The organism is Agreia sp. PsM10 (genome assembly GCF_030433855.1).
Lineage (GTDB): Bacteria > Actinomycetota > Actinomycetes > Actinomycetales > Microbacteriaceae > Agreia.
In genome coordinates this window covers 1-109,605 of record NZ_JARUXC010000010.1, presented here as the reverse complement: position 1 = coordinate 109,605, position 109,605 = coordinate 1, and the positions used below count along the sequence as shown (strand labels likewise).

Below are 109,605 nucleotides of genomic sequence, written 5' to 3'. Positions count from 1 at the left end.
CTTGCTCGCGAGCAGGCCAACCAGAAGTCGACGCGTCCCGACCGTCGTGACGACCGCCGTGATGGCGACCGTCCCCGTCGTGGTGCTGCCGGCACGAATTCAGGCGCTGGCGCCTCCGCCCCCAAGGCAGAGGCTCCCGTTGCAGCAGGAGTTGAGGCATAACCATGTTGATTCCACGCAGAGTCAAGCACCGCAAGCAGCACCACCCCGGACGCAGTGGCCACGCCACCGGCGGAACGACGGTGAGCTTCGGTGAGTACGGCATCCAGGCCCTCACCCCTGCCTATGTGACGAACCGCCAGATCGAGTCCGCTCGTATCGCGATGACCCGTCACATCAAGCGAGGCGGAAAGGTGTGGATCAACATCTACCCCGACCGCCCGCTCACCAAGAAGCCCGCCGAAACCCGCATGGGTTCCGGTAAGGGTTCACCCGAGTGGTGGGTTGCGAACGTCAAGCCGGGTCGCGTGCTTTTCGAGCTCAGCGGCGTCAGCGACACGATCGCACGCGAAGCCCTCACCCGGGCCATCCACAAGCTGCCGCTCAAGGCACGCATCATCAAGCGCGAGGAGGGCGACGCATAATGGCGATCGGTTCCAAGGAGCTCGCCCCTGTCGAGCTCGACACATTCGAAGACGCCCGCCTGGTCGAAGAGCTGCGGAAGGCGAAGGAAGAACTGTTCAACCTTCGCTTCCAGTCGGCTACCGGCCAGCTCGAGAGCCACGGACGCCTGCGCGCCGTGAAGCGCGACATCTCGCGCATCTACACGATCATCCGTGAGCGTGAGCTGGGCATCCGTGCCACGCCCGCTCCGGTTGCCGTGGCTCCCAAGGCAGAAAAGAAAAGCAAGGCCAAGAAGGATGCGACCGCTTCGGCAGACGCCCCGGCCGCTGAGGCTGAGGAGGCCAAGTAATGGCAACGACTAAAGATGCGGCTGCAACGCCGGCCGACGAGACCACGGCAGCCCCCCGCGGCTACCGCAAGTCCCGTCGTGGATACGTCACGAGCGACAAGATGGAGAAGACCATCGTCGTCGAGGTCGAAGACCGCGTGAAGCACCCCCTGTACGGCAAGGTCATCCGCCGCACGTCCAAGGTCAAGGTCCACGACGAGGCGAACTCCGCCGGCATCGGCGACCTCGTCCTCATCAGCGAGACCCGTCCCCTCAGCGCCACCAAGCGCTGGCGCCTGGTCGAGATCCTCGAGAAGGCCAAGTAGGCCTCGCGCTTACTTCGCCTAAGGAAGAGTAGAAAATGCTGCAGCAGGAATCCAGAGTCAAGGTCGCCGACAACACCGGTGCCAAGGAGCTCCTCACGATCCGCGTTCTCGGTGGCTCAGGCCGCCGGTACGCCGGTCTCGGTGACGTCATCGTCGCCACCGTCAAAGACGCGATCCCCGGCGGAAACGTCAAGAAGGGCGATGTGGTCAAGGCCGTCATCGTTCGCGTGAAGAAGCAGACCCGTCGTCCCGACGGTTCGTACATCAAGTTCGACGAGAACGCCGCAGTGATCTTGAAGACCGACGGTGACCCCCGTGGTACCCGTATCTTCGGCCCGGTCGGCCGCGAGCTTCGCGACAAGAAGTTCATGAAGATCATCTCGCTGGCGCCGGAGGTTATCTAAGTCATGGCAAACATCAAGAAGGGTGACCTCGTTCAGGTCATCACGGGCGCGACCCAGGCCCGCGGCGGAGACCGCGGCAAGCAGGGTCGTGTCCTCGAGGTACTCGTCGAGAAGAACCGCGTCGTCGTCGAGGGCGTGAACTTCATCACGAAGCACGTTCGCGTCGGACAGACCCAGCGCGGCACGAAGACCGGCGGCATCGAGACCCACGAGGCCCCGATCCACGTGTCGAACGTCGCGATCGTCGATCCCGAGACCAAGAAGCCGACCCGCGTCGGTTTCCGCACCGAAGAAGTAACGAAGGACGGCGTCACCAAGACCGTTCGCATCCGTTACGCGAAGAAGTCAGGTAAGGACCTGTAATGACCGATACTGCAGTGGTGTCTGGCAAAATCCAGCCCCGTCTCAAGCAGAAGTACCGCTCCGAGATCTCGAAGCAGCTCCAGGAGGAGTTCGGCTTCACGAACGTGCACCAGGTGCCCGGACTCGTGAAGATCGTGGTCAACACCGGTGTCGGCGAGGCCGCCCGCGACGGCAAGATCATCGATGGGGCCGTCAAGGACCTCACCGCGATCACGGGCCAGAAGCCGCAGGTCACCCTCGCTCGCAAGTCGATCGCCCAGTTCAAGCTCCGTGAGGGCCAGCCCATCGGCGCACACGTCACGCTTCGTGGCGACCGCGCCTGGGAGTTCCTCGACCGCCTGCTGTCGCTCGCGCTTCCCCGCATCCGTGACTTCCGCGGTCTCAGCGACAAGCAGTTCGACGGCCGTGGCAACTACACGTTCGGTCTGACCGAGCAGTCGATGTTCCACGAGATCGACCAGGACAAGATCGACCGCGTGCGTGGCTTCGACATCACCGTCGTCACGACCGCCAAGACCGACGACGAGGGTCGCGCGTTGCTCAAGGCGCTCGGCTTCCCGTTCCGCAACGCGGAGAACACTCCCGCATAGTCTCGTCCCACGCGGTTTTCGACCGCGTGGGATAAGCTTTGTTGTTTGCCGTTTCGCCTGGGCCGTGTTTCACGGCCCGGGCGTAACGCATGCAATGAAAGGCCTCGCAGGTTTTGCGGGGTTCACCACCAAAGGTCGGCACCCTCGTAAAGGGTGTCGAAACCAGGCGAAAGGCAACACACAATGACAATGACAGATCCGGTCGCAGACATGCTGACCAGACTGCGCAACGCGAACTCGGCATACCACGACACCGTGTCCATGCCGCACTCGAAGCTCAAGTCTCACATCGCAGACATCCTCAAGGCCGAAGGTTACATCTCGGCGTGGGACGTCAAGGACGCAGAGGTCGGCAAGACCCTGACGCTCTCCCTCAAGTTCGGCCCGAATCGCGAGCGCTCCATTGCGGGCATCAAGCGCGTGTCGAAGCCGGGCCTCCGGGTCTACGCGAAGTCGACGGAGATCCCCACGGTTCTCGGTGGCCTCGGCGTTGCAATCCTCTCGACTTCCTCCGGTCTGCTCACAGACCGCCAGGCTTCCAAGAAGGGCGTGGGTGGGGAAGTCCTCGCCTACGTTTGGTGATCACTGATGTCACGTATTGGACGACTTCCCATTGAGATCCCTGCTGGGGTCGAAGTAAAGATCGACGGCCAGGCCGTCGCCGTCAAGGGACCGAAGGGCGAGCTCGCGCTCACCGTTGCAAGTCCCATCGAGGTCAAGATCGAGGATGGCCAGGTTCTGGTCACCCGTCCCGACGACGAGCGCGAGTCGCGTTCGCTGCACGGTCTTACCCGTACCCTGATCGCCAACCAGATCATCGGTGTCACCGAGGGCTACTCCAAGAGCCTCGAGGTCGTCGGAACCGGTTACCGCGTTGCAGCCAAGGGCGCCGGCGTCGAGTTCGCGCTCGGCTACTCGCACCCGATCACCGTCGAGCCGCCCGCGGGCATCAGCTTCTCGGTCGAAGGCGTCAACAAGCTCACGGTCACCGGAATCGACAAGCAGGCCGTCGGTGAGGTTGCCGCAAACATTCGTAAGTTGCGCAAGCCTGAGCCCTACAAGGGCAAGGGTGTGCGTTACGCCGGCGAGGTCGTTCGCCGCAAGGCCGGAAAGAGTGGTAAGTAACCATGGGTCTCGGAACTAGAGGAAAGAGCAAGTCTGCTGCGCGTTCGCGCCGGCACGACCGTCTCCGCAAGAAGGTCGAGGGCACTGCCCTCCGCCCCCGTCTCGTCGTGACTCGATCGGCTCGCCACGTCTTCGTGCAGGTCGTCGATGACGCACTGGGTCACACCCTCGCGTCGGCATCGACCCTCGAGGTCGACATGCGATCGTTCGACGGCGACAAGACCGCCAAGGCGCGCAAGGTCGGCGAACTCGTCGCCGAGCGCGCGAAGTCAGCCGGCATCGAAGCAGTCGTCTTCGACCGCGGCGGAAACCGCTACGCAGGACGCGTCGCGGCTATCGCCGAGGGCGCTCGTGAAGGTGGGCTGAACCTGTGAGCACCGAAAACACTACTAAGGAGAACGCTGTGGCTGTTGAAGCCCCGGTAGAGACCGCCGCATCGACGGAGGCAAACCAGACCGAGCCCCGCGAGGCTCGTCGCGGAGGCCGTGAGCGCAACCCCAACCGCGGAGACCGCGGAAGCCGTGACGCCGAGAAGAGCCAGTTCCTCGAGCGCGTCGTCACGATCAACCGCGTGTCCAAGGTCGTCAAGGGTGGTCGTCGCTTCAGCTTCACCGCCCTGGTCGTCGTCGGAGACGGCAACGGACTCGTCGGCGTCGGCTACGGCAAGGCCCGCGAGGTTCCCACCGCCATCTCGAAGGGCGTCGAAGAGGCCAAGAAGAACTTCTTCCGCGTCCCCCGCGTCGGCAACACCATTCCGCACCCGGTTCAGGGAGAGGCCGCCGCAGGCGTCGTTCTCCTGCGTCCCGCGGCCGCCGGTACCGGTGTTATCGCGGGTGGCCCCGTCCGCGCCGTGCTCGAGTGCGCCGGCATCCACGACGTCCTCTCGAAGTCGCTCGGTTCGTCGAACACGATCAACATCGTGCACGCGACCGTCGAGGCTCTGAAGATGCTCGAGGAGCCCCGCGCCGTCGCCGCACGTCGTGGTCTTTCCTACGAAGACGTGGCTCCGGCCCGTCTGCTCCGCACCGAGGCAGCGCTTCGCGAGGCCGCGGCGACTGCGAAGGCAGGTGCATGATGGCCGCGCGCCTCAAGGTAACCCAGATCAAGTCCAAAGTCAGTGAGAAGCAGTACCAGCGCGATACCCTTCGCAGCCTGGGACTCAAGCGTATCGGCGACGTCACCATCCGCGAGGACAACTCGCAGAACCGTGGCTACGTCAACACCGTCGCTCACCTGGTGAAGGTTGAGGAGATTGACTAATGGCTGAAGAAGCTAAGAAGGAGACGGCCGCCAAGGCTGCTCCGAAGAAGGCCGCTGCTCCCAAGGCAGAGACCGCAGCGAAGGCTCCGAAGGCCGCCAAGGCCGAGGCCGCCCCCAAGGCGGAGAAGGCTGCTGCACCCAAGAAGGCCGCTGCGCCCAAGGCCGACAAGGCCGAGGCTGCTGCTGCAGCTCCCAAGGCTGCCGCGAAGGCTGCGCCGAAGGCTGACAAGACCGAAGAGGCCGCTCCCCGTGAGCAGGTCCTGAAGGTCCACCACCTTCGCCCCGCACCCGGTGCCAAGAAGGCGCGCACGCGTGTCGGTCGTGGTGAGGGATCCAAGGGTAAGACAGCCGGTCGTGGAACCAAGGGCACGAAGGCCCGCTACCAGGTTCGCGTCGGATTCGAGGGTGGGCAGATGCCTCTGCACATGCGCACCCCGAAGCTGCGTGGTTTCAAGAACCCGTTCCGCGTCGAGTACCAGGTCGTGAACCTGGAGAAGCTCGCCGAGCTGTACCCCGCCGGTGGAGAGGTCACGATCAGTGACCTCGTCGCCAAGGGTGCCGTCCGCAACAACGAGAAGGTCAAAGTTCTCGGGCAGGGCGACATTACGGTTAAGCTGAACGTTGCAGTCGACAAGGTCTCCGGTTCAGCCGAACAGAAGATCGTTGCCGCCGGTGGCTCCGTAAAGTAACGCACCTTCCGGTGCGGCGGGTGTTCATTCACCCGCCCGCTACGGTTTCGACGAGAGCCCCCGATAGACTCCCTGAGTCTGCCGGGGGCTTTCGCGCCATCACTTTCGCCAATTAGCAGGAGGCATTTTTTGTTTAGAGCCGTCGCGCGGATCTTCCGCACCCCGGATCTCCGCCGGAAGATCGGGTTCACGCTCGGCATCGTCGCACTGTTCCGTCTGGGATCCTTCATCCCCGCGCCATTCGTGGACTTCGGAAACGTGCAGTTGTGCCTCGCTGCGAACCAAAACACGTCGGGCCTCTACGAGCTCGTCAACCTCTTCTCCGGTGGCGCTCTCCTGCAGTTGAGCATCTTCGCGCTGGGAATCATGCCGTACATCACGGCGTCGATCATCACCCAGCTGCTGCGCGTGGTCATCCCGCACTTCGAGACCCTCCACAAGGAGGGCCAGGCCGGGCAGTCCAAGCTCACGCAGTACACGCGGTACCTCACCATCGCCCTCGCCGTCCTCCAGTCGACGACGCTCATCACGGTCGCCCGCTCGGGAGCCCTCTTCGGCACCACGACGGTGGCGGAGTGCACGCAGCTCATCACCGACGACGCCTGGTACGCGATCATGCTCATGGTCATCACCATGACCGCCGGTACCGGCCTCATCATGTGGATGGGCGAGCTCATCACCGAGCGCGGCATCGGCAACGGCATGTCGCTGCTGATCTTCACGTCGATCGCGGCGCAGTTCCCCACCTCGCTGTGGAGCATCGCGCAGGCCAAGGGCTTCGAGACATTCCTTCTGGTCATAGCCGTGGGACTCGTGATCGTCGCGGCCGTCGTCTTCGTCGAACAGTCGCAGAGACGTATCCCCGTTCAATACGCCAAACGCATGGTCGGCAGGCGAACCTACGGCGGCAACAACACGTACATCCCGATCAAGGTCAACATGGCGGGCGTCGTGCCCGTGATCTTCGCGTCGTCGCTTCTGTACCTCCCCGCGCTCATCGCCCAGTTCAACCAGCCCGCAGCCGGACAGACGCCGGCCGCGTGGGTCACCTGGGTCACGAACTACCTCACCAAGGGCGATCACCCGCTCTACATGCTTCTCTACTTCCTGCTCATCGTCGGATTCACCTACTTCTACGTCGCGATCACCTTCAACCCCGAAGAGGTTGCCGACAACATGAAGAAGTACGGCGGGTTCATCCCCGGCATCCGTGCTGGTCGCCCGACGGCTGAATACCTCGACTACGTGCTGACCCGCGTCACCCTGCCGGGCTCGATCTATCTCGGTCTCATCGCCCTGATCCCATTGATAGCCCTCGCGCTGGTCGGGGCCACCTCGAACTTCCCGTTCGGTGGAGCCTCCATCCTGATCGTGGTCGGCGTGGGCCTCGAGACCGTCAAGCAGATCGACTCGCAGCTGCAGCAGCGGCATTACGAAGGCCTCCTGCGATGACGTCGGTCGACACGGTCACGGGAACCGTGCGGCTGCTCATCATCGGTCCTCCCGGGGCCGGCAAGGGCACGCAGGCGGCGAAGCTGGCCGAGATCTACGGTATTCCCGCGATCTCGACCGGTGACATCTTCCGGGCCAACATCAAAGAGGGCACCGAGCTGGGCAAGCAGGTGCAGGCGATCGTGGAGTCCGGCTCCTATGTGCCGGATTCCCTCACGAACGATCTCGTTCGCGATCGACTGACCCAGCCCGACGTGGCCGGCGGCTTCCTGCTCGACGGCTACCCGCGCACGACCGAGCAGGTCGACGAACTCGATCGCATCCTCGCTGAGGCCGGCGCGGGCCTCGATGCCGTCGTGCAGCTGGTGGCCGACGTCGACGAGGTCGTCGATCGGCTTCGCAAGCGCGCCCTGGTCGAAGGCCGCGCCGACGACACCGAAGAGGTGCTCCGTCACCGCCAGGAGGTCTACGCAGACCAGACGGCGCCGCTGATCGATGTCTACGCGAGCCGCGGACTCGTCGTGGCGGTCGACGCCCTGGGCGAGGTCGACGAGGTCACCGAGCGCATCGTCACCGCCCTCGCGTCTCGATGAGCTTTCGCAAGAACATCTACAAGACGCCCGACGAGTTGAGGCTCATGGTGCGTCCCGGGGTCGTCACGGCCGCATCGCTCGATGCGGTCCGTGCCGCCATCCGGCCCGGCATCACGACCCTCGAACTCGACGCCATCGCCGAGAGGGTGATCGTCGAGGGCGGGGGAGTGTCGAACTTCAAACTGGTTCCGGGCTACCGGCATACCATCTGCGCATCGATCAACGACGATGTGGTCCACGGCATCCCGGGCGACCGCATCCTGCAGCCGGGTGACATCGTGTCGATCGACAACGGCGCCGAGGTCGAGGGCTGGAACGGCGACTCGGCCTTCACCGTCGTCATCCCCGATGAGTCCCGTCCGGAACTCGTGGCCGAACGACAGCGACTCAGCGACGTCACCGAGGGTTCCTTGTGGGCCGGCATCGCCCGCCTCAGCACGGCTCGTCACCTGAACGAGGTGGGAGAGGCGATCGAGGAGTACATCGAGGCCCAGGGAACGTTCGGCATCGTCACCGACTACATCGGTCACGGCATCGGTCGCAGCATGCACGAGGCTCCGCCCGTCTTCAACTACAGGGTTCGGGCCAAGGGGCCCGATGTGAAGCCCGGCCTCGTGGTCGCCATCGAACCGATGGTCACGCTGGGCTCGATCGAGACCTTCGTGCGCGAAGACGACTGGACCGTCGCCACCGACGACGGCAGCGTAGCAGCGCACTGGGAGCACTCCGTCGCGGTCCACGCCGACGGCATCTGGGTCACAACGGCCCACGACGGCGGTGCGGCAGGCCTCGCCCCCTTCGGCGTAACCCCGACCCCCATCCGGTAGCAGCGTCCTCTGGATCCGTTCCCTGAGCTGGTCGAAGGGCTCGGGCGCTTCGACGGGCTCAGCGCGCGGGAGTGTTCGTTCCCTGAGCTTGTCGAAGGGGCTGGGGCGCTTCGACGGGCTCAGCGCGCGGGAGTGTTCGTTCCCTGAGCTTGTCGAAGGGGCTGGGGTGCTTCGACGGGCTCAGCGAGTGGACCTGTTCGTTCCCTGAGCTTGTCGAAGGGGCTGGGGTGCTTCGACGGGCTCAGCGAGTGGACCTGTGGAGAACTCCCGCGCCCGTTATCGCTTCTGCGCAACAATGCCCCATGCCATTCATCTACATCCTCGAGTGTGCCGACGGCGCCTACTACGTCGGCAGCACGTGGAACCTCGAGAAGCGGATCTGGGAACACAACAACGGAGCGGGCGCGAACTTCACGCGCAAGCGCCTTCCAGTGCGACTGGTCTACTCGGAACATTCCGACGACGTCAGCGTTGCGTTCGCCCGAGAGAAGCAGGTGCAGGGCTGGAGTAGGGCGAAGAAGGAGGCCCTGATCGACGGGCGATGGGGCGATTTGCCTGGTCTTGCCCGCGGTGGTGGGGCGGGGACGTGACACGGCCCCCTTCGACAAGCTCAGGGAGCGAGCCTCCCCTTCGACAGGCTCAGGGAGCGGGCGTCCCCTTCGACAAGCCGCAGGGAGCGGGCGTCTCCTTCGACGGGCTCAGGGAACGGGCTATTTGTCCATGATGTGGACGAGTTCTTCGATGAAGGTGGGGAAGTCCACCGCGCGCTTGATGATGCGCTGAACGTCCTCCCTGTCGGAGAAGACCTCGACGAACTGGTCGAAGACCTCCTGGAACGAGGTGCGCCCCGTGGCCGCGAACGCGATGAACGCGATGACGTTCACGCGGTTCTCACCCCAGGCCATGGCCGAGTCGTTGATGACGATGGCGATCGAGGTGCGGCTCGCGGTCATGGCCATCGCGTGGGGCACGGCGATGCTGTCGGTGAAGGCCGTCGACGACATGAGCTCCCGCTCCACGGCCCCGTCGACGTAGGAGCTCTCGATGACGCCCTGGTCGACCATGCGGCGACCGAGGGTCTCGATCATCTCCACCTCGCTCGACGCGTGCAGCTCGCGAAAGAACAGCGCCTCGTCGAAATACAGAAGCAGGTCGTCTTTGATCTGCATGCGGCGCGCGTGCCGACGCACCCGGCTGATCGCCCGTCGCACGTTCTCGATGTCGCTCTCGGTGAGGAACGGCTGGATGACGACCTCGTTCTCGCGCGGCGCACGGGAGGCGATGGTCGTGAGCACGAGGTCGACGTCGAGCTCAGCCCAGTCGACGTCGGTGCGGGTGATCACGATCGCCACGTCGAGCTCGTCGCCGAGGGCGCGCTGGATTCGTTCCGTGAGCATCTCGTGCATGTCGTAGTAGTTCGGGCACACGACGGCGCAGCGCAGCCTGTCGCCCCGCCGCTGCTTGCGCTCGAGATACGAGCCCACGTGCAGGGCGATGAACGCGATCTCGTCGTCGTTGATGTGGATGCCGGCGCGTCGCTGGAGCTGGCTCGCGATGTAGACGGACAGCTCGTAGGTCATCGGATACGACGTCTTCATCGACCGGGTCAGCGGGTTGGCCGAGTAGGCGTTGTCGTGGGCCCGGGCGACCAGATTGCGCACGTGCAGCGACAGCCGCACCATGAACTCCTCGTCGGCGAGGTCGATGAGGTACTCCTGCTGCACGAGCGCGACGATCTCCCGCACGGTCGCCAGCACGTCGGCGTCGACGTAGTTCTCGACGACCTCGTTGGTGGATTCGTCATGCCCCGGGGTGACGACACGGGTGGTCAGCAGAACCGCGAGATAGTCGAGGTCGGTCGTGCTGAGCGACACGGAGAAGTGCTTCACGACGAGGCCGGACAGCGCCGAGGCGATCTCGGCGATCCGAGGGCCGCCGGCCACGAGGGGCGCGTCGCCGGCCTGGTCCCTGTCCTGCCGCTCGAGAGCGATCATGAGGTGCAGCAGCACGTTGTTGACGCCGTACTCGTTCACGAAGTAGCCGTGGGCGTCGAGCATCTCGATCAGCTCGGTCTTGAAGCCGCCGAGGTTCTCGGACTCGAACTCGCGCTGCACCCGTTCGAGCTCGAGGAAGCCCTGAGCGCTCTCCTCCCGGAACATTCGACTCAGCAGGCGGCGGTGGTTCGCCTCCGACCCGACGAGAGAGACGTGATTCACGCGCCTGACGAGCGACAGGTCCTCCGACTCGACGAGGAGCTTGACCTTGCGCAGGTCCTGGTCGAGGGTCGAATCGCTGACGAAGAGCCGGGCCGCGAGGCTGCGGGCGTCGAGGCCGTCGGGAGCGTTGCCGAGCAGACGGACGAGCTGGTAGATACGGTCGCGGGGCGTCTCGGGCTCGGAGCTGCGACCTTCCGCGCGGAACGCCGCCAGTGCGTCACGATCGACGCGGTACCCCAGCACCCCCGACTGGATCGTCTCGTGCGGGTGCGAGGCGGTCTTCGCGGCGGTGACGTAGCTGCGAACGCTGCGTGTCGTGACGCCCAGCCTGTCGGCGAGTTCGGCAGCGGTCACCCAGCCATCGGCCTGGGACAGATAGTCCAAGAGGCGTTCGTACTTCTCATTCATGCTGGTGGCTCCCGACCCGAGTCAACCATCCCGGGCGCCTCCAGACTAATTGCCGCGAGCCCGCTTCCTCCCCTGCGGAAAGTTTTCTGAGGCCCGATGGGGGGCGGAGCCGGGACTTCTCCGAGAGTATTGGTTGTGATCGCAAGGAGGCGGGAGATGCACAGAGTACTGGTTGTCTGCGGTGCCGGTGCGTCGAGCACCTTTCTGGCCCATCGTCTTCGTGCGGCCGCCCGCGGTCGCGGAATCGAGATCACCGTCGCGGCATCCAGCACCGATGATCTCGCTGCGCGGCTGGGCGAGGTCGACGTACTGCTGGTCGGCTCGCACCTCGCAGCGCAGTTCGACGAGTTCACCCGGCTCGCCGATGCAGCCGGTGCGAGAAGCGCCCTGCTGCCGGACACCGTGTTCGGCACGCGCGGCGAGGAAGCCGCGCTCGATCTCGTGCTGGGCAGCGACGCCGAACGGACCACCTCGGCATGACCGAGCGAACGACATACGAAAATCAAGGAGAAATCATGGCTGAACGCACCGTCACCATCGCCTCGACGCACGGACTGCATGCCCGTCCCGCATCGATCTTCACGCAGGCAGCCGCCAAGGCCGGCGTGCCCGTCCAGCTGACGAAGGGCGAGAAGACCGTGAACGCGGCGAGCATCCTCGGTGTCATCTCGCTCGGCATCGACCACAACGACGACGTTGTGCTGTCTGTCGAGGGCGACGATGCGAACGCGGTGCTCGACGAGCTCGCGGCCCTGCTCTCCACCGACCACGACGCAGCCTGAGCGGCGGCGGACATGACTTTCACCGGAGTAGGAATCGGTCGCGGAATGGCCATGGGCACGGTGCTGCAGATGCCGGCACCGCTTCCCGAACCGCAGGATGCGCCGTCGGCGCTGAGCGTCGACGCCGAGAAGGAGCGGGCCGCGGTCGCGCTGGCCGCCACGGCCGCCGGCATCCGGGCCCGGGGCGAGCGTGCGGGCGGATCCGCGAAGGACGTGCTCGAGGCCCAGGCCTTCATGGCCGAGGACCCCACGCTCTCCGACGACGTCAAGGCACGGCTCGAGACGGGCAAGACCGCCGAGCGCGCCGTATTCGAGGCCTTCGCCAGCTTCCGCGACCTGCTCGTCAGCATGGGCGGATACATGGGGGAGCGCGCGACCGACCTCGACGACGTGTCGCAGCGGGTCGTGGCGCAGCTCCAGGGCGTCGAGGCTCCCGGCGTGCCCGATCCCGACCACCAGTTCGTGCTCGTCGCCCGCGACCTCGCACCGGCCGACACCGCGCTCCTGAACCTCGACAAGGTGCTGGGCCTCATCACGAGCGACGGCGGTCCCACCTCGCACACGGCCATCCTCGCCCGTGAGAAGTCGATCGTCGCGGTCGTCGGTGTGGCCGGCGCACTCGACATTCCGAACGGCACCACCGTGATCGTGGATGCCTCGACGGGTGCCGTCACGGTCGACCCGGACGAGGACGCACGCTTCAAGGCGAAGATCGCGATCCAGGAGCGCGCCTCGCTGGCCAAGGCGCCCGCCGGCCCCGGCCGTCTCGCCGACGACACCGCGATCCCTCTGCTGGCCAACCTCGGTTCGTCGGGCGGCGCGGCCGAGGCCGTGGAGCTGGGAGCGGAAGGCGTGGGCCTGTTCCGCACCGAGTTCCTGTTCCTCGACTCCGCACAGGCGCCGACCGTCGCGGAGCAGCAGTCGCAGTACTCGGCGCTCTTCGCCGCGTTCCCCGGCAAGAAGGTCGTGGTTCGGGCGCTGGACGCCGGAGCCGACAAGCCGCTCAGCTTCCTGAACGACGCCCCCGAGGAGAACCCGGCGCTCGGGCTCCGGGGCCTGCGCGCCCTTCGCGCGAACGAGCAGATCCTGCGCGACCAGCTCACCGCCATCCGCAATGCCGAGGCCGAGAACACGGCCGACGTCTGGGTCATGGCGCCGATGGTCTCGACCCTCGAGGAGACGCGCTACTTCACGTCCATCGCCCGCGAGGTCGGCCTGAAGACGGCCGGCGTCATGATCGAGGTGCCGTCGTCTGCTCTGCTCGCCGATCGCATCCTCGTCGACGCCGACTTCGCGTCGATCGGAACCAACGACCTGACGCAGTACACGCTGGCCGCCGACCGCCTCCTCGGAAGCGTCGCGTCGTTCCAGGACCCGTGGCACCCCGCCGTGCTCCGCCTTGTCGGCGAAGTGGGCAAGGCCGGGGCCGCCCTGGGCAAGCCCGTCGGCATCTGCGGCGAGGCTGCTGCCGACCCGCTGCTCGCCGTCGTGCTCGTCGGGCTCGGGGCGACCAGCCTGTCGATGTCGCCGGCTGCGCTCGCCGACGTTCGTGCGGAGCTGCGTCTCTACACGATCGAGCAGGCCCAGCACTTCGCCGAACTCGCCCTCAAGGCGAACAGCGCGATGGAGGCCCGCGCAGCGGTGTCCGCCAGCGCGTCCTCCTGACGTACCACCCGCACCACACCCGATCACACACACCCCCTCAACACAGAAAACAAGGAGAATCCTCATGACGACGACGTCAGCAACGACCAAGCCGGGAGGTGCCCGAGTTCGCGTTCAGCAGCTCGGCACATTCCTCTCGGGAATGGTCATGCCCAACCTTCCCGCGTTCATCGCGTGGGGGCTCATCACCTCTCTCTTCATCTCTGCCGGATGGCTGCCGAACGGCATCCTTGGTGGGTTCGGCGATGCAGCCGCTATCGGATGGCCTGGCGCTGCGACGACCCTCGCCGAAGACGCAGACGGCAATACCTTCCAGCAGTACGCCGGTCTCGTCGGTCCGATGATCACCTACCTGCTGCCGTTGCTCATCGCGAACACCGGCGGACGCATGGTCTACGGACAGCGCGGTGGTGTTGTCGCGACGATCGCGACCATGGGTGTCATCGTGGGCAGCACGATCCCGATGTTCCTGGGTGCGATGATCGTCGGTCCGCTGGCAGCATGGATCATGAAGCAGATCGACAAGCTCTGGGATGGCAAGATCCGCCCCGGCTTCGAGATGCTCGTGAACAACTTCTCGGGTGGAATCGTCGGTGGCCTTCTCGCCATCGGTGCGTTCTTTGGTGTTGCGCCGCTGATCCAGGGTCTGACCAATGTTCTGAGCGCCGGAATCGAAGGCCTGTTGAACGCTGGACTGCTTCCACTCACGAGCATCATCATCGAGCCGGCGAAGGTCCTGTTCCTCAACAATGCGATCAATCACGGCGTCATCACCCCGGTCGCGACACCTGAGGCGCTGGCGAATGGCAAGTCGATCCTGTTTCTGCTGGAAGCAAATCCTGGACCCGGTGTCGGAATCCTCATCGCGTTCGCGGTGTTCGGTGTCGGCGCGGCCCGAGCCAGCGCACCCGGCGCGATCATCATTCAGTTCTTCGGTGGAATTCACGAGATCTATTTCCCTTACGTACTGATGAAGCCGCAGCTCATCCTCGCGGCTATCGGTGGCGGAGCGACGGGCGTTGCTACCAACGTGCTGTTCAACTCCGGGCTGGTCGGGCCTGCTGCGCCGGGAAGCATCATCGCCGTTCTGCTCGTCACGGCGAAGGACAGCTACATCGGCGTCATCCTCTCGGTCATCCTGGCGGCGACGGTGTCGTTCCTCATCTCGGCGATCATGCTCCGGGCCAGCCGCAAGAAGGACCTCGCAGCCGAGGCCGCCGGTGACGACGCTCTTGCAGCCGCTGTTGCACAGAACGCCGCGAATAAGGGCGGCGAGAGCCGAGTCGGAGCGCTTCTCGGGGGCGACGAGACGATTGACCACGGACAGTCAACGGTTCTGACCGAGACCCGCCTCGAGAACATCGTGTTCGCCTGCGATGCAGGCATGGGATCGAGCGCCATGGGAGCCTCCGTTCTGCGGAACAAGCTCAAGAAGGCCGGTATCACCGACGTCTCCGTCAGGAACCTCGCCATCGCGAACCTGACCGACGACATCGACCTGGTCATCACCCAGAAGGAGCTCACCGACCGGGCGAAGCAGAAGACGCCGAACGCACAGCACGTGTCGGTCGACAACTTCATGAACAGCCCCCGCTATGACGAGGTCGTGAACCAGGTCGCAGCCCAGCACCCCACGGACCAGGCGTAGCCTGATCCCTCACCCCAGGACGCCCCCGGCCGTCGGAGCACGACTCCGGCGGCCGGGCGGCCCAGGCCCCATTACAGACGAAGACCCCCGAAGCGAACGAAGGACGTCATGAGCGACAAAGTACTGGACCTCGAATCGATCAGTGTCGACGGCACCGCGACCACCAAGGAGGACGCGATCCGCGAAGCGGCATCCATTCTCGTTGCAGCCGGAGCCGTGACCGACGACTACGTCGACTACATGCTCGAGCGTGAGACCAGCGTCTCGACGTACATGGGCAACTTCCTGGCCATTCCCCACGGAACGAACGAGGGCAAGGACACGATCCTCGCCTCCGGCCTGTCGTTCGTGCGCTACGCGAACCCGATCGACTGGGAGGGCAACGAGGTGCGCTTCGTCGTCGGCATCGCCGGCAAGGACAACGGCCACCTCGACATCCTCTCGAAGATCGCCATCATCTTCTCCGACGACGACGAGGTGCAGAAGCTTCTGGATGCGCCTGACGCCCCCGCGCTGTTCGCGCTGCTCGGCGAGGTGAACGAATGAAGGCTGTGCACTTCGGTGCCGGCAACATCGGTCGCGGCTTCGTCGGACTGATCCTGCACAACGCCGGCTACGAGGTGGTGTTCGCCGACGTGAACGCCGAACTCATCGACTCGCTCGCCTCGACGCCCAGCTACCGCGTGCACGAGGTGGGAGCGTCGTCGAAGAGCTGGACGGTCGACAACTACCGCGCTCTCAACTCGGCCACGCACGAGGCCGACGTCGTGGCAGAGATCGCCTCGGCCGACATCGTCACGACCGCCGTGGGCCCGAACATCCTGCGTTTCGTCGCCCCGCTCATCGCCCGCGGCATCCAAGCGCGGGACGCGTCCCTCAAGCCCCTCGCCGTCATGGCCTGCGAGAACGCCATCAACGCGACCGACCTGCTGAAGCAGGAGATCGTGGCGGGACTCGACGACGCGGCCCTCGCATCCATCGACGCGCGAGCGGTCTTCGCGAACACGGCCGTCGACCGCATCGTTCCCGGCCAGGCGGCCGATGCCGGACTCGACGTGACCGTCGAGGACTTCTTCGAGTGGGCCATCGAATCCGGCCCCTTCGGCGACGATCTGCCCGAGATCGCCGAGGCCCACTTCGTCGACGATCTCGCGCCCTACATCGAGCGCAAGCTCTTCACCGTGAACACCGGCCACGCCACGACGGCCTACTTCGGTTTTCTCGAGGGCGCGGCCACCCTGTCAGACGCCATGCGCAGCCCCGAGGTCTTCGCGCGGGTCGCCGCGGTGCTCGACGAGACCAAGACGCTGCTCATCGCCAAGTACGACTTCGACCCCGAGGTGCAGGAGGCGTACGTTCAGAAGAACCTCACGCGCTTCGCGAACCCCTTCCTGCCCGACACCCCGGCCAGGGTCGGACGGCAGCCCGTGCGCAAGCTCGGCCGGCATGAGCGCTTCATCGGCCCGGCGGCGGAGCTCGCCGAGCGCGGTGTCGTGCCCGAGGCTCTTCTGGGCGCGATCGGCGCCGCATTGCGCTTCGATCTGCCGGAGGACGCGCAGAGCGTGGAGCTGAAGGAGCTGCTCGCCACGTCGACGGCGGCCGACGCGACGTCACGCCTGACCGGGCTCGACGAATCCCACCCCCTCTATGCGCACGTGGTGCGCGTGGTCGAGCGGGTGCAGAAGAGCTAGCCGAGTCAGTCGTCGCTCTCGAGGATCAGCTTGAGGTTGTCGAACATCTGCTCGATCGTGTTCTGGTTGATGCGATCGAGCAGAGTGGCGTTGACGACCTTCTGCAGCACGGTCGGCTCGACCTCGTAGAGGATCTCGGTGGTGATGCGCGTCGTGCCGTCGCCGAGGTCGTCGAACGTGTAGTCCCAGGTGGCGTTCACGTCGCCGGTGAGCCGCAGGGTGACCTTCTTGTCGACCTCGAAGGCGATTCCCTCCGCCTTTCCGCGCAGGTCGGCGCCCGCCATGTTGAAGCGCCAGTCGAAGGTCTGGTCGACCCCGGCCTTCTCGGGCGTGATGTTCGTGTTCTCGTTCAGGTTCGGAATGAACGCCGGACCGTTCTCGGCACTCGCGGTGTACTCGAACACCTCGGAGACGGGCTTGCGGATGACGATGAGTGCTTTGGCGCTGGCCATTGCGGTTCCTTCCTTCGTTGCCGGTCAGCTTCGACCGAGGGAGTAGTTCTGAACAGTCTTGCGCAGAACGTTGCGGAAGAGGGCGATCTTCTTGAGGCCGGTAGCGTTCGACGCGCTCACGCGAATCGTGATGAGCTGAACGCGCGGCAGCAGCCGACCGACCCGCAGCCGTGACCGCTCGCCCATGACGAAGGCGCGGTCGTCGACCGGCACGCGCTTCACCCGCACCATGGTGGATGCCTTGACCACGGCCGCCAGCACCTGCTCGGTCGCGAGGCCGATCGCCACCCAGGGTCGCCAGACGATCGCCACGACGAGCTGCGCGATGAGCAGCAGCAGCGCGGGCATGGTCCAGACACTGAGGAACGCCACGGCTACAATGACGAGGGCGCCGAGCGCGTAGGACTCCGCCCCGCGGAGGAGAACCGGTCGGCGCTTCGCCAGGGGGAGCAGCACGAGGTGCGCCAGGATCGCCAGAACGGCGCCGAACGCACATACGGAGACGATGACCATCGGCACAACACTATGAGGGGCGCGTGGATATATCTACGCGAGCGTTTTCCCCTCGCCCTCGTCGCCCTCATGTCGGCCGCGTTCGCCGCGGCATCCGTGGGACTGTTCGCGCCGACCTCTGACACGCCCGGTGCGCACACGTGGTCCTCGGCGATCCTGCTGTTCGTGATCTATCTGGCGCTGCTGCTGCGCTACCGGGTCACAGACGAGTGGAAGGACTTCGCGCACGACAGCGCTGTGTACCCCGATCGACCGGTGCAGCGCGGAGTGGTCTCGCCGCGAACACTGTTCGTGATCGGAACGGGCGCGTTCGTCGTCGAGATGCTCGGCGTGATGCTCGTCGGAGGCCCGCTCGGTTTCGTGCTCTACCTGCCCGTTCTCGCCTACTCCGCGCTGACCGTCTTCGAGTTCTTCTCCGGGCCTCGGCTCGAGCGGCACTTCACGCTGTCGTTCGTTCTGCACGAGGCGATCTACCTGCCGCTGTTCCTCTGGGTCGCGGTCGTGCTCGGTGCGGGCCCGGACTGGCGGACCGCCGTAGGAGTGCTGGCCTGCACGGCCCTGTTCGTGTCGGTCGAACTGGCCCGCAAGTTCAGCCCGCGTTTCGACACCCGAGGCCGGGTCGTGCTGGACACGTACTCGGCCGTGTGGGGGAGGGGCCGTACGCTGGGTGCGATGGTCGTGCTGGTGGTTCTGAGCGGAGTGCTCGCGACGACGGCGGGCGCAGGCCTTGCCTCTGGTGTGATCGCGGTCGTCGCGGCGGCCGTCGCGCTCGTGCGGCCGGCATCCGATCGCTGGGTCACGACGGTCGTCGCCATCCACCTTCCGCTGCAGGCGGCGGCGATGCTCTCGTGAGCGCGCGACGCAACGCATCCGACCCGGCCGACGAGGCCGACACCGTCGACGCATCCGTCGGGCGCAAGGCGCTCGGACTGTTTGAACTCGATCGCCTGTACCCCGGCCTCGTACCGTCGTTCGTCGTGCTCCCCGTCGACCGGCTCGTCGAGAACTGGCCCGAGCTCAAGGCCGGCGCCGAGACCCTCGTCGCCGAGTTCTGTGAGGGCGCCGTCGACGACGACGCGTATGCCGCCCGCGAGACGCGACTCGTCGCATCCATCGCCCTCGACGACGCCGTCGTCGCCGAGGCCTTGTCGTCGGCGGCCGGCTGGCGCGCGGTCAGCGTGCGCACCTCGGCGCTCGCGGAGGACGGCGCCGAGCACTCCTTCGCCGGGCAGTACGTCACGACCCTCGACGTGCCCGTTGAGCCTCAGCCGGTCCGAGACGCGATCCGCGCCTCCGTGGCCAGCCTGTTCTCCGCGCGGGTCGCGGCCTACGCCCGGGCGCGCGGCATCGCGGCGCTCGAGCTCGGCGGCTCGGTCGTCGTGCAGCAGATGTTCGTCGGCACGACCAGCGGTGTGCTGTTCAGCGAGAACGGCCGCGGGGAACTGACCCTCGCCTGGAGCAGATCGGCACGGAACACGACGGTCGAGGGCGAGAACGCGCTCGAGCTGCGGGTGTCGAAGGTCGCTCCCCAGCCGTCGGGCCTGCCCGCGCCCCAGCGGCTGCTCGACATCGCTCTCGAGAGCGAGGCGAGGCTCGGTCGACCCGTCGACATCGAATGGGCGGCGCGCGGAGGTCGCCTCGCCCTGCTGCAGCTGAGACCGCAGACCACGGTCGCGCTCGACTACGAGCTGGCGTGGGACTGCACGAACATCGCCGAGAACTATCCCGGCATCACGCTTCCGCTCACCTACTCCTTCATCCGCGGTCTCTACTCGCGCGTCTATCCCGCCTTCTTCCGCAAACTGGGCGTGGCTCAGAAGGTTCTGGATGCGAAGCAGCAGGTGTTCCGCAACACGCTCGGCTACCTGGGCGGTCACGTCTACTACCAGATCGACAACTGGTACGAGATGGTGCGCATGATCCCCGGTCCCAGCAGCAACCAGGCCTTCTTCTCGGCGATGCTGCAGCCGCAGCGCACGCCCGGCGAGGCGCCTCGGCGACGGCTCGGGCTGAGGGGCGCGGTGACGATGGCCCCGCTGGTGGGTCGGCTGGGCTGGCTTCTGCTGCGGTCGAACTCGATGTCGAAGGGCTTCAGCCGCACCTTCCAGAAGCGTCTGGCGCGTTTCGAGTCGATCGACTGGTCGACCCTGCAGGCCGACGCGATCCTGTCGACCCTCGAGACCATGCGCGGCGAGCTCCTCACGCTGTGGGCGACTCCCGTGTTCAACGACCTGCGGGTCATGATCTTCCACGGGCTGCTGAAGACCTACAGCTTCGGCCCCGAGCAGCACGCCGACTACCTCGGGTACCTGCACGGCCTCAGCGACCGGGCGTCGATCGCCCCGCTCACCGCTCTCGGCGCGCTCGGCAACAGGCTGCGCGACCGTCATGGCAGCGATGCGACAGCCGACAGCATCCTGTCGTCGTCCGACTGGACGGCGACGCGTCTCGACATCGACGCGTATCTCGCGCGGTTCGGCGGGCGGGCGCCCGACGAGCTGCAGCTCGAGAACCCGCGGCTGGCCGACGACCACGCCTCGCTCCTCGCGCTGGCGCTCGGCACCGACCCCGAGGGTCGGCCACCGGTGGATGCGACGGCCCGCTCGATCCGCGGACGCTTCGGCACCCGGTTCATCGGCCGCAACACCCGGCAGGCCATCGACTGGCGGGAGCGGTTCCGCTTCAACCGGGCCCAGGTCTACGGGCTCGCGCGCACGGCGTATCTCGCCTTGGGCCGACGCCTGGTCGAGGCGCAGCTGCTCGATGCGGCCGACGATGTGTTCTGGCTCACGGAGCAGGAACTCGACGAGGCGGTGTTCGGGCACGCGTGGAGCTCCGACCCTCGAGCCGTGGTGGCCCGCCGGCGGGCCGAGTTCGCAACGTTCGAGGCCCGTTCGCTCGCGCGCCGGGTGGTCGGATCGGGCCTCATCGCGCCCGCACGGCTGCGCGACGACGAACAGCGCACGGCGGCGGGGATGGCCGCGGGAATGGGCGTCTCCCCGGGCGTCCTCACCGCCGAGGCGATCGTGGTGCACGAGTTCGACCCGACCGTCGACGTGCGGGGCAAGATCCTCGTCACCAGCCACATCGACCCCGGCTGGACCCTGCTGTTCGTGCAGGCCGCGGGTGTCGTGACCGAGCGGGGCAATGCGCTGTCGCACGTGGCGATCATCGCCCGCGAGCTCGGCATGCCCGCCGTCGTCGCCGCGATGGGCGCCGTCGACGCCCTTCGAACAGGGCAGCTCATCACGATCAACGGAACAACGGGAGACATCGATGCCGCGCTCTAGCTACTGGCTGAAGGCCATCGGGCCCGCGGGGGCCGTCTCCCTCGCGAGCCTCCTTCTGGCGTGGGTCGCGATCGGCCTCGCCATCTCGGGGTCGCTTCGGGCGAGCGTGCTGTGCGCGCTCGGCGCGTTCCTTCTCGACATGCTCGACGGATTCGTGGCGCGAAGGCTCGGAGTCTCGAGTGAGTTCGGCCGGCAGCTCGACAGCTTCATCGACGTCGTCAACTACTCCCTCTACGCGGCCGTGCTCGTGGGCTTCCACATCATTCCCGGGCTCGTCGGCTGGGCCCTCGGATTCGTGATCGTCGCCACCGGCATCCTGCGTCTCATCCGGTTCAACATCGAGGGTTTCACCGACGACGAGCCCATCAAGTACTACCGCGGCATCGTCGTGTGCCACCTGTCGCTCGGCGCCATCGTCTTCCTGATCCTCACGCAGCTCCTCCCCGACGCGGCGTGGATCCCGTGGCTCGCCGTCGTCGTTCTCATCGTGCTGTCGGTTCTGCAGCTGTCCTTGATCCGCATCCGCAAGACCGGTCGGCAGGCGTGGTGGGCCGCCCTCGTCGTGCCGCTGGCCGTGGGCGCCATCCTGTGGTTGACGTAGCGGCGCGCTTCCCGGCCGACCGACATCGTGCTCTGGCCGAGGAGATCCGCTCGATCGCCCGCACCCATCCCGAGGTCTCGGAGCGCAGCGCACGCCGACTCGTTCGCGCCCTCGAGCACGGGCGCCTCGCGATCGCGACCGACGATTCCCGCGTCGTCGGCTGGCTCCTGTCCGAAGGGTCGGGATTCGCACCGCACGAGCTCGGGTACCTCTTCGTCGAGCCACGATTGCGCACGGGCGAGGTCTTCGACCGGATGCTCGCGCTGCTGCTCGAGATCGAGTCGCGCGCCGTCGCGGTCACCTTCCGCCCGGCGTTCGCCGCCTGGCTCGAACGGTCGTACGGATTCGAGCGCGCGAGCCTGGGCCGCGTCGTCATGCTGTCGCGAGGCACCTTTCTGTTTCGTCGCCTGACGCCCGCTCGAATCGTGGCTGTCGCGCGGCACACCACGGCGGCATCGCCCGTCTATCTCACCTGGCGGAGGCCGGCGCTGTGATCGTCGACCCGTCGCGCGCTCTGGTCTTCGGTGCCGCCACCATTGCCCTCGCGCTGTCATTCGTGGTGCTCGAGCGCCTGGTGCGCACCCGCGGCGTGCCCACCGAGATCACGCGGCGCGTCGCCCACGTTCTCGCCTGCCTCTTCGCGCTGATCGTGCACACCCTCGTACCCGTCTGGCTCTTCGTCGTGCTCTCGCTCGTGTTCGCGGCCCTCATGTGGCTCTCGCGTCACTTCCACGTCTTCACCGCCATCCACAAGGTGCGACGCCGTTCGTTCGGAGACGTCTATCTTCCGCTCGGAATCGGCGTCGCCGCCCTGCTGGGCCAGGCCGACACAGCGGTCTTCGTGGCCGCGGTGCTCATCCTCGGCCTCGCAGACGTGGCCGCCGGACTGGTGGGCGACTACCTGCGCTCGAGTCGCAAGACGTGGTGGGGTTCGGGGGCGTTCCTCGCGGTGAGCGTCGTCGTGCTCGCCCTGTGCGGGTTCCCGGTCTTCGCGATCGTGGCGGTCGCCCTGCTCGCCACGGTGACGGAGCGCTACTCGCCCCTCGGCACCGACAACGTCAGCATCCCGTTCGTCGTCGCCGGGCTCCTCGTCGTTCTCTGACCGCGGGCGTGCGACTCGGGAGTCAGCGCGACTTGAGCCGCAGGCGGTGCATCGCCAGGTCGGTCGCCGCGTGCACGGCCACGCCGACGAGCGCGGTGGCGGCGACCAGCAGGGGAGAGGAGCCGAGCGCGACGAGCAGCACCGAGACGGCCACGATGCCGTCGGCCAGGTCGGCGACGCGCTGCACGCCCCGCCAGCGCGACGACGTCTCGACGCTCGAGGCGATTCCGAGCCGGCGCTTGACGAAGCTGTTCACCAGCTCGCCGAGCACGTAGGCCACGCCGATGGCGAAGCCGATGGCCGCCGAGCGGGAGCCGCTGAGAACGGGGGCAACCCAGGAGGCGAGGTCGGGATGGCCCAGCACGCCGGCGACGACCGCGGCGCCTCCGACGTAGATCACGACGCCGAGCCAGGTCTTCGTCTGCCCGAACACCGGGCGCCCGTCGCGCCAGACGGAGCCGGCGTCGATCGGAACGGCGAGCCGTCGCATCCAGCCCTGCTTGAGCACGACGATCAGCACGACGCCCGGCAGGAGGACGGTGGCGAGCAGCGAGACGAGCTGCGAGGCGAAGTGAAGGGCGGACATCCCCTGAATCGTACCGGGATCGACTTGCCAGAAAGGCTCATATCACCTAAGCTCGATCTTTGGTGTTTGTACGCCCTTTTCGGCGTGCCGCGTTCGAGCCCACGGGCCCGTCGCACACACCCATCCAACGCACGACCAGCAATCAATAACTTTAGCGATAGTGAGTAATGGCCAAAAAAGACGGTGTCATCGAAATCGAAGGCGCAGTGGTCGAGGCTCTGCCCAACGCGATGTTTCGTGTTGAGCTGACCAACGGACACAAAGTACTCGCCCACATTTCGGGCAAGATGCGTCAGCACTACATCCGAATCCTCCCTGAGGATCGGGTGATCGTGGAGCTGAGCCCCTACGACCTGACCCGCGGTCGAATCGTCTACCGCTACAAGTAACGCTCACCCGAGCGATTCGAACGCTGGAAAGTAACGGCCCGGGGCATCCTCCGGGTACGAAGACAGCGAAAACAAGGAAAACATCATGAAGGTCAACCCCAGCGTCAAGCCGATGTGCGAGCACTGCCGTGTCATCCGCCGCAACGGCAACGTGATGGTCATCTGCAAGAGCAACCCGCGCCACAAGCAGCGCCAGGGCTAAGCAGCCGACCGGCCCGTCAGGGTCAGCGGCCCGCGAGGGCCACCAGCTCCACCCCACACAACACAACAGCAGAACCAGATCCGATCGGCTCGCCGATCGGGGACACCCGCGGTCGGAGGCCGCGGCACCGGTTCTGCTGCAGACCTCCACTCATCAACAGGAGCCACCACCATGGCACGTCTAGCAGGCGTAGACATTCCGCGCGACAAGCGCGTGGAAGTCGCACTCACCTACATCTACGGAGTCGGTCGCACCAGCGCCCTCAAGACTCTGGCCGACACCGACATCTCGGGCGACATCCGGGTCAAGGATCTCAGCGATGACCAGCTCATCGCTCTGCGCGACTACATCGAAGGCAACTTCAAGGTAGAAGGTGACCTTCGTCGCGAGGTCGCAGCAGACATCCGCCGCAAGGTCGAGATCGGAAGCTACCAGGGTGTCCGTCACCGTCGTGGCCTGCCCGTTCACGGACAGCGCACGAAGACCAACGCTCGTACCCGCAAGGGCCCGAAGCGCACCGTCGCCGGCAAGAAGAAGGCCCGATAGCGAGAGGCCCCGCGCCTCACGCATCGCCATAAACGTTTTAGGAGAAAACAATGGCAGCACCAAAATCGGCCGCTCGTAAGCCGCGTCGTAAAGAGAAGAAGAACATCGCCGTGGGCCAGGCCCACATCAAGTCGACGTTCAACAACACCATCGTCACCATCACCGACCCGCAGGGCGCTGTCCTGAGCTGGGCCTCGTCGGGAACCGTAGGATTCAAGGGATCGCGCAAGTCGACCCCGTTCGCCGCTCAGCTGAGCGCCGAGTCCGCCGCCCGCCAGGCGCAGGAGCACGGCGTCAAGAAGGTCGACGTCTTCGTCAAGGGACCGGGATCGGGTCGCGAGACCGCCATCCGCTCGCTCCAGGCCGCAGGCCTCGAGGTCGGATCGATCAACGACGTCACCCCGCAGGCGCACAACGGTTGCCGCCCGCCGAAGCGCCGTCGCGTCTAAGTAAGCCAACCGCCGATCGGAGAATGGGATTTTTCCCATTCTCCGATCGACGGGTTGTACGTGGTTTCATAACTCAATAACCGGCCGGGCCCGCCACCCGGTTGTCACTGCAGGTGTCATATAGCGGACATCTGGCCGAAAGGAATCAATAGTGCTTATTGCACAGCGCCCCACGCTCACCGAAGAAAACATCTCCGAATTCCGCTCGCGGTTCGTCATCGAGCCCCTGGAGCCCGGTTTCGGCTACACGCTCGGCAACTCGCTCCGTCGCACCCTGCTCTCGTCGATCCCCGGAGCCGCTGTCACCAGCATCCGTCTCGACGGAGTGCTGCACGAGTTCTCGACGATCCCCGGTGTGAAAGAAGACGTCACCGAGATCATCCTGAACATCAAGGGCCTCGTCGTCTCGAGCGAGCACGACGAGCCGATCACCGCCTACCTGCGCAAGCACGCGTCGGGCCAGGTCACGGCCGCCGACATCTCGGCTCCCGCCGGTGTCGAGATCCACAACCCCGACCTCGTGATCGCCACGCTCAACGAGAAGGCGAAGTTCGAGCTCGAGCTCATCATCGAGCGCGGTCGTGGATACGTCTCGGCCACTCAGAACCGCAGCGAGTTCTCCGAGGCCGGCCAGATTCCGGTCGACTCGATCTACTCGCCCGTTCTCAAGGTGACCTACCGCGTCGAGGCGACTCGTGCCGGTGAGCGCACCGACTTCGACCGCCTGGTCGTCGACGTCGAGACGAAGAACGCCATCACGCCGCGCGACGCCATCGCATCGGCCGGACGAACCCTGACCGAGCTGTTCGGTCTGGCCCGCGAACTCAACACCGCCGCAGAGGGCATCGAGATCGGCCCCGCGCCGGTCGACGCCGTCCTCTCCAGCGAGCTCGCGGTTCCGATCGAAGACCTCGACCTGTCGGTCCGTTCGTACAACTGCCTCAAGCGTGAGGGAATCAACACGGTGAGCGAGCTCGTCGCCCTGAGCGAGACGCAGCTGATGAACATCCGCAACTTCGGCCAGAAGTCGGTAGACGAGGTCAAGGACAAGCTCGTGGAGCTTGGCCTGTCGCTGAAGGACACGGTTCCCGGATTCGACGGAGCCCACTTCTACGGCGGCTACGACGACGAGAACATCTAGTCGCTCGACGCGCTCCCACGAACCCCACACACCTGAACTGATTCTGGAGAAACACCATGCCTAAGCCCACCAAGGGACCCCGTCTCGGTGGCGGACCGGCGCACGAGCGCCTGCTGCTCGCCAACCTGGCTGCCGCCCTCTTCACCCACAAGAGCATCAAGACCACCGAGACCAAGGCCAAGCGCCTGCGTCCGGTCGCCGAGCGTCTGATCACGTTCGCCAAGCGCGGAGACCTGCACGCTCGTCGTCGCGTTCTCGGCGTCATCGGCGACAAGAGCGTCGTTCACGAGCTCTTCACCGAGATCGCTCCGCTGGTCGCCGAGCGTGAGGGCGGCTACACCCGCATCACGAAGCTCGGCTTCCGCAAGGGCGACAACGCCTCGATGGTCCAGATCGAGCTCGTTCTCGAGCCCGTCGTGAAGACGCCGTCGAAGTCGAAGTCCAAGAAGGTCGCCGACGCTCCCGTCGCGGCTCCTGTCGAAGACGCCCCAGTCGAGGAGACCGAGACCGTCGAAGAGAGCGCCCCCGTCGAAGACGAGGTCGTGACCGACGCCGCTGCCGAGGTCGAGGCCGACGCAGCAGCAAAGGCCGACGACGCCAAGTAGTCAGCACCACCTGCGAACGCCCCGCCATCCGCTCGGATGACGGGGCGTTCTCTCGTTCTATGCTCTTTGACGATGACCGACCGGAGAAGTGACATGACGCTCGAGCCGAGTGCAGAAGACCTCGTACGTGTGCGTCTCGGCATCGCGTACGACGGCACGGGCTTCTCCGGCTGGGCGAAGCAGCCCGAGCTCCGCACCGTGCAGGGGGCGCTCGAACAGGCTCTCGACACCATCTACCACCGGCACGGCCCCGCGCCCACGCTGGTGGTCGCCGGGCGAACGGATGCCGGGGTGCACGCGACAGGGCAGGTCGCCCACCTGGATCTGACGCCGGCTCAGGCCGCGCGGGTCGCGCCGGAGGCTCTGGCCCGGCGTATCAACGGGGTGCTCGGCTCGACGTCGGATGTCGTGGTCACGTCGAGCGGGAGGGCCGACGAGAGCTTCGACGCGCGCTTCTCCGCCACGTGGCGCCGTTACGAGTACCGCCTGGCCGATGCGTCCACCGAGCGCAATCCGCTGGAACGCACCTTTACCGCCGCCTACACGGGCTCTCTCGATGTCGCCCTGATGCAGGAGGCCGCGCAGAGCCTGCTCGGATTGAGGGACTTCGCCTCGTTCTGCAAGCCGAGGGAGGGCGCGACGACCATCCGGTCGCTTCAGTCCTTCACGTGGCAGCGAGATGACGAGGGCGTGCTGGTGTCGAGGCTGCAGGCCGACGCGTTCTGCCACAGCATGGTGCGGGCGCTGGTCGGGGCCTGCGTCGCCGTGGGGGAGGGGCGCTTCGACACGAGCGGACTCGTGTCGCTGAGCGACGCGCTCGAGCGCACGAGTGCCTTCAAGGTCATGCCGGCGCGCGGCCTGATCCTGCGCGAAGTGGGCTACCCCGACGCATCCGGTCTCGCCGCCCGTGCCCTGCAGACCCGAGCCAGACGCACGTGACGCACGCCCCCGCAGTCGCGGTATGGCCGCAAATAGGCTAGTCTCGATTCTTGGTGTCCACGCAGCTTCGTGTGGCGCCCGAACTTGAGCCCTCCACGGGCCGCGTTCCCGGGCTTCTCGCCCGAGGCCGATCTCATATCGTCCGCAGGAACACGCCACCGGAGTGGGATTTCACGGACTCCTCATTTCGACAAAGAAAGCAGTAATACTGTGACGCGCACTTATTCCCCCAAGATCAGCGAGGTCACCCGCAACTGGGTCATCATCGACGCCGAAGACGTAGTCCTCGGCCGCCTCGCCAGCCACGCCGCGATCATCCTCCGCGGCAAGAACAAGGCCACCTTCACCCCCCACATGGACATGGGTGACTTCGTCATCATCATCAACGCGGAGAAGGTCGCCCTCACCGGCGCCAAGCTCGCGCAGAAGCGGGCCTACCGCCACTCGGGCTACCCGGGCGGACTGTCCTCGATGACGTACGCCGAGCTCCTCGAGAAGAACCCGACTCGTGCCATCGAGAAGGCTGTTCGCGGAATGCTCCCGAAGAACTCGATCGGTCGCGCCCAGCTGACGAAGCTCAAGGTGTACACCGGCTCCGAGCACCCTCACGCTGCACAGCAGCCGACGCCGTACACCCTCGACCAGGTCGCCCAGTAGCGACCGGCCCAGACACTTCTTCTAAGACAAGCTAAGGATTCGTAACCATCGTGGCGAAGATCGCAGACCAGATTGACGTTGCTCCCACCGAGGAGCAGCAGAGCTATTCCACCGAGACGCCCGCCGAGGCCGCCGCACAGGCAGCCCCGCGCCCCGCGCTCACTGTTTCAGGAGCGGCCGTCGGCCGTCGCAAGCAGGCCATCGCCCGCGTGCGCCTCGTTCCGGGCGCCGGCACCATCACGGTCAACAGCCGTGAGTTCGCCGACTTCTTCCCGAACAAGCTCCACCAGCAGCTCATCACCGACCCTTTCAAGGTGCTCGACCTGCTCGGCAGCTACGACGTCGTCGCCAAGATCTCCGGTGGCGGCCCCTCGGGTCAGGCTGGTGCGCTTCGCCTCGGCATCGCCCGCGCGCTGAACGAGATCGACGAAGAGAACAACCGCGCCACGCTGAAGAAGGCGGGCTTCCTCAGCCGCGACGCACGCGTCAAGGAGCGCAAGAAGGCCGGTCTCAAGAAGGCCCGCAAGGCTCCTCAGTTCTCCAAGCGCTAATCGCAGTCGTTCCCCGACTGCTTTAGAACTCAGCAACACACATGCCTCCCCGTCTGTTCGGCACGGATGGCGTTCGCGGACTCGCGAACGCCGACCTCACTGCCGACCTCGCGCTCTCCCTCGCCCAGGCCACCGCGGTGGTCCTTGGGCAGGGCCGCAGTGCGGCCGCTCGCGCGGCGACGGGGAGGCGTCCTGTTGCGGTGGTCGCACGCGATCCTCGGATCTCGGGCGAGTTCATCACCGCGGCAGTGGCCGCCGGGCTCGCAAGCTCCGGCGTCGACGTGCTCGACGCGGGAGTGATCCCCACCCCGGCCATCGCATTCCTCATCGCCGACATCGACGCCGACTTCGGCTTCATGATCTCGGCCTCGCACAACCCCGCTCCCGACAACGGGATCAAGATCTTCGCTCGCGGCGGCACCAAGCTGCCCGACGAGGTCGAAGACCGCATCGAAGCCGCCATGTCAGGGCCGAAGAAGGCTCCCACGGGCAAAGACGTCGGCCGCATCCGGCGCTTCGCCGATGCCGAGGACCGCTACGTCATCCACCTCCTCGCCAGCCTCCCGCACAGGCTCGACGGCCTGCATGTGGTGCTCGACTGCGCCAACGGCGCGGCCGCCGGGGTCTCGCCGCAGGTGTTCACGGATGCCGGGGCGCGCGTCACCGTGATCGGTGACGATCCAGACGGCCTCAACATCAACGACGGAGTGGGCTCGACCCACCTCGACAAACTCGCCGAAGCAGTGCTGCTTCACGGAGCCGATGTCGGAATCGCCCACGACGGCGACGCCGACCGCTGCCTCGCCGTCGACCGCGACGGCACCATCGTCGACGGCGACCAGATCATGGCGATCCTCGCGATCGGCATGAACGAGCGCGGCGCCCTGCGCGACAGCACCCTCGTCGCCACGGTCATGAGCAACCTCGGCCTTCTCGTCGCGATGAAGCAGAACGGCATCCGGGTTCTCCAGACGAGTGTCGGCGATCGCTACGTGCTCGAAGAGATGAACGCCCACAACTACTCGCTGGGAGGCGAGCAGTCGGGCCACGTGATCATGAGCGACTTCGGCACCACGGGCGACGGCATCCTCACCGGCCTCCACCTCGTCGCCGAGATGGCCTGGCGTGGCAAGACGCTGGCCGAGCTCGCGAGCGTCATGACGGTGTACCCGCAGATCATGGTCAACGTGAAGAACGTCGACCACCACGCCGTGCACACCGACGAGGTGCTCGCCGAGGCCGTGCGCACCGCAGAGGCCGAACTGGGCGACACCGGCCGCGTACTGTTGCGCAAATCCGGCACGGAGCCGCTCGTGCGCGTCATGGTCGAAGCGGCCGACCAGGCCACCGCCGACCGCATCGCGCACAGCCTGGCCGACGTCGTCCGCGAGCGTCTCGGTCTCTGACCTGCCGCTGAACGCGCGCTCGGCGTAGCCTTGGCGGCATGAACGTGCCTGCCGATCCCTCGTCGTCGTTGCCTCTGGCCGGTCGCACGGCTCTCGTCACCGGGGTGTCGCGTCGCCGCGGCATCGGACTCGGTGTGAGCCGTCGGCTCGCCGAGCTCGGGGCGAACGTCTTCGTGCAGCACTACTCGCCCCACGATGCGGACCAGCCGTGGGGAGCAGACGACATCGACTCCGTTCGCGTGGCGGTCCGTTCGGCCCTGACCCCGGGCGCGGACTTCGGCGACTGGGGCCTCGACCTCGCGGAGCCCACGGCGCCCCGCCGACTCATCGAGGCGGCGGTCGACGCATTCGGCCGTCTCGACATCCTGATCTGCAATCACGCGCGCAGCGGCGGAGACGGGTCCATCTTCGACATGACGCCGGAGAGTCTCGACGCCCACTGGTCGGTCAACGCGCGTTCGACACTGCTGCTGACGCGTCACTTCGCCGAGCAGTTCGCGCCGGAGTCGTTCGGTCCGATCGACGAGAGCGCCACGGGTCGGGTGATCTGGATGACCTCCGGGCAGCACGAGGGTCCGATGCCGGGGGAGGTGGCCTACGCCACGAGCAAGGCGGCTCTCGCGGGCATCACCCCGACGGTCGCCGCCGAGCTCCTGACCCGGGGGATTCTGCTGAACACGGTCAACCCCGGCCCGGTGAATACGGGGTACCTCGACGACGAGCCCACGGACAGATCGGCCGAGGTCAAAAAAGGGGTGCTGCGTGCGATGCCGTTCGGTCGTTTCGGGCTGCCCAGCGACCCCGCCCGCCTGATCGCGTGGCTCGTCTCGGACGAGGGCCGCTGGATGGTCGGCCAGGTTCTCACGAGCGACGGCGGCTTCTCGCTGAGATGAGACGCGTGGGTGGTCAGATCTTGCGCAGCAGCACCCTGTCGACCGCGTGGGTCGACGACTTGCGCAGCACCAGGGTCGCGCGCGACTTGGTGGGCTGGATGTTCTCGACAAGGTTGGGCTCGTTGATCGAGCGCCAGATCTCGGCGGCCGTCGAGCGGGCGTCGTCGTCGCTCAGCTGCGCGTAGCGGTGGAAGAACGAGTTCGGGTTCGCGAAGGCTCCGCGCTTGAGGGCCAGGAAGCGATCGACGTACCAGCTCGCGATATCGCTCGTGCGCGCATCCACGTAGATCGAGAAGTCGAACAGGTCGCTCACCGCGAGGCCCTGGCCCGGCAGGGGCGGCTGCAGCACGTTCAGACCCTCCACGATCAGGATGTCGGGCTGCCGCACGACGATCTGCGCCTCCGGCACGATGTCGTAGGCGAGGTGGGAGTAGAACGGGGCGCGCACCTCGGGCACACCGCTCTTGACCGCGCTGATGAACCGGAGCAGGGCGCGCCGGTCGTACGACTCGGGGAAGCCCTTGCGATGCATGATGCCGCGACGCGTCAGCTCGGCGTTGGGATACAGGAATCCGTCTGTGGCGACGAGTTCGACCCGGGGCGTGTCCGACCAGCGGGCCAGGAGCTCTCGAAGAAGGCGCGCGATCGTCGACTTGCCGACGGCGACGGAGCCGGCCACGCCGATGACGAACGGCGTCGCCGTCTGCCGGTCGCCGAGATAGTCGCTGGTGGATGCGTGCAGTCGCTTCGCCCCGGCCGCGTACAGGTTGAGCAGACGGCTGAGCGGCAGGTAGACCTCCGACACCTCGGTCATGTCGAGAGGTTCGCCGAGCCCGCGCAACTGAACGATCTCGGTCTCGGACAGAGGCTGGGGCGTCGAGGGGGCGAGAGCCGCCCAGTCGCCGCGGTCGATCTCGCGGAAGGGCGTCGGGTGGCCCGTGGAATGGGGTGCGTGCCCGGTGTCAGCCATAGACCACCCATTGTGCCCCACGCTCCGGGCAGGCCGTAAACTCGAGGGATGTGCGGAATCGTAGGTTATGTCGGTAACAACTCCAGTCTCGATGTTCTGATGGGCGGTCTGGGTCGCCTCGAGTACCGGGGATACGACTCCGCGGGCGTGGCGATCATCACCGACTCGGGTGACCTCGTGACCCGCAAGCGCGCGGGAAAGCTGGCCGTCCTGGCCGCCGACCTGGAGGCATCCGCTCTCACCGACGGGCGCACGGGCATCGGCCACACCCGCTGGGCGACGCACGGTGGCCCCACCGATGTCAACGCGCATCCGCACCTCAGTGCCGACGGCCGCATCGCCCTGATCCACAACGGCATCATCGAGAACTTCGCCGTTCTGCGCGACGAGCTGCTCGCCGACGGGTACACCTTCGAGAGCGAGACCGACACCGAGGTCGCCGCCAAGCTGCTGGGTCGGGAGTACCTCGAGGGCGAGGGCGGTCTCTCCGCCGCGCTCGGCCGTGTCGTCGCCCGCCTCGAGGGTGCGTTCACGCTGCTGGCCCTGCACCAGGACGAGCCGGGTGTCGTCGTCGGCGCTCGCCGCAACTCGCCCCTCGTCATCGGCCTCGGAGACGGCGAGAACTTCCTCGGCTCCGACGTCGCCGCCTTCATCGAGCACACGCGGCGCGCCATGGAGATCGGCCAGGACCAGATCGTCACGATCACCCCCGACTCCGTCTCGGTCACCGACTTCGCCGGCAACGGTGTGGAGGCCCACGAGTACGAGGTGTCGTGGGACGCCTCCGCCGTCGAGAAGGGCGGCTGGTCGAGCTTCATGGCGAAGGAGATCAGCGAGCAGCCCGAGGCCGTCTCGAACACCCTTCTGGGCCGCATCCACAACGACCACGTCGTGCTGGGCGAGCTCGAGGGCATCGATTCGTTGCTCACCTCGATCGACCGCATCGTGATCCTGGGCTGCGGCACCGCCGCCTACTCGGCGATGCTCGGCAAGTACGCCATCGAGAAGTGGGCCCGCATCCCCGTGGAGGTCGAGCTCTCGCACGAGTTCCGCTACCGCGACCCGGTCGTCAACGAGGGCACCCTCGTCATCTCGATCAGCCAGTCCGGCGAGACCATGGACACGTTGGTCGCCGTTCAGGAGGCCAAGGCCAAGGGCGCCCGCACCCTCTCGATCTGCAACACCCAGGGCGCCACCATCCCGCGCGAGTCCGACGCCGTCATCTACACGCACGCGGGCCCCGAGGTCGCCGTCGCGTCGACCAAGGCGTTCATCGCCCAGATCACCGCGCTCTACCTCTTCGGCCTGCACCTCGCGCGAGTGCGACAGGCCCTCGACGACGAGACGATCGCGAGCTCGATCGTCGAGCTCCAGGGCATTCCCGACAAGATCCGCTGGGTGCTCGAGCAGCACGGCGACATCACCGAGCTGGCCAACTGGATGAGCGACTCGCGCGCCGTTCTCTTCCTCGGGCGCCACGTCGGTTTCCCCGTCGCCCTCGAGGGCGCGCTGAAGCTGAAAGAGCTGGCCTACATCCACGCCGAGGGATTCGCGGCCGGCGAGCTCAAGCACGGCCCCATCGCGCTGATCGAGCCGGGGCAGCCCGTGTTCGTCGTGGTGCCGAGCCCGCGCCACCCCAACTCGCTGCACGCCAAGGTCGTGTCGAACATCCAGGAGATCAAGGCCCGAGGCGCCAAGGTGCTGGCGATCGCCGAAGAGGGCGACGTGGCCGTGCTGCCGTACGCGTCCGAGGTCTTCCGCATCCCGCTCGCCGGCCCGCTGTTCGAGCCGCTCCTGGCCGTCATTCCGCTGCAGATCTTCGCCATGGAACTGGCGACGGCCAAGGGGCTCGACGTCGACCAGCCGCGCAACCTGGCCAAGTCCGTCACCGTCGAGTAGGGGCCTGCGGTGATCGTGGGCATCGGCGTCGACCTGGTCGACGTGCCCCGGTTCGTGGGGTCGATCGACCGCACGCCGGGTCTCGTCGAGCGGCTGTTCGCCGAGGGCGAACGCCGGAGGTCGCCTCGGTCGCTCGCCGCCCGGTTCGCCGCCAAGGAGGCGCTCATCAAGGCGCTCGGAGACTCCTCGGGATTCCGCTGGCACGACATGGAGGTCGTGACCGACGAGGACGGAAAGCCGTCGTTCCTTCTCGGCGGACAGGTCGCAGAGACCGCGCGCGCTCGCGGTGTGGGGGTCATCCACCTCTCGCTCAGCCACGACGGCGACTCGGCGTTCGCCTTCGTCGTCGCGGAGCGCACGCCGTGACCGTCGCAGACGGCGCGGCTTCGGAGTCGGTGGCGATCATCGACCTGTCGGCCGTCGCCCGGAACGTCTCCCGGTTCGTCTCGCTCGCAGACGGAGCCCAGGTCATGGTCGTGGTCAAGGCCAACGGCTACGGCCACGGTGCGGTCGAGGTGGCCCGCGCGGCGATCGAGGGCGGCGCCGCCTGGCTCGGCGTCGCCGATCTCGCCGAGGCGTTCGAGCTTCGCGACGCGCGCATCGATGCGCCCGTGCTCGCGTGGCTGCACGAGTCGCACGAGAACTTCACGGCGGCGATCGATGCCGGCATCGACATCGGGGTGAGCGACCTCGCCCAGCTCGACTCGGTCGCCCGGGCACAGCAGGCTGTCGGCGATGGTCCGGCCTCCGTTCATCTCAAGCTCGACACCGGGCTGGGGCGGAACGGTGCCGACGAGCCGAACTGGGTCCACCTTTTCGCCGAGGCTCGTCGGCTCGAGCTCGCCGGACTGCTGCGCGTGCGCGGCATCTTCAGTCACCTCGCGAACGCAGACGACTCGGAGGATGCCCGGCAGCTCGAGCGACTCCATCGCGGCATCGAGGCCGCGCGGCGCGCGGGCCTTCAGCCCCAGCTGCGGCACCTGGCGTCGACGGCCGCGACTCTCCGCCTGCCGCCCATGCGGCTCGACCTGGTGCGCGTCGGCATCGGCGCCTACGGGCTCTCTCCCTTCGACGACGGAGGATCCGCCGAGCTCGGGTTGCAGCCGGCCATGACGCTGCGCAGCACCGTGGTCGCCGTCGCCCCGTCGTCCGACGCCGATTTTGCAGCTCACTCGGGCATCGTGCCCCTGGGCTACGGCGACGGGATACCTCCGCAGGCCGCAGGCCGCATCCATGTCACCGGCGATGCCGGCTCGCTGCTCGTGACCCGCATCGAGTCCGATCACCTCGTCGTCGAACCCGTGTCGCCGGGCGTCGACGTCGTGCGCGGAGACACCGTGACGCTCTTCGGCGACCCTGAAGGGGGATTCACCGCCGTCGATGACTGGGCCAGGGCCGCCGACACGATCAACTACGAGATCGTCACCCGTCTGGGCGGGCGCGTGGCCAGGGAGTACACCTCATGACCGGCACCGACTCGGGGCTCGGTCGCGAGGCGGCCGTCGATCTCGTCGCGTTCCGACTCAACGTGGCGCTCCTCGCGGCCCGCGCGGTCGGCGGCCCCCTCGTGATCGACATGACGGCGGATGCCTATGGCCACGGACTCGTGCCGCTCGCGCGTGCGGCGGCCGAGTCGGGCGCGGACATCCTCAGCGTGCGAGACCAGGCCGACGCCGACGCCATCGCCGAAGCGCACATCGGCATCGACGTGCGCTGCTGGCATACGAGGAGGTTCGCCGTTCCTCCCGCAGGATCCGGCATCGCCGCCTTCGGGTTCGGCATGGAGCTCACCGACGGGGCGCCCGAGGGGGTCGTGCCGGTCATGCGCGTGTCCGCTCCCGTGCTCTCGGTCAAGAGGGTGCCGGAGGGCCACGGAGTCTCCTACGGCTTCGTCTACCGCACGCCGCGGGAGACGACGCTGGCGCTCGTTCCCCTCGGCTACGCCGACGGCCTTCCCCGGGCGGCCACAGGCTCGGGCCGCATGGCCGTGGGAGGCACGCAGTATCCCATCGTCGGGCGCATCGCCATGGATCAGGTCGTGCTCGACGTCGGCGACGCGCAGGTCGCTCCCGGCGACCGCGCCGTCGCCTTCGGTGCCGGCGTCGACGGCGAGCCCACGGCGGCCGACTGGGCCGAGGCGACCCGGTCGACGGCCGGCGAGATCCTCGCCCGCATCGGTCGTCGCGTACCCCGTCGCTACATCGATCGAGAGGTGAACCGATGAGCGCCGTGAACAGGCAGACGACCATCGAGACGCCCGAGCAGATGGCGCAACTCGCGCACGAGGTGGCCTCGTGGCTCGCCGCCGGCGACGTGGTTCTGCTCACGGGCGAACTGGGCGCGGGCAAGACCACCTTCACCCGCGGTCTCGGCCAGGCGCTCGGGGTGAGGGGCGCGGTGACGAGCCCGACCTTCGTGCTGGCGCGCACGCATCCGCGCCTCGACCCGGGCGCGCCCGCCCTCGTGCACGTCGACGCCTATCGGCTCTCGACCGCGGTGGAGCTCGACGACCTCGACATCGACTTCGCCCGCTCGATCGTGGTCGTCGAGTGGGGCGCGGGCCTCATCGAGGAGCTGACCGACTCGTGGCTGTCGATCACGATCGACCGGCCGCGCGGCGCATCCGACGACCCGGATGCCGATGGCCGCGACGACGAGGAGCCGATCGAACCGCGTACGGTCACCATCGACGGCGTGGGCCCCCGCTGGCAGTGAGCGGCGGGGGGCCGGGGCTGCTCCCGGGCGGCTAATCTGGAACACGTGCTTCTGGCCATCGACACTTCCGCGGGTACCTCCGTCGCCATCGTCGACCCGTCGACCGGCCGCATCGTGGCCGAACGGTCGACGCCCGACACCATGAGGCACGCCGAGGTGATCGGCACCCTGCTCGCCGAGGTGCTCGAGGCCGCCGCGGTGAGGCCGTCCGCGCTCGACGGTGTCGTCGTGGGCATGGGCCCCGGGCCCTTCACCGGCCTTCGGGTCGGCATCGCGGCCGCGCGCACCTTCGCCCTCGGCGCGGGGCTCCCGCTGCTTCCGATGGTCAGCGCCGACGCCGTGGCGCTCCAGCAGGCGCTCGCCGGCGCCTCGGACACGGTGATCGTGGTGACCGACGCCCGCCGCAAAGAGGTCTTCTGGTCGCTGTACGAGCTGTCGGGCGCCGAGCCCGTACGCATCGACGGCCCCGGACTCGCCCGGCCCGACTCGCTTCCGCACACGCACGCCCGGCGAGTGGATGCGGCCGAGATCCCCGCCGCGCAGCTCGCCCTGGCCGCGGCCGCCCTCGTCGAGGCGGGCAGGCCCCTCGCATCCGACGACGCGCTCTACCTGCGCTCGCCCGACGTGACCATGCCATCCGGCATCAAGCGGGTGACCCGGTGACCTGGCAGCTGCGCCGGGCCGGTGTCGACGACCTCGACGCCATCATGCGCATCGAGTCGAGCGTGTTCACGACCGACGCGTGGACCCCCGACGCGATGAGGGCCGACCTCGCGAGCGAGCACTGCTACTACGTCGTCGCGCTGCCCGCCTCCGACCCTCCCTCGAGCACGACGATCGCGGGTTACGCCGGTCTTCTCGCTCCCCGCGGGGCGAAGGAGGGCGACATCCAGACCATCGCCGTCGCTCCCGAGGCCCGCCGGAACGGTCTCGGTCGTGTGCTGATGACGAGCCTGTTGAACGAGGCGCGTCGTCGCGGTGCCCGGGAGGTGTTCCTCGAGGTGCGCGCAGACAATCCTCATGCCGAGGCGCTCTACGAGTCGCTGGGCTTCGAGCGCCTCGGAGTGCGAGCCGGCTACTACCAGCCCGACAACGTCGACGCCATCGTCATGCGAGCTGCGGTTCCGCAGCCTCAGACTCGGTGGACGGGCGCAGACCAGGTCGAGGAGATCGAACCGTGAACACCGAGAACCCCCTCGTTCTGGGCATCGAGACGTCGTGCGACGAGACCGGTGTCGGAATCGTGCGGGGCACCACCCTGCTGAGCAACACGATCTCCTCGTCGATGGACGAGCACGCGCGCTACGGGGGAGTCGTCCCGGAGGTCGCCGCGCGGGCGCACCTCGAGGCCATGACGCCCGCCATCACGACCGCTCTGGCCGACGCCGGCGTGACCCTCGACGAGATCGACGCGATCGCCGTCACCAGCGGACCCGGCCTCGCGGGTGCGCTCATGGTCGGAGTCGGCGCGGCGAAGGCGCTGGCGCTGGCGCTGGAGAAGCCGATCTACGCCGTCAACCACCTCGTCGGCCATGTCGGCGCCGACGTTCTGCGAGCCCCGGTCGACGGGGCTGTCGACGCGCTCGCGGGCGACGAGGCGCCGATCCAGTACCCCACCATCGCCCTGCTCGTGTCGGGTGGGCACACGTCGCTGCTCCTCGTTCGCGACCTGGTGTCCGACGTCGAGCTTCTGGGCGAGACCATCGACGACGCCGCGGGGGAGGCCTTCGACAAGGTCGCCCGCCTGCTCGGGCTGCCCTACCCCGGCGGGCCGGAGATCGACCGGGCGGCCGTCGGCGGCGATCCCAAGGCCATCCGGTTCCCCCGCGGGCTGAGCCTGCCGAAAGACCACGAGGCCCACCGCTACGACTTCTCCTTCTCCGGCCTGAAGACGGCCGTCGCCCGCTGGGTCGAGAAGAAGCAGGACGCGGGCGAGGATGTTCCCCTCTCCGACGTGGCGGCGAGCTTCCGCGAGGCGGTCGTCGACGTGTTGATCACCAAGGCCCTCGCTGCCTGCGCCGAGTACGGGGTTCCGCGTCTCCTTCTGGGTGGCGGCGTCGTGGCCAACGCGCGGGTCCGCGAGGTCGCCGCAGCGCGTGCCGCGTCTGCGGGGGTCGCCCTGCGCATCCCGCCCCTGAGCCTGTGCACCGACAACGGAGCCATGATCGCGGCCCTCGGGGCGCAGCTGATCATGGCGGGGCACGCGCCCTCGGGGCTCGGATTCGGCGCCGACTCGACCCTGCCTGTCACCGAGATCCAGGTCGGATAGGCTCGGTTCCATGTCGAGCCAGCCTGCTTTCGCGCCGTACTCGCCCGATCCGGCCACGGCCCAGCCGTCGTCTCCTCCCGCGTCCGCGCCGGCCCGCAGGACGCTCAACATGCCGGCCCTCTTCGCGGCCATCACCGGCATCCTGCTCATCTCGCCCGTCGCCATCGTGCTCGGTCACATCGGCATCGTGCAGGTTCGCCGCCGCCGGCAGTCCGGCCTGGTGTTCGCCATCGTCGGCCTCATTCTCGGATATCTGGGGTTCGTCGCGACCGTCGCGGCGCTCGTGGCGCTCGTCGTGTTCGTGAACTCGGGCCCGACGCCGCCCACAACGTTCTGATCCCACGGGCGTGCCGGGCGTCGGCTAATCGGGGTGTCCCGTAGATGTGGGTGACTGGGCTTCAGTAGGGTGGACCCATGACTGATCCCAATACCCCGTCGACCGAGGGCACGCCGTCGGTCCCCCCGCTGCCTCCCACCGCTCCGTCCGCGCCCGCGGCACCCAGCTACGGCGCGCCGAGCGCGCCCTCCGCGCCGCCCGCCTACACGCCGCCCGCCGAGTCGACTCCGTCGTACGGAGCACCGAGCTACCAGCAGGCGCCTCCGGCCAACCCCTACGCGCAGGCTCCGAACGGCGCCGCTCCCTACGGCCAGCCCTACTCGCCGGTCGCCGCTGCTCCGAAGACCCTCAGCCTCATCGGCATGATCGCCGGTATCGTCGGCGTCGTCATCTCGCTGTTCAGCGGTGGCTTCGGTCTGATCTTCTCGATCGGTGCCGTCGTCCTCGGATTCCTCGGCAAGAAGCGTGAGCCGGCCGCGAAGGGCTTCTGGCTCACCGCGATCATCACGGGCTTCGCAGGCATCGGCATCTCGGTCATCTGGGGCATCGTCTGGGTGCTCATCTTCGTGTCGGCTGCGTCCTCCGGGTACAGCAGCTACTGAGTCATTCACCCGAAACGCCCTCCGTCGTCTGACGGAGGGCGTTTTTTTCGTCGAGGGTCAGACGCGCTCGGCGAGGATGGCCGTGTGCCGACCGGCCACACGGGTCAGCACCAGGGTCGCCTCGCCGTCGCCCGACAACGACAGCCGTCGCCGCAGAACGGCCGGGTCGATGTCGACGCCGCGCTTCTTGATCTCGAGCCGACCGATGCCTCGACGCCGCAGCTCCTTCTTCAGCTTCGATTCGTCGCTGGGAAGGGTGTCGACGACGCGGAACGCCGCCACGAACGGCGATGAGACCAGGTCGTCGGAGGTGAGGTAGGCGATCTGCTCGCTCAGCATGCGGGCGCCCAGCGACCGCGCGAGATCACCGATCAGGCGTGCCCGGATGACGGAACCGTCCGGTTCGTACAGGTAGGTGCCGAGTTCGCCCGTCTCGGCGTCGGGACTGTCGCCCTCTGCGACCAGCTCGGCGCTGGCCCCGCCGCGCAGCACGAGCGCACTGCGGGCGATGCCGGGTCGCGCGAGCGAGCCGAACCACAGGCTGTTCTCGACGAGCTGGCCGTCGACCGAGATCCACTGGGCCTCGGCCTCGTCGGGGATGAGCGACCGGTCGAACCCGGGGCCGAGCTTGATGCCCGTCGGCAGCCTGCGGGCCACGCCGAACGCGAAGTCGAGGGAGGGGGAGTAGTCGCGCGGGTCGGGCAGGCGCCTGGTATCCGCGTGCCCTGCCGTGCGTCGGGCCGGGTCGAGGTAGACGGACTCGACCGAGGCGAGGTCGTGGTCTGCGGCGTCGCCGAGGCTCACCGTCACGTTGGTGAACGGCGCGAGGTTGTACGAGGCGATCGCCGCGGTCACCTCGTCGAGCTCGACGGCCTGCACGTCGAGGTCGAGCGCGGCGAAGGCCAGCGCATCGGCACCGATGCCGCACCCCAGGTCTGCCACGCTCCGGATGCCGGCGCTCTGGTATCGGCCGGCATGGAGTGCGGCGACCCGCAGGCGCGTGGCCTGCTCGAGACCCGCCTCGGTGAACAGCATTCGCGATGCGAACTCCCCGAACTTGGCCGTAGCCTTCGCCCGCAGACGCGACTGGGTGAGTACCGCCGACACGAGGTCGGCCGGGTGTCCGTCGCGGCGGAGCGCGGCGACGGTCTTCACGATGTCGGTGGAATCGCTGTACGGCGGAAGGGAGTCGAGCAGGCGCAGGGCCGTCGACGTCATCACCAGGCCGAGCTCGTCCTTGTTCATTCGTTGAGCCTGTTCACCCCGTCAGCCTAGACGTCAGTCATGGGGCGCGGCGTGCCGTTGCCGGTTGGCACTCGGATTGACCGAGTGCCAGTGCACCCCCTAAACTCGTCTTAGCACTCTCGGTGTGAGTGTGCTAATCAGACGTGAAGAAAGAAGAGGTCAACCGTGTCGGTCTCCATCAAGCCGCTCGAGGATCGCATCGTCATCCGCCAGGTCGAGGCGGAGCAGACCACCGCTTCGGGCCTGGTCATCCCTGACACTGCCAAAGAGAAGCCCCAGGAAGGCGAGGTCGTGGCCGTGGGTCCCGGTCGCGTCGACGACAACGGCAACCGCGTTCCGATCGACGTCGCCGTGGGCGACAAGGTCATCTACTCCAAGTACGGCGGAACCGAGGTCAAGTACGGCGGAGAAGACCTGCTCGTGCTGTCGGCTCGCGACGTGCTCGCCGTGGTCGTTCGCTGACCTACGACATGTGTTAGCGAACCTCGCTAAACAGACAAAGACCCGGATGGCTCTGCCATCCGGGTCTTTTTCGTTGTCGGGCGAGGTTCGGCGCTCGGTGCCGGAGGTAGCATTCGTTGAGTGTCCCGCCCCGCCGTCCCTCCCGCCTCAGCCCCGCAGACCGACGAGCAGCCGTCGCGGTCGGGCATCCTCTACGCCGTAGGCGCCTACACGATGTGGGGTTTCCTCCCCGCCTACTTCCTGCTGCTGCTTCCCTCGGGCCCGTTCGAGATCGTGGCCGTGCGCATCTTCTTCTCGCTGGCCTTCTGCGCCCTCGTCATCACCGTGACGCGCGCCTGGCCGGCGTTCCTGGCCATCGTGCGCCAGCCGCGGCTGCTGTTCACGATGGGCCTCGCAGGCGTGCTGATCTATGTGAACTGGCAGACCTACGTGATCGGCGCCACGACCGGGCACGTGGTGGAGACCGCGCTCGGTTATTTCATCAACCCGATCGTCACCATCCTGCTCGGCGTCGTGATCCTGGGCGAGCGACTGCGCATCGCCCAGTGGGTGGCGCTCGGAATCAGCGTGATCGCCGTGGGAGTGCTGACCGTCGGCTTCGGCTCGGTTCCGTGGATCGCCCTGATCCTGGCGTTCTCCTTCGGGCTCTACGGCTTCGTGAAGAAGAGGGTCGGTCCCTCCGTCGATGCCGTGTCGGGCCTCACCCTCGAGACGCTCTGGCTCCTTCCCGTGGCGGCGGTGCAGGCCATCGTCGTGGCATCGACCGCACCGGGCCTCGCGTTCGGATCCTCGGGCGCCGCCCACGTCGCGCTCATGATCGGCGCGGGAGTCATCACCGCGGTTCCCCTGCTGCTCTTCGCATCGGCGGCGAAGCGGCTGCCGCTCATCTACATGGGGTTCATCCAGTACGTGGCCCCGATCCTGCAGTTCCTCTTCGGAGTGTTCATCATGGGCGAGCCCATGCCGCTCGAGAGATGGCTCGGCTTCGGTCTCGTCTGGCTCGCCCTGATCGTGCTCACCGTCGACATGATCAGAACGTCGAGAGCAGGCCGGATGCCCGTCTCTGAGCCGGTCTGACGGGGAGAAGGTAACGATTGGGTCGCGTTACACGCCCGTAACAGGAATGTATTGTCGGTGCGACTTTGGGCCGTTAGCTTTACAGCACGGCCAACTTCGTTATGCCGTGCACCACAAAACAATCACATTCAAGGAGCATCATGGGCGTATTCGCCAAGACCGGTTCCCGGTCGCTGAAGACCACCCTGGGTGGCGCGGCCATCCTGGGAATCAGCGCGCTCGTTCTCGTCGGCTGCTCGAGCGGCTCGACCGACAGCGGCAGCGACTCCGGTGACCTGTCCCTCAAGATCGGCACGATCCTTCCCCAGACCGGCACGCTCGCTGTGCTCGGCCCGCCCGAGATCGCCGGTGTCGACCTGGCCGCGAAAGACATCAATGACGCCAAAGCCGGCCTCACGATCGACGTGACCCAGAAGGACTCGGGCGACACCACCACCGACATCGCCTCGCAGTCGGCGACCTCGCTCCTCGCCGATGGCGTCTCCGCCATCGTCGGTGCCGCATCGTCGGGCGTTTCGAAGACGTTCATCGACCAGGTCACCCAGGCCGGCGTCATCCAGATCTCGCCCGCCAACACCTCGCCCGACTTCACGTCGTACGAAGACGACGGATACTACTGGCGCACCGCCCCGTCCGATGTCCTCCAGGGTCGCATCCTCGGAAACAAGATCATCAAGGACGGCAAGACCAACGTCTCGATCCTCTACATGAACGACGCCTACGGCACCGGTCTCGAGGAGAACGTCAAGGCAGCCCTCGAGGCGGGCGGCGCCACCGTCGGCGCGGAAGAGACCTTCGAGCCGGCATCCACCGACTTCAACTCGGCACTCACCAGCGTTCTCGCGACCGACCCCGACGCCCTGGTCGTCATCTCGTTCGACGAGATCAAGACCATCGCCGAGCAGCTCGCGGCGAAGGGCTTCGACTTCTCGAAGTTCTACGGCACCGACGGAAACTACGGCGTCATCACCGATAAAGACACCAACGTCGACATCGCGGGTGCGCAGTTCACCAACCCCGGCGTCGAGGCCAAGACCGAGTTCCAGGACAAGCTCCAGGCCCTCGTCAAGGAGCAGGGCAACGACGAGCTGACCGTGTTCAGCTACGCCGCCGAGTCCTACGACGCCACCACGCTGCTGGCTCTCGCCTCCCTCCAGGGTGGCGCGACCGACGGTGCGACCATCAAGGACAACCTGCAGTCGGTCTCTGAAGAGGGCACCAAGTGCGAGTCGTTCGCCGACTGCGCCAAGCTCATCGCCGATGGCGAAGACATCGACTACGAGGGTCTCTCGGGCCCCATCACGTTCGACGAGAACGGCGACCCGACCGAGGCCTACGTGTCGATCTACAAGTACGACACCGGCAACAAGACCTCCTTCGAGGAGCAGGTCTTCGGCAAGCTCGACTAATTCTCTGACCTGTTAGAGAAGAGGGGCTCGGTCTTCGGACCGGGCCCCTTCGTCGTGCCTGCGGCGGCGAGGGGCCGTCAGCTCCAGTGGCAGTAGTCGTGGGCGATGTAGTCGTAGATCTGACCGCGTACCGCGTCGGTCACGCCGATGTAGAAGGTTCCCTCGCCGCCAGAGTCGGTCGTCACCTCGAAGGGGAAGAATGTACCCCTCTTGTCCTCGGCGACCGTGTGCGTGTTGCAGTTGTTGGGCACGATGTCGAGGGTGACGACGGAGGCCGGGTCGGAGGCGGTGTAGGTGGCCCCGACCGGCCAGGAGTCGGCCGCGGGCGGCCTGATGAGGATCGTGCGGCCTATCGCATCGATCGTCACGGCGCCGGCGGCACCCGATGCCCCGCGAGGCGTGATCGCGATGTCGAGCTGCGCCGTCGGAACGCCGGCGACATCCACCACGCGCAGCGTGTCCGCCGGAACGATGTCGACGATCGAGAGCGTCGTCTCCTCGAGGCAGTCCTGGGCGTGCACGCGCGCGATCGCGCCGAATCTATCGCCCGGCGTCACCGTGGCCTCTCCGGCCCGCCCGTCGGACGTCTCGAACTCGATCCGCACCCGTGTGTCCTCGGGCGTTCCCGGGGCGCACACGGTCTCTCCGAGCACCACCCGCAGATCGCGGGTCACCCCGTCAGGAATCTCCGATGCCCGTTCGGTGGACGCCTCGGTCGCGAAGACGGAGCTCTCGAGGGTCGCCCGTGTGACCGTGATGGCGCCGTCGCCACCGTTGGCGACCTTGATCTCGAGCCGCCTCGGCCCGTAGTCGTCGCGATTCTGCTGGATGCCGACGGTCACGCTTTTGGGGAGGGCGTCGAGCCGGGCGGGTGCCTGGCACGCGGAAAGGCCCAGCACCCCGGCCGCCACGGCGCCCATGAGGGCGATTCGTGGGGCGCGGGTGCCGGGCCTCAGCATGGTGGAAAGGGTCAGCCGCCCACCGTGGGCGTCGAGGTGGTGACCTCGTTCGTCGTGGCGAGGGTTCCGAGGTAGAGCTCGATGACCTTGGGGTCGTTCATGAGGTCGCGGCCCGGGCCCTCGTACGCGTCCTTGCCCTGGTCGAGAACGTACCCGCGGTCGCAGATCTGCAGCGCGCGTCGGGCGTTCTGCTCCACGATCATGATCGAGACGCCGGCGCGGTTGATGCGCTGCACGTTCACGAACGTCTCATCCTGTCGCATGGGGGAGAGGCCTGCGCTCGGCTCGTCGAGGAGGAGCATGCTCGGATCCATCATCAGGGCTCGAGACATGGCCACCATCTGCCGTTCTCCGCCGGAGAGGGAGCCGGCGCGCTGCTTGAGCCGCTTCGACAGCTCGGGGAAGAGATCCTCGACGAAGGCCAGACGCGTCTTGAAGAGCTTGGGCTTCTGGTACATGCCCATCTCGAGGTTCTCCTCGATGGTGAGCGAGGGGAAGACGTTGTTGTTCTGCGGCACGAAGCCCACGCCCTTCGACACCAGCTTGTCGGCCTTGAGGCCGGTGATGTCTTCTCCATTGAGCTCGACGGTGCCGCTCCGGATGTTCACGAGGCCGAAGATGGCCTTCAGCAGCGTGGACTTGCCCGCGCCGTTCGGGCCGATGATGCCGACGAGTTCGCCGCGCTTGACGTAGACGTTCGACCCGTTCAGGATGTTGACGCCCGGAACGTAGCCGGCGAAGAGCTCACTGGTGACGAGAACGCGCTCGGTATCGGTGCTCACTTCTTCTCCTCTGTATCGACCGGTGTCGATGGGGCGTCGGCGGTCGGTGCCGACTCGTGGCCGGGAACGGCGATGCCGGCGGCCTCCGCGTCGTGCTCCACCTCGTTGCGGATCAGGTCGGACTGCATGTCCTCCGCCACCTCGAGCTGCCCCTCGATGGTTCCGAGGTCGGTTGCGTGGTGGGCGCCGAGGTAGGCGTCGATGACCGCGGGGTCGGACATGACGGTCGAGGGCGGGCCCTCGGCGACGACCTTGCCCTCGGCCATCACGACCACCCAGTCGGCGATCGTGTTGACCATGTGCATGTCGTGCTCGACGAAGAGCACGGTCATGCCCTCGTCTTTCAGGTTCACGATGTGGCCGAGCAGCGACTGCGTCAGTGCCGGGTTCACACCGGCCATCGGCTCGTCGAGCATCACGAGTTCGGGGCTCGACATCAGCGCGCGTGCCATCTCGAGCAGCTTCTTCTGTCCGCCGGACAGGCTCGAGGCGTAGTCGTCTTTCTTGGTGTCGAGCTTGAACTTGGCGAGCAGCTGCATGGCCCGTTCGGTGATCTCGTCCTCCTTCGCCTTCCACAGAGGCTTGAAGAGCGAGACGAAGATGTTCTCTCCACCCTGCTTCGTGGCTCCGAGGCGCATGTTCTCGAGCACGGTCATGCCGCTGAGCGCCTTCGTGAGCTGGAAGGTGCGGACCATGCCCATGCGCGAGACCTTGAACGCCGGCACGCCGGCCAGGCTCTTGCCCTTGAAGGTCCAGTTGCCGGTGTTCGGCTTGTCGAACCCGGTGAGCAGGTTGAAGAACGTGGTCTTGCCGGCGCCGTTCGGGCCGATGAGGGCCGTGATCGAGCCGCGAGGGATCTCGAGGTGGGCGACGTCGACCGCGGTGAGGCCGCCGAAACGACGGCTGACCGCGTGCGCGACGACGATCGGGTCCTTCTTCTTGACGCCCGGAACGATCACATCGTCTGTGATGTCGGATACGAGAGTTTTTTCAGGCAAAGTGCAGATCCTTCTTCTTGCCGAAGATTCCTTGCGGACGGAATATCACGAGGAGCATCAGGGCGACGCCGACGATGATGAATCGGATCGGACCGGTCTGCGTGGTCGTGAGCGGGAGGACTCCGGCCTCGATGCCGAGGCTGAGGAGTCCGTCGGTGAGCGACAGGGTGACCCAGAAGATGATGGAACCCACCACAGGTCCGAACACGGTCGCCGCGCCACCGAGCAGCATGATCGTGTAAAGGAAGAACGTGAGCTGCGTTCCGTAGTTGTCGGGTTGCAGCGACCGGGGGAGGATGAACACGACTCCGGCCAGACCTCCGAGCACGCCACCCAGGATGAGCGCCTGGATCTTGTACGAGAACACGTTCTTTCCGAGCGAGCGCACTGCATCTTCGTCTTCGCGGATGCCCATGATGACACGGCCCCAGGGGCTGCGCATGAGCAGGAAGACGAGGAGGCACGCGAGGGCGACAAGGCCCCAGCCGACGATGCGGATCCACCACTGGTCCTGGTTGTAGACCAGGGGAGTGCCCATCAGACCCCAGCGGCCCTCGGGGAGCGGGTTGACGGCGTTGAACGCGCGCGCCGCGCCGTTGATGCCTTCCGAGCCGCCGGTGACGTCGGAGAACTCGGGCGTCTTGACCGACAATCGGATGATCTCGGCCGCGGCGATGGTCACGATGCTCAGATAGTCCGCCCTGAGTCTCAGCGTGGGTATTCCGAGGATCAGCGCGAAGATGGTGGCCGCGACGATCGCCGCGAGGAACGACCCCCAGAGCGGCCAGCTGTAGATCACCGACGTGATCGCGAAGGCGTAGCCGCCGACGGCCATGAATCCCGCCTGCCCGAAGTTGAGCAGGCCCGTGAAGCCGAAGTGAATGACGAGGCCGATGGTGGCCAGTGCGTAGGCCGCCACGGTGGGGTCGAATATCTGCCCGATTGCGAGCCAGATGAAATTGCCGTTCATAAGGACCTTCCCTAGCCGACGCGCTCTTTGCGGCCCAGGATGCCCTGGGGCCTGACGAGCAGAATGATGATCATGAGCACGAGCGGGGCGACGAACTTGAGGTTCTCCGGAATCCACAGTGTCGACAGGTTCATGATGAGGCCGATGACCACGGCTCCGACGAGCGCGCCGTAGGCCGAGCCCAGGCCACCGAGGGTGATCGCCGCGAAGATGAGCAGCAGGATCGATGCGCCGGTGTCCCAGCGGAGCGACTGGTAGTACCCGACGTAGACGCCGGCGAGGGCGGCCAGGGCACCCGAGCCGACCCAGACGACGCGGATGACGCGCTCGACGTTGATGCCGGATGCGGATGCGAGGGCCCGGTTGTCGGACACGGCGCGCATGGCCTTGCCGATCTTGGTCTTCGTGAGCACGAGTGCCACGCCGAGAATGACGACGATGGCGATGATGGCTCCCGCGACGTCGGTGAACTTGAGGCTCACCGAGCCGATCACGAGGAACGGCTTGGTGCTGTTGGGCAGCGTGAGCCGGTCGGGTCCGAAGAGGAGGACGAACACGTAGCGCAGAGCGAGCGAGAGGCCGATGGTGACGATCATCATCGGGATCAGGCCCAGGCCGCGCTTGCGCAGGGGGCGCCAGATGCCGGCATCCTGCGCCCACCCGAACAGGCCGCCCAGCACCATCGCCGCGGGAATCGCGATGACGGCGGGGAGCCCGATGATTCCCGAGAACAGGTAGGCCATCAGGGCGCCGAAGGTGACCAGCTCGCCGTGGGCGAAGTTGTTCAGGCCTGTCGTTCCGTAGATGAGAGAGGCGCCGATCGCCGCGAGGGCGATGAGCAGACCGAAGATGAGGCCCGTGACCAGCTGGGGCCAGAACCGCAGCCAGAAGGTGTCGGCCGTGACCGGTGCCGTCGTGGTCGCCGTTCCGGCCTCGTCGTCTGCTCCGGGCGTCGGCGTGGACGTCGCCGTATCGGTGGGGGCCGCGACGGCTCCCTTCGCGTTGTCGGGCGACAGGAAGAAGATCGCGGGCACCTCTGTATTGCCGGCGAACACCTCGACCTCTGCGGGGTTGGTCGACGGACGCGGGTAGCCGGTCTCGGCCGGGAGCGCGTCTTCGTCGATCGTCACCGTGTAGGTGCCGGGCTCGCTGACGGGGATGATGGCCTTGCCGTCTTCGCCGGTGACCGCCGTCTCCGTGCCGCCATCGCCCTCGACCGTTATGGAAACGTTTGCGACGCCGACTTTGTCGGCATCGGAGCGTACCCAGGCGAGGATCGATTGCTCAGTGGTGGTGGACGTGGAAACGGTCGTCTCAGCAGCTGATGCGCCGAGGGCGGATCCTCCGAGGACGACGGATAGACAGAGAACGACCGACGCGATGAGCATCGCGATCAATCGAGCCGACTGCCCGGGTCTTATGCCAGCGAGCAAGGGTGCACCTCCTGTGGGAAGCACGGGCGAACCCGGACTCCGTTATCTATGGTCGAGCGACGTTGCTAGAACATAGCGCCCCATTGTTGCCTCCATGTTTCGACACGGAAAGAAACGCCTGCGACGCGCAGGTACTTTCTTACACCGGAATAACGTGCGCACCTAACCGTTACTCTTGGGGAGACGAATTTTCTACTAGGCGAGGTGTCATTTGGACCAGGCGGATCCCTTCGGTTTTATCGGACTGACGTACGACGATGTGATGCTCCTGCCGGGTCACACAGACGTGATTCCGAGCGAGGCCGACACCTCATCGAGGCTGACCCGCCGCATCGACGTAGCCACTCCTCTTCTCAGTGCGGCCATGGACACGGTGACCGAGTCCCGCATGGCCGTCGCCATGGCCCGCCAGGGCGGTATCGGCATCCTGCATCGCAATCTCTCGATCGCCGACCAGGCGAGCCAGGTCGACCTGGTCAAGCGCAGCGAATCGGGCATGGTCACCGACCCGGTCACCACGACGGCCGACGCGACCGTCGCCGAGGTCGATGCGCTCTGCGGCCACTTCCGCGTCTCCGGCCTCCCCGTCGTCGACCAGGCCGGGGTGCTGGTGGGCATCATCACCAATCGCGACATGCGCTTCGTCTCGCCGTTCGAGAAGGCCACCACGCTCGTTCGCGACGTGATGACCAAGGCCCCTCTCATCACCGGACGCCAGGGCATCGACCCCGACGACGCGATCGCGATCTTCGCCCAGCACAAGATCGAGAAGCTCCCCATCGTCGACGAGCAGGGCCGTCTCACGGGCCTCATCACGGTGAAGGACTTCGACAAGAGCGAGAAGTACCCCCTCGCCACCAAGGACTCGGCCGGGCGCCTGCGCGTCGGCGCCGCCATCGGATTCTTCGGCGACGCCTGGCAGCGGGCCACGAGCCTGCTCGAGGCCGGGGTCGATGTGATCGTCGTCGACACGGCCAACGGCGACAGCGCAGGCGTGCTCGACATCATCCGCCGGCTGAAGCGCGACAGCGCATTCGCGGGCGTCGACGTGATCGGCGGCAACGTCGCGACCCGCTCGGGCGCGCAGGCTCTGGTGGATGCCGGTGCCGACGCCATCAAGGTCGGTGTCGGTCCCGGATCGATCTGCACGACCCGCGTCGTCGCCGGTGTGGGCGTGCCCCAGGTGACGGCCGTCTACGAGGCGTCGCTCGCGGCCAAGCCGCACGGCATCCCGGTGATCGCCGACGGCGGCCTGCAGTACTCGGGAGACATCGCGAAGGCCCTCGTCGCCGGAGCCGACACCGTGATGCTCGGCTCGCTGCTCGCCGGATGCGACGAGAGCCCGGGCGACCTGGTCTTCGTCAACGGCAAGCAGTACAAGAACTACCGTGGCATGGGCTCCCTCGGAGCCCTGCAGACCCGCGGCGAGAAGACGTCGTACTCGAAGGACCGCTACTTCCAGTCCGACGTGCCGAGCGACGACAAGCTCATCGCCGAAGGCATCGAGGGCCAGGTGCCCTATCGCGGCCCGCTGGCGAGCGTCGCGTACCAGCTGGCCGGCGGTCTTCGCCAGTCGATGTTCTACACGGGAGCGCGCACCATTCCCGAGCTCAAGGAGAAGGGCCGCTTCGTGCGCATCACCGCCGCGGGCCTCAAGGAGTCGCACCCTCACGACGTGCAGATGGTCGTCGAGGCGCCGAACTACCGCCGGTAGGCAGCGCCTCCGGGCGGAACGAGTCACCGGTAGGGTTGTCGGGTGAGTATGGATATCGAAATCGGCCGCAACAAGCGAGGCCGTCGCGTCTACGCATTCGACGACATCGCGGTGGTGCCCTCGAGGCGCACACGTGACCCGCAGGACGTGTCGATCAACTGGACGATCGACGCCTATCACTTCGGCATGCCCGTGCTGGCGGCCCCCATGGACTCCGTGGTCTCGCCGGCCACGGCCATCCGCATGGGACAGCTCGGCGGACTCGGCGTCCTCGACCTCGAGGGCGTCTGGACACGCTACGAGAACCCGGAGCCGATCCTCGAGGAGATCCGCACGATCGATGCCGCCTCTGCGACGGCGCGCATGCGCGAGATCTACGCCGAGCCCATCAAGCCCGAACTCGTCACCGCACGCCTCGCCGAGATCCGCGCCGCGGGCGTCACCGTCGCCGCGGCCCTGTCGCCGCAGCGCACGCAGGAGCTGTACGAGACGGTCGTCGCCGCGGGCGTCGACCTGTTCGTGATCCGAGGCACGACCGTGTCGGCCGAGCACGTCTCGAAGAGCACCGAGCCCCTGAACCTCAAGAAGTTCATCTACGAGCTCGACGTCCCCGTCATCGTCGGAGGCGCCGCGACCTACACGGCCGCACTGCACCTCATGCGCACGGGCGCGGCCGGTGTTCTCGTCGGTTTCGGCGGGGGAGCCGCCTCGACCACCCGGGCGACCCTCGGCATCCACGCACCCATGGCCACGGCTGTCGCCGATGTCGCCGGCGCACGCCGCGACTACATGGACGAGTCGGGCGGGCGCTACGTGCACGTCATCGCCGACGGCGGCCTAGGCACATCCGGCGACATCGTGAAGGCCATCTCGGTCGGCGCAGACGCCGTGATGCTCGGCACCGCGCTTGCTCGGGCGACCGACGCGCCCGGCGGCGGATACCACTGGGGCAGCGAGGCTCACCACACCCAGCTTCCGCGCGGCAACCGCGTGCACGTCGGCCAGGTCGCGCCGCTCGAGGAGATCCTCAACGGCCCGTCGCCCGTCGCAGACGGAACGGCCAACCTCATGGGCGCCCTTCGACGCTCGATGGCGACCACGGGGTACTCCGACCTCAAGGAATTCCAGCGCATCGACGTCGTCGTCGCCCCGTACCTGACCCACTAGTCATCGCCTCCGGCTCGCTGTTTATCAACCCGTCCCGGGTACACTGAGGCCACCGATTCTCTATGACGAGGAGGCCTGAAAATGGTTGAAGCGAACAGTGTGTCCAGGTCTGCGAAGCTGGGCCCCGAAGAGCGTGAAGCCGCGATCGAGGCTCTGAAGACCAAAGAACTCGACATCCTGGTCGTGGGCGGAGGCATCGTCGGCGCAGGCGCAGCACTCGATGCGGCTACCCGAGGGCTCCGCGTCGGAATCGTCGAGGCCCGCGACTGGTCGAGCGGAACGAGTTCGCGCTCGTCGAAGCTGGTGCACGGCGGAGTCCGCTACCTCGAGCAGCTCAACTTCCGGCTCGTCCGCGAGGCCCTGATCGAGCGCGGCCTCCTGCTGCAGCGCATCGCGCCGCACCTCGTCAAGCCCGTGCGGTTCCTCATTCCGCTCAAGCGCCGATTCATCGACCGCTTCTACATCGGCGCCGGCATGGTGCTGTACGACCTCTTCTCCTACACCGGTGGCCGCCCGCCCGGCGTTCCCCACCACCGCCACCTGACCCGAGGCCAGGTGCAGCGCGCGATCCCGAGCATGGCCCACGATGCCCTCATCGGCGGCATCACGTACTACGACGCGCAGGTCGACGATGCGCGCTACGGCGCTTCCGTCGTGCGCACCGCGTCGTTCTACGGAGCCCACGCGGCGAGCCGGGTGCGCGTCGAGGGATTCATCAAGGTCGGGCAGCGGGTCGTCGGCGTTCACGCCCATGACCTGCAGACCGGTGAGAAGTTCGAGATCCGGGCGAAGCAGGTCGTGAACGCCACCGGCGTCTGGACCGACGACACCCAGGCAATGGTCGGTGAACGCGGTCAGTTCAAGGTGCGGGCGTCGAAGGGCATCCACCTCGTCGTGCCGCGCGACCGCTTCCAGTCCTCCATGGGCCTGCTTCTGCGCACCGAGAAGAGCGTGCTCTTCGTCATCCCGTGGGGCCGGCACTGGCTCGTGGGAACCACCGACACCGACTGGCACCTCGACAAGGCGCACCCCGCCGCGACCGCGGCCGACATCGACTACGTGCTCGAGCACGTGAACACGGTGCTGAACGTGCCGCTCACCCGCGACGACGTCGAGGGCGTCTACGCGGGCCTTCGTCCGCTGCTCGCCGGAGAGAGCGACCAGACGTCGAAGCTGTCGCGCGAACATCTCGTCGCGCACTCGGTTCCCGGTCTCGTCGTGATCGCGGGCGGCAAGTGGACCACCTACCGGGTCATGGCCAAAGACGCCATCGACGCGGCGGTCTCCGCCCTCGACGGCAAGATCGCCGACAGCGTCACCGAAGACATCGCCCTGCTCGGCGCCGAGGGCTATCAGGCTGCGTGGAACAAGCGCAGCAAGATCGCCCGAAAGTTCGGCGTGCACACCGTGCGCATCGAGCACCTGCTCAATCGATTCGGAACGCTGACCGACGAACTGCTCGACCTGATCTCGGCGAACCCCGAGCTCGCGGAACCCCTGCCCGGGGCCGACGACTACCTCGCGGCAGAGGTCGTGTACGCCGCCAGCCACGAAGGAGCCCTGCACCTCGAAGACGTGCTGGCCCGCCGCACGCGCATCTCGATCGAAGCGTGGGACAGGGGAGTCTCCGCCGCTCCTGTCGCGGCGCGGCTCATGGCCGGCGTGCTGGGCTGGGACGAGGCCCGGATCGAGCGCGAGGTCGCGAACTACCTGCGTCGAGTCGCGGCGGAGCGTGCGAGCCAGGAGCAGCCCGACGACGAATCGGCCGACCGCATCCGGCTCGAGGCGCCCGACATCGCCGCGCAGGCGTAGCCCCTTTCGGCAGGCTCGGGCGACGCCTCGGCAGGCTCGGGGAACGGACCCCCCGTTCCGTGCGCGGGTAGAATAGAGTCTTACGCCCGCACGATGCAGATACCCGAGGAGTTCAGTCATGGTCGATGTCCGACGGGTCAAGCTTCCCGGGGTGGGGGTGCTGCACACCTTCATCACCGCCGATGGAGGCAAGGTCGGGGTGATCGCCCATCGATCGGGTCACAGCGACCTCATCACGTTCTCCGATGAGGACAACACGTCCGATGCCGCGAAGGTCTCTCTGCGCCTGAGCGAAGACGAGGCCCGCACGCTGGCCGAGCTGCTCGGCGGCACGCAGATCACCGAGTCGCTCACGGCCCTCGACCAGATCCCCGGGCTCAGCATCGACTGGTTCACCGTCGACTACGAGGATCACATCGCCGGCCAGCCGCTGGGAAACACGGCCGAGCGCGACATCGTGGGACTCACCGTCGTGGCCGTCGTGCGGGGCGAGTCGGCGAACCCGGCTCCCGCACCCGACTTCAAGGTGTTCCCGGGAGACACGCTCGTCGTGGCCGGGTCTCCCGAGAAGGTCGCGAAGGCGTTCAACTTCTTCCGTACGGGCGAGATGCGCGCCAAGACCGGCGCCGTCGACGGTTCCGCCGGGCGTTAGGCGATGCACTTCGGGCCCGATCTCCTCATCCTGGGCGCCCTGTTCGTCATCGCATACGTCCTGGGCAGGCTCGGCAAGACCATCGGCCTGCCCGCGATCCCGATCTACATGGCGGTCGGTCTCCTGGCGAGCCCCAACTTCCACTTCTTCCCGCTCGAATTCGTGCACACCGAGTACATCGAGCTCATGGCCGTGTTCGGCCTCGTGCTGCTGCTGTTCAACCTGGGTCTCGAGTTCGATCAGGACGAATTCTTCTCGAACGCCGGAAAGCTGATCATCTCGGGCGGGTCGTACATCGCGCTGAACATGGGCGCCGGCTTCGCCTTCGGCTTCATGCTCGGCTGGGGAACGCGCGAGGCGCTCATCGTGGCCGGCATCACGGCCACCAGTTCGAGTGCCATCGTCACGAAGCTCCTCATCGAGCTCAAACGCCTGGCCAATCCCGAGACGCCCATGATCCTCGGCGTGACCGTCGTCGAAGACATCTTCATCGCCATCTACCTGGCCATCGTGTCGGTCGTGCTCTCGGGCGAGACCGAGATCTGGCCCGTCGTCGGCAAGCTCGCCATCGCGTTCCTCTTCCTCATCGTGATGTTCACGGTGGCCCGCTGGGGCGGGCGTTTCGTGTCGCGGCTGTTCCGCACGAAAGACGACGAGCTCTTCACGATCCTCTTCTTCGGCCTGGCCATCATGTTCGGCGGCATCGGCGAGATCCTCGGCGTGACGGATGCGATCGGCGCGTTCCTGATCGGCCTCGTGCTGGGCGCGACCCGGTACCGCAACCGCATCGAGCACATCGCCATCCCGCTGCGCGACGTGTTCGGAGCCTTCTTCTTCCTCAACTTCGGCCTCGGGCTCGACCCCACGAAGTTCGCGCCGGTGATCCTCCCGGTGCTCGGGGCGGTGCTGATGACGGTCGTCCTGAACGCCGGTGCGGGTCAGTTCGTGGCCTGGCTCAACAAGCTCGGTCCCCGGGCGGGAATCAACGCGAGCGTGATCCTGCAGAACAGGGGCGAGTTCGCCCTCATCCTCGCGACCCTGTCGCTGTCTGCGGGCCTCGACGAACGCATCCAGCCCTTCGCCGGACTCTACGTTCTGATCATGGCGATCATGGGCCCGATCCTCGCCGCGAACTCGGAGAGGATCGCGAACGTCATCCTGCGCCCGAAGGCGGCGGCGCGGGCGGGCGAGGCGCAGAAGCATCGCGATCCGATGCTCGACGAGGAGATCGCGCTCGTCGCCGCGGCGACGGCGGGTCAGGACGTGTCGCTTCCCCGCGCCGACGATGACTCGGAGCCGACGCTCGACACGACTCCGCGTGCCGAGACGGCGCCGCAGGAGCCGGAGGCGGGCGATGTCGATGCCCTGATCGAACAGGCCATGCGCCAGTCCGACGACTTCGGGGTTCGAGAGAGAGACAGCGAATATTGACCCTCTTCAGTGTGATGCGGCGGCCGAGATGGATCGCCGCCCTCGTGCTCGCCCTGGCGATCGCGGCGATCTTCGCGGGCCTCGGGCAGTGGCAGCTCGAGCGAGCCGTCTCCAGCGGACAGGTCGATGACCGACCCACCGAGACGGTGCAGCCGCTGACGTCGGTCGCGTCGCCGCAGCAGCCCGTGCTCGCCGTCGAGGCGGCGCAGCGCGTCACCACCTCGGGAACCTTCGAGCCCGCCGACTACGGCATCCTGGCAGACCGACTGAACGGCGGGCAGTCCGGCTACTGGGTCGTCGGGCACCTGGCCGTCGATGAGCCCGGAGCGCCCGCCCTGGCGGTCGCGATGGGCTGGGCGCCCGACCGCGACACCGCCGTCGCCGTGCGCGACGCCCTCGCGGCCCAGCCCCGCGCATCCGGCCCGAAGGCCGTCGACGGGCGCTACGTCGACCCCGACGCGCCCAACGTCGACGATGCGGAGAAGAGCGAGGGCGGGCGATACGACCTCACCACCATGAGTCCCGCCGCGTTCGTGAACATCTGGACTGCGCTGCCCGAATCGACCGACGTCTACGGCGGCTACGTGATCTCCAGCACGGCCCCACACGGCCTCGACGTGATCGACGCACCCGAGCCCGACCGCTCCGTCGAACTCAACTGGCTCAACATCTTCTACGCGGCCGAATGGGTGATCTTCGCGGGCTTCGCCGTCTTCCTCTGGTACCGGCTTGCACGCGACGCTTGGGAGCGCGAGAAGGAGGAGCTCGAGGAGAGCGAGGCCGACGAGCGCGCCCGGAGCCTGGCCGAGCACGGAATACACTAGACGCATGGCCCTCGAACCCAAACCCCGCGATTTTCCGCGCATTCGAAGCGCGGTCAAGCTCTACCGGGTCTCCTCGATCATCACCGGTGTGATGCTGCTGCTGCTCTGCCTCGAGGTGGTGCTCAAGTACGTTCCCGCTTTCGGTGTCGAGCTCGAACTCGGCGGACCGCAGGGCTTCCTGGCGCTCGTGCCCGAGGGCACCGTCACGGCGGTCAACCTGTCCACCGGCATCCTCATCGCCCACGGCTGGTTCTACGTGCTCTACCTGTTCGCCGACTTCCAGCTCTGGAGCCGCATGCGCTGGCCGTTCTGGAAGTTCGTGCTCATCGCCCTCGGCGGTATCGTGCCGCTGCTCTCCTTCTTCCTCGAGGTGCGCATCGCCCGCGAAGTGAAGTCCTATCTGGCCGGCCGTGAGGCCGAGCTGTCCGCATCCGCCCCCGTGGAGGTCACCCATTAGCACGCCCAGCCCCGACAGCCAGTCCCGGCCCGTCCTCGTCGTCGACTTCGGCGCCCAATACGCGCAGCTCATCGCCAGACGAGTGCGCGAGGCGAGCGTCTACTCCGAGATCGTCCCCTCGTCGATCACCGCCGAGGAGGTCGCTGCCAAGTCGCCCGTGGGCATCGTGCTCTCCGGTGGGCCGGCGAGCGTGTACGAGCCGGGGTCTCCCGAGCTCGACCCCGCGATCTTCGATCTCGGCGTTCCCGTTTTCGGAATCTGCTACGGATTTCAGGTCATGGCGCGCGCCCTGGGCGGCGAGGTCGCCAACACGGGGCTTCGCGAGTACGGATCGACCGACATGGCCGTCGCCGGCGAGGGCGGTTCGCTGCTCGTCGGCCAGCCCGATTCTCAGACCGTGTGGATGAGTCACGGCGACTCCGTCTCGAAGGCGCCCGAGGGCTTCGAGGTTCTGGCCAGCACGTCGTCGACGCCGGTCGCGGCGTTCGGATCGAAAGAGCGGCGCATGTACGGGGTGCAGTGGCACCCCGAGGTCAAGCACTCCGAGTTCGGGCAGCGCGTGATCGAGAACTTCCTGCACGACACGGCAGGCATTCCCGCCGACTGGACCAGCAGCAACGTCATCACCGATCAGGTCGCCCTGATCCGCGAGCAGGTCGGAGACGGCAAGGTCATCTGCGGACTGTCGGGGGGAGTCGACTCCGCCGTGGCCGCCGCCATCGTGCACGAGGCGGTCGGAGACCAGCTCACCTGCGTGTTCGTCGACCATGGCCTCCTGCGCCAGGGAGAGCGCGAGCAGGTCGAGGTCGACTACGTCGCATCCACCGGTGTGCGCCTCGTCACCATCGATGCCCGCGAGCAGTTCATGGATGCGCTGGCCGGGGTCACCGACCCCGAGCAGAAGCGCAAGATCATCGGCCGCGAGTTCATCCGCAGCTTCGAGGCCGCCGCAGAGGCCCTCGTGCTGGAGGCTGCCGCCACCGATGGCGAGCCCGTCAAGTTCCTGGTGCAGGGCACCCTCTACCCCGACGTCGTCGAGTCGGGCGGTGGAACGGGCACGGCCAACATCAAGAGTCACCACAACGTCGGCGGCCTCCCCGAAGACCTGCAGTTCGAACTCGTCGAGCCGCTGCGCGCCCTGTTCAAAGACGAGGTGCGCGCCATCGGCCGCGAGCTCGGGCTTCCCGAGGCCATCGTGGGTCGCCAGCCCTTCCCCGGCCCCGGCCTGGGCATCCGCATCGTCGGAGAGGTCACCTGGGAGCGGCTCGAACTTCTTCGCCAGGCCGACGCCATCGTGCGCGCCGAGCTCACCGCGGCGGGCCTCGACGATGAGATCTGGCAGTGCCCCGTCGTTCTGCTGGCCGATGTCCGCTCCGTCGGAGTGCAGGGCGACGGCCGCACCTACGGACACCCGATCGTGCTGCGTCCCGTCTCGAGCGAGGACGCGATGACGGCCGACTGGACCCGGTTGCCCTACGACCTGCTGGCCCGCATCTCGAACCGCATCACCAACGAGGTGGCCGGCGTGAACCGCGTCGTGCTCGACGTCACGAGCAAGCCGCCGGGAACTATCGAGTGGGAGTAGTTCCCCGCTGAGCCTCTCGCGGCGCGGTCCGTGGCGTCCGCCACGGACGGCGCAGCGTGAGGCGAGCGAAGAGCCACTCCAGGGGGCCCTGCGAGAATCGGGCGCTCCACGCGATCGCGAAGACGAGCGAGCCGAGGGCCAGGCAGGCGAACAAGGTCCACTCGAACGCGTCGTCGTACGGCTCCGGATGCGCCGCCGAGACCAGGGCGATCACGAGAACCTGGGCGGTGTAGATGGTCAACGGCATCGACCCGGCCGCGACGAGCGGCCGCACCAGCATGCGGCCCCATCGGCTCGTGATCGCGCCGACGGCGACCACGAGGAGGCCGATCATGGCGATGGCGAGCCCGCCGGAAGAGATCGCCTCCATGGTCGTGTCTGTGTGCGCCCTCACCGGCTCGCCGATGGCCGCAGAGACGCCGTAGCCGAGAGCCGCCGCCGCAATGCCGCCGACGATCATGATGCGCTGCACAGTCGGTCGTGTCACTCCGAACCGGGCGATCGCGAGGCCGGCCAGCACGTAGGCGAGCCAGACGGGCGCGGGGTAGTACGCGTCGAGCCACGAGAGCGGAACGGACAGAGGGTTGTCGGGGGCGACGGGCAGGGGCCCGGTCGCGGATGTCGCGGCAGTGAGTGCACCGACCACGCTCGGGCCCACGAGGGCGCAGATCAACGCGAGTAGCGCCAGCACCCAGCGGTTCGTGAAGAGCAGTGGAATGCAGACGAGGAACAGGAAGCCGTAGGAGTCGAGAATGATGGCGATGTTCGTGCCGAGCAGCCAGAGGGAGAGCCCGAGGGCGATGAGCAGCAGGGCCCTGATGGCGATCGACAGCCGGATGCGTGTGCGCGGTGAGCCGGGCGCACGGACCCTCGACGCGGGATGGTCACCTCCGGACATCAGTCCGAGCGAGACGCCCGCCAGGGTGGCGAAGAGGATGGAGCTGCGGCCGTCGTAGAACGCGTCGCCGTCGCCGGGCAGCGTGTGCGCTGCGAGCATGCCCAGAATGGCGAGCCCGCGAGCCGCATCCAGGCCCGGGATGCGCGCATCGCGCCGGGCGGGGACAACGACGGCGGGGCCGCCCCGAAGGACGGCCCCGCCGATGTCGTCGTTGAACACGCTAGTTGCGGAAGATCGCGATGAGGCGGAGCAGTTCGACGTAGAGCCACACGAGCGTGACGGTGAGGCCGAACGCGGCCGACCATCCGTACTTGCGCGGGGCGCCGGTCTTGACGCCGCGCTGCACGAAATCGAAGTCGAGCACCAGCGAGTATGCGGCCATGATGACGGCGAGCACGCCGATGATGATGCCGAAGATGCCGGAGCGCAGGCCGAACATGTTGTCGGCGGGGAAGACCCCGGCGATCATGAGCACGAAGTTGAGCAGCGAGAAGACCGCGTAGCCGACCATGGCGATCAGGAAGATCTTGGTGGCCCGCTTGGATGCGCGGATCTTGCCGTTGGCGAAGAGCGCCAGGGTGGTACCGAAGACGGCGAGCGTGGCGAGCACGGCCTGTACGACGATGCCCTCATAGCGCTGCTCGAAGAATGCCGAGATACCTCCGACGAAGAGTCCTTCTGCCGCGGCGTAGGCGATGATCAGCACCGGCGACGGCTCGCGCTTGAAGGAGTTGACGAGGCCGAGCACGAGGCCGACGAGGGCGCCGACAATGAACAGGCCGGGCACGATCCAGCCGACGACGGCGCCGGCCAGGAGCACGGCGAACAGCAACGCGGTCTTGACGATCGCGTCGTCGTAGGTCATGCGCGAGGTGTCGGCTGGGGTCGCCGAGGGACGCTCGTACAGGTCTTGCAGCTGTGTGCTCGACATCGTGGGCGCAGCGTCAGCGGCGCCCTTTCCGTTGAAGACAGGGTTGCGTGTGAACGCGGGGTTCGCCGACGGCATGAGTTCCTCTTGTACGTAGGTGGACGGAGTTCAAATCTACCGGATACGTATCCGTCGGGGCCCATCGGTTGGGCGATTTCGCAGGCTTTCGCGCAGGGCGGAGCCCAGGGAGGCTACCGTGGTGGCGTGACCCCAGCCCGCCGCCCCCTCGTGATCGGACATCGAGGCGCTCCCGGATATCGGCCCGAGCACACGCGGTCGTCGTACGAACTGGCCATCGCCCTGGGTGCCGACGCGGTGGAGCCCGACATCGTGGCATCCCGCGACGGAGTGCTCGTGCTGCGGCACGAGAACGAGATCAGCGGCACCACCGATGTCGCGTCGCGCTCGGAATTCGCCGCCCTGCGCACGACGAAGACGATCGACGGCGCGGCCCTGACCGGCTGGTTCACCGAGGACTTCACCTGGGCAGAGCTGTCGACGCTGCGCGCGCGGGAGCGACTGCCCTCGATCCGCACCTCCAGCTCGTCGTTCGACGGACAGTCTCCGATCATGCGTCTGTCGGAGCTGCTGGAGCTGCTCGACACGGCCGGTGAGGAGACGGGACGCTCGCTCGGCCTCGTGGCGGAGATCAAGCACGCCGCGTACTTCGAATCCATCGGGCTGCCTCTCGACGAACTGGTGGCCGATGAGCTGACGCGCAGCGGGTGGAACACGGGAGACGGGCGGCTCACGGTGGAGTCGTTCGAGAAGACGGTGCTCGACCTGCTGCGGGGTCGAGGCATCCGCTCGAAGAACGTCTTCCTCCTCGAGGCTGCGGGCTCGCCGCCCGATCTGGTCGCCCGGTTCGGTTCGGATGCCGACAGCTACGCGTCGTTCCTCACGCGTGACGGCATGCGGATGCTGCGCCGTGACGTGGAGGGGATCAGCGTCGACAAGAAGATGATCCAGCCCCGACCCGATGCCGACTCGACCCGGGTGTCCTCGGCGCTGGTCGACGCGGCGCACGAGGCGGGGCTCGAGATCTACTGCTGGACCCTGCGGCCCGAGAACCGGTTCCTCTCGGCTGAGTTCAGGAGGGGAGGCGGCCCTGCGGCCTTCGGTGACTGGGAGAGCGAGTTCGCGCTCATTCTGGCGACGGGGGTCGACGGGGTGTTCGCCGACCAGGCGGATCTCGCGGTCGCCGCGCGCGAGGCGGTGTTCCCCGCGCGGGGAACTGTCGGAGGTTCGGCTTAAACTGGAGCGGACATGACAAGCCTCTTCGACCTTCCCTCGAGCGATCCGGGCGCGCAGAGCCTGAAGCCCGTCATCCTCGACGGGCAGGGGTCGGGCGACGCCAGCAACGACCTTCTCGACGGGCTGAATCCCGAGCAGCGCGAGGCCGTCGAATACCGCGGGCCGGCGCTGCTCATCGTCGCCGGCGCCGGTTCGGGCAAGACCCGTGTGCTCACCCATCGCGTCGCCAGCCTGATCGAGAGCCGCGAGGCATGGCCGAGCCAGATCCTGGCCATCACGTTCACGAACAAGGCCGCGGCCGAGATGCGCGAACGAGTCGAGGCCCTGCTGGGCCAGGCGTCGCAGGGCATGTGGATCTCGACCTTCCACTCCGCGTGCGTGCGAATCCTGCGCCGCGAGGCAGAGAACTTCGGCTTCACCAAGAGCTTCACGATCTACGACTCGGCCGACAGCCGCGTTCTCATCAAACGCATCATCAAAGAGCTGCAGGCCGATACCTTCGGCTTCACGGTCGGCTCGGTGTCGGCCAAGATCTCGAAGCTCAAGAACGAACTGGCCGACGTCGAGAGCTACGCCCGCACGGCGAACTTCGCAGATCCCCAAGAGGCGCTCTTCGTCGAGATCTTCCGGCAGTACACCCGCAGCCTGCAGGCTGCCAACGCGTTCGACTTCGACGACCTGATCAGCCAGACGGTGTTCCTGTTCCGCGCCTTTCCCCAGGTGGCTGAGCAGTACCGGCGGCGGTTCCGTCACATCCTGGTCGACGAGTATCAAGACACGAACCACGCGCAGTACTCGCTCATCCACGAGCTCACCCTGTCGCCGGGCTCCGTCGACCCCGGCCAGCCGCCCGTGCCGGGTGCGTCACTCACGGTGGTCGGCGACTCCGACCAATCGATCTACGCGTTCCGCGGGGCCGACATCCGCAACATCGTCGAGTTCGAGCGCGACTACCCCGGCGCCAAGGTCGTGCTGCTCGAGCAGAACTACCGCTCGACCCAGAACATCCTGTCGGCGGCCAACGCGGTGATCTCGAACAACTTCGATCGCAAAGACAAGAAACTCTGGACCGCCATCGGCGACGGCGACAGGATCCTCGGCTACACGGGCTACTCCGGCCACGACGAGGCCCAGTTCATCGCCGACGAGATCGCCAAGCTCCACGACGCCGGAACCGCGTACAAAGACATCGCGGTCTTCTACCGCACCAACGCCCAGACTCGAGCGCTCGAAGAGATCTTCATCAGGTCGGCTCTGCCCTACCGCGTTCTCGGGGGCACGAAGTTCTACGAGCGCGCCGAGATCAAAGACGTCATGGCCTACCTGATCTCGGTCGCCAACCCGCAAGACGCGCTCGCACTGCGGCGCATCCTGAACAGCCCGAAGCGCGGCATCGGCCCCGCGACCGAGACCCAGCTCGCCAGCTTCGCCGAGGCGAACGAGATCACCTATCGAGAGGCGATGCGCCAGGCGGCCTCGCTCGGCCTGGGGCCCAAGGTCACGACGGCGATCCTGCAGTTGGCCGCCCTCCTCGACGAGGCGTCGGCGCTGATCGATCCCGATCGGGAGCAGGGCCCGGCGCCCGTGTTCGACGTGCTGGCACTCCTGCTCGAGAAGAGCGGGTATCTCACGGCGCTGCGCGCCAAACGCGATCCGCAAGACGAGGCCCGCGCCGAGAACGTCGAGGAGCTCCTGGCGGTGACCAAGGAGTTCGGCAAGAACAATCCCGACGGCGGGCTCGTCGACTTCCTCACCGAGGTCTCGCTGGTGGCCGCCGTCGACGACCTCGACGACTCCAGCGGCACGGTCTCGCTGATGACGCTGCACACGGCGAAGGGCCTCGAATTCGAGGCCGTCTTCCTCACCGGAATCGAGGAGGACCTGCTGCCGCACCGCATGTCGGCCAATGAACCCGGCGGCCCGGCCGAAGAGCGTCGCCTGTTCTATGTGGGCATCACGCGTGCGCGCAAGCGTCTCTACCTGTCGCTCGCCATGACCCGCGCGCAGTACGGCGAGACCGCGGTGGCCATGCCCAGCCGCTACCTGCAGGAGATCCCCGCCGAGCTCATCGAGTGGGTGCAGTCGCCCGGAATGGCCACATCGAGGGGCGGAACGCAGCCCCGTGCGCTCAACGCCAACCGGTCGTCGCGCCAGGGCTGGGGCTCGTCCGACTCGAGCGGTTCCAGCGATTTCCCGGCTCTGCCTCCGCGCCCGAAGGCGGAATGGGCCAACACGATCACGAACAAGGTGCGCGACAACGGCGACCTCGAACTCGTCGCCGGCGATCGCATCCGGCACAGCGACTTCGGCGAAGGCCGCGTGAACCAGGTCACGGGCGAGGGCACGAAGCGGGTGGCTCACGTGATGTTCGAGAAGGCGGGCGCCAAGAAGCTGCTCATCAAGATCGCCCCGATCGAGAAGATCTAGCCGGGCACACCCCGGAGAGCGCGATCGCGTGCGACGTGGCGCAACGCTCGCGGCAGTCGGGGATACACGAGGCGGGTGATCGTCATCAGGCCGGTGAAGATGCGGCGACGCGTCGGTGTCCACGGCAGGTCGAAGGCCTCGCGAACACGTGGCGGGAGAAGGCCTGCGGTGACCAGGCGTGCTGCGGGCATGGCCGCCTTCAGCCAGATGGGCCCCACGGCCGGGTGGAGCAGCGCCTGAGCGACCCCGCGGGTGGCGGCATCGGTGCTCAGCGTGTCGAGCTGGTGCGACCAGTACTCGCGGAACGCCGCGCGGTCGGCGGGCCAGAGCTCCCGCGGCACCTGGAGCGCGGTGCCGAGCACGGCGTAGTCCTGGTAGATCTGTTCGGCGGATCGGTCGTCGAGCGGACCGTGGATGCGTTCGTACATGTCGATCGCGGAGTCGTACAGCGTGGCGGCGACCCAGAGCTGGAGCTGCGGGTCGAAGGCCGAATAGGAGGGGTGGGCATCGGCCGGTGCCGAGCGCACGGGTGCATGCGCACGGGAGACGGATCGGACGACCGCCCGCACCTGCGTCGGGCTGCCGTAGACGATCGTGTAGACGTACTGCAGAGTGCGAGCCAGACGGTCGAGGGGTCGCGACGCGAAGTCGCTGTGCTCGGCGACCCCTCGACCGACGCCCGGGTTCGCCAGTTGGAGCAGGATGGCTCGGCCGCCGGCCGCGATGAGCACCGACTCCGCTGCGATGTCGCCGATGCGCAGCGGGGTCGGGCCCTCGAGGTCTTCGGTGCCGGCCATGGGGTTCCTCTCGCTCGTCGGGTGCGGCGCGGGATGTGCGAGGAGCCCCGCCGGCTCAGTTCGTCGACGGCATCGTGTGCTTCAGGGTGAGCCGACGTCGCCACAGTACCCCGACTCCGAGCAGCGTTCCGAGAACCAGAGCGGAGCCCGAGACCAGCAGGAGACCGGGTGTCGTGGTGCTGCCCGTGTCGGCGAGGGCCTGTACGGCGACCGGCGCGGGGGGAGTGCTCGGCTCTGCCGGGGCCGGAGGCGCCACGACGACGGTGATCTCGCTGGCGGTACCGAAGGGCGACTGCCAGGGCAGGATGCGCGCGCCGCCCTGTTCCGCAGGCGTTCGGGAGCCGTCGATGCGCTCGACCCAGACGTAGTATCCGGGGCCGGGGAGCGTGCACTCGGGTGTTCGATAGGTGCCCGGGCCGGTGTCGACGCGCACCTCGACCGTGCACACGACGGGCGCATCGGCCGGTGCCTGCTCCGCGGGCTGGATGGGGTCGGCGAAGGGACCGAGGAGCGAGCTCTCGACGACGACCGGCACGGGAAGCATGCCGTTGACGTCGACGGCGGGTATGGAGCCGGCGGCAGGGGGAGTCGACGGTCGGTAGAGGCCCCAGCCCGAGAGCATGTCATCGTCGGTCGCCGGAGTCAGCGCGGACACCACCAGTTCGTCGCTGATCGCATCGCCCGCGCCGGCGACGTTCGCGCTCGTCTTCGTGGCGACGACGGGCTGGAATCTCTTCGTCGACGGGACCGTCGCGGTGGTCGTGGCGGTGCCCGAGGCCGAGCCCTGCCCGGCGATGAGAACCTGCTGCACGTCGTCGCCGGCCATTCCTGCGGTGAAGGACGACCCGTAGGGGAGGTGCTCGTAGCTGACGGTGGCCACGACCTCGGAGCTCGGCGCCTGACCGGTCGTCGTGATGGACTGGGTGTCACCGTTCGACACCGAGCGCTCGGACGAGCCGTCGTCGAAGACGGCACCGGACAGCCTCATGGTTCCGGTGTGGCTGCCCGGGCTCAGCACGGTCGGCCCCGTCGACAGGAAGTCGACCGTGAGACTGCTCGAGACGGTCAGGCGACCCTCGTCGTCGGCCTCGGTCAGGGCGACCGAGGAGGACACGCCTCTGGAGGCTCCGAGCGGGCCGTCGGCCGTCGCGAGAAGCTGACGGCTTCGCGCGAGCACGTCCTGGGCCGCGGCGCCGGCCCGCTGGGCATAGTGCTCGGGCGTGTGACCGTTCAGCCCGGCGATGGTCCAGGTGGCGAGCTGCCCGGCGGCGGCTTCGGAGGCGTCGGCCGACGACGCAGAGGTGCGAGAGAGGTAGGCGAGGCGGGCGAGGTCGTCGGGCGCGAACCTGCCGAGCTGTGCCGCGTCGACGAAGGCGTAGTCGTGGCCGGTCGGGGCCTTCTTGCCTGCCTCGAGGCAGAACACGAGTGCACCGTCGTCGAGGCGGTAGGAGCCGATCCAGGCGACGCCGTCGTCGGCGAGATGGCCGACCCCGTGGCCGGTGGAGACGGCGGCGGTGGCCGGAGGTGCACCGGCCAGGAGGAGACCGAGGGTCGCGGTGACCGTGGTGAGTGCGGTGAGAAGGGCGGGTGTGCGCCGATGGTGTTGTGTCATGCCCATCACCTTCGCGGGCCGTCGAACGGGAGAGGACCGGGGGCGCCGACGTCGTGGACTTCCTCGCACGACCGAAGGCTGTGGAGGAGCGGTGGCTCGGCCGCCCGCATGTGCGTGTCTTCTCCGGGCGGTAAGGTTTCAGATGGCGAAAGTCTGCGGCGGAGCAGCCAAATCTGTCGGTCGCAGCTCGCAGGAGTACTCAGAAGCCGAGCACCAACCCCCGTGCCGGCTGAGACCTAAGCGGATTGGATGAGCGTGGATCTGTTCGAATACCAGGCACGAGACCTGTTTGAAAGCTACGGGGTTCCGGTTCTTCCGGGTATCGTCGCGGACACCCCCGATGAGGTGCGTGCCGCGGCCGAGAAGCTCGGTGGCGTGACCGTCGTCAAGGCGCAGGTCAAGGTCGGCGGCCGTGGAAAGGCCGGCGGCGTCAAGGTCGCGAAGGACCCGCAGGCGGCGTTCGAGGCGGCGGAGGCGATTCTCGGCCTCGACATCAAGGGCCACGTGGTGAAGCGCGTCATGGTCGCGGGCGGTGCCCGCATCGCCGAGGAGTTCTACTTCTCCGTGCTCCTCGACCGGGCGAATCGCTCGTACCTGTCGCTGACGAGCTACGAGGGCGGCATGGAGATCGAGCAGCTCGCCGTCGAGCGCCCGGAGGCGCTCGCGCGCATCGAGGTCGATCCCATCGCCGGCATCGACCTGGAGACGGCCAAATCGATCGCCGTGGCGGCGAAGTTCCCCGCGGAGCTCGTCGACAAGGTCGCCCCGGTCTTCGTGAAGCTCTGGGAGGTCTACAAGGGTGAGGACGCGACGCTCGTCGAGGTCAACCCGCTCGTTCTCACCGAGGAGGGCGACATCATCGCCCTCGACGGCAAGGTGACGCTCGACGAGAACGCCGGATTCCGGCACCCGAACCACGAGGCGCTCGAAGACAAGGATGCGGCCGACCCGCTCGAGGCCAAGGCCAAGGCGGCCGACCTCAACTACGTGAAGCTCGACGGGGAGGTCGGGGTCATCGGCAACGGCGCCGGCCTCGTGATGTCGACCCTCGACGTCGTCTCCTACGCGGGTGAGAAGTACAACGGGGTGAAGCCGGCCAACTTCCTCGACATCGGCGGCGGAGCGTCGGCAGCGGTCATGGCCGCGGGCCTCGACGTGATCCTCGGCGACGAGCAGGTCAAGAGCGTCTTCGTCAACGTCTTCGGCGGAATCACCGCGTGCGACGCCGTGGCCAACGGAATCCTCGGCGCCCTCGAGGTGCTCGGCGACTCCGCGACCAAGCCGCTCGTGGTTCGACTCGACGGCAACAAGGTCGAGGAGGGTCGTGCCATTCTGGCCGCCGCCAACCACCCGCTGGTCACCCTGGCGACCACCATGGACGAGGGCGCCGACAAGGCCGCCGAGCTCGCCTCCCTCTGACGATTTCCTCGCGACGAAGTAAGGACCACAACAAGAATGTCGATTTTCCTCAACAAGGACTCCAAGGTCATCGTGCAGGGCATCACCGGAGGTGAGGGCACCAAGCACACCGCCCTCATGCTGGCCGCCGGCACGAAGATCGTGGGCGGCGTGAACGCGCGCAAGGCGGGAACGACCGTCACCCACGGCAAGCTCGAACTGCCCGTCTTCGGCACGGTGGCCGAGGCCATCTCCACCACGGGCGCCGACGTGTCGATCGCCTTCGTGCCCCCGGCCTTCGCGAAAGACGCCATCATCGAGGCGATCGACGCGGAGATCCCGCTGCTGGTCGTCATCACCGAGGGCATCCCCGTCGGCGACGCGGCGGAGGCCTGGGCGTACGCCAAGCAGAAGGGCAACAAGACCCGCATCATCGGGCCGAACTGCCCCGGCATCATCACGCCCGGCGAGTCCCTCGTCGGCATCACGCCGGCGAACATCACGGGCAAGGGCCCGATCGGCCTCGTCTCCAAGTCGGGAACGCTGACCTACCAGATGATGTTCGAGCTGCGCGACCTGGGCTTCTCGACCGCCATCGGAATCGGCGGCGACCCCATCATCGGCACCACGCACATCGACGCGCTCGCGGCATTCGAGGCAGACCCCGAGACGAAGGCGATCGTGATGATCGGCGAGATCGGCGGAGACGCCGAGGAGCGGGCGGCCGACTACATCAAGGCCCACGTCACGAAGCCCGTCGTCGGCTACGTGGCCGGGTTCACGGCTCCCGAAGGCAAGACGATGGGCCATGCGGGCGCCATCGTCTCCGGCAGCGCCGGCACGGCCCAGGCGAAGAAGGAGGCCCTCGAGGCTGCCGGCGTTCGCGTCGGCAAGACCCCGAGCGAGACCGCGGCCCTGCTGCGCGAGGTCTACGCGGCGCTCTGACACCTGCACGACCTGCGGCGGGCATCCTCTTCTCTATGATGAGGATGCCCGCCGTTCGTCTGTGCGACGACAGGCGACGGGCTCACGTCAGAAGGGGGTTTCGATGTCCGAGTCTCTGGGGGCCGACCCCGTCGAGCAGCCGGTGGAGTCGCCGAGCCGGTGGCAACGCATCCGCCACGCTCTGGTGACGCCCGAGCTGATCTACGGAACGATCATCAGCTCTGCGGTCATCGCCGTCGCCGAGGACGACGACACCGATCTCGACGTGTTCGTGGTGACCTTCGTGACGATGCTCGTGTTCTGGGCCGCCCACGTGTTCGCCGTGGCGGTGGCGAACCACGGCAAGCGCGACGGCCGCGTGATCGGAATCGGCGAGGCGTTCCGCGGAGGCGTGCACCATTCGGTTGGCCTGCTCTACGCCTCGATCATCCCGCTCCTGTTCCTCGTCCTTGGCTCGATCGGGGTGCTCGACGAGGACACCGCGTATCTCGTCGCGCTCGTCGTCGGCATGGTCGTGCTGGGAATCCTGGGGTGGCTGGCGTTCGCCGACAGGGGGAGCCCGTGGCCCGTGAGGCTGCTCGGCGGAATCGGAACGGCTCTTTTCGGATTGGTGATCGTGGCCTTCAAGGCCTTGCTCCACTAGACCGGCGGGGTGACAGGTCGGGCCTCCCGTCAGGGGGTACGCTCGGCACGGCATGAATCGACCATTTACCGCATTCCTCGCGTTCCTCGACGCGCTCCTCGTCGGGGCCCTCGGCCTCGGAATCCTCCTGGTACCGCTCACGATCCTCTGGCTGACCCAGTTCGAGCTCGCCGTCGACTACGGCGCGTTCTGGCGGGTCGCCGCCAACGTCTGGCTCCTCGGCAACGGGGTGGACCTGCTCGTCACGATCGATCCGACCCTCGCGCTGCAGCTCGCCCTCGAGGGCGCCGGTGTGCCGTTCGAGATCGGATTCGCGCCCCTGGGGGTGGCGGTCCTGACGGTGCTTCTCGGCTGGAGGTCGGGTCGACGGCTCGCCGATTCCGAGCATCGCGTGCTGGGAGCGGCCGTGGGCATTCTGACCGTCGCCGTGATCGGATGGCTGGTCGCCCTCGGGGCCGGCTCCGACAGTGCCCGGCCGTCGGTTCTCCAGGCCCTGGTCTTTCCCGCCGCCATCTACGCCATCGGCATGGCGACGAGCCTCTTCTCGCGCTCCGATGTCGAGGTCGGAGATGATCCCGCGGACCAGGCCGTCGACATCCTGGCCCGAAGCCTTCGCGCGATCGTCGCCGGCGTGCCGGTGCCGGTCAGAACAGTGGTGGCGCTGGCGGCGCGCGGGGGAGCCCTCGTGGTGGCGGGCGTGGTGGCCGTCGCGGCCGTGGTCGTTTTCGTGCTCGTGCTGGGGCATTACGGCGAGATCATCTCGTTGTACGAATCGCTCCAGTCGGGTCTCGTCGGCGGCATCGCCCTGACCGTCGGGCAGCTCTCTCTGATCCCCAACCTCGTCGTGTGGGCCGCGTCGTGGCTCGTCGGGCCGGGCTTCGCTCTCGGCTCGGGGAGCCTCGTCTCGCCTCTGGGAACGCAGGTCGGCCTGCTTCCCGCCCTGCCGATTCTCGGTTCGCTGCCCCAGGGGGCGCCCGCGCTCGGGTACGCGGTGGTGGTGGTTCCCGTGGTGATCGGCTTCGTCGTGGGCGTTCTGCTGAAGCCGAGGCTGACCGCGGATGGCGCTGCCGCCTCTCCTCTGATCCTCGTGCTGTCGGGCCTGGGAGTCGGCGTCGTCGGCGCGAGCATCCTCGCCCTTCTCGCCCTCTGGTCGGGCGGCGCCGCGGGTCCGGGTCGCCTCATCGACATCGGGCCGGATCCCGCGGCCGTCTGGCTCTGGTCGGCCGTCGAGCTCGGCCCGAGCGCGGTGCTCGGCCTCACCGTGGGCCTCACGCGACGCCTCTTCTCGCGCACCCCGGATCTGGCGGGCGTCGACGACGAGGCCGGCTCGGCCCCGGGCGCGGGCTCGATGCCCGATGCCAATAAACTGTGACGGTGCTGTCGCTCGTCGTACTCATCTCAGGCGGAGGATCCAACCTCCGCGCCCTCCTCGACGCGCAATCCGATGCCGAGTTCCCGGCCCGGATCGTGGCCGTCGGGGCAGACAACGACGCGGCCGGCCTCGCCCATGCCGAGGAGTTCGGAGTCCCCACGTTCACGGTGCCGCCGACGTCGTTCGAGTCGCGGGCGGCCTGGGGCGACGAGCTGCTCGAGCAGATCCAGGTCTGGAACCCCGACCTCGTCGTCTGCGCCGGATTCATGCGCATCCTGCCTCCGCGGGTCGTCGCGGCCCTGTCTCCCCAGCTGATCAACACGCATCCTGCGCTTCTTCCCGCGTTCCCCGGTGCCCATGCCGTGCGCGATGCTCTGGCCGCCGGGGCCTCGCAGACAGGCGTCACCGTGCACATCGTCGACGAGGGCGTCGACACCGGTCCTGTGATCGTGCAGGAGGCCGTGGCCATCGAGCCCGGCGACACAGAATCCGAACTTCACGAACGAATCAAGACGGTCGAACGGCGCCTGCTCACCCAGGCCGTGCTCGACATCGCGAACAGCAGAGTCAACCTCAGGGAGCTAGCCACAGCATGAGCGGTCCAATCCACGATCCGAACCTCTACACCCACCGCGATGTCGTGCGCATCGAACGGGCACTGATCTCGGTGAGCGACAAGACCGGGCTCCTCGAGCTCGCTGCGGCTCTCTCCGACGCGGGAGTCGAGATCGTGTCGACCGGTTCGACGGCCCAGACCATCGCCGACGCGGGTTATGCCGTCACCGAGGTGAGCCAGGTCACGGGCTTCCCCGAGTCGCTCGACGGCCGTGTCAAGACGCTGCACCCCGCCGTGCACGCGGGCATCCTCGCCGATCTCCGGCTCGAGTCGCACAGGGCGCAGCTCGACGAGCTCGGCATCCGGCCCTTCCAGCTGGTCGTGGTCAACCTCTACCCGTTCCGCGAGACGGTCGCCTCGGGCGCCGAGGCCTCCGCCGTGATCGAGCAGATCGATATCGGCGGCCCCGCCCTGGTGCGCGCCTCGGCCAAGAACCACGCCAACGTCGCCATCGCCGTGTCGCCTTCCAGCTATGCCGAGATCATCGCGTCGCTGCCCGAGGGCACCTCGCTCGCCGCACGCCGGGCCCTCGCAGCGTCGGCGTTCGCCCACACGGCCGCCTACGACACGGCCGTCGCCGCATGGTTCGCCGACACGGCGACGGATGGCGAGGCCGCCGAGACGGCGGGCTTCGGCGACGCCCTCACGATCGAGGGCACGCTGTCGGCGACTCTCCGCTACGGCGAGAACTCGCACCAGCCGGCGGCGCTCTACGTGCGCGAGAACGGCCGCGGCATCGCCCAGGCCGAACAGCTGCACGGCAAGGAGATGTCGTACAACAACTACGTCGACGCCGATGCCGCCGTGCGCGCCGCGTTCGACTTCGACGAGCCCGCCGTGGCCATCATCAAGCACGCCAATCCGTGCGGCATCGCCGTCGCTCAGTCGTCCGACGCCGATGCCATCGCGGGCGCGCACGCCAGGGCCCACGCCTGCGACCCCGTCTCCGCCTTCGGCGGTGTGATCGCCTCCAACAGAACGGTCACGCGTGCGATGGCCGAGGGCGTCGCCGAGGTCTTCACCGAGGTGCTCGTGGCCCCGGACTTCGAGCCGGAGGCCCTCGAGATTCTGCAGATCAAGAAGAACCTGCGACTGCTCAAGCTGCCCGCCGGGTTCCAGCGCGACGAGACCGAGGTCCGACAGGTGAGTGGCGGATTCCTCGCTCAGAAGCCGGATGGTTTCGTCGGCTTCAGCTCGGTGAAGTGGCAGCGGGTCGCCGGCAAGCACGTCGACGACGCCACCCTGGCAGACCTCGAGTTCGCGTGGAAGGCGTGCAGGGCGGTCAAGTCCAACGCCATCCTGCTCGCCTCGGGCGGAGCCTCCGTCGGCGTCGGCATGGGCCAGGTCAACCGGGTCGACTCGTGCCACCTCGCCGTCACCCGTGCGGGAGATCGGGCCGCCGGGTCGGTCGCCGCCTCCGACGCCTTCTTCCCGTTCGCAGACGGGCTCCAGGTTCTGATCGACGCCGGCGTGACCGCCGTCGTGCAGCCGGGTGGTTCTGTGCGCGACGCCGAGGTGATCGAGGCCGCGCAGGCGGCGGGCGTCACCATGTACTTCACAGGCGAACGTCACTTCTTCCACTAGGAGTACCCGTCGTGCGCACAGAAACCGCAACTAAGGTCGCACCCATGCACTTCCTCCGCCCGAGACCCCTGATCGCCTCGGCGGTCGCGGCCCTGCTCGTGGCGGCGATCACCCATCTCGCGACGATGCTCTCGTTCTTCGTCGGCAACGATCCGCAGTCGATCGTGCTGCTCCAGATCAACAACTTCTTCGTGCCGTCGACTCTCGTGCTGCTCGTCCTGGTCTTCGTCTTCGCCCTCGCCACGCGCCTCTGGCGCTGGTACACGGCGGCCATCGCGGGTCTGGTGTCCGGCGCGATCGCGGCCGTCGTGGGCACGGGCATCCAGACGCTCGTGCAGGGCAACGCCCTCGACGGCCCGGTGATCGCCTACATTCTCAGCACACTGGGAAACATCAACCTGATCTTCGTTCTCACGGCGACCGTCGCCACCGCCACGCTGGGCCGCCGGGTCTACGGGGCACTGAGCCACTCGGAGGTGCCGCCGCGGAGCGTGGCCGGCACCGTTCTCGTGCGCAGGCCGTCCGACAACCTCGCCGAGGGCATCGTCACCCACCTGGAGCGCACCGAGGTCGACTCCGACCTCGCGGACACGCAATGGGAGTCGTATGTCGCCGCCCTGATCGGGGCGGGCTGGAAGCCGGTCGAAGTCGAGCGCGCGACCGACCTCGCCGACTCCGTCTTCGTCGAGGATTCCGTCGTGATGTTCGGGCGCCTCGCCGTGCTCGCGAGCCCGGCGGCGCCGACCCGGGTCGCCGAGATCGACGGGGTCGAGAAGAGCGTTCGCTCGCTCGGCCTCGACGTCACCCGCATCGTGCAGCCCGGCACCCTCGACGGCGGCGACGTGCTGAAGATCGAGAAGCGCGTCTACGTGGGCCGAGGCGGGCGCACGAACGCCGAGGGCATCCGGCAGCTCCGGCATATCCTGAGTCCGCTCGCTTACACCGTGATCGCCGTTCCGATCTCGAAGGTGCTGCACCTGAAGAGCGCGGTCACGGCCCTGCCCGACGGCACGGTCATCGGATATCCGCCGGTCGTCGACGATCCCAAGATCTTCGACCGCTTCCTCGCCGTGCCCGAGGAGGCCGGCGCACACGTCGTCATCCTCTCCGACGACACGGTGCTGATGTCGTCGGCGGCGCCGGAGTCGGCGCAGCTCATCGAGAGCCTGGGCTATCGGGTGATCGCCGTCGACATCTCGGAGTTCGAGAAGCTCGAGGCCTGCGTCACCTGCCTGTCGGTGCGGGTGCGCTGAACGCCTGGGGCGCGGCGCGTCGCCGATGGCGCGTTGCGTGTCGGTACGAGTCGGGAGTAGCCTAGAAGGCTGCCCGGTTCCGGGTGGAACTCCCGCCTTCTGTTCTCGAGGTCTTTCCGTGTCAACGCCCGCGCCCCCGTCCACCCTCGCCTCCCTCGGGAGGCTGTACCGCTACGCGAAGCCGGCCATGCCGCGCATTTACGTGGCGATCGTGGCATCCCTGCTGGCGAGTCTCGTGGCGCTGGCCATCCCGCAGGTGCTGCAGTGGCTCATCGACGGGCCGCTCACCGGCACCGACGTGTCGCTCGTGTGGTTCTCGGTCGGCCTCGTCCTGGCACTCGGAGTCGCGGAGGCCGGGCTCATCGCGCTGCGCCGCTGGCTCGTGCTGACTCCGGGAACGCACGTCGAGGCGCACATGCGCAACAGCCTGTACCGGCAGCTGCAGCGCCTGCCCGTCGCGTTCCACGACCGGTGGCCGAGCGGCCAGCTGCTGTCGCGCGCCATCGGCGACCTCAACCTCATCCGACGGTGGATGGCGTTCGGCTTCGTGATCCTCATCGTGAACACGCTCACGCTCGTGATCGGATTCATCATCCTGGTCTCGCTCAACTGGGTCCTCGGCTCGATCTTCGTCGTCGCCTCCATTCCCGTGCTCATCTACGGCTACGCGTTCGAGAAGCGCTATTCCACGGCCGCGCGCCGAGGACAGGACCAGCAGGGCGACCTGGCCACGGCCGTCGAGGAGAGCGTCCACGGCATCCGCGTTCTGAAGGCCTTCGGCCGCGGCTCGCACGCGCTCAAGCGCTTCGAGACGCAGGCGGAGCAGCTGCAGGGCACCGAGCTGGAGAAGGCGCGCGCCGTGGCCGGCATCTGGCTGTGGCTCCTCCTCGTGCCCGATGTCGCCTTCGCCGTGGCCCTCGTGGTGGGAGTCTGGCTGGCGCAGTCCGGCCAGTCGAGCGTGGGGGAGCTGGTGGCGTTCTTCGCGACCGGCACGGTGCTGCTGTTCCCGATCCAGTCGATGGGCTACTTCCTCGCCATGACGATCGACGCCAAGACCGCGACCAACAGGTTCTTCGAGGTCATGGACGAGGTCAACACCATCGTCGACCCGGCGACCCCGAAGACCATCGCCCGGCCCCGGGGAAGGCTCGTCTTCTCCGACGCGCACTTCCGCTACCAGGATTCGCCCGAGCGGTTCCCCGACCTGCTCGACGGCATCGACCTCGTGATCGAGCCGGGCGAGACCATGGCGCTCGTGGGCCTCACGGGCTCGGGCAAGACGACGCTGACCGCACTCCCGACGCGCCTCTACGACGTCACCGGCGGCTCCGTCTCGCTCGACGGTGTCGATGTGCGCGACCTCGCGCTCGACGAGCTGCGCACGCACATCGCCATGGCCTTCGAAGATGCCACCCTGTTCTCGGCGACGGTCCGCGAGAACGTGCTGCTGGGCCGACCGGATGCGACGGAGGCCGAGCTCGCCGAGGCGCTCGACGTGGCGCAGGCGCAGTTCGTCCACGACCTCCCGAACGGACTCGACACCCGGGTGGGCGAAGAGGGGCTGAGCCTGTCGGGAGGTCAACGACAGCGCCTGGCGCTCGCTCGCGCGGTCGCGGCGCGTCCATCGGTGCTGGTGCTCGACGACCCCTTGTCGGCCCTCGACGTGACGACCGAGCAGCGTGTCGAGGCGGCGCTCCGCCGTGTGCTCGCGTCCACCACGGCACTCATCGTGGCGCACCGCCCCTCGACCGTCTCGCTTGCCGATCGTGTGGCCTTGATGCAGGACGGCAGGATCACCGCGGTCGGCACGCACAGCGAGCTCATCGCGAACAACGACCACTACCGGTTCGTGATCTCCAGCCTCGACGACCAGGCGCAGAGCACATCCTCAGAACCCGCCGCAACGGAGATTCCCTCATGAGCAGCCAGTCCAGCGTCACCGGAACGAGCGGTGAGGAGCGCGACGACTTCTCGCGCGCCGAGAGCCGGCAGATCCGCGCCCGCAGCATCCGCCTTCTGGGGTCGCTGCTCGCGCCGTTGAAGGCGCGCCTGGTGCTCGGCATCGTCGTGATCGTCGTGTCGACGGCCGCCCAGGTGGCGGGGCCGGCCCTGATCGCCTTCGGCATCGACCGGGGCCTGCCCGCGTTGATGCAGAACGACTGGATGCCGCTGGCTCTCGCGGGTGGCGCGTATCTGGCGACGGGCATCGTGGGTGCGGCCCTGGTCGCCTGGTTCACGGTTCTCTCGGCACGCATCAGCCAGGCCGTGCTCCTCGACCTGCGTCGGCGCGTGTTCCTCCAGACGCAGCGGCTCAGCCTGGAGTTCCACGAGAGCTACACCTCGGGGCGCATCATCTCGCGCCAGACGAGCGACCTCGACTCGATCCGTGAACTGCTTGACTCCGGCATCAACAACCTCGTGCAGGGCGTGCTGTACATGGTCTTCGTCGGAGTGGCGCTGCTGCTCGTCGACCCGCTGAGCGCGGCCGTGCTGGTCGTCTCGCTGATTCCGCTCGCCATTCTCACGAGATGGTTCCAGCTCAGGTCGCAGCGCGTGTTCCGGCAGACGCGAACGGCCTCGGCGAATGTGATCGTCAAGTTCGTCGAGACCATGACGGGCATCCGCGCGGTCAAGGCGTTCCGCACCGAGAAGCGCAACGAGCGCGACTTCGGCGAACTCGTCGAGGACTACCGCCACGTGAACGCGAGGGTCATCAGCCTCTTCGGCATCTACAACCCCGGACTCGTGCTCATCGGCAACGTGACCGTCGCGGTCGTGCTGCTCGTGGGCGGTCTGCGTGTCTTCGACGGCCAGCTCGCCGTCGGTGCGCTGCTGGCGGTCGTGCTCTACACGCGTCGATTCTTCGACCCGATGGAGGACATGGCGATGTTCTACAACTCCTACCAGTCCGCGGCCGCCGCGCTCGAGAAGATCTCCGGCGTGCTCGAGGAGCGTCCGAGCGTTCCCGATCCGACGCGCCCGATCGACCTGTGGACCTCGAAGGGGCACGTGCGATTCTCCGACGTCGAATTCGCCTACGCCGGCGATCGGGTCATCCTCCCGACGTTCGACCTCGACATTCCCGCCGGACAGACCATCGCGCTGGTGGGGTCGACGGGAGCCGGCAAGTCCACGCTGGCGAAGCTGGTGTCGCGCTTCTACGACCCCACCACCGGCGAGGTGTCCCTCGACGACGTCGATCTGCGGGCCCTGCACCCGAAAGACCTGCGCAGGGCCATCGTGATGGTGACGCAGGAGGCCTACCTGTTCTCGGGCACGGTCGCCGACAACATCGCGATCGGCAAGCCCGAGGCGACCTTCGACGAGATCAGGGAGGCCGCGCGGGCCGTCGGCGCCGACGCTTTCATCCAGGGCCTGCCGAACGGCTATGAAACCGATGTGAACAAGCGGGGAGGGCGTGTCTCGGCGGGCCAGCGGCAGCTGATCTCGTTCGCGCGGGCGTTCCTGGCCGATCCGGCGGTGCTCATTCTCGACGAGGCCACGGCGTCGCTCGACATACCGAGCGAGCGACTCGTGCAGGACGCGCTGCAGACCCTGCTCGCCGACCGCACCGCGATCATCATCGCGCACAGGCTGTCGACCGTGGCGATCGCCGACAGGGTGCTCGTGATGGAGCACGGCCGCATCGTCGAGGACGGCACGCCCGTCGAGCTCATCGCGGGAACAGGACGTTTCGCGACCCTGCACGCCTCGTGGCGGGAGTCGCTCGCCTGATCGAGCGGGGGCCTACGGAGTCCAGGCGTAGATGGTCTGGCCCGCGACGTAGATGTGCCACGAGCCCGAGCAGGTGATCGCGGCATCCGTCGGGATGGACTCGGCCCACCAGGTGTCGTCGAGGGCCGGGCTGCTGGCGCTGGCGCACGCCTCGCCGATCGGCGCGGCGAGCGGAGCGGGGATGCTGTAGCCGAGGATCTTGGTGTCGTCGGCCGTGTCGGTCTTGATGCGGATCGTGGTGGCATCGGCCTGCACGAAGTCGGGCAGGGCGACGGTGCTCTTCGCTCCGGCCGCCTCGGGCTGGGTGGCGTAGATCGCACTCTCGATGGGCGGGTTGATCGCGTTCGCCAGGGTGCATCCGGAGAGGAGGGCGGTCATGGCGAGGATGGGGGCGGCAACAAGCAGGCGACGCTTCACTGCTGCTCCTTTTCGTTGGCTTACGGGGCTGTGTGCGGTGGTTCCGTCGGGATCCACCGTGCTACAGCGTAGTCGACGCGGTACCCCGGGCCTGTCGACGTGCGCACGAGTGGCGTGCCCTCGGCGACATAGTGTTCATGAGCCCGGGCCTCGTTTCCCGTCGGCGGATGTCCGCCGGCCCGCAGTACGCGCCACCAGGGGTGACCGGAACCCGACTGCCGCATGACCGTGCCGACGGCCCGGGAGGCTCGAGACCCGAGCATGGCGGCGACGTCGCCGTAGCTGAGCACCCTGCCGGGAGGGATCGAGTCGACGAGGTCGAGCACGTCGAGGGCGAATTCGTGGCCCGAGGAGGGCGAACCTGCCATCGAGCGAGGCTCAGAGCGAGAGGGCGGCGATGGTCTCGCCGTACTGCGTCTCTCCGATGCTCGAGAAGCCCAGGCGGTAGAAGAACGCCTCCGGTCCGTCTTCGCCCGGTTCGAACATCACGGTGATGCGGTCGTAGCCGCGCGAGCGGGCCTCGTCGGCCAGAGACAGCACGGCGAAGCGTCCGACGCCCCTGCCCTGCGCGGTGGCGGCCACGTTGATGCTCCAGATGCAGCCCTTGAACTCCTCGTGATCGCTCTCGGGATCGAAGTTGCCCTGGATGAACCCGACCACCTCGTCGTCGTCGAGAACCACGCGGGGCCATGCGGTGACGGGGTTGACGTAGGCCTCGGCGATGGAATGGGAGACGGGAGCCACGTACTGCTCTTGACCCGGTTTGAGCGTGAGCGAGTTCGCCGCCACGATGTTGCTCGCCGACAGCTCGACCAGTCTCAGTTCACCCATGGGCCAAGGCTAGCCCGCCGCGCTCGCCCCCGCCACTTTCATCTCCCCGAAGAGATATATATCTCGACGTCGAGATATATCGGCGAGCGGCTAAGCTGATGAACAGTCCGTCAAACACGCGAAGGAGTGGCCGTTGTCCAAGATCAAGGTTGAAGGAACCGTCGTCGAACTCGACGGAGACGAGATGACACGAATCATCTGGCAGGCGATCAAGGACACCCTGATCCACCCCTACCTCGACATCGATCTCGAGTACTACGACCTCGGCATCGAGAACCGCGACGCGACCGACGACCAGGTCACGATCGACGCGGCCCACGCCATCCAGAAGCACGGTGTCGGCGTGAAGTGCGCGACGATCACGCCCGACGAGGCCCGCGTCGAGGAATTCGGCCTCAAGAAGATGTGGAAGTCGCCGAACGGCACCATCCGCAACATCCTCGGCGGCGTCATCTTCCGCGAGCCCATCATCATCTCCAACATCCCCCGCCTGGTGCCCGGATGGAACAAGCCGATCATCATCGGCCGCCACGCGTTCGGCGACCAGTACCGCGCCACCGACTTCGTCTTCAAGGGCAAGGGCAAGCTCACGGTCGAGTTCACGCCCGAAGACGGCTCCGAGCCGATGAAGTTCGAGGTCTACGACGCTCCCGACGACGGCATCGCGCAGGTGCAGTACAACCAGGACGCATCGATCCGCGACTTCGCGCGGTCGAGCCTCAACTACGGCCTCAGCCGCAACTACCCCGTCTACCTCTCGACGAAGAACACCATCCTCAAGGCCTACGACGGTCGCTTCAAGGACATCTTCGAGGAGATCTTCCAGGCCGAGTTCAAAGAGAAGTTCGACGCCGCCGGCCTCACCTACGAGCACCGCCTCATCGACGACATGGTCGCCTCGGCCATGAAGTGGGAGGGTGGCTACGTGTGGGCCTGCAAGAACTACGACGGCGACGTGCAGAGCGACACCGTGGCCCAGGGCTTCGGCTCGCTGGGCCTGATGACGAGCGTGCTGAGCGTTCCGGACGGCTCGGTCGTCGAGGCCGAGGCCGCGCACGGCACGGTCACTCGGCACTACCGCATGCACCAGCAGGGCAAGCCCACGTCGACGAACCCGATCGCCTCGATCTACGCGTGGACCCGCGGCCTCTCGCACCGAGCCAAGCTCGACGACAACCCCGCCCTGGCGCAGTTCGCCGAGACCCTCGAAGACGTCGTCATCAAGAGCGTCGAAGCGGGGCACATGACGAAGGACCTCGCGCTGCTCGTGGGCCCGGAGCAGAAGTGGGAGACCACGGAGGAGTTCCTCGACACGCTCGACAAGAACCTCGCCGCGCGTCTGGCATAGTCCCGACATCGCGTCTCGACGGCGCCCCGCCTCCGAACATCGGAGGCGGGGCGCCGTTCTCATTGTTACGACCTCGTAAACACAGGGGCCCCTGACGAAGAACATCTTGTTCTTTGTTTGTTCGTAAGCTTTACTAACAAACATGACTGCATCGGAAGTGCAGCGAGGCTCTTCCCGTTCCGCGTCGGCGTACCCGCCGCGGGCGCACCAAGGTCTCGCTCAAGGCAGGGCCCTTCGGCCCAACGGCAAGATCGTTCCGGGCGACGCCCGGGGCCACAACCTCTCGCTCGTGCTCCAGACGCTCTACCGCTCGGGCACCCAGAGTCGCGCGGACATCGCCCGGGTGACCGGGCTCACCCGGGTGACTGTCTCGGCCCTGGTCGCGGAGCTCATGGCCGACGGCCTGGTGCTCGAACTGGGTCAGCGGGAGGACGCACGGCCGGGGAAGCCGGCCACCCTCATCGATCTGAACCGTGCCGGATTTCAGATCGTCGGCCTCGACCTGTCGGAGCACGCGGTCTTCCGCGGAGCCGTCCTCGACCTCGACGGGAACATCCTCGCGCGGGCGGAGGTCGCCCTCGAACACCGGGTCGGCGAGGCCGCGTTGGCCCTCGTCGTCGACCTCACCCGCCGACTCGTCTCGGCGTCGACAGCGCCCCTGCTCGGCATCGGAGTCGGCTCGCCCGGCGTCGTCGACCTGGGCGGCGTCGTGCTCACCGCGCCGAACCTGGGCTGGGTCGAGGTCGCCCTCCAGCAGACTCTCGCCGACGAGTTCGGGGTCGGCGTGATCGTGGCGAACGATGCGAACGCGGCCGTTCTGGCCGAGCACAGCTTCGGCGACGCCGACAGCGACGCGATGCTCGTGAAGGTCGGCCACGGTGTCGGCGCCGGTCTCCTGCTCGGCGGCACGCCCCTCTTCGGATCGCGCTTCGCCGCGGGCGAGATCGGTCACGTCGTCGTCGGCACCGATGGGGGAGCCACCTGCGTGTGCGGCAAGGTGGGGTGCCTCGAGACGTGGCTGAGCATCCCGAACCTCACGGCGAAACTGGCCGGCAGCGAGCCGGCCGATCGACACGCCGTGCTGGTCGAGGCCGGACAGCGCCTCGGCATCGCCCTGGCCCCGGTGGTCGGCGCACTCAACCTGAGCGAGATCATCCTCAGTGGCCCCACAGAACTTCTCGACGGTGTGCTCGCCCAGGCGACCGTCGAGACACTCCGCAGCAGGACGATGGCCGAGTTCCACGGCTTTCTCACGCTGCGGATGACCGCGCTCGGGCAGGACATCGTTCTGCGCGGCGCGGCCGTCATGGTTCTCTCCGACTCCCTCGGGGTGTCGTAGAGCGGCCCTGCACCACCCACGGCCCTCGGTGCCCACCGCAGGCCGCGCATTCACATCAGCCCTAGGAAAAGGACAAGACAATGAGGAAGAAGATACTCGCCGCCGTCGGCATCGGCATGGCGGCGGCTCTGGCGCTCTCCGGATGCTCCGGCTCGTCGAGCGGATCGGACGACGGCGCCGACATCCGCGTCTGGCTCGTCGGAACGGACACGCCCGACGAGGCCCGCGACTACCTGAAGACGACCTTCGAAGCGGAGAACCCGGGCTCGACGCTCACGATCGAGGAGCAGGCCTGGACCGGCCTCGTCGACAAGCTCACGACGAACCTCTCGGGCAGCGACAGCCCCGACGTGGTCGAGGTGGGCAACACGCAGGCGGCCGCATTCACCTCGGCGGGCGCCTTCCTCGACCTCAGCGACAAGTACGAGGAGCTCGGCGGCGACGACCTGCTCCCCGGGTTCGTCGAGGCGGGCTCGTACGACGGCAGCTTCTACGCCGCCCCGTACTACTCGGGCGCGCGGCTGGTCTTCTACAAGAAAGACCTGTACGCCGCGGCCGGCCTGAGCGTGCCGACCACCCTCGAGGAGTACGTGGCCAACGGCAAGGCGCTTGCGGCAGCCAACCCCGGCGTCTCGGGCATCTACTTCCCCGGCCAGGACTGGTACAACGCCCTTCCCTACATCTGGGAGGCCGGCGGAGACATCGCCGTGAAGGACGGCGACTCGTGGAAGGCCTCGCTGTCGAGCCCCGAGTCGATCGCGGGACTCGAGATGATCCAGGACGTGATGACCACCGCCTCGAGTGCTCCCAAGGACGGCAATGAGACGAGTCCCGAGGTGCCGTTCTGCGCCGGCGAGGTCGCGCAGCTCTCTGCTCCCAGCTGGGTCAAGTGGTCGATCCTCGCCCCGCTCGACGCCGAGGCGCCGGGCTGCCCCGACCAGGAGAGCAACCTGGGCGTGTTCGCTCTGCCGGGTGCCGACGGCGGCGCGGCGAAGGTTTTCGCCGGAGGATCGAATATCGCGGTGGCCGCCAAGAGCGCCCACCCGGAGCTCGCCACCGCCGCCCTCGAGATCATGCTGAGCGACGAGTACCAGACGATCCTCGGCAAGACCGGCCTCGTGCCGGCGAAGGTGTCGCTCGCCGACACCGTCGGGACCGACGAGGTCGCCCAGGCCATCGCATCCGCCGCGGCCAACGCGAAACTGACGCCCGCCAGCCCGAAGTGGGCCGACGTCGAGGCGGCCGGCGTTCTGCAGGACTTCTTCGTGAAGATCGGGCAGGGCGGAGACGTGACCGAGCTGGCGACCGAGGTCGACAAGAAGATCGACGACATCCTGGCCGGCTAGACGCCGCCGAGAACAGTGGTGGTGGTCGACGCGGCAACGTCGGCCACCACCAGCCCAATGCAGGTGATCGCCCTAGGAAAAGGGAAGCATCACAGCACCCTCCGATCGTAGTAGGAGCAGCACATATGTCGACCCACAGCCCGGCCCTCGAGGTCGCGCCCGGCGGGGCCGACGGATCGCGCCAGGTGGCGCCCGTCCCGCCAGAACCCCCGCGCCCCGTGCACAGACGAAGACGGTCTGCGCGGATGGCCCCGATGGTTCTCCTGATTCCCGCGTCGCTCGTTCTGATCGTGGTGATCGGGTACCCGCTGCTGCAGCTGGTGATCATGTCGTTCCAGGAGTTCGGCCGCGAGCAGGTCTTCGGCAAGCCGGCGCCGTTCGTCGGCCTCGACAACTACGTGCGGGTGCTCACCGACTCGCAGTTCTGGGCCGTGCTGGGGCGCAGCGTCGCGTTCGCCGCCGTGAACGTGGTGGTCACAATGCTGATCGGAACGCTCATCGCGCTTCTGCTGACCCGGCTGAACAAGGGGTTCAAGCTGCTGGTCTCGGTCGGGCTGCTGCTCGCGTGGGCCATGCCGGCGCTCACCGCCGTGATCGTGTGGGGGTGGATGTTCGACACGCAGTACGGCGTCGTGAACTACGTGCTGGGCATGATCACCGGGCAGGATCTGCACGGCAACTCGTGGCTCAGCAATCCGCTCAGCTTCTTCCTGGTGGCGACGATCATCATCACGTGGCAGTCGGTGCCCTTCGTCGCCTTCACGATCTACGCGGGGCTCACCCAGGTGCCCGACGAAGTGCTCGAAGCGGCCCAGCTCGACGGCGCGAACGGGCCGAAACGGTTCTTCCTGGTGACCTTCCCCTACCTCAGGTCGATCTTCCTCGTTGTCACGGTGCTGCAGGTGATCTGGGATCTGAGGGTGTTCACCCAGATCTACGCCCTGCAGGGCATCGGGGGAATCCGCGAGCAGACGTCGACCCTGGGCGTGTACATCTACCAGACCTCGCTCGGCACGGGCGACTACGGCGCCGGCGGGGCCATCGCCGTGATCATGGTGGTCATCATGATGGCCATCTCCCTGTACTACGTGCGCCAGAGCATCAAGGACGAAGAACTGTGACCCGCAAGCGCCTCGACAGCCTCCTCCTCGGAACCGCCGCTGTCATCGTCTTCGTCTTCTCGGTCTTCCCTGTCTACTGGATGATCAACACCTCCCTGCAGCCCAACAACCAGATCCGCACGGTGGTGCCCAACTTCGTGCCCGCGAACTTCACGCTGCGCAACTACGAGACGGTGCTCTTCGACACCACGAGATCCGACTTCATGCCGGCACTCGGCAACTCGCTGATGGTGACCATCTCCACCGTGGCGATCGCCCTCGTCTTCGCGTTCCTGGCGTCGCTCGCGGTCACCCGGTTCCGGTTCCGCAGCCGCAAGGGATTCATCCTGGCGATCCTCATCATCCAGATGATCCCGGCCGAGGCCATGATCGTGTCGACCTATCGGGTGCTCGACAGCTGGAGCCTGCTCAACACCATCGCGGGCCTGACCCTCGTCTACGTCGCGACCGTGCTTCCGTTCACCATCTGGACCCTGCGCGGCTTCGTCAACGGCATTCCGATCGACCTCGAGGAGGCGGCGATGATCGACGGATGCTCGCGCACGGGCGCGTTCTGGAAGATCACCTTCCCGCTCCTCGCGCCCGGCCTCGTCGCCACCGGCGTCTTCGGCTTCATCCAGGCGTGGAACGAGTTCCTGCTCGCCCTCGTCGTGAACTCCCGGCCGGAGATGATGACGCTGCCCGTGTGGCTGCGCACGTTCCAGGTCGCGACCGGAACAACCAACTGGGCGGCCATAATGGCGGGCTCGACGCTGATGGCGATTCCCGTCGTGATCTTCTTCCTCGTCGTGCAGGGCCGCATGACGGGCGGACTCGTCAGCGGGGCGGTGAAAGGATGATGCGCCACGAGATCCTGGGCACGCTCCTTCCCGGATTCGCCGGCACCGACCTGCCCGACTGGCTGCGCGCACTGCTGGCCGACGGCCTCGCGGGCGTGTGCCTGTTCGGCGAGAACGTCTCCTCGCGCGACCAGCTCCGTCGGCTGACCGACGACATCCGATCGGCGAACCCGACCGCGCTCATCGCCATCGACGAGGAGGGAGGGGATGTGACGCGCCTCTATGCCGACACCGGGTCGCCGTTCGCGGGCAACGCTCTGCTGGGCCGCATCGACGACGTCGAGCTCACCCGATCGGTGGGCGAGAGGGTCGGCGCAGAGCTCCGCGCCGTGGGCGTCAACCTCGACTTCGCCCCGGATGTCGACATCAACTCGAACCCGGACAATCCGGTCATCGGGGTGCGCAGCTTCGGCGCCGCGGCCGACCTCGTGTCGAGGCACGGCGCCGCGTGGACGCGGGGACTGCAGTCCCAGGGCGTCGCCGCCAGCATCAAGCACTTCCCCGGTCACGGGGACACGAGCCAGGATTCGCACCTCGCCCTTCCCGTGATCGACGTGTCGCTCGAAGAACTGCGTGCGCGGGAGCTGGAGCCGTTCCGAGCGGCGATCGCAGCGGGAGCGGCGACGGTCATGACGAGCCACATCCTGCTTCCCCGAATCGATGCGCAGAACCCGGCGACCTTCTCGGTGACGATCCTCGACGGCATTCTGCGCCGGGAGCTGGGCTTCTCGGGCGTGGTCGTCTCGGACGCGCTCGACATGGCCGGGGCGAGCGCCCGGACAGGGATCCCCGTCGCGGCGTCGCGCGCCATCCAGGCCGGGTGCGACCTGCTCTGCATCGGCACGAGGAACAGCGCCGCACAACTGGAGCAGATCGTCGCCGGCATGATCGAGGCCGTCGATCGGGGCGAGCTCGACGAGCGCCGGCTCTCGGATGCCGCGGGCCGGGTCCGCGATCTCGCCGGCTCGGTCGTCGTGGCGCCGGATGCCTCCGGGCCCGTCCCCGACGCTCCTCTCGCACATCCCGCGCTCGCACATCCTCCACTCGCCGACGCGTTCGACGTCTCGGCGTCGGCGGAACGCTTCCTGGCCACGTCGACGCACGCCCTCGTGCTTCGGATCGAGACGGAGGCGAACATCGCCGTCGGCGACTCTCCCTGGGGCCCGTTCGGCTCCGACGAGGTCGTCGACGCGGTGAGCATCGACGCCGACGGGACGGCGGCCGTTCACGGGCTCGACCCGGATCGGCCGATCATCGTGATCGGCCGTGACAACCACCGCCGCCCCTGGGTCGTCGACCTGGTCGACGGGCTGCGCCGGCGACACGCATCCGTGCTCGTCGTCGACATGGGCTGGCCCGGCGACGATCGGGGTTACGCCGACATCGCGACCTTCGGCGGATCTCGCCTCGTGAGCGCAGCCCTCGCCGATATGCTCGAGCGCGCCACCGCACCACTGAACGGAGAGACCCGATGAGGCTCGGACTAGACATCGGCGGCACCAAGACGGACGCCGTGGCCATCGACGAGCGGGGCGACATCGTGGCCCGCCTGCGCATGCCGACGGGGTTCGGGGGCGACGCCGTCGTCGACACGGCCGTCTCGGCGCTCGAGCAGCTGGGGCAGCTCACCGCCACCCCGCTGCCGGCGTTCTCGAGCATCGGCATCGGCATCCCCGGCACGGTCGACACGGCGGGGGGCATCGTGTCGCACGCGGTCAACCTGGGCGTCGACGAACTCGCCCTTGCGCGAGACCTCAGGCTTCGGCTGGGCGTCGACGTGCAGGTCGAGAACGACGTCAAGGCCGCCGCGCTCGGGGCATTCCGGCTGCTGTTCCCGCCGCAGGGCGACGGCGGCGATCGACACTCCATGGCCTACCTGAACCTGGGCACCGGCCTCGCGGCCGGTCTCGTGCTGGGAGGCGAGCTGTGGCGGGGGTCGCGGGGCACCGCGGGTGAGATCGGACACATCCCGGTCGACCCGACGGGCGCCCTCTGCCCGTGCGGCCAGCGCGGATGCCTCGAGACGGTGGCATCCGGATCGGCGATCGCCCGCCAGTGGCCGAGCGACGACGCCCTGCCCGTGCTCTCCCTGCTCGCCGCCGCCAGGGCCGGCGACCCGGGCGCCATCGCCATCCATCGCTCGCTCGTCGAGAATGTCGCCGCGGCCGTGCGCATCCTGGTTCTCACCGTCGACGTCGAGGCCGTCGTGATCGGGGGAGGGCTCAGCCACCTCGGCGACCCCCTGCTCGACGACATCCGCGCCGTGCTCGGGGGCTGGGCACTCGATTCGCCGTTCCTCGCCTCGCTCGAGCTGCCCGGCCGCGTGCAGTTCGTGCCCGATGATTTTCCTGTCGCGGCAGTCGGGGCCGCCCTGGTCGGACGTCCGCTCGCGCTCGCCGAGGAGGTGTGACATGGCCGAGATCGTGATCGTCGACTCGGTCGAATCGGCTGGAGAGGTCGCGGCCGACGCGGTGCAGCGACTCGTCGCCGAGCGAGAGGATGCGGTGCTGGGACTCGCCACGGGGTCGACGCCCGTGCCCCTCTACCGGGCGCTCGAACGGCGTGTGGCGGCGGGCGGACTCGACCTCTCGCGGCTTCGGGGCTTCGCGCTCGACGAGTACGTCGGGCTGCCGGAGGGTCATGAGGAGAGCTATGCCTCCGTGATCCGGCGCGAGGTCGTCGAGCCGCTGCGACTCGACCCGCGCCTCGTGCACGTTCCCGACGGGCGCCCGCAGGAGATCGAGACGGCCGGCGCCCGCTACGAGGCGCAGCTCGAGGAGGCCGGAGGGATCGACCTCCAGATCCTCGGCCTCGGAACCGACGGCCACATCGGCTTCAACGAGCCCGGGTCGTCTTTCGCCTCGCTCACCCGCGTGAAGACGCTCACCGAGCAGACGCGCCGCGACAACGCGCGCTTCTTCGCGTCGCCTCGCGAGGTGCCGATGCACTGCATCACTCAGGGGGTCGGCACCATCCTGCGGGCCAGGCACCTCCTGCTGCTGGCCTTCGGGGAGGGCAAGGCCGAGGCGCTCGCGGCCGCGGTCGAGGGGCCGCTCACGGCGAGCGTTCCCGGCTCCGCGATCCAGTTGCACGCGAGGGTGACGGTCGTCGTCGACGAGGCCGCGGCATCCCGTCTCGCCCGCGCCGACTACTACCGATACGCCTGGGCCAACAAGCCGTCCTGGCAAGCCGTCTGAGTTCGGGCCTCCAGCGCAAGCACCCGACCTAGGCGAGCCTCTCGCCGTCGGCGAAGACGTCGGTCGCGTGCCATCCGGCGTCGAGCAGCACCGCGTCGGCCGCGTAGCCCGTGCGCAGGTACCCGAGCCGCTCGTCGAGGCCGAGCGCGCGGGCGGGACTCGCCGTGAGCGCACGCACGGCCAGCACCGGATCGATGTTCGCCCGTTCGATCGCGGTGCGCAGCGCGGCGTCGAGCGTGAGAGTCGACCCGGCGAGCGTTTGCGTGCCGCTCAGCACGGCCTCACCCTCGACCACCGTCACGTCGAGCGAGCCCAGCCGGTACTCCCCGTCGTGAGATGCGGCGGCGGCCATGGCGTCGGAGACCAGGAGCACGCGCTGCGACGCGGCCACGAAGCAGAGCCGCGCCACATCGGGATGCACGTGCACACCGTCGAGGATGAGTTCGAGCGCCACGCGCGGGTCGTCGAACGCCGCCACGACGGGGCCGGGGGCGCGGTGGTGGATTCCGGGCATGGCGTTGAACGCGTGCGTCAGCACTGTCGCGCCGCGGTCGAACGCCTGCCTCGTGAGCTCGAGCCCGGCATCCGTGTGCCCGACGGCCACGACGACCCCTGCGGCCACGAAACGGTCGATCGCGTCGAGGGCGCCGGGCAGTTCGGGCGCGATCGTGATCTGCCTGAGGGTGCCGCGGGATGCCTCCAGCAGCATCTCGACGGAGGCCGGGTCGGGATGCGCCAGGTGATCGGGGTCGTGCGCGCCGCGGTGCAGGGGCGACAGGAACGGGCCCTCCAGGTGCGACCCGAGCACGAGCGGGTCGCGCTCGGTCAGCTCGGCCACGTGCCTCAGGCTCGCGACCAGGTCGGGGAGCGAATTCGACACGAGGCTCAGCACCGATCGGGTGGTGCCGTGCGCGCGATGCGCGTCGAGGGCGATGCGCATGGCGTCGGGGCCATCGTCGAAGGACGCGCCGCCGCCGCCGTGGCCGTGCACGTCGACGAACCCCGGGGTCACCCACCCGCCGCGGGCGTCGACGCGTTCCTCGGCGGGAATCGACGGGGCCAGCGCCTGCCAGGCCGAGCCGGTGCCCGTCGCCGCGATGGTGTCGCCGGCGAAGACCATCCAGAAGTCGTCGAGGATGCCATCGGCGTCGAGCTTGCGCGCGCCGTGCAGCAGCATCAGCGGAACTCTTTGCGCCCGGAGACCACGCCGCTGACGGCGGCGGCGATGCCGAAGACCACCGCGACGACGGGCTGCCCGAGCATGAGCCACGCCAGCGCAGCAGACCCCATGATGAGGATCTCGATGAGCGCCTTGCCGAATGCATCGAGCCGTATGACGGCTCGCGGAGAACGGAAGAGGGCCCACAGCAGGATGGCGAACAGGGGCGTCGCGACGCAGAGCACCAGGTTGAGCCACGGGCCAGGCCAGGCCAGGAATCCCCAGATGCCGAGGCTGACGAAGGCGAACAGTTCGAGGATGAACCGGATCACCTCGGCGATGCCGATCCGGTCGGGAGCTGTCTCTGTCTGCTGAGTCACGGTTCCAGCGTACCGACCGCGTCAGCGGAAGATGATCGTGCGGGCGCCGTCTTGAAGCACGCGATGCTCGGAGAACCACTTGACCGCCTGGGTGAGGGTGCGGCTCTCCTCGTCCTGGCCGATGGAGACGAGCTCCGAAGCTGTGCGGGAGTGGTCGACTCGCACGACGTTCTGCTCGATGATGGGCCCCTCGTCGAGGTCGCTCGTCACGAAGTGGGCGGTGGCGCCGATGAGCTTCACCCCGCGAGCGTGGGCCTGCTTGTAGGGGTTCGCGCCCTTGAAGCCGGGCAGGAACGAGTGGTGGATGTTGATGGCCCGGCCGGCCAGCGCGGCGCAGAGCTCGGGCGACAGGATCTGCATGTATCGCGCCAGCACCACGAGTTCGACGTCGTTCTGCTCGACCACTTCGAGCACGCGACGTTCGAACGCGGCCTTGCTCTCGGCATCCGTCACCGGAAGGGACTCGAAGGCCACCCCGTAGAACCCCGCGAGTTCGGCGAGCACCGTGTGGTTGCTCAGCACGAGGGGGATGTCGACGGCGAGCTGGCCCGCCCGTTGGCGGAACAGCAGGTCGTTGAGGCAGTGCGCAGCCGTGGAGCCGAGGACGAGGGTGCGCAGCGGGCGGCCGACGACGTCGAGCTGCCAGTCCATGTCGTAGCGCTCGATCACCGGGGCCAGAGCCTGCTCGAAGACGGAGCGGTCGGAGTCGGACTCGACCTGCAGGCGCATGAAGAACCTGCCCGTGTCGGCGCTCGAGAACTGCTGACTCTCGGTGATGTTGCCGCCCGACGAGACCACCGCGCCGCTCACGGCGTGCACGATTCCGGGGAGGTCTGCGCAGACGAAGGTCAATACCCAGTGGGAACTCGTCAACGCTCTCGCCTCTTCTCTTCTCGTTCTGCCTCCCGTTACACTAGCGGTTGGCCGACGGATGTCGTTCGGCCCCGGGCATGCACGACGTCGTCATCGGTTCCTGAGGTCTGGTGCCCATCGTGCGGCATCGTCCGATCCTTCCGATGCCGCCCTCGTCAGGTCGGCGTGACGCCGCCTCTGTTCGCCTTCTTCCGTTAGTTTGGTTCGTTCTTTCTCCGTGACTCAGCCGTTCACCTCGCCCATCGCCATCATCCCGACCGGGGCCCCCGGACGTCCCTTCCCCTGGGGCGGCCTGCTGGTGCTCGCATCGGCCGTGTTCCTGTCGGTCACCGCCGAGATGCTTCCCACGGGTCTCCTGCCGGAGATGAGTGCGGAGCTCGGGGTCGGCCAGTCGCAGATCGGGCTGCTCGTCTCGGTCTTCGCCTTCGCGGTCGTGCTCACGAGCATCCCTCTCTCGCGCCTGACGCGCAGCGTATCCCGGCACCGCCTGATCGTGCTCGTGCTCATCGTCGTCTCGCTCTCGAGCGCGGTCACCGCCATCGCGCCGACCTTCGAGATCCTCGTGGGAGCGCGCATCGTCGGCGGCATGGCGCACGGTCTGTTCTGGGCCGTGATGGGCGCCTATTCGGGCTATCTCGTGCCGAAGGAGCAGCTCGGTCGAGCCGTCGCCATCACCACCGGCGGAGGCACGCTCGCCTTCGTGCTCGGCGTTCCCCTCGGCACCGTCCTGGGGCAGGCCGTCGGGTGGCGGAGCGCCTTCGGGGCCATCGCGGTGCTGTGCATCGTGGGCGCCGCCCTGATGCTCTGGCTGCTGCCCCGGGTCGAGCGTCCGGCCAAATCCGATGCGCCGCCGGAACGGCATCCGTCGGGTCGCCGGAAGCTGGATGCGACGGTTCCGGCCGTGGCCCTGCTGTGCCTGCTGGCCGCCGTCATCATGATCGGTCACTACTCCTTCTACACCTTCATCGCGCCCTATCTCGTCGGGGAGCTGGGTGTGGATTCAGGCGACGTGGGACTGCTGCTGGCGATCTACGGCATCGCGGGTGCGGGCGGCCTGCTGCTCGCCGGAACGGTGTTCGGTCGGCACCCCACCCTCGGCGTGGTGATCGGCGTCGCCGTCACCGCGATCTCGGTGACCGTCATGGCCCTGTTCGCGGCCGACCCGATGATCGCCATCCCCGCGTTCGTGCTGTGGGGGCTCGTCTTCGGAACCCTGCCGCCGCTTCTCGGCGCCCGGATGCTCCATGTGGCATCGGTCGACATCCGTGACACGGCGAGTGCGTTCTACTCGACGTCGTTCAATGTCGGCATCGGCGGGGGAGCCCTCGTGGGCGCAGCGCTGCTCGACGGGTTCGGGCTGACGTCGCTGCCGGTGGCGTACCTGATCACCCTGGTGCTCGCGGGCGTGCTGCTGGTGGCGGCCGAGCTGAACTCGCGCCGCCGCATGGCTCGCGCCGACTGATCGCTGCCGAGGCAGCGCTTCAGATCAGTCGAGCATGTAGGTGACGACGCGGGTCAGACCGAATCTGCCCGAGTCGGGGTCGTAGTAGCGCATGCCGAGCTCGATCGGGCCGGCTGTCGGCGCCCCGTAGATCTGCGACCACAGGCCGTCGCCGTCGAGAGCGTGGATGTCCTCACGGACGGCGCCGTTGACGATGCGCTGGATGCTCGCCCCCGGCACCCCCGAGACGACGATCTCGTAGGTGCTGCCCACGGGAACGGAGTCTCCCTCGAGCGGCGTCTCGATCACCGGGGCCTCGAGAACCACGAGGTGCTGGGGCGCGCTCGGGTCTGATTCGACCCCGTCGACGACCTGTCGAACGACGACCTCACGACCCGCGGGGTCGCCGGTGATGCTCTCGCCGAAGTCGGAGATCGACCAGGTGCCGTCGTCGGCCGCCGTGGTGGACACGAGCGGATTGCCGTCGGTGTCGAGGATCTGCACCGATGACAGCGGCTCTGCGGTGCCGCTGAACACCGGGAAGGTCAGATGGTCGGCAGCCTGCTCGATGACCACGGTCGGCGCCGCCGGCGCGGGTTCGGGCTCGACAGGGGGCGGGGCCGGCGTGACGACCGGCGGCGTCGACGGCTCTGCCGGTGTGCTCGGTGCGGGGGAGTCGTTCGGCGACGGCTCCGGGGCGACGGCGGGCTTCGTGGGGCTGCCGGGCGGGCCCGGACGCGTCGGTTCGGGTGCGGGTGCGGGCTCCGTGGTCGGCGCAGGCGACGTGGTGGGGGCCGGCGCGGGGTCGGCGACGACCGCCGTGTCGGAGCCGCTGCGAGAGTCGCCTGGATCGGTAGCCGCGGAGTCGGACGAGAGGTCGGCGGATGACGCGTCGTCTGCCGGGGTCGCGAACAGCCCGGGGCCGAGGGTGACGGCCGCGACGACGGCGGCGGCGAGGGCCAGGGCTCCGACGGCCGAGCCGACGATGCCGGCGGCGCCGATGCCGGATGCGACCGCTGCCGCGGACGTGCCGCCGCTCGACGACGCGGAGCTGTTCGCGCTCGCGGAGGAGGAGCCCGAGGCGGTGAGGTCGGCCGGCATGGTCGCGGCTGCCGCAAGCCCTCCTGCCGTGCCGCTGCCCGCCTGCATCCACGAGAGGAACCCCGCGGCACCGGAGACCCCGGCGGCGAGGGGCAGCAGAACGAGGGCGAGGCGGGAACCGACCTGGCGTGCTTCATCGGCGACGATGGTGCACGAGGTGCACCCGGCGAGGTGATCGCGCACCCTTTTGGATTCGCGCGCGCCGAGCGTGCCGCGGGTGAACGAGCCGAGGCGCTCGATGGCGGCCGCGCACTCCGGATCGGTCGTGCGCCGGAGGTGCGCCTGGATCCACGCCTGACGCAGTCCCTCGCGTGCGCGGTAGGTGAGCGCCGAGACGGCATTGGCCTTCATTCCGAGGAGCGGGGCGATCTCCGCAGACGAGAGCTGCTCGACCTCGCTGTACCACAGGGCCTCCTGCCACCGTGTGGGGAGGCTGCGGAACGCGTTGACCGTGAGGCTCTTGTCGAGCGCGGCGAGGGAGGCGTCTTCTTCTGTCGAGGGATCGGCGATGAGGTCTAGATCTTCGCTGGCGTCGGCGCTCTTGGCGCGCGCCCACTGCATCGACACGTTGCGGATCGTGGTGAAGAGATAGGGGCGGAATGCGGTGGTGGGACCGCCTCCGGCGGAGATCGCCTGGAAGACGCGGGCGAAGGCTTCGGAGAGGAGGTCGTCGGCATCGAAGCGGTGGCTGCGTGCGACGGCTCGCCCGGCGTTGGAGTGGCGGACCCACAGTTCGCCGAATGCGGCGGAGTTGCCGGCCCGCGTGAACTCGACCAGCTCCATGTCTGAGGCGTCGGCGAGCGGTCGGGCGGGCGGATCGAGGTGGGCGGCCATGTGGCGCACACTCCTTTATCAAAGGGGAATTCAGGACGGTACTACTGCGGGGTCCCCATTCCCCCCTCACATAAAGAGACATGCGAGGGCGGCGTCTATGACGCCACTTGTGCCAGAAATCATAGCGGATGCCTCATGTAGGCTTCCTTGTGTCGCAACTGGCGTTCAGATGGTCACCATCGGGAAGCGACTGACACGAATTCGGCCGCGCGCCTGGGTCGATCCGGATACTGCATCACCCCGTCGTCCGCGCGGCGACATTTTCCGTTTCTGTCATGTTTAGGAGCCAGTCTTGTCTGATAACACGCCGTCGAAGTTCAACGAACCCCTCCAGACCGTCGATCCCGAGATCTACGCGGTCCTCGAGAAGGAGCTGGGTCGCCAGCGCGACACGCTCGAGATGATCGCGAGTGAGAACTTCGTTCCTCGCGCGGTGCTGCAGTCGCAGGGCTCCGTGCTCACCAACAAGTACGCGGAGGGCTACCCGGGCCGTCGGTATTACGGCGGATGCGAGTTCGTCGACATCGCCGAAGAGCTGGCCATCGCCCGCGCGAAGAGCCTCTTCGACGCCGAGTACGCGAACGTGCAGCCGCACTCCGGAGCCACGGCCAACGCGGCCGTGCTGTCTGCGATCGCCACCCCGGGCGACACCATCCTCGGGCTCGAACTGAGCCACGGCGGACACCTGACCCACGGCATGAAGCTGAACTTCTCGGGCAAGCTCTACAACGCGGTCTCCTACGGGGTCGACCCGGAGACGTTCCTCGTCGACATGAACGTCGTGCGCGACAAGGCGCTCGAGCACCGCCCGCAGGTCATCATCGCCGGATGGTCGGCCTACCCCCGTCACCTCGACTTCGCCGCGTTCCGGGCCATCGCCGACGAGGTCGGCGCCAAGCTCTGGGTCGACATGGCCCACTTCGCTGGGCTGGTCGCGGCAGGTCTGCACCCGTCGCCCGTGCCTTTCGCCGATGTCGTGTCGTCGACGGTGCACAAGACCATCGGCGGTCCCCGCTCCGGCTTCATCATCAGCCGCGACACCGAGCTGGCCAAGAAGCTCAACTCGAACGTCTTCCCCGGCCAGCAGGGCGGTCCGCTCATGCACGTCATCGCCGCCAAGGCCACGGCGTTCAAGCTCGCGGCGGAGCCCGAGTTCCGCGACCGCCAGCAGCGCACCATCGACGGCGCCCGCATCGTCGCCGACCGCCTCACCGCAGAGGACTCGCGCGCCGGCGGCCTCGACGTGCTCACGGGCGGCACCGAGGTGCACCTCGTGCTCGCCGACCTGCGCAACTCGCCCCTCGACGGGCAGCAGGCCGAAGACGTGCTGCACGAGGTCGGCATCACGGTCAACCGCAACTCCGTTCCCTTCGACCCCCGCCCGCCGATGGTCACCTCCGGTCTCCGCATCGGAACGCCGGCGCTGGCGACCCGCGGGTTCGGCGACGTCGAGTTCACCGAGGTGGCCGACATCATCGCCGAGGCGCTGAAGCCGGGAGCCGACACCGCGTCGCTCCGCACGCGCGTCACCGCGCTCACCCAGGCGTTCCCGCTCTACCCCGGGCTCGTCCAGTGACGGCCGTCGTCCTCGACGGCGTCGCCACCGCGGCCGCCATCAAGGCAGAGCTGGCCCAGCGCGTCGTCGAGCTGAAGAAGCAGGGCATCCACCCGGGCCTCGGAACACTGCTGGTCGGAGACGATCCCGCATCCCGTTCGTACGTCGCGGGCAAGCACCGCGACTGCGCCGAGGTCGGCATCGAGTCGATCCGTGTCGACCTGCCGGCCACGGCCAGCGAGCAGAACGTGCGCGACGCCATCGAGGCGCTCAACGCCGATCCGCTCGTCACGGGCTACATCGTGCAGCTCCCACTGCCGAACGGCATCGACGAGAACGCGATGCTCGAACTCATCGATCCGGCCAAAGACGCAGACGGTCTGCACCCGACGAATCTCGGGCGCCTCGTGCTCACGGTCGATCCCTCGGCGAGTTCCGGTCGACCCGCGCCTCTTCCATGCACCCCCGCCGGCATCGTCGAGATCCTGCGCCGCTACGACGTGCCGCTCAGCGGCAGGCACGTCGTGATCGTCGGGCGCGGGCTCACCGTCGGTCGCCCCCTCGGGCTGCTGCTCACCCGCAAGGGCATCGACGCGACCGTCACACTCACCCACTCGCGCACCCGCGATCTCGAGGCCGAGGTGCGCCGCGCCGACATCGTGATCGCGGCCGTCGGAGTTCCCGGTCTCATCAAGGCCGAGTGGGTCAAGCCGGGCGCCGCCGTGCTCGACGTGGGCATCACGCGCGTCGTCGACGAGGAGACGGGCAAGGCGAGGCTGAAGGGCGACGTCGATCCCGCCGTCGCCGAGGTCGCCGGGTTCCTGTCGCCGGTGCCCGGCGGGGTCGGGCCGATGACCCGCGCCCTGCTGGTACAGAACGTGGTCGACGCCGCGACCCCCTAGTCTCGGCGCGAGAGCACGACCCCACCAATGAAGGAGGAACGCATGACGCACGAACATCCCAAGCCTCACGATCCGGGCAAGAAGACGGTCGTCGAGAAAGAGGAGAACGTCCTCGAGGAGATCGAGGAGTCGCTTCCCACCGATCCGGAACCGACCGACGGGTCTGCGCCCGCCGCCTGACCGGCACGTCGCCCGACCCCCGGCATCCGGATGCCCTGGGTCGGGCGACGCCGTAGGCTTATGCCGTGACAGCAGCGACAGGCACCCAGTTCTCCGTGGAGTTCGGCGATTCCCGGGCCACGATCACCGAGCTGGCCGCCGGTCTCCGGGGCCTCGTGCTCGACGGAGTCGAGGTCGTGCGGGAGTACCCCGAGTCGTCGCTGCCGCCGATGGGCCAGGGCATCGTCCTCGTTCCGTGGCCGAACCGCATCGCCAAGGGCGCGTGGGTGCTCGACGGAAAGACACAGCAGCTCGACATCACGGAGCCGTCGACGGGCAATGCCACGCACGGACTGCTGCGCAACACGGCCTACACCGTGGCCGAGCAGGGCGATGGCTTCCTCACCCTGCACGCCCGCGTCTTCCCCCAGCACGGCTACCCCTTCCTGCTCGACACGTCGGTGAGCTACGAGCTGAGTGAGGCCGGTCTGACCGTGACCCACGCCATCACGAACGAGTCGGATGCTCCTGCCCCTGTCGCGGTCGGCGCTCACCCCTACTTCGTCGTGGGCTCGGTGCCGGCGGAGGATCTGACGCTCACCATCGCCGCGGAGACCGTTTACGAGTACGACGACGCCTTCATTCCGACCGCCGAGGTCGGTGTCGAGGAGGCGGGACTCGACCTGCGCGCCGGGCGCCGTCTCTCCGATGTCGACCTGAACCACGCCTTCGGAACCCTGACGGGTACGGGTGGGCAGAACATCCACTCCCTCGTCGCTCCCGACGGTCGCCGAGTCGAACTGTGGACGGACGCGAACTTCGCCTGGGTCCAGGCGTACAACCCCCGCGCGTTCCCCTTCGAGACGGGCACGGGCATGGCCATCGCCCTCGAGCCGATGACCGCCCCGGCGAATGCGTTCAACACGGGGCAGGGTGTCCGCTGGCTCGAACCGGGCACGTCGTGGATGCTCAGCTGGGGTGTCCGGTACCGTCCGGCGTCCTAGCGGCCGTCATCACACCCGCCTGTAGCGTGCCCGGGGAGAGGCGTAAACCCCTTGTTCGGGGGCGAAGCCTTGCATAGCCTGACGACATAAACAACTCTGGAATGGAGTGGATTCATGTCTCTGTTATTCGACAGCGTGCCCTCGACGACGACCGCACCCGAATCGATCTCGCCCGACCGTGCGATGCCGCACCTGCGCTGGGAACTCGTCTTCGATGGCGTCTGGCTGGCGCGACATGACGGGCGATTCGCCGGGATGGTGCAGGGCACCCCGGGCGAGAAGATGAAACTCACCGACGCCCGCGGAAATCTCTGCGGACTCTACGCGTCGTTCGACGACGCGAGAGACGCTCTGGTCGCTCGCTCGAACTGATGCGAGGTCGGTGCTTCTTCGCACACCGGCCGCACTTTTGACAACCCCGAACCCAAAAGCTCATATTTAGGGGTAGGTTCGCTGGGGAGCTCACGTGGAATTGGACCGCGTGGGCCCTTTGTCAGGAACGGACGATTTTCATATGGGCAGACTGATCTACGGCACCGGTGACACCGACGTCGAATTCGAGGATCGGCTGCTTGCTCACCTCAAGGTCGTGATCTCGACGAAGCTGCGACGCAATGAGGCGTTCATGCTGTCGTGGGAGCACGGTACCGAAGAGGGCAGCGGCCGCAGCACCATCTGGATCCACCCCTCGATCCCCCTTCATTTCCGCTTCTACGGCAACAAGTCGCCCGCGCTCAATCGAGTGTGGATCGAGGACCTGATGCTGGCGGCCAACAGCACGGGCGGCCTCAGGCCGGTTCCGGAACCCGACGAGCACTCCGAGCCCGGCAACTCATAGCGCCGGCACCGACCCGTCTCGCTGCGGGTCGGTGAGCGCCTCGCGCGACAGCAACGTCGCGCCGGCCACGGCTGCAGGCATCACGAACACGGCGCCGAACGGAATCAGGAAGACGAGGTAGCTCGCCACACCGAATCCGAGCGCCGTGGGCCGGATGGCGGCAAGCGCCCGACGACGATCCTTCAGGGAGCGGCCCCGGGCGTCGAACGCCTTGCCGGTCAGTTCGAGCGCGAGGAACCAGCCGGCGACCGCGGCTCCGACGATCGGCACGACGGTCTGGCCGACGATCGGGATGAAGCCCAGAACGAACAGGCCGAGCCCGATGGCCGCGGTGGCGACAAGGATTCGCACGGCGTCGAGGATGCCCCGGCGCAGGGCCGGCCAGAACGGCATCTCGACCTCGTTCCGGATGCCGCCGAGCCGGTTCTCGACGCTCCGCCAGATCTTCTCGTAGAAGGGGTCGCCGACCGCGAGCGTGATGGCCGTGTAGGTGTAGACCACCAGCAGGGCGCCCAGGCCCACGAACGCGATGATGGCAGCGATCCGCACTGCCGTGCGCCAGCCCTCCGGCCACCCGTCGGCGAAGGGGGTCGCCCACTCCGCCAGGGCGGGTGCGTTGACGAAGAGCACGATGAGCGCGGCGAGATACACCGCGGCGACGATGAGGGCCGGGAGCGCGCCGACGAGCATCAGTCGGGGGTCGGTTCCCCACATCTTCAGGCCGCGACCGAGATAGGCCGTTCCATCGAAGAATCGGCGGACGACGCTTCGGGCGGGTGCGGGCGGCATGGGTCCTCATCGTACGGGTGGGGCGGCCTGGAGCGAAAGTCCACCCGGCTGCTACCTCAGTAATGCCGTCATCACAATGCCCGGGTCTTCGAGAGGTCGATGGGTGAATCTAGAGAGATGAAAAGGATGAGCTACGCAGGCGGAACCTTTGTCACGAGCGACGAAGTGGCCGACGCGCTCGTGCACTTCGTCGCCACCGTTCCCCGCAATCGTCGCAACCAGGTGGTCGTCGTACCCGGGTTCAGTACAGAAGGAGAGTCGACGCCGGTGACCCTCGTGCTCGGGCCGGCCAGCCAGATCCTGAGTCAGCACGAGGCCGTCTCGTATGCCGAGCCCGAGACGCATAACGTGGCCGACGAAGTGCGACGTCAGGCGAGCTCGCACGAGAACACCGCCCGCATCGAGAGCGCGAACGGCAAGGCGAGCCTCGATTACGACGTCTTCTGAAAGGCAGCCTCATCGGGACAACCGGACGGGATCAACCGGCGCAGTCTCCGGTGCTCACCGGGGCTGAGAGCCCCGGTGCCTGCGCGGCAACGGGCGACAGCTCCTGCATGGTGAGCGCGTATCCGACGTTGTCGACGGTGCTGGCCTTGGCGAACACGACACCGGCGACCTGGCCGTCCACGGTCAGCAGCGGCCCACCGGAGTTGCCGGGCTCGATGTCGGCGGCCAGCGTGTAGGCATCCCGGGTCGTGCCGGCGGCTCCGTCGGTGATGAGCTGCAGAGGGCCGGCCGCGAGGACCTCGGCACCCGCGATCGAGAACGGCCCTCCGAACGGATAGCCGGCGACGACGGCCGTACTCGACGGGGCCAGGGTGTCGCTCAGCTCGATCGCGTCGGCGGGGAGCCCGTCGACGGCGATCACGGCGAGGTCCGCCGCCGGGTCGAAGTAGACGATCCGGCCCGCGCGCGGAGACTGCCCGGGAACCTCGACCACGGGCTCGGAGATGCCGGCGACGACGTGCGCGTTCGTGACCACCCTGTCGGTGGCGACGGCGAAGCCGCTTCCCGACATCGTGACCCCGCACTCGTACGCAGTCCCTGTGATGCGTACGACGGACTGCGCGGCGGCGGTGAGTGCCGGGTTGTCCGTGCTGATCGTCGGGATCGAGGGAGCCGTGCTCGGCGCGCCGAGCGCGTCGATGACCCAGGGAGCGCCGTCGGTCACGGCGGCGGTGCGCAGCTGGGCCAGGAGACTGGTCACCTGCGGGGGAACGAGGCCGTCGAGGGTCTTCAGGATCGACGACGACGCCACGGCCTGGGTGAGCGGCGCGACACCGAGGGTCGAGACACCGGATGCGACGGTCACCACGACGAGGACGGCTGCGATTCCGCTACCAACGAGCCCGAGCAGGCGGTCGACGAATCCGAGCTTCGCCTTGTCGACGCCGCGGCCGATCACCCGACCGATCGTGGCTCCCAGCAGGTAGCCGATGGTGACGAGCACGAATGCGGTGCCGATGACGCCGGCGATCCTCCACTCCGGTTCGGAAATCCAGGCGACGACCGGCGGGATCGCGAAGTACGCGCCGATGCCTCCGGCGATGACGCCGACGAGGCCGAGGAGCGATCGCACGAGCCCCATGCGGTAGCCGGCGACGGCGCCCGCGAGCAGCACGATCACGACGATGACGTCGATCACCGGAGTGCTCTCTTCACTCGCGCGAGCCAGCCTGTCGCCCGCGGCGCCGGTTCGGCCTCGGGCGGAGAGCCGACCACCTGCAGGTCGATATGCACGCCGGTGAGCCGGCCCTCGGCATCCAGGGTCTGGAGAAGGGGATAGACGCCGTCGCCCCAGCCCGAGTGGGCGAGGATCACATTCTCGCCCGACAGGGCCAACGGCATCTCGATGTTCGCGGTGCCCGCCTGCAGCGGCGTCTCGGAGTCCATGATGTCGAACCACGAGCCGGGCTCGCCGGTGTCGAACACCTCGTCGTACCAGCTGTCGCCGTCGTTCGGCATCGACGACTCCACGGCGGGGGCGTCGAAGAAGGCGACGGTTCCGGCATCGACGGCCACGCCGAAGAAGGCTCCGGCCTCGGGAGGGCCGTCGGGACCGGGCACCGGCTCGACCGACGCGTTCGGAGCATCCGAGATGACCAGCGAGAGGTAGGCCTCGCGCAGGTGCGACCGGTCGCGCTGTGTCGACACGTCGGCGATCGTCACCGCGACCGGGTGGTCGCCCGGTGGGATGCGCACGGTGATCGGCCGGTCGAGGGCGACGAACGGGTCGGCGGCCCCGAGGGTTCCCGAGGGAACGCGGAGCACGCCGAGCTGGTGCACGATGAGCTCTCCCGTAGCACCCGTGACGAGGGGAGCGTCGCCGGGAACGAGGGCGAAGAAGTCGGAGAGGCGCACGAAGCAATGATGCCAGCAGCCGCCGGTGCGCTAGCTGGAGATGAGCAGATCGCTGAAACGGAACCCGCCGCGGGGAGGACGGGTGGCTCGGATCTGCTCGGCCGAGAAGTCGAGCCGGTGATGGCGATCTTCACGTCGTGAGCTCTAGTGAGAGTTCGCGTCGTGTTCTTGTCGACGTCGTCGTCTAGCCGCCTCGTAGGAGACGATCCATCCGGTGAGGGCGACCCACGTTGCCAATCCGAGAGCGGTGGGCACTGTCTGGGTCGCCGTGAGCGGAGTCAGGATCACACCCGCCACGATGATGACGATGAGACCCGTTCGATACACGCGGTCGGACATTCGATTGCTCCCTACAAGCGATTTCTTCGACCTGAGGGGGGTGATCCCCGCCATCGAGAGCCATGGTTCCGATGTCGACGAGTACGGTGGGCCCCGCGGGGCTCGAACCCGCGACCCGCGGATTAAAAGTCCGATGCTCTACCAACTGAGCTAGAGGCCCGCAGCGACTAATCTAGCGCGTCTTTGACCTCGGATCGAACCGAGGCAGGATGGACGCATGACAAGCGAGCATCGCAAACCGGCACTCTTCGGCGGATCGGAGTTCGAGGCGTTCAAGGGCGGCGAGGATCCGGCGCAGATCTCCCGGCTCGCGCATGACACGGCCAGCGCCCTGCTGGGCCGCGTGCGCGCCGATCCCGACCCGGGCGTGATCGACAGGCTCATCGAGTACACCGACCTCCACGGCATCGATGCGATCGCCGAGCTGTGGTCGCGGGCCTCGTCGCACAGCCTGCCGGGCGCTCTCTGGCGCATCTACCTGCTGCGTGCGCTGATCCGTCAGGATCCCGAGCAGTCGAGCTACCTCTTCCAGAAGGGCAGCGACCTCAGCGTCACCATCGACCCCGTCGTCGCCGGGGCGACCTCGCCGACGGGCCCCAACGAGATCACCGCGCTCGCCGACCAGATCCTGCGCGGAATCTTCGACGGGGATTTCGCCGTCGCGCTCGAAAGGGCTGCGGCGTTCTGCCGCATCATGTCGCTCGGAACGGCCGCGGAGGCGGACGACACCGAATCGGATTCGGGGGAGCGGGCATCCGAGTTGACCGTGCGTGCCAACCGTTTCGCAGAGACCGCGTCGGAGTTCGCTATCTGCGCAAAGTTGTGGAGAACGGACAGCCTCGACTGAAGTCGGGTAATGTCGTATCTCGCCGGGCCGTGGTAACCCCGGGCTCCAATTTCCGCCGTTACGAACGGCCTTCCGCCGAGAGGCGTTCCGCGGCCTGGCACTCTCTTCTCCTTCGAGCAGATCGCGTCTCGCTCGCGTAGGTCAGCTTCTCGTTTTTGGCAAGGGGCAAATCGAATCCCGCGGCCGAGTGGCATGCTGAATTTCAGGCGCCGCAGGACAATCCCGGCGCATCTGAATCCACACGGGTCGTAAGGGGGAGACGTTCATGACGCGCCTTCTTCCGCATCCCGCACAGGATCGATCCACGTCATCGGCAGGAGTCGTCTCGCCTATCCGTCCAGGCGCTCAGCCGCAGCTCGTGCGTGTCGCAACCGTTCCCGCCTCCCATGTCTACGTGCGGCACATCGCGCCGATCGACGGCGACGTCGCCGCACCCGGCGGACCGGCGGCCGCAGCCCGCGATGGCGGGGTTCGTGTCGTGCGGCTGGCCGATCCTCATCCCGACGACCCCAGTCGCTCGGCCGAGCAGCGCTGGTGGCCCCCGGTCATGCTCGATGCCGCCTGGGTGCGGGAGCACGCGGACGAGTTCGACATCTTCCATCTGCAGTTCGGCTTCGACGCGCGAACGCCCGACGAACTCCGCGACCTCGTGTCCGAACTGCGACGGCAGGGCAAGCCGTTCGTCTACACGGTGCACGACCTCCGCAACCCGCACCACCTCGACCGGTCGCAGCACGACGCCCAGCTGGATGTCATCATCCCGGCCGCCGACGCCGTGATCACGCTCACAGACGGCGCCGCCTACGAGATCAAGCGTCGGTGGGCCCGCCGCGCCATCGTGCTGTCCCACCCGCACGTGGTCGACTTCGAGACCATGCGCGCCATCCAGCACGCCCGAGTCGACGGTCAGCGCGACCGGGCCCGGCACGACGACTCCGGCTACCGCATCGGCCTGCACCTCAAGAGCCTGCGCGCCAACATGAACCCCGTTCCCGTCATCGGCGCACTGCTCGACGCGATCGACGGCCTGCCGGGAGCCGTGCTCCAGATCGACGGGCACCGAGACCTCCGGGAGCCCAACGGAGCGCGCTACGACGACGAGCTCGCCCAGCTCCTGCGCACGAGCGCGGATGCGGGCCGTATCGACCTGCGCATCCACGACTACTTCGACGACACGCAGCTCTGGCAGTACCTCGCCTCGCTCGATCTCTCGGTGCTGCCCTACCGTTTCGGCACGCACTCGGGCTGGTTGGAGGCTTGTCGCGACCTCGGAACCGCCGTGCTCGCGCCCAACTGCGGCTACTACCGCGATCAGGCTCCCGTGCTGCTCTACCTGCAGGACGACGACGGCCTCGACGCGGACTCGCTCGGCTCGGCCGTGGCTCGCGCGTACTACGAACGGCCCCTCTTCTCCATCACGGTCGACGAGCGCAGACGCCAGCGCGACGCGGTGTCGGACGCGCACGCCGCCCTCTACCGCGATCTCCTTCGATGACGCGGGCGCTCCGCATCTGCCTCATCGCCTCCAGCCGGTTTCCCGTGGCCGAGCCGTTCGCCGGAGGGCTCGAGGCGCACACGCACAGCCTGGCCACCGAGCTGATCCGACGCGGGCATGAGGTCACCCTGTTCGCCGCACCGGGGTCTGATGCCAGGCTCGGCGCCCTTCACCTCGACGTCGAGGAGTTCACCAGCAGCCCGGCCGCCCGAGCCGACGTCGGCGCCCGGCCCGAGCAGTGGATGCGGGAACACCACGCCTACCTCAAACTGATGCTCGACCTCAGCCGCACCCCCGGCAGCTACGACATCGTGCACAACAACAGCCTCCACCACCTGCCCGTCGCCATGGCCGAGGCCACCGGACTGCCGTTCGTGACGACCCTGCACACGCCGCCGGTGCCGTGGCTCGAGTCGGCCGCCAAGCTGGCCTCCGCGAGCCTCGCATACGCGTCGGTCAGTCGACACACGGCGAGTGCGTGGCGCCACGTCGTCGAGAGCACGGTCATTCACAACGGCGTCGACACGAGCGCGTGGATGCCCGGGCCGGGCGGGCCGGCCGCCATCTGGTTCGGGCGTCTCGTTCCCGAGAAGGCGCCCCACCTGGCGATCCGCGCCGCGCGGGCGGCGGGCATGGAGCTGGACCTCGCCGGACCGAGCCTCGACCGGGCCTACTTCGACACCGAGATCGCGCCCCTTCTCGACGACAGGACCCGGTATCTCGGCCACCTGCGCCACGAGCAGCTCGTGCAGGCCGTCGGGCGGGCTGCCGTCTCGGTGGTCACGCCCATCTGGGACGAGCCCTACGGCCTCGTCGCCGCAGAGTCGCTGGCCTGCGGCACACCCGTGGCGGCATTCGCCAGGGGCGGTGTGCCCGAGATCCTCGACGAGCTGTCGGGCCGTCTCGCCGCACCCGGCGATGTCGAGGCGCTGGGCGCGGCGATGACGGCCGCATCCGGTCTCTCGCGCGATGATGCGCGGCACCGCGCCGTCATGGCCTGCTCGCTCGATCGCATGGTCGACGACTACGAAGAGCTCTATCAGTCGCTGGTGCCCGCGGAGCTCGCGGCGTGATCGGCTATTACATCCATCATCAGGGTCGCGGGCATCTCAACAGAGCCATGGCGATCGCGGCCGAACTCGATCAGCCGGTCACCGGATTATCGTCTCAGCCCCGCCCCGCGGACTGGGGCGGCGACTGGATCGAACTCGCGCGCGACGACGAGGCCGCCGCTCCGCGCGACGTCGACGCGCAGGGCCGCCTGCACTGGGTGCCGCTGCACGATCAGGGCCTCAGCGACCGGATGGCCCGAATCTCGCAATGGATCGCCGAGTCGAGGCCCCGCGTGATCGTCGTCGACGTGTCGGTCGAGGTCGCGCTGCTCGCCCGGCTCCTCGGCGTTCCGGTCGTCTCCGTCGCCCTGCCGGGCGTGCGCGACGACGAGGCGCACCGCCTCGGCTACGACATCTCTGCGGCGATCATCGCGGCCTGGCCGCAGGAGGCCGAGGGCATGATCTCCGGACTCAGCGCGCCGGCCCGGCGCCGACTGCACTGCGTCGGCGCGATTTCGCGTTTCGGCACCCGGGCGAACGAGCGGCGCCCGTCATCGACGCCCGATGCGCCGAGGCGTCTGCTTCTGCTCGGCGGTGCCGGTGGCAGCTCCCTCGACGCGGCCACCATCGCGACGGCGAGGGAGGCGACTCCCGACTGGCACTGGACCGTGCTCGGCAGTCGCGGAGGCCGATGGGTCGAAGATCCCTGGCCGGAGATCTGCTCGGCCGACGTCGTCGTGACGCATGCGGGCCAGAACGCGCTCGCCGACGTGGCGGCTGCGCGGCGCCCCGCCATCGTGATCCCCGAGTCGAGGCCCCACCAGGAACAGGCGACGACCGCCTCCGTGCTCGCCGGAAGCAGCCGGTGGCCCGCCCTCGTGCGATGGAACTTCCCCCTTACCGGGTGGCCGACTCTTCTCGACGAGGCCCTCGGACTCGACGGCGAGCTGTGGGACGGGTGGAACGACGGACTGGGAGCCCGGGTCGCCGCAGCCGTCATCCAGCGGGAGCTGGCGCACGCCCCTGCGGAGGAGCCCGCGTGACCCGGGTCGCCGTGGTCACGGTGGTTCACGGAAGGCACGCGCATCTCGACCTGCAGAGGCAGGCCGTGGCGCGCAGCGAACGACGTCCCGACGACTACGTGGTCGTTGCCGTCGACGACCCGGTGCAGCTCGACGAGGGCGGGGTGCCCGACCGCGCACCCGTTCGTGTGCTGCGTCACCCGGCGCATCCGCTCGGCCTGCCGATCGCGGCGGCGCGGAACGCGGGTGCCGATGCGGCGCTCGCGGCCGGTGCCGACGTGCTCGTCTTCCTCGATGTCGACTGCGTTCCGAGCCCCGCCCTGATCGGGGCCTACGAGGCCGCAGCCGACTCGCTCGAGCTGCGCGGCGACATCCTGTGCGGGCCCGTCGCCTACCTGCCGCCCGCGCCCTCGCACGGTTACGACCTCGGCACGATCGCGACGCTCGCAGAGCCGCACCCCGCCCGCCCTGCGCCCGAGTCGGGCGAAGTCGAGCGAGGGGGAGACCACGATCTGTTCTGGTCGCTCTCGTTCGCGGTGACCGCTTCGACCTGGCGGCGCATCGGAGGCTTCGAGGAGCGGTACGTGGGCTACGGCGGGGAGGACACGGACTTCGCCGCCACCGCGGCGCACCGCGGCATCGAGCTCGCCTGGGTGGGCGCGGCTCGGGCCTATCACCAGCACCACCCGGTCGAGTCGCCCCCGGTGTCTCACCTCGACGACATCCTGCGCAATGCGGCCCTGTTCCACGCCCGGTGGGGTCGGTGGCCGATGGGCGGCTGGCTGGCGGCCTTCGAAGAGGCCGGGCTCATCGCGCACAGTCCGATTCACGACGTCTACGAAAAGCTCTGACGCGCGACCAATCCGACATCGTACCCGCACCGAATCATTGGTGTGAACGGACCACGAACAACAGGCCTCAGGTGGGAAACCTGTCATGCTTAAGCTCGTGACCTCTGATAGCGACCACGACGGTACCCCGATGGAGGCGCTCGACTCGGTCGAGAGCCTGCTGCTGCGGGTTGCCGACGGCGATCAGAGATCATTCGCCGAACTGTATGACCGCATCGCACCGCGGGTTCTCGGCCTCATCAAACGACTGCTTATCGACCACGCGCAGTCCGAAGAAGTGGCTCAAGAGGTGTTTCTCGAGATCTGGCGCACGGCAACACGGTTCGATCCACAGCGCGGCGCCGCCCTCTCCTGGGTTCTCACGATGGCGCATCGCAGGGCGGTCGACCGCGTCCGTGCGTCGCAGTCCTCGCACGATCGCGATATCAAGATCGGTATCCGCGATGTCGACCGTGAATACGATCAGGTGGCCGAATCGGTCGAGATCAGAATCGAACATGAAAGGGTGAAGAGAGCAATGACTCAGCTGACTGAACTGCAGCGCGAAGCCATCTCTCTGGCGTACTACGGGGGATACAGCCATAGCGAGGTCGCCAAGATCCTGGCCATTCCGATCGGCACCGTGAAGACGCGCCTGCGCGACGGCATGATCCGCCTTCGAGACGAAATGGGAGTTGCCTGATGTCTGCACACGACGACCCCCGCCTGAACACCGGAGCCTTCGCTCTGGGCGCCCTGACCCCCGAAGAACTCGACCGTTTCCTTGCAGCGTCGGAGTCGGATCCCGACCTCGCCGCCGAGGCCGACGGACTCAGCGCCACGGCCGTTCTCCTGGGCCTCGCATCGACTCCCGTCGAGCCGTCGGCGAAGCTGAAGGTCGACATCATGGCCGCCATCGCATCGACCCCGCAGCTTCCCCGTGAGACGGTCAGCCCTGTCTCCGAGGCTCCGACCGGCACCGGGTCGGTCTCCGACGAGACCGTCTCCGACGGCACCGTCTCCGACGGCACGGCGGATGCTCCGCGCCCGGTCGTCGAGACCGGTGCGGCCCAGCAGAAGGCCCAGGCGCGCTGGTTCGCCCGCCCCGCCACTCTCCTCGTCTCGGCGGCAGCCGCGATCGCCCTGTTCGTCGGAGGCGGCTTCGTCGGCTCCGCACTCACGGGCGGCACCCCTGTCGTGGTCGATCAGCAGGCGGCGGGTCTCGCCGAGATCTACGCGGCGTCGGACACGCAGTCGCAGCGCAGCGAGGTCGACGGCGGCGGTGTCGCCACGCTCGTGTGGTCGAACGAGCTCGGACGCTCTGCGGTGGTCGTCGACGGCCTCGAACCCCTGCCGGCCGGCAGCGTCTACGAGGCCTGGTACATCAACGACGCCGGAGCGGCTCCCGCAGGCACCTTCGACGCCACGGGCGCCCACAAGACGTCGTGGCACCTGCTCGACGGAACGATGTCGGCTGGAGACACCGTGGGTGTCACGATCGAACCCGCGGGCGGATCGAAGACGCCGACCACGACGCCCATCGTCGCGATCGCCAGCGCGTAGCCGCCGTTCCCTGAGCCTGTCGAAGGGAACACCGGCACCACAACAACGAAGGCCCCCTCGATATGAACCGCTCCCCGGAAGTTGGACTGAGAAATTCAGTCTCAACTTCTGGGGAGCAGTTTTGCGTGGTCGAAGTTCG

At 67.7% G+C, this 109,605-nt stretch carries 120 protein-coding genes, 1 tRNA gene and 1 riboswitch (1 of these 122 only partly in view); of the genes, 94 read left to right on the top strand and 27 right to left on the bottom strand.

Annotation, left to right across the window (positions count from 1 at the left end; translation table 11 throughout):
- The 17 genes from rpsC to QCD70_RS13395 form a co-directional block, all read left to right on the top strand.
- On the top strand, positions 1-162 hold the end of the coding sequence (gene rpsC / locus QCD70_RS13475) for a 30S ribosomal protein S3 (RefSeq protein ID WP_055927079.1). The gene continues 648 nt to the left of window position 1, outside the view; 162 of the gene's 810 nt are visible here — the last part of the coding sequence; its start codon lies off the left edge, out of view; its stop codon occupies positions 160-162.
- Between the two features lie 2 nt (positions 163-164).
- Positions 165-584: a 50S ribosomal protein L16 gene (gene rplP / locus QCD70_RS13470; protein WP_055927082.1), complete on the top strand. Its 420-nt coding sequence runs from the start codon at positions 165-167 to the stop codon at positions 582-584.
- Complete coding sequence (gene rpmC / locus QCD70_RS13465; RefSeq protein WP_044440019.1) at positions 584-913, top strand: 50S ribosomal protein L29; 330 nt, start codon at positions 584-586, stop codon at positions 911-913. Before rplP ends, rpmC begins: the two co-directional genes overlap by 1 nt.
- Positions 913-1,218: a 30S ribosomal protein S17 gene (gene rpsQ, locus QCD70_RS13460; RefSeq protein WP_044440020.1), complete on the top strand. Its 306-nt coding sequence runs from the start codon at positions 913-915 to the stop codon at positions 1,216-1,218. Before rpmC ends, rpsQ begins: the two co-directional genes overlap by 1 nt.
- Before the next feature lie 35 nt (positions 1,219-1,253).
- On the top strand, positions 1,254-1,622 hold the full coding sequence (gene rplN / locus QCD70_RS13455) for a 50S ribosomal protein L14 (RefSeq protein ID WP_044440021.1): 369 nt from the start codon (positions 1,254-1,256) through the stop codon (positions 1,620-1,622).
- Between the two features lie 3 nt (positions 1,623-1,625).
- On the top strand, positions 1,626-1,985 hold the full coding sequence (gene rplX / locus QCD70_RS13450) for a 50S ribosomal protein L24 (RefSeq protein ID WP_044440022.1): 360 nt from the start codon (positions 1,626-1,628) through the stop codon (positions 1,983-1,985).
- Positions 1,985-2,575, top strand: coding sequence for a 50S ribosomal protein L5 (gene rplE, locus QCD70_RS13445; protein WP_044440023.1), 591 nt, complete (start codon positions 1,985-1,987; stop codon positions 2,573-2,575). The genes rplX and rplE overlap by 1 nt, the downstream gene beginning before the upstream one ends.
- A gap of 183 nt (positions 2,576-2,758) precedes the next feature.
- Entirely contained in the window at positions 2,759-3,157 is a 399-nt protein-coding gene (rpsH, locus tag QCD70_RS13440; RefSeq protein WP_044440024.1) for a 30S ribosomal protein S8, read from the top strand.
- Between the two features lie 6 nt (positions 3,158-3,163).
- Positions 3,164-3,700 carry a 50S ribosomal protein L6 gene (rplF, locus tag QCD70_RS13435; protein ID WP_044440025.1) on the top strand — a complete coding sequence of 179 codons (537 nt, stop codon included), beginning with the start codon at positions 3,164-3,166 and terminating at the stop codon, positions 3,698-3,700.
- A gap of 2 nt (positions 3,701-3,702) precedes the next feature.
- Positions 3,703-4,074 (top strand): 50S ribosomal protein L18, encoded by a 372-nt coding sequence (gene rplR, locus QCD70_RS13430; RefSeq protein ID WP_055927088.1) that lies wholly within the window; start codon positions 3,703-3,705, stop codon positions 4,072-4,074.
- 29 nt (positions 4,075-4,103) lie between these two features.
- Complete coding sequence (rpsE, locus tag QCD70_RS13425; protein ID WP_044440027.1) at positions 4,104-4,775, top strand: 30S ribosomal protein S5; 672 nt, start codon at positions 4,104-4,106, stop codon at positions 4,773-4,775.
- Positions 4,775-4,960, top strand: coding sequence for a 50S ribosomal protein L30 (gene rpmD / locus QCD70_RS13420; RefSeq protein WP_044440029.1), 186 nt, complete (start codon positions 4,775-4,777; stop codon positions 4,958-4,960). The genes rpsE and rpmD overlap by 1 nt, the downstream gene beginning before the upstream one ends.
- Positions 4,960-5,649, top strand: a complete 690-nt coding sequence (gene rplO, locus QCD70_RS13415) for a 50S ribosomal protein L15 (RefSeq protein WP_301217121.1) — start codon at positions 4,960-4,962, stop codon at positions 5,647-5,649. Before rpmD ends, rplO begins: the two co-directional genes overlap by 1 nt.
- Before the next feature lie 129 nt (positions 5,650-5,778).
- Positions 5,779-7,101, top strand: coding sequence for a preprotein translocase subunit SecY (gene secY, locus QCD70_RS13410; RefSeq protein WP_055927092.1), 1,323 nt, complete (start codon positions 5,779-5,781; stop codon positions 7,099-7,101).
- Positions 7,098-7,694, top strand: a complete 597-nt coding sequence (locus QCD70_RS13405) for an adenylate kinase (RefSeq protein WP_301217118.1) — start codon at positions 7,098-7,100, stop codon at positions 7,692-7,694. Before secY ends, QCD70_RS13405 begins: the two co-directional genes overlap by 4 nt.
- Positions 7,691-8,521, top strand: coding sequence for a type I methionyl aminopeptidase (gene map / locus QCD70_RS13400; RefSeq protein ID WP_301217116.1), 831 nt, complete (start codon positions 7,691-7,693; stop codon positions 8,519-8,521). Before QCD70_RS13405 ends, map begins: the two co-directional genes overlap by 4 nt.
- A gap of 302 nt (positions 8,522-8,823) precedes the next feature.
- Positions 8,824-9,111, top strand: coding sequence for a GIY-YIG nuclease family protein (locus tag QCD70_RS13395; protein ID WP_301217114.1), 288 nt, complete (start codon positions 8,824-8,826; stop codon positions 9,109-9,111).
- 120 nt (positions 9,112-9,231) lie between these two features.
- Here the strand turns inward: QCD70_RS13395 and QCD70_RS13390 are convergent, their stop codons facing one another.
- The gene (locus QCD70_RS13390) at positions 9,232-11,121 is read right to left on the bottom strand and encodes a BglG family transcription antiterminator (RefSeq protein ID WP_367316724.1); all 1,890 of its coding nucleotides are present in this window, start codon (positions 11,119-11,121) and stop codon (positions 9,232-9,234) included.
- A gap of 180 nt (positions 11,122-11,301) precedes the next feature.
- Between QCD70_RS13390 and QCD70_RS13385 the strand changes: the two genes are divergently transcribed.
- From QCD70_RS13385 to QCD70_RS13360, 6 genes are all read left to right on the top strand, one after another.
- Complete coding sequence (locus QCD70_RS13385; protein WP_301217110.1) at positions 11,302-11,625, top strand: PTS sugar transporter subunit IIB; 324 nt, start codon at positions 11,302-11,304, stop codon at positions 11,623-11,625.
- Positions 11,626-11,660: 35 nt separating this feature from the next.
- On the top strand, positions 11,661-11,927 hold the full coding sequence (locus tag QCD70_RS13380; protein ID WP_301217108.1) for an HPr family phosphocarrier protein: 267 nt from the start codon (positions 11,661-11,663) through the stop codon (positions 11,925-11,927).
- Positions 11,928-11,939: 12 nt separating this feature from the next.
- On the top strand, positions 11,940-13,592 hold the full coding sequence (ptsP, locus tag QCD70_RS13375; protein ID WP_301217106.1) for a phosphoenolpyruvate--protein phosphotransferase: 1,653 nt from the start codon (positions 11,940-11,942) through the stop codon (positions 13,590-13,592).
- Positions 13,593-13,656: 64 nt separating this feature from the next.
- Entirely contained in the window at positions 13,657-15,240 is a 1,584-nt protein-coding gene (locus tag QCD70_RS13370; protein WP_301217104.1) for a PTS mannitol transporter subunit IICB, read from the top strand.
- A 108-nt stretch (positions 15,241-15,348) separates the two neighbouring features.
- Positions 15,349-15,786: a PTS sugar transporter subunit IIA gene (locus tag QCD70_RS13365; protein ID WP_055927118.1), complete on the top strand. Its 438-nt coding sequence runs from the start codon at positions 15,349-15,351 to the stop codon at positions 15,784-15,786.
- Complete coding sequence (locus QCD70_RS13360; RefSeq protein ID WP_301217101.1) at positions 15,783-16,931, top strand: mannitol-1-phosphate 5-dehydrogenase; 1,149 nt, start codon at positions 15,783-15,785, stop codon at positions 16,929-16,931. The genes QCD70_RS13365 and QCD70_RS13360 overlap by 4 nt, the downstream gene beginning before the upstream one ends.
- Positions 16,932-16,936: 5 nt before the next feature.
- Here the strand turns inward: QCD70_RS13360 and QCD70_RS13355 are convergent, their stop codons facing one another.
- Both QCD70_RS13355 and QCD70_RS13350 read right to left on the bottom strand, forming a co-directional pair.
- A complete protein-coding gene (locus tag QCD70_RS13355; protein ID WP_055927124.1) occupies positions 16,937-17,383 on the bottom strand; it encodes an SRPBCC family protein in 447 nt (148 codons plus the stop codon).
- A gap of 24 nt (positions 17,384-17,407) precedes the next feature.
- Positions 17,408-17,896: a hypothetical protein gene (locus tag QCD70_RS13350; protein WP_301217096.1), complete on the bottom strand. Its 489-nt coding sequence runs from the start codon at positions 17,894-17,896 to the stop codon at positions 17,408-17,410.
- Between the two features lie 12 nt (positions 17,897-17,908).
- Here QCD70_RS13350 and QCD70_RS13345 point away from each other — a divergent pair, with 12 nt between their 5' ends.
- Genes QCD70_RS13345 through QCD70_RS13325 form a run of 5 tightly spaced genes read left to right on the top strand, consistent with a single transcriptional unit; the run spans position 17,909 to position 22,889 of the window.
- Positions 17,909-18,748, top strand: coding sequence for a UbiA family prenyltransferase (locus QCD70_RS13345; protein WP_301217094.1), 840 nt, complete (start codon positions 17,909-17,911; stop codon positions 18,746-18,748).
- Complete coding sequence (locus QCD70_RS13340; RefSeq protein ID WP_301217092.1) at positions 18,745-21,186, top strand: PEP/pyruvate-binding domain-containing protein; 2,442 nt, start codon at positions 18,745-18,747, stop codon at positions 21,184-21,186. Before QCD70_RS13345 ends, QCD70_RS13340 begins: the two co-directional genes overlap by 4 nt.
- A complete protein-coding gene (locus tag QCD70_RS13335; protein ID WP_301217090.1) occupies positions 21,173-21,787 on the top strand; it encodes a CDP-alcohol phosphatidyltransferase family protein in 615 nt (204 codons plus the stop codon). The genes QCD70_RS13340 and QCD70_RS13335 overlap by 14 nt, the downstream gene beginning before the upstream one ends.
- Positions 21,775-22,281, top strand: coding sequence for a hypothetical protein (locus tag QCD70_RS13330; RefSeq protein ID WP_301217088.1), 507 nt, complete (start codon positions 21,775-21,777; stop codon positions 22,279-22,281). Before QCD70_RS13335 ends, QCD70_RS13330 begins: the two co-directional genes overlap by 13 nt.
- Entirely contained in the window at positions 22,278-22,889 is a 612-nt protein-coding gene (locus tag QCD70_RS13325; RefSeq protein WP_301217086.1) for a hypothetical protein, read from the top strand. The genes QCD70_RS13330 and QCD70_RS13325 overlap by 4 nt, the downstream gene beginning before the upstream one ends.
- Positions 22,890-22,911: 22 nt before the next feature.
- Here the strand turns inward: QCD70_RS13325 and QCD70_RS13320 are convergent, their stop codons facing one another.
- Positions 22,912-23,475, bottom strand: a complete 564-nt coding sequence (locus QCD70_RS13320; RefSeq protein ID WP_301217084.1) for a CDP-archaeol synthase — start codon at positions 23,473-23,475, stop codon at positions 22,912-22,914.
- A gap of 167 nt (positions 23,476-23,642) precedes the next feature.
- Between QCD70_RS13320 and infA the strand changes: the two genes are divergently transcribed.
- From infA to QCD70_RS13265, 11 genes are all read left to right on the top strand, one after another.
- Positions 23,643-23,864, top strand: a complete 222-nt coding sequence (gene infA / locus QCD70_RS13315; protein ID WP_022883252.1) for a translation initiation factor IF-1 — start codon at positions 23,643-23,645, stop codon at positions 23,862-23,864.
- Positions 23,865-23,949: 85 nt separating this feature from the next.
- Positions 23,950-24,066 (top strand): 50S ribosomal protein L36, encoded by a 117-nt coding sequence (rpmJ, locus tag QCD70_RS13310; protein ID WP_044440044.1) that lies wholly within the window; start codon positions 23,950-23,952, stop codon positions 24,064-24,066.
- Positions 24,067-24,237: 171 nt separating this feature from the next.
- Positions 24,238-24,612 (top strand): 30S ribosomal protein S13, encoded by a 375-nt coding sequence (gene rpsM, locus QCD70_RS13305; RefSeq protein ID WP_055778034.1) that lies wholly within the window; start codon positions 24,238-24,240, stop codon positions 24,610-24,612.
- Positions 24,613-24,662: 50 nt separating this feature from the next.
- Positions 24,663-25,061, top strand: coding sequence for a 30S ribosomal protein S11 (rpsK, locus tag QCD70_RS13300; RefSeq protein WP_044440047.1), 399 nt, complete (start codon positions 24,663-24,665; stop codon positions 25,059-25,061).
- A 151-nt stretch (positions 25,062-25,212) separates the two neighbouring features.
- Positions 25,213-26,202 carry a DNA-directed RNA polymerase subunit alpha gene (locus tag QCD70_RS13295; RefSeq protein ID WP_055927145.1) on the top strand — a complete coding sequence of 330 codons (990 nt, stop codon included), beginning with the start codon at positions 25,213-25,215 and terminating at the stop codon, positions 26,200-26,202.
- Positions 26,203-26,258: 56 nt separating this feature from the next.
- Positions 26,259-26,807, top strand: a complete 549-nt coding sequence (rplQ, locus tag QCD70_RS13290) for a 50S ribosomal protein L17 (RefSeq protein ID WP_301217047.1) — start codon at positions 26,259-26,261, stop codon at positions 26,805-26,807.
- 93 nt (positions 26,808-26,900) lie between these two features.
- Complete coding sequence (truA, locus tag QCD70_RS13285; protein WP_301217045.1) at positions 26,901-27,746, top strand: tRNA pseudouridine(38-40) synthase TruA; 846 nt, start codon at positions 26,901-26,903, stop codon at positions 27,744-27,746.
- A 210-nt stretch (positions 27,747-27,956) separates the two neighbouring features.
- Positions 27,957-28,403 carry a 50S ribosomal protein L13 gene (rplM, locus tag QCD70_RS13280; protein WP_301217042.1) on the top strand — a complete coding sequence of 149 codons (447 nt, stop codon included), beginning with the start codon at positions 27,957-27,959 and terminating at the stop codon, positions 28,401-28,403.
- 50 nt (positions 28,404-28,453) lie between these two features.
- Positions 28,454-28,954 carry a 30S ribosomal protein S9 gene (rpsI, locus tag QCD70_RS13275; RefSeq protein WP_044440056.1) on the top strand — a complete coding sequence of 167 codons (501 nt, stop codon included), beginning with the start codon at positions 28,454-28,456 and terminating at the stop codon, positions 28,952-28,954.
- A gap of 41 nt (positions 28,955-28,995) precedes the next feature.
- Positions 28,996-30,360 carry a phosphoglucosamine mutase gene (gene glmM / locus QCD70_RS13270; protein WP_301217040.1) on the top strand — a complete coding sequence of 455 codons (1,365 nt, stop codon included), beginning with the start codon at positions 28,996-28,998 and terminating at the stop codon, positions 30,358-30,360.
- A 38-nt stretch (positions 30,361-30,398) separates the two neighbouring features.
- Positions 30,399-31,253: an SDR family oxidoreductase gene (locus QCD70_RS13265; RefSeq protein ID WP_301217038.1), complete on the top strand. Its 855-nt coding sequence runs from the start codon at positions 30,399-30,401 to the stop codon at positions 31,251-31,253.
- A 13-nt stretch (positions 31,254-31,266) separates the two neighbouring features.
- On the opposite strand, the gene coaA is transcribed toward QCD70_RS13265, so the two are convergent.
- On the bottom strand, positions 31,267-32,223 hold the full coding sequence (gene coaA / locus QCD70_RS13260) for a type I pantothenate kinase (RefSeq protein ID WP_301217036.1): 957 nt from the start codon (positions 32,221-32,223) through the stop codon (positions 31,267-31,269).
- Between the two features lie 48 nt (positions 32,224-32,271).
- Here coaA and glmS point away from each other — a divergent pair, with 48 nt between their 5' ends.
- The 10 genes from glmS (at position 32,272) to QCD70_RS13210 (ending at position 40,045) form a co-directional block, all read left to right on the top strand.
- Positions 32,272-34,122 (top strand): glutamine--fructose-6-phosphate transaminase (isomerizing), encoded by a 1,851-nt coding sequence (gene glmS, locus QCD70_RS13255; RefSeq protein ID WP_301217034.1) that lies wholly within the window; start codon positions 32,272-32,274, stop codon positions 34,120-34,122.
- Between the two features lie 9 nt (positions 34,123-34,131).
- Complete coding sequence (locus QCD70_RS13250) at positions 34,132-34,488, top strand: holo-ACP synthase (RefSeq protein WP_301217032.1); 357 nt, start codon at positions 34,132-34,134, stop codon at positions 34,486-34,488.
- The gene (gene alr, locus QCD70_RS13245) at positions 34,485-35,588 is read left to right on the top strand and encodes an alanine racemase (protein ID WP_301217030.1); all 1,104 of its coding nucleotides are present in this window, start codon (positions 34,485-34,487) and stop codon (positions 35,586-35,588) included. The genes QCD70_RS13250 and alr overlap by 4 nt, the downstream gene beginning before the upstream one ends.
- Complete coding sequence (locus QCD70_RS13240) at positions 35,585-36,346, top strand: alanine racemase (RefSeq protein WP_301217002.1); 762 nt, start codon at positions 35,585-35,587, stop codon at positions 36,344-36,346. The genes alr and QCD70_RS13240 overlap by 4 nt, the downstream gene beginning before the upstream one ends.
- The gene (gene tsaE / locus QCD70_RS13235) at positions 36,343-36,837 is read left to right on the top strand and encodes a tRNA (adenosine(37)-N6)-threonylcarbamoyltransferase complex ATPase subunit type 1 TsaE (RefSeq protein ID WP_301217000.1); all 495 of its coding nucleotides are present in this window, start codon (positions 36,343-36,345) and stop codon (positions 36,835-36,837) included. Before QCD70_RS13240 ends, tsaE begins: the two co-directional genes overlap by 4 nt.
- Before the next feature lie 45 nt (positions 36,838-36,882).
- Positions 36,883-37,500, top strand: a complete 618-nt coding sequence (gene tsaB / locus QCD70_RS13230; RefSeq protein WP_301216998.1) for a tRNA (adenosine(37)-N6)-threonylcarbamoyltransferase complex dimerization subunit type 1 TsaB — start codon at positions 36,883-36,885, stop codon at positions 37,498-37,500.
- Positions 37,497-38,018, top strand: a complete 522-nt coding sequence (gene rimI, locus QCD70_RS13225; RefSeq protein WP_301216996.1) for a ribosomal protein S18-alanine N-acetyltransferase — start codon at positions 37,497-37,499, stop codon at positions 38,016-38,018. Before tsaB ends, rimI begins: the two co-directional genes overlap by 4 nt.
- A complete protein-coding gene (tsaD, locus tag QCD70_RS13220; RefSeq protein WP_301216994.1) occupies positions 38,015-39,106 on the top strand; it encodes a tRNA (adenosine(37)-N6)-threonylcarbamoyltransferase complex transferase subunit TsaD in 1,092 nt (363 codons plus the stop codon). The genes rimI and tsaD overlap by 4 nt, the downstream gene beginning before the upstream one ends.
- A 10-nt stretch (positions 39,107-39,116) precedes the next feature.
- A complete protein-coding gene (locus QCD70_RS13215) occupies positions 39,117-39,443 on the top strand; it encodes a DUF4190 domain-containing protein (RefSeq protein WP_301216992.1) in 327 nt (108 codons plus the stop codon).
- A gap of 77 nt (positions 39,444-39,520) precedes the next feature.
- On the top strand, positions 39,521-40,045 hold the full coding sequence (locus QCD70_RS13210) for a DUF4190 domain-containing protein (protein ID WP_301216990.1): 525 nt from the start codon (positions 39,521-39,523) through the stop codon (positions 40,043-40,045).
- A 57-nt stretch (positions 40,046-40,102) separates the two neighbouring features.
- Here the strand turns inward: QCD70_RS13210 and QCD70_RS13205 are convergent, their stop codons facing one another.
- On the bottom strand, positions 40,103-41,290 hold the full coding sequence (locus QCD70_RS13205; RefSeq protein ID WP_301216988.1) for a THUMP-like domain-containing protein: 1,188 nt from the start codon (positions 41,288-41,290) through the stop codon (positions 40,103-40,105).
- Between the two features lie 165 nt (positions 41,291-41,455).
- On the opposite strand from QCD70_RS13205, the gene groES reads away from it, so the two are divergent.
- From groES to QCD70_RS13190, 3 genes are all read left to right on the top strand, one after another.
- Positions 41,456-41,752 (top strand): co-chaperone GroES, encoded by a 297-nt coding sequence (gene groES, locus QCD70_RS13200; protein WP_044440065.1) that lies wholly within the window; start codon positions 41,456-41,458, stop codon positions 41,750-41,752.
- A 120-nt stretch (positions 41,753-41,872) separates the two neighbouring features.
- Positions 41,873-42,829, top strand: a complete 957-nt coding sequence (gene rarD / locus QCD70_RS13195) for an EamA family transporter RarD (protein WP_301216979.1) — start codon at positions 41,873-41,875, stop codon at positions 42,827-42,829.
- 140 nt (positions 42,830-42,969) lie between these two features.
- Positions 42,970-44,238, top strand: a complete 1,269-nt coding sequence (locus QCD70_RS13190) for an ABC transporter substrate-binding protein (protein WP_301216976.1) — start codon at positions 42,970-42,972, stop codon at positions 44,236-44,238.
- Positions 44,239-44,315: 77 nt separating this feature from the next.
- On the opposite strand, the gene QCD70_RS13185 is transcribed toward QCD70_RS13190, so the two are convergent.
- Genes QCD70_RS13185 through QCD70_RS13165 form a run of 5 tightly spaced genes read right to left on the bottom strand, consistent with a single transcriptional unit; the run spans position 44,316 to position 49,335 of the window.
- Entirely contained in the window at positions 44,316-45,197 is an 882-nt protein-coding gene (locus QCD70_RS13185) for a hypothetical protein (RefSeq protein WP_301216974.1), read from the bottom strand.
- Between the two features lie 11 nt (positions 45,198-45,208).
- The gene (locus QCD70_RS13180; RefSeq protein ID WP_301216972.1) at positions 45,209-45,979 is read right to left on the bottom strand and encodes an ABC transporter ATP-binding protein; all 771 of its coding nucleotides are present in this window, start codon (positions 45,977-45,979) and stop codon (positions 45,209-45,211) included.
- Positions 45,976-46,977 carry an ABC transporter ATP-binding protein gene (locus QCD70_RS13175; RefSeq protein ID WP_301216969.1) on the bottom strand — a complete coding sequence of 334 codons (1,002 nt, stop codon included), beginning with the start codon at positions 46,975-46,977 and terminating at the stop codon, positions 45,976-45,978. Before QCD70_RS13175 ends, QCD70_RS13180 begins: the two co-directional genes overlap by 4 nt.
- The gene (locus QCD70_RS13170; protein WP_301216967.1) at positions 46,970-47,947 is read right to left on the bottom strand and encodes a branched-chain amino acid ABC transporter permease; all 978 of its coding nucleotides are present in this window, start codon (positions 47,945-47,947) and stop codon (positions 46,970-46,972) included. The genes QCD70_RS13175 and QCD70_RS13170 overlap by 8 nt, the downstream gene beginning before the upstream one ends.
- Positions 47,948-47,958: 11 nt before the next feature.
- Positions 47,959-49,335: a branched-chain amino acid ABC transporter permease gene (locus tag QCD70_RS13165; RefSeq protein WP_301216964.1), complete on the bottom strand. Its 1,377-nt coding sequence runs from the start codon at positions 49,333-49,335 to the stop codon at positions 47,959-47,961.
- A 256-nt stretch (positions 49,336-49,591) separates the two neighbouring features.
- Here QCD70_RS13165 and guaB point away from each other — a divergent pair, with 256 nt between their 5' ends.
- The 8 genes from guaB (at position 49,592) to guaA (ending at position 59,022) form a co-directional block, all read left to right on the top strand.
- Positions 49,592-51,094, top strand: a complete 1,503-nt coding sequence (gene guaB, locus QCD70_RS13160; protein WP_301216962.1) for an IMP dehydrogenase — start codon at positions 49,592-49,594, stop codon at positions 51,092-51,094.
- Positions 51,095-51,142: 48 nt separating this feature from the next.
- On the top strand, positions 51,143-52,261 hold the full coding sequence (locus QCD70_RS13155) for a GuaB3 family IMP dehydrogenase-related protein (RefSeq protein WP_301216960.1): 1,119 nt from the start codon (positions 51,143-51,145) through the stop codon (positions 52,259-52,261).
- Between the two features lie 81 nt (positions 52,262-52,342).
- On the top strand, positions 52,343-54,073 hold the full coding sequence (locus tag QCD70_RS13150) for a glycerol-3-phosphate dehydrogenase/oxidase (protein WP_301216958.1): 1,731 nt from the start codon (positions 52,343-52,345) through the stop codon (positions 54,071-54,073).
- Between the two features lie 118 nt (positions 54,074-54,191).
- Complete coding sequence (locus QCD70_RS13145) at positions 54,192-54,725, top strand: cation:proton antiporter regulatory subunit (protein WP_055927237.1); 534 nt, start codon at positions 54,192-54,194, stop codon at positions 54,723-54,725.
- Between the two features lie 3 nt (positions 54,726-54,728).
- Complete coding sequence (locus tag QCD70_RS13140) at positions 54,729-56,156, top strand: cation:proton antiporter (protein ID WP_301216952.1); 1,428 nt, start codon at positions 54,729-54,731, stop codon at positions 56,154-56,156.
- Positions 56,153-56,980, top strand: a complete 828-nt coding sequence (locus tag QCD70_RS13135) for an SURF1 family cytochrome oxidase biogenesis protein (RefSeq protein ID WP_301216950.1) — start codon at positions 56,153-56,155, stop codon at positions 56,978-56,980. The genes QCD70_RS13140 and QCD70_RS13135 overlap by 4 nt, the downstream gene beginning before the upstream one ends.
- A gap of 4 nt (positions 56,981-56,984) precedes the next feature.
- Positions 56,985-57,437, top strand: a complete 453-nt coding sequence (locus QCD70_RS13130; protein WP_055927243.1) for a DUF3817 domain-containing protein — start codon at positions 56,985-56,987, stop codon at positions 57,435-57,437.
- Complete coding sequence (guaA, locus tag QCD70_RS13125; protein ID WP_055946197.1) at positions 57,433-59,022, top strand: glutamine-hydrolyzing GMP synthase; 1,590 nt, start codon at positions 57,433-57,435, stop codon at positions 59,020-59,022. Before QCD70_RS13130 ends, guaA begins: the two co-directional genes overlap by 5 nt.
- Here the strand turns inward: guaA and QCD70_RS13120 are convergent.
- On the bottom strand, positions 59,006-60,139 hold the full coding sequence (locus QCD70_RS13120; protein ID WP_301216947.1) for a DUF418 domain-containing protein: 1,134 nt from the start codon (positions 60,137-60,139) through the stop codon (positions 59,006-59,008). The genes guaA and QCD70_RS13120 overlap by 17 nt on opposite strands.
- 1 nt (position 60,140) lies before the next feature.
- Positions 60,141-60,926, bottom strand: coding sequence for a Bax inhibitor-1/YccA family protein (locus QCD70_RS13115; RefSeq protein ID WP_301216944.1), 786 nt, complete (start codon positions 60,924-60,926; stop codon positions 60,141-60,143).
- A gap of 126 nt (positions 60,927-61,052) precedes the next feature.
- On the opposite strand from QCD70_RS13115, the gene QCD70_RS13110 reads away from it, so the two are divergent.
- Together QCD70_RS13110 and QCD70_RS13105 are read left to right on the top strand one after the other, a co-directional pair.
- Positions 61,053-62,102, top strand: a complete 1,050-nt coding sequence (locus tag QCD70_RS13110) for a glycerophosphodiester phosphodiesterase family protein (RefSeq protein ID WP_301216942.1) — start codon at positions 61,053-61,055, stop codon at positions 62,100-62,102.
- A 12-nt stretch (positions 62,103-62,114) separates the two neighbouring features.
- Positions 62,115-64,529: an ATP-dependent helicase gene (locus QCD70_RS13105; RefSeq protein WP_301216940.1), complete on the top strand. Its 2,415-nt coding sequence runs from the start codon at positions 62,115-62,117 to the stop codon at positions 64,527-64,529.
- Here the strand turns inward: QCD70_RS13105 and QCD70_RS13100 are convergent.
- A complete protein-coding gene (locus QCD70_RS13100) occupies positions 64,526-65,326 on the bottom strand; it encodes an oxygenase MpaB family protein (protein WP_301216938.1) in 801 nt (266 codons plus the stop codon). The genes QCD70_RS13105 and QCD70_RS13100 overlap by 4 nt on opposite strands.
- A gap of 55 nt (positions 65,327-65,381) precedes the next feature.
- The gene (locus QCD70_RS13095) at positions 65,382-66,938 is read right to left on the bottom strand and encodes a hypothetical protein (protein WP_301216936.1); all 1,557 of its coding nucleotides are present in this window, start codon (positions 66,936-66,938) and stop codon (positions 65,382-65,384) included.
- Positions 66,939-67,193: 255 nt separating this feature from the next.
- Here QCD70_RS13095 and sucC point away from each other — a divergent pair, with 255 nt between their 5' ends.
- The 9 genes from sucC to QCD70_RS13050 all read left to right on the top strand — a co-directional run bounded on the left by sucC (position 67,194) and on the right by QCD70_RS13050 (position 78,484).
- Positions 67,194-68,357: an ADP-forming succinate--CoA ligase subunit beta gene (gene sucC, locus QCD70_RS13090; RefSeq protein ID WP_301216935.1), complete on the top strand. Its 1,164-nt coding sequence runs from the start codon at positions 67,194-67,196 to the stop codon at positions 68,355-68,357.
- A 36-nt stretch (positions 68,358-68,393) separates the two neighbouring features.
- On the top strand, positions 68,394-69,281 hold the full coding sequence (sucD, locus tag QCD70_RS13085; RefSeq protein WP_301216933.1) for a succinate--CoA ligase subunit alpha: 888 nt from the start codon (positions 68,394-68,396) through the stop codon (positions 69,279-69,281).
- A gap of 103 nt (positions 69,282-69,384) precedes the next feature.
- A complete protein-coding gene (locus tag QCD70_RS13080) occupies positions 69,385-69,924 on the top strand; it encodes a hypothetical protein (protein WP_301216931.1) in 540 nt (179 codons plus the stop codon).
- 52 nt (positions 69,925-69,976) lie between these two features.
- Positions 69,977-71,296 carry a cell division protein PerM gene (locus QCD70_RS13075; protein WP_301216929.1) on the top strand — a complete coding sequence of 440 codons (1,320 nt, stop codon included), beginning with the start codon at positions 69,977-69,979 and terminating at the stop codon, positions 71,294-71,296.
- 2 nt (positions 71,297-71,298) lie between these two features.
- Positions 71,299-71,892, top strand: a complete 594-nt coding sequence (gene purN, locus QCD70_RS13070) for a phosphoribosylglycinamide formyltransferase (RefSeq protein ID WP_301216927.1) — start codon at positions 71,299-71,301, stop codon at positions 71,890-71,892.
- Positions 71,889-73,496, top strand: a complete 1,608-nt coding sequence (gene purH / locus QCD70_RS13065) for a bifunctional phosphoribosylaminoimidazolecarboxamide formyltransferase/IMP cyclohydrolase (RefSeq protein ID WP_301216925.1) — start codon at positions 71,889-71,891, stop codon at positions 73,494-73,496. The genes purN and purH overlap by 4 nt, the downstream gene beginning before the upstream one ends.
- Positions 73,497-73,507: 11 nt before the next feature.
- On the top strand, positions 73,508-74,749 hold the full coding sequence (gene ddaH, locus QCD70_RS13060) for a dimethylargininase (protein ID WP_301216923.1): 1,242 nt from the start codon (positions 73,508-73,510) through the stop codon (positions 74,747-74,749).
- 187 nt (positions 74,750-74,936) lie between these two features.
- Complete coding sequence (locus tag QCD70_RS13055) at positions 74,937-76,670, top strand: ABC transporter ATP-binding protein (RefSeq protein ID WP_301216921.1); 1,734 nt, start codon at positions 74,937-74,939, stop codon at positions 76,668-76,670.
- Positions 76,667-78,484 (top strand): ABC transporter ATP-binding protein, encoded by a 1,818-nt coding sequence (locus tag QCD70_RS13050; RefSeq protein WP_301216919.1) that lies wholly within the window; start codon positions 76,667-76,669, stop codon positions 78,482-78,484. The genes QCD70_RS13055 and QCD70_RS13050 overlap by 4 nt, the downstream gene beginning before the upstream one ends.
- Before the next feature lie 12 nt (positions 78,485-78,496).
- Here QCD70_RS13050 and QCD70_RS13045 read toward each other — a convergent pair whose 3' ends face one another.
- From QCD70_RS13045 to QCD70_RS13035, 3 genes are read right to left on the bottom strand one after another with little or no spacing between them, the layout of a single operon-like run.
- A complete protein-coding gene (locus QCD70_RS13045; RefSeq protein WP_301216917.1) occupies positions 78,497-78,901 on the bottom strand; it encodes a hypothetical protein in 405 nt (134 codons plus the stop codon).
- A gap of 20 nt (positions 78,902-78,921) precedes the next feature.
- Positions 78,922-79,269, bottom strand: coding sequence for an MGMT family protein (locus QCD70_RS13040; protein ID WP_301216914.1), 348 nt, complete (start codon positions 79,267-79,269; stop codon positions 78,922-78,924).
- Positions 79,270-79,279: 10 nt separating this feature from the next.
- The gene (locus tag QCD70_RS13035) at positions 79,280-79,732 is read right to left on the bottom strand and encodes a GNAT family N-acetyltransferase (RefSeq protein WP_055927287.1); all 453 of its coding nucleotides are present in this window, start codon (positions 79,730-79,732) and stop codon (positions 79,280-79,282) included.
- 133 nt (positions 79,733-79,865) lie between these two features.
- On the opposite strand from QCD70_RS13035, the gene QCD70_RS13030 reads away from it, so the two are divergent.
- The 8 genes from QCD70_RS13030 (at position 79,866) to QCD70_RS12995 (ending at position 88,922) form a co-directional block, all read left to right on the top strand.
- Entirely contained in the window at positions 79,866-81,080 is a 1,215-nt protein-coding gene (locus tag QCD70_RS13030) for an NADP-dependent isocitrate dehydrogenase (RefSeq protein ID WP_055944531.1), read from the top strand.
- Positions 81,081-81,222: 142 nt separating this feature from the next.
- The gene (locus QCD70_RS13025) at positions 81,223-82,419 is read left to right on the top strand and encodes an ROK family transcriptional regulator (RefSeq protein WP_301216908.1); all 1,197 of its coding nucleotides are present in this window, start codon (positions 81,223-81,225) and stop codon (positions 82,417-82,419) included.
- Between the two features lie 80 nt (positions 82,420-82,499).
- The gene (locus QCD70_RS13020) at positions 82,500-83,765 is read left to right on the top strand and encodes an extracellular solute-binding protein (RefSeq protein WP_301216906.1); all 1,266 of its coding nucleotides are present in this window, start codon (positions 82,500-82,502) and stop codon (positions 83,763-83,765) included.
- A gap of 125 nt (positions 83,766-83,890) precedes the next feature.
- Complete coding sequence (locus QCD70_RS13015; RefSeq protein ID WP_301216903.1) at positions 83,891-84,886, top strand: carbohydrate ABC transporter permease; 996 nt, start codon at positions 83,891-83,893, stop codon at positions 84,884-84,886.
- A complete protein-coding gene (locus tag QCD70_RS13010) occupies positions 84,883-85,725 on the top strand; it encodes a carbohydrate ABC transporter permease (RefSeq protein ID WP_301216901.1) in 843 nt (280 codons plus the stop codon). Before QCD70_RS13015 ends, QCD70_RS13010 begins: the two co-directional genes overlap by 4 nt.
- A complete protein-coding gene (gene nagZ, locus QCD70_RS13005) occupies positions 85,722-87,200 on the top strand; it encodes a beta-N-acetylhexosaminidase (protein WP_301216899.1) in 1,479 nt (492 codons plus the stop codon). Before QCD70_RS13010 ends, nagZ begins: the two co-directional genes overlap by 4 nt.
- The gene (locus QCD70_RS13000) at positions 87,197-88,135 is read left to right on the top strand and encodes an ROK family protein (protein ID WP_301216897.1); all 939 of its coding nucleotides are present in this window, start codon (positions 87,197-87,199) and stop codon (positions 88,133-88,135) included. Before nagZ ends, QCD70_RS13000 begins: the two co-directional genes overlap by 4 nt.
- Position 88,136: 1 nt before the next feature.
- Positions 88,137-88,922: a glucosamine-6-phosphate deaminase gene (locus tag QCD70_RS12995; RefSeq protein WP_301216895.1), complete on the top strand. Its 786-nt coding sequence runs from the start codon at positions 88,137-88,139 to the stop codon at positions 88,920-88,922.
- 28 nt (positions 88,923-88,950) lie between these two features.
- Here the strand turns inward: QCD70_RS12995 and nagA are convergent, their stop codons facing one another.
- The 3 genes from nagA to purU are packed head-to-tail and all read right to left on the bottom strand — an operon-like array spanning position 88,951 to position 91,334.
- The gene (nagA, locus tag QCD70_RS12990; RefSeq protein WP_301216893.1) at positions 88,951-90,099 is read right to left on the bottom strand and encodes an N-acetylglucosamine-6-phosphate deacetylase; all 1,149 of its coding nucleotides are present in this window, start codon (positions 90,097-90,099) and stop codon (positions 88,951-88,953) included.
- Positions 90,099-90,461 (bottom strand): YrdB family protein, encoded by a 363-nt coding sequence (locus tag QCD70_RS12985; RefSeq protein ID WP_301216891.1) that lies wholly within the window; start codon positions 90,459-90,461, stop codon positions 90,099-90,101. The genes nagA and QCD70_RS12985 overlap by 1 nt, the downstream gene beginning before the upstream one ends.
- A gap of 21 nt (positions 90,462-90,482) precedes the next feature.
- Positions 90,483-91,334 (bottom strand): formyltetrahydrofolate deformylase, encoded by an 852-nt coding sequence (gene purU / locus QCD70_RS12980; protein WP_301216889.1) that lies wholly within the window; start codon positions 91,332-91,334, stop codon positions 90,483-90,485.
- A gap of 217 nt (positions 91,335-91,551) precedes the next feature.
- Between purU and QCD70_RS12975 the strand changes: the two genes are divergently transcribed.
- Positions 91,552-92,796, top strand: a complete 1,245-nt coding sequence (locus QCD70_RS12975) for an MFS transporter (RefSeq protein WP_301216887.1) — start codon at positions 91,552-91,554, stop codon at positions 92,794-92,796.
- A gap of 24 nt (positions 92,797-92,820) precedes the next feature.
- On the opposite strand, the gene QCD70_RS12970 is transcribed toward QCD70_RS12975, so the two are convergent.
- Entirely contained in the window at positions 92,821-94,710 is a 1,890-nt protein-coding gene (locus QCD70_RS12970; protein WP_301216885.1) for a sigma-70 family RNA polymerase sigma factor, read from the bottom strand.
- 144 nt (positions 94,711-94,854) lie between these two features.
- Positions 94,855-94,936, top strand: a riboswitch (ZMP/ZTP riboswitch).
- A gap of 66 nt (positions 94,937-95,002) precedes the next feature.
- Here QCD70_RS12970 and glyA point away from each other — a divergent pair.
- The 6 genes from glyA (at position 95,003) to QCD70_RS12940 (ending at position 99,168) form a co-directional block, all read left to right on the top strand.
- Positions 95,003-96,286 carry a serine hydroxymethyltransferase gene (gene glyA, locus QCD70_RS12965; RefSeq protein WP_301216883.1) on the top strand — a complete coding sequence of 428 codons (1,284 nt, stop codon included), beginning with the start codon at positions 95,003-95,005 and terminating at the stop codon, positions 96,284-96,286.
- Positions 96,283-97,167 carry a bifunctional methylenetetrahydrofolate dehydrogenase/methenyltetrahydrofolate cyclohydrolase gene (locus tag QCD70_RS12960; protein WP_301216881.1) on the top strand — a complete coding sequence of 295 codons (885 nt, stop codon included), beginning with the start codon at positions 96,283-96,285 and terminating at the stop codon, positions 97,165-97,167. The genes glyA and QCD70_RS12960 overlap by 4 nt, the downstream gene beginning before the upstream one ends.
- Before the next feature lie 42 nt (positions 97,168-97,209).
- Positions 97,210-97,347, top strand: coding sequence for a hypothetical protein (locus QCD70_RS12955; RefSeq protein ID WP_301216879.1), 138 nt, complete (start codon positions 97,210-97,212; stop codon positions 97,345-97,347).
- Positions 97,348-97,412: 65 nt separating this feature from the next.
- Positions 97,413-98,330: an aldose 1-epimerase family protein gene (locus QCD70_RS12950; RefSeq protein WP_301216877.1), complete on the top strand. Its 918-nt coding sequence runs from the start codon at positions 97,413-97,415 to the stop codon at positions 98,328-98,330.
- Positions 98,331-98,444: 114 nt separating this feature from the next.
- Positions 98,445-98,702, top strand: coding sequence for a hypothetical protein (locus tag QCD70_RS12945; protein ID WP_301216875.1), 258 nt, complete (start codon positions 98,445-98,447; stop codon positions 98,700-98,702).
- Positions 98,703-98,844: 142 nt separating this feature from the next.
- Complete coding sequence (locus QCD70_RS12940) at positions 98,845-99,168, top strand: DUF7882 family protein (RefSeq protein WP_055927337.1); 324 nt, start codon at positions 98,845-98,847, stop codon at positions 99,166-99,168.
- Here QCD70_RS12940 and QCD70_RS12935 read toward each other — a convergent pair.
- Positions 99,163-99,957, bottom strand: a complete 795-nt coding sequence (locus QCD70_RS12935) for an EI24 domain-containing protein (RefSeq protein ID WP_301216870.1) — start codon at positions 99,955-99,957, stop codon at positions 99,163-99,165. The genes QCD70_RS12940 and QCD70_RS12935 overlap by 6 nt on opposite strands.
- Before the next feature lie 126 nt (positions 99,958-100,083).
- Between QCD70_RS12935 and QCD70_RS12930 the strand changes: the two genes are divergently transcribed.
- The gene (locus QCD70_RS12930) at positions 100,084-100,404 is read left to right on the top strand and encodes a hypothetical protein (protein WP_301216868.1); all 321 of its coding nucleotides are present in this window, start codon (positions 100,084-100,086) and stop codon (positions 100,402-100,404) included.
- A 31-nt stretch (positions 100,405-100,435) separates the two neighbouring features.
- Here the strand turns inward: QCD70_RS12930 and QCD70_RS12925 are convergent, their stop codons facing one another.
- The 4 genes from QCD70_RS12925 to QCD70_RS12910 form a co-directional block, all read right to left on the bottom strand.
- Positions 100,436-101,602 carry a MarP family serine protease gene (locus QCD70_RS12925; protein ID WP_301216866.1) on the bottom strand — a complete coding sequence of 389 codons (1,167 nt, stop codon included), beginning with the start codon at positions 101,600-101,602 and terminating at the stop codon, positions 100,436-100,438.
- Positions 101,599-102,318 (bottom strand): DUF4241 domain-containing protein, encoded by a 720-nt coding sequence (locus QCD70_RS12920; RefSeq protein ID WP_301216864.1) that lies wholly within the window; start codon positions 102,316-102,318, stop codon positions 101,599-101,601. Before QCD70_RS12920 ends, QCD70_RS12925 begins: the two co-directional genes overlap by 4 nt.
- 144 nt (positions 102,319-102,462) lie before the next feature.
- The gene (locus QCD70_RS12915; protein WP_301216862.1) at positions 102,463-102,657 is read right to left on the bottom strand and encodes a hypothetical protein; all 195 of its coding nucleotides are present in this window, start codon (positions 102,655-102,657) and stop codon (positions 102,463-102,465) included.
- A gap of 87 nt (positions 102,658-102,744) precedes the next feature.
- Positions 102,745-102,817: transfer RNA gene (locus QCD70_RS12910), tRNA-Lys, on the bottom strand.
- Between the two features lie 57 nt (positions 102,818-102,874).
- Between QCD70_RS12910 and QCD70_RS12905 the strand changes: the two genes are divergently transcribed.
- The 7 genes from QCD70_RS12905 to QCD70_RS12875 all read left to right on the top strand — a co-directional run bounded on the left by QCD70_RS12905 (position 102,875) and on the right by QCD70_RS12875 (position 109,466).
- Positions 102,875-103,504 carry a DNA-directed RNA polymerase subunit beta gene (locus QCD70_RS12905; RefSeq protein ID WP_301216860.1) on the top strand — a complete coding sequence of 210 codons (630 nt, stop codon included), beginning with the start codon at positions 102,875-102,877 and terminating at the stop codon, positions 103,502-103,504.
- A 265-nt stretch (positions 103,505-103,769) separates the two neighbouring features.
- A complete protein-coding gene (locus tag QCD70_RS12900; RefSeq protein ID WP_301216859.1) occupies positions 103,770-104,999 on the top strand; it encodes a glycosyltransferase family 1 protein in 1,230 nt (409 codons plus the stop codon).
- The gene (locus QCD70_RS12895; RefSeq protein WP_301216855.1) at positions 104,996-106,072 is read left to right on the top strand and encodes a glycosyltransferase; all 1,077 of its coding nucleotides are present in this window, start codon (positions 104,996-104,998) and stop codon (positions 106,070-106,072) included. The genes QCD70_RS12900 and QCD70_RS12895 overlap by 4 nt, the downstream gene beginning before the upstream one ends.
- Positions 106,069-107,094, top strand: coding sequence for a glycosyltransferase (locus QCD70_RS12890; protein WP_301216853.1), 1,026 nt, complete (start codon positions 106,069-106,071; stop codon positions 107,092-107,094). Before QCD70_RS12895 ends, QCD70_RS12890 begins: the two co-directional genes overlap by 4 nt.
- Positions 107,091-107,924, top strand: a complete 834-nt coding sequence (locus tag QCD70_RS12885) for a glycosyltransferase family 2 protein (RefSeq protein ID WP_301216851.1) — start codon at positions 107,091-107,093, stop codon at positions 107,922-107,924. The genes QCD70_RS12890 and QCD70_RS12885 overlap by 4 nt, the downstream gene beginning before the upstream one ends.
- Positions 107,925-108,009: 85 nt before the next feature.
- Positions 108,010-108,606 (top strand): sigma-70 family RNA polymerase sigma factor, encoded by a 597-nt coding sequence (locus QCD70_RS12880; RefSeq protein ID WP_441004943.1) that lies wholly within the window; start codon positions 108,010-108,012, stop codon positions 108,604-108,606.
- A complete protein-coding gene (locus QCD70_RS12875; protein ID WP_301216849.1) occupies positions 108,606-109,466 on the top strand; it encodes an anti-sigma factor in 861 nt (286 codons plus the stop codon). The genes QCD70_RS12880 and QCD70_RS12875 overlap by 1 nt, the downstream gene beginning before the upstream one ends.
- The last annotated feature ends 139 nt before the right edge of the window (positions 109,467-109,605 follow it).

What these genes read in the sequence shown, in the direction of transcription:
- QCD70_RS12915 (WP_301216862.1), bottom strand. Translation starts at nt 102,657, where the DNA reads ATGTCCGACCGCGTGTATCGAACGGGTCTCATCGTCATCATCGTGGCG.
- QCD70_RS13170 (WP_301216967.1), bottom strand. Translation starts at nt 47,947, where the DNA reads ATGAACGGCAATTTCATCTGGCTCGCAATCGGGCAGATATTCGACCCC.
- sucD (WP_301216933.1), top strand. Translation starts at nt 68,394, where the DNA reads ATGTCGATTTTCCTCAACAAGGACTCCAAGGTCATCGTGCAGGGCATC.
- QCD70_RS12940 (WP_055927337.1), top strand. Translation starts at nt 98,845, where the DNA reads ATGGGCAGACTGATCTACGGCACCGGTGACACCGACGTCGAATTCGAG.
- QCD70_RS13145 (WP_055927237.1), top strand. Translation starts at nt 54,192, where the DNA reads ATGGTCGATGTCCGACGGGTCAAGCTTCCCGGGGTGGGGGTGCTGCAC.
- QCD70_RS13355 (WP_055927124.1), bottom strand. Translation starts at nt 17,383, where the DNA reads ATGGCCAGCGCCAAAGCACTCATCGTCATCCGCAAGCCCGTCTCCGAG.
- tsaE (WP_301217000.1), top strand. Translation starts at nt 36,343, where the DNA reads ATGAGCGCCGTGAACAGGCAGACGACCATCGAGACGCCCGAGCAGATG.
- QCD70_RS13130 (WP_055927243.1), top strand. Translation starts at nt 56,985, where the DNA reads ATGGCCCTCGAACCCAAACCCCGCGATTTTCCGCGCATTCGAAGCGCG.
- rplX (WP_044440022.1), top strand. Translation starts at nt 1,626, where the DNA reads ATGGCAAACATCAAGAAGGGTGACCTCGTTCAGGTCATCACGGGCGCG.
- QCD70_RS13265 (WP_301217038.1), top strand. Translation starts at nt 30,399, where the DNA reads ATGAACGTGCCTGCCGATCCCTCGTCGTCGTTGCCTCTGGCCGGTCGC.
- QCD70_RS13075 (WP_301216929.1), top strand. Translation starts at nt 69,977, where the DNA reads ATGAATCGACCATTTACCGCATTCCTCGCGTTCCTCGACGCGCTCCTC.
- infA (WP_022883252.1), top strand. Translation starts at nt 23,643, where the DNA reads ATGGCCAAAAAAGACGGTGTCATCGAAATCGAAGGCGCAGTGGTCGAG.
- rpmD (WP_044440029.1), top strand. Translation starts at nt 4,775, where the DNA reads ATGGCCGCGCGCCTCAAGGTAACCCAGATCAAGTCCAAAGTCAGTGAG.
- QCD70_RS13035 (WP_055927287.1), bottom strand. Translation starts at nt 79,732, where the DNA reads ATGGGTGAACTGAGACTGGTCGAGCTGTCGGCGAGCAACATCGTGGCG.
- glmM (WP_301217040.1), top strand. Translation starts at nt 28,996, where the DNA reads ATGCCTCCCCGTCTGTTCGGCACGGATGGCGTTCGCGGACTCGCGAAC.
- rplO (WP_301217121.1), top strand. Translation starts at nt 4,960, where the DNA reads ATGGCTGAAGAAGCTAAGAAGGAGACGGCCGCCAAGGCTGCTCCGAAG.
- QCD70_RS13405 (WP_301217118.1), top strand. Translation starts at nt 7,098, where the DNA reads ATGACGTCGGTCGACACGGTCACGGGAACCGTGCGGCTGCTCATCATC.
- rplF (WP_044440025.1), top strand. Translation starts at nt 3,164, where the DNA reads ATGTCACGTATTGGACGACTTCCCATTGAGATCCCTGCTGGGGTCGAA.
- QCD70_RS13370 (WP_301217104.1), top strand. Translation starts at nt 13,657, where the DNA reads ATGACGACGACGTCAGCAACGACCAAGCCGGGAGGTGCCCGAGTTCGC.
- QCD70_RS13385 (WP_301217110.1), top strand. Translation starts at nt 11,302, where the DNA reads ATGCACAGAGTACTGGTTGTCTGCGGTGCCGGTGCGTCGAGCACCTTT.
- QCD70_RS13205 (WP_301216988.1), bottom strand. Translation starts at nt 41,290, where the DNA reads ATGAACAAGGACGAGCTCGGCCTGGTGATGACGTCGACGGCCCTGCGC.
- QCD70_RS12955 (WP_301216879.1), top strand. Translation starts at nt 97,210, where the DNA reads ATGACGCACGAACATCCCAAGCCTCACGATCCGGGCAAGAAGACGGTC.
- QCD70_RS13380 (WP_301217108.1), top strand. Translation starts at nt 11,661, where the DNA reads ATGGCTGAACGCACCGTCACCATCGCCTCGACGCACGGACTGCATGCC.
- rplE (WP_044440023.1), top strand. Translation starts at nt 1,985, where the DNA reads ATGACCGATACTGCAGTGGTGTCTGGCAAAATCCAGCCCCGTCTCAAG.
- QCD70_RS12880 (WP_441004943.1), top strand. Translation starts at nt 108,010, where the DNA reads ATGCTTAAGCTCGTGACCTCTGATAGCGACCACGACGGTACCCCGATG.
- QCD70_RS13100 (WP_301216938.1), bottom strand. Translation starts at nt 65,326, where the DNA reads ATGGCCGGCACCGAAGACCTCGAGGGCCCGACCCCGCTGCGCATCGGC.
- QCD70_RS13115 (WP_301216944.1), bottom strand. Translation starts at nt 60,926, where the DNA reads ATGCCGTCGGCGAACCCCGCGTTCACACGCAACCCTGTCTTCAACGGA.
- QCD70_RS12900 (WP_301216859.1), top strand. Translation starts at nt 103,770, where the DNA reads ATGACGCGCCTTCTTCCGCATCCCGCACAGGATCGATCCACGTCATCG.
- QCD70_RS13395 (WP_301217114.1), top strand. Translation starts at nt 8,824, where the DNA reads ATGCCATTCATCTACATCCTCGAGTGTGCCGACGGCGCCTACTACGTC.
- rpsH (WP_044440024.1), top strand. Translation starts at nt 2,759, where the DNA reads ATGACAATGACAGATCCGGTCGCAGACATGCTGACCAGACTGCGCAAC.
- rpsM (WP_055778034.1), top strand. Translation starts at nt 24,238, where the DNA reads ATGGCACGTCTAGCAGGCGTAGACATTCCGCGCGACAAGCGCGTGGAA.
- rplN (WP_044440021.1), top strand. Translation starts at nt 1,254, where the DNA reads ATGCTGCAGCAGGAATCCAGAGTCAAGGTCGCCGACAACACCGGTGCC.
- rplQ (WP_301217047.1), top strand. Translation starts at nt 26,259, where the DNA reads ATGCCTAAGCCCACCAAGGGACCCCGTCTCGGTGGCGGACCGGCGCAC.
- QCD70_RS13080 (WP_301216931.1), top strand. Translation starts at nt 69,385, where the DNA reads ATGTCCGAGTCTCTGGGGGCCGACCCCGTCGAGCAGCCGGTGGAGTCG.
- ptsP (WP_301217106.1), top strand. Translation starts at nt 11,940, where the DNA reads ATGACTTTCACCGGAGTAGGAATCGGTCGCGGAATGGCCATGGGCACG.
- QCD70_RS13000 (WP_301216897.1), top strand. Translation starts at nt 87,197, where the DNA reads ATGAGGCTCGGACTAGACATCGGCGGCACCAAGACGGACGCCGTGGCC.
- truA (WP_301217045.1), top strand. Translation starts at nt 26,901, where the DNA reads ATGACGCTCGAGCCGAGTGCAGAAGACCTCGTACGTGTGCGTCTCGGC.
- nagA (WP_301216893.1), bottom strand. Translation starts at nt 90,099, where the DNA reads ATGCTGCTGCACGGCGCGCGCAAGCTCGACGCCGATGGCATCCTCGAC.
- QCD70_RS12930 (WP_301216868.1), top strand. Translation starts at nt 100,084, where the DNA reads ATGAGCTACGCAGGCGGAACCTTTGTCACGAGCGACGAAGTGGCCGAC.
- QCD70_RS13155 (WP_301216960.1), top strand. Translation starts at nt 51,143, where the DNA reads ATGGATATCGAAATCGGCCGCAACAAGCGAGGCCGTCGCGTCTACGCA.
- rpmC (WP_044440019.1), top strand. Translation starts at nt 584, where the DNA reads ATGGCGATCGGTTCCAAGGAGCTCGCCCCTGTCGAGCTCGACACATTC.
- rplP (WP_055927082.1), top strand. Translation starts at nt 165, where the DNA reads ATGTTGATTCCACGCAGAGTCAAGCACCGCAAGCAGCACCACCCCGGA.
- QCD70_RS13365 (WP_055927118.1), top strand. Translation starts at nt 15,349, where the DNA reads ATGAGCGACAAAGTACTGGACCTCGAATCGATCAGTGTCGACGGCACC.
- coaA (WP_301217036.1), bottom strand. Translation starts at nt 32,223, where the DNA reads ATGGCTGACACCGGGCACGCACCCCATTCCACGGGCCACCCGACGCCC.
- QCD70_RS13165 (WP_301216964.1), bottom strand. Translation starts at nt 49,335, where the DNA reads ATGCTCATCGCGTCGGTCGTTCTCTGTCTATCCGTCGTCCTCGGAGGA.
- QCD70_RS13055 (WP_301216921.1), top strand. Translation starts at nt 74,937, where the DNA reads ATGCCGCGCATTTACGTGGCGATCGTGGCATCCCTGCTGGCGAGTCTC.
- QCD70_RS12945 (WP_301216875.1), top strand. Translation starts at nt 98,445, where the DNA reads ATGTCTCTGTTATTCGACAGCGTGCCCTCGACGACGACCGCACCCGAA.
- QCD70_RS13350 (WP_301217096.1), bottom strand. Translation starts at nt 17,896, where the DNA reads ATGGTCATCGTCTCCGTATGTGCGTTCGGCGCCGTTCTGGCGATCCTG.
- QCD70_RS13360 (WP_301217101.1), top strand. Translation starts at nt 15,783, where the DNA reads ATGAAGGCTGTGCACTTCGGTGCCGGCAACATCGGTCGCGGCTTCGTC.
- QCD70_RS13150 (WP_301216958.1), top strand. Translation starts at nt 52,343, where the DNA reads ATGGTTGAAGCGAACAGTGTGTCCAGGTCTGCGAAGCTGGGCCCCGAA.
- purH (WP_301216925.1), top strand. Translation starts at nt 71,889, where the DNA reads ATGAGCGGTCCAATCCACGATCCGAACCTCTACACCCACCGCGATGTC.
- QCD70_RS13140 (WP_301216952.1), top strand. Translation starts at nt 54,729, where the DNA reads ATGCACTTCGGGCCCGATCTCCTCATCCTGGGCGCCCTGTTCGTCATC.
- rpsK (WP_044440047.1), top strand. Translation starts at nt 24,663, where the DNA reads ATGGCAGCACCAAAATCGGCCGCTCGTAAGCCGCGTCGTAAAGAGAAG.
- QCD70_RS13040 (WP_301216914.1), bottom strand. Translation starts at nt 79,269, where the DNA reads ATGGCAGGTTCGCCCTCCTCGGGCCACGAATTCGCCCTCGACGTGCTC.
- QCD70_RS13095 (WP_301216936.1), bottom strand. Translation starts at nt 66,938, where the DNA reads ATGACACAACACCATCGGCGCACACCCGCCCTTCTCACCGCACTCACC.
- QCD70_RS13020 (WP_301216906.1), top strand. Translation starts at nt 82,500, where the DNA reads ATGAGGAAGAAGATACTCGCCGCCGTCGGCATCGGCATGGCGGCGGCT.
- QCD70_RS13345 (WP_301217094.1), top strand. Translation starts at nt 17,909, where the DNA reads ATGAGGGGCGCGTGGATATATCTACGCGAGCGTTTTCCCCTCGCCCTC.
- glmS (WP_301217034.1), top strand. Translation starts at nt 32,272, where the DNA reads ATGTGCGGAATCGTAGGTTATGTCGGTAACAACTCCAGTCTCGATGTT.
- QCD70_RS12970 (WP_301216885.1), bottom strand. Translation starts at nt 94,710, where the DNA reads ATGGCCGCCCACCTCGATCCGCCCGCCCGACCGCTCGCCGACGCCTCA.
- QCD70_RS12935 (WP_301216870.1), bottom strand. Translation starts at nt 99,957, where the DNA reads ATGCCGCCCGCACCCGCCCGAAGCGTCGTCCGCCGATTCTTCGATGGA.
- rpsQ (WP_044440020.1), top strand. Translation starts at nt 913, where the DNA reads ATGGCAACGACTAAAGATGCGGCTGCAACGCCGGCCGACGAGACCACG.
- QCD70_RS12905 (WP_301216860.1), top strand. Translation starts at nt 102,875, where the DNA reads ATGACAAGCGAGCATCGCAAACCGGCACTCTTCGGCGGATCGGAGTTC.
- QCD70_RS13185 (WP_301216974.1), bottom strand. Translation starts at nt 45,197, where the DNA reads ATGCTGAGGCCCGGCACCCGCGCCCCACGAATCGCCCTCATGGGCGCC.
- QCD70_RS13015 (WP_301216903.1), top strand. Translation starts at nt 83,891, where the DNA reads ATGTCGACCCACAGCCCGGCCCTCGAGGTCGCGCCCGGCGGGGCCGAC.
- QCD70_RS13215 (WP_301216992.1), top strand. Translation starts at nt 39,117, where the DNA reads ATGTCGAGCCAGCCTGCTTTCGCGCCGTACTCGCCCGATCCGGCCACG.
- QCD70_RS13190 (WP_301216976.1), top strand. Translation starts at nt 42,970, where the DNA reads ATGGGCGTATTCGCCAAGACCGGTTCCCGGTCGCTGAAGACCACCCTG.
- QCD70_RS13050 (WP_301216919.1), top strand. Translation starts at nt 76,667, where the DNA reads ATGAGCAGCCAGTCCAGCGTCACCGGAACGAGCGGTGAGGAGCGCGAC.
- QCD70_RS12875 (WP_301216849.1), top strand. Translation starts at nt 108,606, where the DNA reads ATGTCTGCACACGACGACCCCCGCCTGAACACCGGAGCCTTCGCTCTG.
- map (WP_301217116.1), top strand. Translation starts at nt 7,691, where the DNA reads ATGAGCTTTCGCAAGAACATCTACAAGACGCCCGACGAGTTGAGGCTC.
- QCD70_RS12995 (WP_301216895.1), top strand. Translation starts at nt 88,137, where the DNA reads ATGGCCGAGATCGTGATCGTCGACTCGGTCGAATCGGCTGGAGAGGTC.
- nagZ (WP_301216899.1), top strand. Translation starts at nt 85,722, where the DNA reads ATGATGCGCCACGAGATCCTGGGCACGCTCCTTCCCGGATTCGCCGGC.
- QCD70_RS13335 (WP_301217090.1), top strand. Translation starts at nt 21,173, where the DNA reads ATGCCGCGCTCTAGCTACTGGCTGAAGGCCATCGGGCCCGCGGGGGCC.
- QCD70_RS13105 (WP_301216940.1), top strand. Translation starts at nt 62,115, where the DNA reads ATGACAAGCCTCTTCGACCTTCCCTCGAGCGATCCGGGCGCGCAGAGC.
- rplR (WP_055927088.1), top strand. Translation starts at nt 3,703, where the DNA reads ATGGGTCTCGGAACTAGAGGAAAGAGCAAGTCTGCTGCGCGTTCGCGC.
- rpmJ (WP_044440044.1), top strand. Translation starts at nt 23,950, where the DNA reads ATGAAGGTCAACCCCAGCGTCAAGCCGATGTGCGAGCACTGCCGTGTC.
- QCD70_RS13025 (WP_301216908.1), top strand. Translation starts at nt 81,223, where the DNA reads ATGACTGCATCGGAAGTGCAGCGAGGCTCTTCCCGTTCCGCGTCGGCG.
- QCD70_RS13210 (WP_301216990.1), top strand. Translation starts at nt 39,521, where the DNA reads ATGACTGATCCCAATACCCCGTCGACCGAGGGCACGCCGTCGGTCCCC.
- QCD70_RS13320 (WP_301217084.1), bottom strand. Translation starts at nt 23,475, where the DNA reads ATGTCCGCCCTTCACTTCGCCTCGCAGCTCGTCTCGCTGCTCGCCACC.
- QCD70_RS13240 (WP_301217002.1), top strand. Translation starts at nt 35,585, where the DNA reads ATGACCGGCACCGACTCGGGGCTCGGTCGCGAGGCGGCCGTCGATCTC.
- QCD70_RS12895 (WP_301216855.1), top strand. Translation starts at nt 104,996, where the DNA reads ATGACGCGGGCGCTCCGCATCTGCCTCATCGCCTCCAGCCGGTTTCCC.